The 115,343-nt window shown below is 54.4% G+C and carries 88 protein-coding genes (2 of these 88 only partly in view); 34 read left to right on the top strand and 54 right to left on the bottom strand.

Annotated features, from left to right (window positions below; all coding sequences use genetic code 11):
• Positions 1 to 829: the end of a 4Fe-4S binding protein gene (locus C5Y83_RS05540; RefSeq protein ID WP_105328658.1), read on the top strand. Its footprint begins 1,724 nt before the window's first position; the window shows 829 of its 2,553 coding nt (coding positions 1,725-2,553); its start codon lies off the left edge, out of view; it ends in the stop codon at positions 827 to 829.
• Between the two features lie 111 nt (positions 830 to 940).
• Positions 941 to 1,819, top strand: a complete 879-nt coding sequence (locus tag C5Y83_RS05535) for an alpha/beta hydrolase (RefSeq protein ID WP_105328657.1) — start codon at positions 941 to 943, stop codon at positions 1,817 to 1,819.
• Between the two features lie 8 nt (positions 1,820 to 1,827).
• Here the strand turns inward: C5Y83_RS05535 and C5Y83_RS05530 are convergent, their stop codons facing one another.
• From C5Y83_RS05530 to C5Y83_RS05490, 9 genes are all read right to left on the bottom strand, one after another.
• Positions 1,828 to 5,427 (bottom strand): carboxypeptidase regulatory-like domain-containing protein, encoded by a 3,600-nt coding sequence (locus C5Y83_RS05530; RefSeq protein WP_105328656.1) that lies wholly within the window; start codon positions 5,425 to 5,427, stop codon positions 1,828 to 1,830.
• Positions 5,424 to 5,822 (bottom strand): BlaI/MecI/CopY family transcriptional regulator, encoded by a 399-nt coding sequence (locus C5Y83_RS05525; RefSeq protein WP_105328655.1) that lies wholly within the window; start codon positions 5,820 to 5,822, stop codon positions 5,424 to 5,426. Before C5Y83_RS05525 ends, C5Y83_RS05530 begins: the two co-directional genes overlap by 4 nt.
• A gap of 415 nt (positions 5,823 to 6,237) precedes the next feature.
• Positions 6,238 to 6,633, bottom strand: coding sequence for an RNA recognition motif domain-containing protein (locus C5Y83_RS05520; RefSeq protein ID WP_105328654.1), 396 nt, complete (start codon positions 6,631 to 6,633; stop codon positions 6,238 to 6,240).
• A 292-nt stretch (positions 6,634 to 6,925) separates the two neighbouring features.
• Positions 6,926 to 7,411, bottom strand: a complete 486-nt coding sequence (locus C5Y83_RS05515; protein WP_233207142.1) for a lysophospholipid acyltransferase family protein — start codon at positions 7,409 to 7,411, stop codon at positions 6,926 to 6,928.
• A gap of 283 nt (positions 7,412 to 7,694) precedes the next feature.
• Entirely contained in the window at positions 7,695 to 8,567 is an 873-nt protein-coding gene (locus tag C5Y83_RS05510; RefSeq protein WP_105328652.1) for an HDOD domain-containing protein, read from the bottom strand.
• A gap of 49 nt (positions 8,568 to 8,616) precedes the next feature.
• Positions 8,617 to 10,992 carry an EAL domain-containing protein gene (locus C5Y83_RS05505; protein WP_105328651.1) on the bottom strand — a complete coding sequence of 792 codons (2,376 nt, stop codon included), beginning with the start codon at positions 10,990 to 10,992 and terminating at the stop codon, positions 8,617 to 8,619.
• 240 nt (positions 10,993 to 11,232) lie between these two features.
• Positions 11,233 to 13,017: an arsenical pump-driving ATPase gene (gene arsA, locus C5Y83_RS05500; RefSeq protein ID WP_105328650.1), complete on the bottom strand. Its 1,785-nt coding sequence runs from the start codon at positions 13,015 to 13,017 to the stop codon at positions 11,233 to 11,235.
• A 69-nt stretch (positions 13,018 to 13,086) separates the two neighbouring features.
• Complete coding sequence (gene arsD, locus C5Y83_RS05495) at positions 13,087 to 13,455, bottom strand: arsenite efflux transporter metallochaperone ArsD (protein WP_105328649.1); 369 nt, start codon at positions 13,453 to 13,455, stop codon at positions 13,087 to 13,089.
• A gap of 83 nt (positions 13,456 to 13,538) precedes the next feature.
• Positions 13,539 to 13,868 (bottom strand): ArsR/SmtB family transcription factor, encoded by a 330-nt coding sequence (locus C5Y83_RS05490; protein WP_105328648.1) that lies wholly within the window; start codon positions 13,866 to 13,868, stop codon positions 13,539 to 13,541.
• A gap of 74 nt (positions 13,869 to 13,942) precedes the next feature.
• On the opposite strand from C5Y83_RS05490, the gene C5Y83_RS29325 reads away from it, so the two are divergent.
• The 4 genes from C5Y83_RS29325 (at position 13,943) to C5Y83_RS05475 (ending at position 18,528) form a co-directional block, all read left to right on the top strand.
• Positions 13,943 to 14,116 carry a hypothetical protein gene (locus C5Y83_RS29325; protein WP_158262244.1) on the top strand — a complete coding sequence of 58 codons (174 nt, stop codon included), beginning with the start codon at positions 13,943 to 13,945 and terminating at the stop codon, positions 14,114 to 14,116.
• Between the two features lie 120 nt (positions 14,117 to 14,236).
• Positions 14,237 to 14,962 carry a DUF4956 domain-containing protein gene (locus C5Y83_RS05485; RefSeq protein WP_105328647.1) on the top strand — a complete coding sequence of 242 codons (726 nt, stop codon included), beginning with the start codon at positions 14,237 to 14,239 and terminating at the stop codon, positions 14,960 to 14,962.
• 92 nt (positions 14,963 to 15,054) lie between these two features.
• Positions 15,055 to 16,923 (top strand): CotH kinase family protein, encoded by a 1,869-nt coding sequence (locus C5Y83_RS05480; RefSeq protein WP_233207112.1) that lies wholly within the window; start codon positions 15,055 to 15,057, stop codon positions 16,921 to 16,923.
• 234 nt (positions 16,924 to 17,157) lie between these two features.
• Positions 17,158 to 18,528 carry a serine hydrolase gene (locus C5Y83_RS05475; RefSeq protein ID WP_105328645.1) on the top strand — a complete coding sequence of 457 codons (1,371 nt, stop codon included), beginning with the start codon at positions 17,158 to 17,160 and terminating at the stop codon, positions 18,526 to 18,528.
• Between the two features lie 5 nt (positions 18,529 to 18,533).
• On the opposite strand, the gene C5Y83_RS05470 is transcribed toward C5Y83_RS05475, so the two are convergent.
• The 3 genes from C5Y83_RS05470 to C5Y83_RS05460 are packed head-to-tail and all read right to left on the bottom strand — an operon-like array spanning position 18,534 to position 21,536.
• Positions 18,534 to 19,478, bottom strand: a complete 945-nt coding sequence (locus tag C5Y83_RS05470; protein ID WP_105328644.1) for an Lpg1974 family pore-forming outer membrane protein — start codon at positions 19,476 to 19,478, stop codon at positions 18,534 to 18,536.
• Positions 19,454 to 20,392 (bottom strand): Lpg1974 family pore-forming outer membrane protein, encoded by a 939-nt coding sequence (locus C5Y83_RS05465; protein ID WP_105328643.1) that lies wholly within the window; start codon positions 20,390 to 20,392, stop codon positions 19,454 to 19,456. Before C5Y83_RS05465 ends, C5Y83_RS05470 begins: the two co-directional genes overlap by 25 nt.
• Positions 20,393 to 20,411: 19 nt before the next feature.
• The gene (locus C5Y83_RS05460; RefSeq protein ID WP_105328642.1) at positions 20,412 to 21,536 is read right to left on the bottom strand and encodes an Lpg1974 family pore-forming outer membrane protein; all 1,125 of its coding nucleotides are present in this window, start codon (positions 21,534 to 21,536) and stop codon (positions 20,412 to 20,414) included.
• Between the two features lie 337 nt (positions 21,537 to 21,873).
• Between C5Y83_RS05460 and C5Y83_RS05455 the strand changes: the two genes are divergently transcribed.
• Positions 21,874 to 23,388: an MFS transporter gene (locus C5Y83_RS05455; protein WP_199194993.1), complete on the top strand. Its 1,515-nt coding sequence runs from the start codon at positions 21,874 to 21,876 to the stop codon at positions 23,386 to 23,388.
• Positions 23,389 to 23,421: 33 nt separating this feature from the next.
• Here the strand turns inward: C5Y83_RS05455 and C5Y83_RS05450 are convergent, their stop codons facing one another.
• The 4 genes from C5Y83_RS05450 to C5Y83_RS05435 form a co-directional block, all read right to left on the bottom strand.
• Positions 23,422 to 24,498 (bottom strand): sphingomyelin phosphodiesterase, encoded by a 1,077-nt coding sequence (locus C5Y83_RS05450; RefSeq protein ID WP_105328641.1) that lies wholly within the window; start codon positions 24,496 to 24,498, stop codon positions 23,422 to 23,424.
• A 141-nt stretch (positions 24,499 to 24,639) separates the two neighbouring features.
• A complete protein-coding gene (locus tag C5Y83_RS05445; protein WP_158262243.1) occupies positions 24,640 to 25,767 on the bottom strand; it encodes a PQQ-binding-like beta-propeller repeat protein in 1,128 nt (375 codons plus the stop codon).
• A 65-nt stretch (positions 25,768 to 25,832) separates the two neighbouring features.
• Positions 25,833 to 26,696 (bottom strand): PhnD/SsuA/transferrin family substrate-binding protein, encoded by an 864-nt coding sequence (locus C5Y83_RS05440; RefSeq protein WP_105328639.1) that lies wholly within the window; start codon positions 26,694 to 26,696, stop codon positions 25,833 to 25,835.
• A 63-nt stretch (positions 26,697 to 26,759) separates the two neighbouring features.
• On the bottom strand, positions 26,760 to 28,022 hold the full coding sequence (locus tag C5Y83_RS05435) for a hypothetical protein (RefSeq protein WP_105328638.1): 1,263 nt from the start codon (positions 28,020 to 28,022) through the stop codon (positions 26,760 to 26,762).
• 355 nt (positions 28,023 to 28,377) lie between these two features.
• Here C5Y83_RS05435 and C5Y83_RS05430 point away from each other — a divergent pair, with 355 nt between their 5' ends.
• From C5Y83_RS05430 to C5Y83_RS05420, 3 genes are read left to right on the top strand one after another with little or no spacing between them, the layout of a single operon-like run.
• The gene (locus C5Y83_RS05430) at positions 28,378 to 28,773 is read left to right on the top strand and encodes a GntR family transcriptional regulator (protein WP_105328637.1); all 396 of its coding nucleotides are present in this window, start codon (positions 28,378 to 28,380) and stop codon (positions 28,771 to 28,773) included.
• The gene (locus C5Y83_RS05425; RefSeq protein ID WP_105328636.1) at positions 28,770 to 29,681 is read left to right on the top strand and encodes an ABC transporter ATP-binding protein; all 912 of its coding nucleotides are present in this window, start codon (positions 28,770 to 28,772) and stop codon (positions 29,679 to 29,681) included. Before C5Y83_RS05430 ends, C5Y83_RS05425 begins: the two co-directional genes overlap by 4 nt.
• Positions 29,678 to 31,744 (top strand): hypothetical protein, encoded by a 2,067-nt coding sequence (locus C5Y83_RS05420; protein WP_105328635.1) that lies wholly within the window; start codon positions 29,678 to 29,680, stop codon positions 31,742 to 31,744. Before C5Y83_RS05425 ends, C5Y83_RS05420 begins: the two co-directional genes overlap by 4 nt.
• Here the strand turns inward: C5Y83_RS05420 and C5Y83_RS05415 are convergent.
• Both C5Y83_RS05415 and C5Y83_RS05410 read right to left on the bottom strand, forming a co-directional pair.
• On the bottom strand, positions 31,738 to 32,295 hold the full coding sequence (locus C5Y83_RS05415) for a helicase (RefSeq protein ID WP_146117645.1): 558 nt from the start codon (positions 32,293 to 32,295) through the stop codon (positions 31,738 to 31,740). The two genes, C5Y83_RS05420 and C5Y83_RS05415, sit on opposite strands and share 7 nt — an antisense overlap.
• Before the next feature lie 1,084 nt (positions 32,296 to 33,379).
• Complete coding sequence (locus C5Y83_RS05410) at positions 33,380 to 34,291, bottom strand: lactate/malate dehydrogenase family protein (protein ID WP_105328633.1); 912 nt, start codon at positions 34,289 to 34,291, stop codon at positions 33,380 to 33,382.
• 301 nt (positions 34,292 to 34,592) lie between these two features.
• On the opposite strand from C5Y83_RS05410, the gene C5Y83_RS05405 reads away from it, so the two are divergent.
• Positions 34,593 to 35,966 carry a Gfo/Idh/MocA family protein gene (locus C5Y83_RS05405; RefSeq protein WP_105328632.1) on the top strand — a complete coding sequence of 458 codons (1,374 nt, stop codon included), beginning with the start codon at positions 34,593 to 34,595 and terminating at the stop codon, positions 35,964 to 35,966.
• Between the two features lie 92 nt (positions 35,967 to 36,058).
• Here the strand turns inward: C5Y83_RS05405 and C5Y83_RS05400 are convergent, their stop codons facing one another.
• From C5Y83_RS05400 to C5Y83_RS05385, 3 genes are all read right to left on the bottom strand, one after another.
• On the bottom strand, positions 36,059 to 36,415 hold the full coding sequence (locus C5Y83_RS05400) for a hypothetical protein (protein WP_146117644.1): 357 nt from the start codon (positions 36,413 to 36,415) through the stop codon (positions 36,059 to 36,061).
• Positions 36,416 to 36,523: 108 nt separating this feature from the next.
• Positions 36,524 to 36,796, bottom strand: coding sequence for a hypothetical protein (locus C5Y83_RS05395; RefSeq protein ID WP_105328630.1), 273 nt, complete (start codon positions 36,794 to 36,796; stop codon positions 36,524 to 36,526).
• A gap of 653 nt (positions 36,797 to 37,449) precedes the next feature.
• Complete coding sequence (locus C5Y83_RS05385) at positions 37,450 to 38,181, bottom strand: helix-turn-helix domain-containing protein (RefSeq protein ID WP_158262242.1); 732 nt, start codon at positions 38,179 to 38,181, stop codon at positions 37,450 to 37,452.
• Between the two features lie 939 nt (positions 38,182 to 39,120).
• On the opposite strand from C5Y83_RS05385, the gene C5Y83_RS05380 reads away from it, so the two are divergent.
• Positions 39,121 to 40,248, top strand: a complete 1,128-nt coding sequence (locus C5Y83_RS05380) for a C45 family autoproteolytic acyltransferase/hydolase (RefSeq protein WP_158262241.1) — start codon at positions 39,121 to 39,123, stop codon at positions 40,246 to 40,248.
• A 15-nt stretch (positions 40,249 to 40,263) separates the two neighbouring features.
• Here C5Y83_RS05380 and C5Y83_RS05375 read toward each other — a convergent pair whose 3' ends face one another.
• Positions 40,264 to 40,854, bottom strand: a complete 591-nt coding sequence (locus C5Y83_RS05375) for a hypothetical protein (RefSeq protein ID WP_146117643.1) — start codon at positions 40,852 to 40,854, stop codon at positions 40,264 to 40,266.
• 176 nt (positions 40,855 to 41,030) lie between these two features.
• Between C5Y83_RS05375 and C5Y83_RS05370 the strand changes: the two genes are divergently transcribed.
• Positions 41,031 to 41,252 (top strand): DUF2905 domain-containing protein, encoded by a 222-nt coding sequence (locus C5Y83_RS05370; protein ID WP_105328625.1) that lies wholly within the window; start codon positions 41,031 to 41,033, stop codon positions 41,250 to 41,252.
• Positions 41,253 to 41,255: 3 nt separating this feature from the next.
• Positions 41,256 to 41,729: an NUDIX domain-containing protein gene (locus C5Y83_RS05365; RefSeq protein WP_105328624.1), complete on the top strand. Its 474-nt coding sequence runs from the start codon at positions 41,256 to 41,258 to the stop codon at positions 41,727 to 41,729.
• Positions 41,730 to 41,737: 8 nt separating this feature from the next.
• Here the strand turns inward: C5Y83_RS05365 and C5Y83_RS05360 are convergent, their stop codons facing one another.
• The 3 genes from C5Y83_RS05360 to C5Y83_RS05350 all read right to left on the bottom strand — a co-directional run bounded on the left by C5Y83_RS05360 (position 41,738) and on the right by C5Y83_RS05350 (position 47,562).
• A complete protein-coding gene (locus tag C5Y83_RS05360) occupies positions 41,738 to 42,859 on the bottom strand; it encodes a serine hydrolase domain-containing protein (protein WP_158262240.1) in 1,122 nt (373 codons plus the stop codon).
• Positions 42,860 to 42,983: 124 nt separating this feature from the next.
• Positions 42,984 to 47,159 (bottom strand): M56 family metallopeptidase, encoded by a 4,176-nt coding sequence (locus tag C5Y83_RS05355; RefSeq protein ID WP_105328622.1) that lies wholly within the window; start codon positions 47,157 to 47,159, stop codon positions 42,984 to 42,986.
• Between the two features lie 10 nt (positions 47,160 to 47,169).
• A complete protein-coding gene (locus C5Y83_RS05350) occupies positions 47,170 to 47,562 on the bottom strand; it encodes a BlaI/MecI/CopY family transcriptional regulator (RefSeq protein ID WP_105328621.1) in 393 nt (130 codons plus the stop codon).
• 386 nt (positions 47,563 to 47,948) lie between these two features.
• On the opposite strand from C5Y83_RS05350, the gene C5Y83_RS05345 reads away from it, so the two are divergent.
• From C5Y83_RS05345 to C5Y83_RS05335, 3 genes are all read left to right on the top strand, one after another.
• On the top strand, positions 47,949 to 49,154 hold the full coding sequence (locus C5Y83_RS05345; RefSeq protein WP_146117642.1) for a hypothetical protein: 1,206 nt from the start codon (positions 47,949 to 47,951) through the stop codon (positions 49,152 to 49,154).
• A gap of 12 nt (positions 49,155 to 49,166) precedes the next feature.
• A complete protein-coding gene (locus tag C5Y83_RS05340) occupies positions 49,167 to 49,553 on the top strand; it encodes a hypothetical protein (RefSeq protein WP_105328619.1) in 387 nt (128 codons plus the stop codon).
• A 62-nt stretch (positions 49,554 to 49,615) separates the two neighbouring features.
• Positions 49,616 to 49,918 carry a hypothetical protein gene (locus C5Y83_RS05335; RefSeq protein WP_105328618.1) on the top strand — a complete coding sequence of 101 codons (303 nt, stop codon included), beginning with the start codon at positions 49,616 to 49,618 and terminating at the stop codon, positions 49,916 to 49,918.
• A gap of 173 nt (positions 49,919 to 50,091) precedes the next feature.
• Here C5Y83_RS05335 and C5Y83_RS29755 read toward each other — a convergent pair whose 3' ends face one another.
• Positions 50,092 to 53,937 (bottom strand): hypothetical protein, encoded by a 3,846-nt coding sequence (locus C5Y83_RS29755; protein ID WP_233207110.1) that lies wholly within the window; start codon positions 53,935 to 53,937, stop codon positions 50,092 to 50,094.
• A gap of 260 nt (positions 53,938 to 54,197) precedes the next feature.
• On the opposite strand from C5Y83_RS29755, the gene C5Y83_RS05320 reads away from it, so the two are divergent.
• The 5 genes from C5Y83_RS05320 (at position 54,198) to C5Y83_RS05300 (ending at position 61,055) form a co-directional block, all read left to right on the top strand.
• Positions 54,198 to 54,773: a DUF4304 domain-containing protein gene (locus C5Y83_RS05320; RefSeq protein ID WP_158262239.1), complete on the top strand. Its 576-nt coding sequence runs from the start codon at positions 54,198 to 54,200 to the stop codon at positions 54,771 to 54,773.
• 109 nt (positions 54,774 to 54,882) lie between these two features.
• Entirely contained in the window at positions 54,883 to 55,560 is a 678-nt protein-coding gene (locus tag C5Y83_RS05315; RefSeq protein ID WP_105328616.1) for a hypothetical protein, read from the top strand.
• Between the two features lie 60 nt (positions 55,561 to 55,620).
• The gene (locus C5Y83_RS05310; RefSeq protein ID WP_105328615.1) at positions 55,621 to 56,094 is read left to right on the top strand and encodes an SRPBCC domain-containing protein; all 474 of its coding nucleotides are present in this window, start codon (positions 55,621 to 55,623) and stop codon (positions 56,092 to 56,094) included.
• Between the two features lie 168 nt (positions 56,095 to 56,262).
• Positions 56,263 to 58,641, top strand: a complete 2,379-nt coding sequence (locus C5Y83_RS05305; protein WP_146117641.1) for an SHD1 domain-containing protein — start codon at positions 56,263 to 56,265, stop codon at positions 58,639 to 58,641.
• Positions 58,638 to 61,055, top strand: coding sequence for a hypothetical protein (locus C5Y83_RS05300; protein ID WP_105328613.1), 2,418 nt, complete (start codon positions 58,638 to 58,640; stop codon positions 61,053 to 61,055). The genes C5Y83_RS05305 and C5Y83_RS05300 overlap by 4 nt, the downstream gene beginning before the upstream one ends.
• A gap of 119 nt (positions 61,056 to 61,174) precedes the next feature.
• Here C5Y83_RS05300 and C5Y83_RS05295 read toward each other — a convergent pair whose 3' ends face one another.
• The 16 genes from C5Y83_RS05295 to C5Y83_RS05220 all read right to left on the bottom strand — a co-directional run bounded on the left by C5Y83_RS05295 (position 61,175) and on the right by C5Y83_RS05220 (position 80,541).
• Positions 61,175 to 61,591 carry a carboxypeptidase-like regulatory domain-containing protein gene (locus tag C5Y83_RS05295; RefSeq protein ID WP_105328612.1) on the bottom strand — a complete coding sequence of 139 codons (417 nt, stop codon included), beginning with the start codon at positions 61,589 to 61,591 and terminating at the stop codon, positions 61,175 to 61,177.
• A gap of 96 nt (positions 61,592 to 61,687) precedes the next feature.
• Positions 61,688 to 62,752, bottom strand: a complete 1,065-nt coding sequence (locus C5Y83_RS05290; RefSeq protein WP_105328611.1) for a DUF1559 domain-containing protein — start codon at positions 62,750 to 62,752, stop codon at positions 61,688 to 61,690.
• 372 nt (positions 62,753 to 63,124) lie between these two features.
• A complete protein-coding gene (locus C5Y83_RS05280) occupies positions 63,125 to 66,193 on the bottom strand; it encodes a collagen binding domain-containing protein (protein WP_105328609.1) in 3,069 nt (1,022 codons plus the stop codon).
• Positions 66,194 to 66,320: 127 nt separating this feature from the next.
• Positions 66,321 to 66,482, bottom strand: a complete 162-nt coding sequence (gene ccoS / locus C5Y83_RS05275; protein WP_105328608.1) for a cbb3-type cytochrome oxidase assembly protein CcoS — start codon at positions 66,480 to 66,482, stop codon at positions 66,321 to 66,323.
• Positions 66,479 to 68,977, bottom strand: coding sequence for a heavy metal translocating P-type ATPase (locus C5Y83_RS05270; protein WP_105328607.1), 2,499 nt, complete (start codon positions 68,975 to 68,977; stop codon positions 66,479 to 66,481). Before C5Y83_RS05270 ends, ccoS begins: the two co-directional genes overlap by 4 nt.
• A 2-nt stretch (positions 68,978 to 68,979) precedes the next feature.
• Entirely contained in the window at positions 68,980 to 69,765 is a 786-nt protein-coding gene (locus tag C5Y83_RS05265) for a sulfite exporter TauE/SafE family protein (RefSeq protein WP_105328606.1), read from the bottom strand.
• A 9-nt stretch (positions 69,766 to 69,774) separates the two neighbouring features.
• Positions 69,775 to 70,023: a FixH family protein gene (locus tag C5Y83_RS05260; protein WP_105328605.1), complete on the bottom strand. Its 249-nt coding sequence runs from the start codon at positions 70,021 to 70,023 to the stop codon at positions 69,775 to 69,777.
• Complete coding sequence (gene ccoG, locus C5Y83_RS05255; protein WP_105328604.1) at positions 70,002 to 71,387, bottom strand: cytochrome c oxidase accessory protein CcoG; 1,386 nt, start codon at positions 71,385 to 71,387, stop codon at positions 70,002 to 70,004. Before ccoG ends, C5Y83_RS05260 begins: the two co-directional genes overlap by 22 nt.
• Before the next feature lie 13 nt (positions 71,388 to 71,400).
• Positions 71,401 to 72,132 carry a cbb3-type cytochrome c oxidase N-terminal domain-containing protein gene (locus C5Y83_RS05250; protein WP_105328603.1) on the bottom strand — a complete coding sequence of 244 codons (732 nt, stop codon included), beginning with the start codon at positions 72,130 to 72,132 and terminating at the stop codon, positions 71,401 to 71,403.
• Positions 72,129 to 72,302: a hypothetical protein gene (locus C5Y83_RS29320; protein WP_158262238.1), complete on the bottom strand. Its 174-nt coding sequence runs from the start codon at positions 72,300 to 72,302 to the stop codon at positions 72,129 to 72,131. The genes C5Y83_RS05250 and C5Y83_RS29320 overlap by 4 nt, the downstream gene beginning before the upstream one ends.
• Complete coding sequence (ccoN, locus tag C5Y83_RS05245; protein ID WP_105328602.1) at positions 72,299 to 74,623, bottom strand: cytochrome-c oxidase, cbb3-type subunit I; 2,325 nt, start codon at positions 74,621 to 74,623, stop codon at positions 72,299 to 72,301. Before ccoN ends, C5Y83_RS29320 begins: the two co-directional genes overlap by 4 nt.
• A 331-nt stretch (positions 74,624 to 74,954) precedes the next feature.
• Complete coding sequence (locus C5Y83_RS05240; protein ID WP_105328601.1) at positions 74,955 to 76,301, bottom strand: sigma-54-dependent transcriptional regulator; 1,347 nt, start codon at positions 76,299 to 76,301, stop codon at positions 74,955 to 74,957.
• A gap of 16 nt (positions 76,302 to 76,317) precedes the next feature.
• Positions 76,318 to 76,713 carry a response regulator gene (locus tag C5Y83_RS05235; RefSeq protein ID WP_105328600.1) on the bottom strand — a complete coding sequence of 132 codons (396 nt, stop codon included), beginning with the start codon at positions 76,711 to 76,713 and terminating at the stop codon, positions 76,318 to 76,320.
• A gap of 9 nt (positions 76,714 to 76,722) precedes the next feature.
• Positions 76,723 to 78,774: a protoglobin domain-containing protein gene (locus C5Y83_RS05230; protein WP_105328599.1), complete on the bottom strand. Its 2,052-nt coding sequence runs from the start codon at positions 78,772 to 78,774 to the stop codon at positions 76,723 to 76,725.
• Between the two features lie 87 nt (positions 78,775 to 78,861).
• Positions 78,862 to 80,157, bottom strand: coding sequence for a hypothetical protein (locus C5Y83_RS05225; protein ID WP_105328598.1), 1,296 nt, complete (start codon positions 80,155 to 80,157; stop codon positions 78,862 to 78,864).
• A gap of 57 nt (positions 80,158 to 80,214) precedes the next feature.
• A complete protein-coding gene (locus C5Y83_RS05220; RefSeq protein ID WP_146117640.1) occupies positions 80,215 to 80,541 on the bottom strand; it encodes a cupin domain-containing protein in 327 nt (108 codons plus the stop codon).
• A gap of 179 nt (positions 80,542 to 80,720) precedes the next feature.
• Between C5Y83_RS05220 and C5Y83_RS05215 the strand changes: the two genes are divergently transcribed.
• Positions 80,721 to 81,143: an Rrf2 family transcriptional regulator gene (locus C5Y83_RS05215; RefSeq protein ID WP_105328596.1), complete on the top strand. Its 423-nt coding sequence runs from the start codon at positions 80,721 to 80,723 to the stop codon at positions 81,141 to 81,143.
• Positions 81,144 to 81,148: 5 nt separating this feature from the next.
• Here C5Y83_RS05215 and C5Y83_RS05210 read toward each other — a convergent pair whose 3' ends face one another.
• On the bottom strand, positions 81,149 to 82,114 hold the full coding sequence (locus C5Y83_RS05210; RefSeq protein WP_158262237.1) for a helix-turn-helix domain-containing protein: 966 nt from the start codon (positions 82,112 to 82,114) through the stop codon (positions 81,149 to 81,151).
• A 457-nt stretch (positions 82,115 to 82,571) separates the two neighbouring features.
• On the opposite strand from C5Y83_RS05210, the gene C5Y83_RS05205 reads away from it, so the two are divergent.
• On the top strand, positions 82,572 to 84,224 hold the full coding sequence (locus C5Y83_RS05205) for an arylsulfatase (protein WP_105328594.1): 1,653 nt from the start codon (positions 82,572 to 82,574) through the stop codon (positions 84,222 to 84,224).
• Between the two features lie 107 nt (positions 84,225 to 84,331).
• Positions 84,332 to 85,351, top strand: a complete 1,020-nt coding sequence (locus tag C5Y83_RS05200; RefSeq protein ID WP_105328593.1) for an HAD family hydrolase — start codon at positions 84,332 to 84,334, stop codon at positions 85,349 to 85,351.
• Positions 85,352 to 85,417: 66 nt separating this feature from the next.
• Here the strand turns inward: C5Y83_RS05200 and C5Y83_RS05195 are convergent, their stop codons facing one another.
• Positions 85,418 to 86,854, bottom strand: a complete 1,437-nt coding sequence (locus tag C5Y83_RS05195; RefSeq protein WP_105328592.1) for a nicotinate-nucleotide adenylyltransferase — start codon at positions 86,852 to 86,854, stop codon at positions 85,418 to 85,420.
• 1,021 nt (positions 86,855 to 87,875) lie between these two features.
• On the opposite strand from C5Y83_RS05195, the gene katG reads away from it, so the two are divergent.
• Complete coding sequence (katG, locus tag C5Y83_RS05190; protein WP_105328591.1) at positions 87,876 to 90,272, top strand: catalase/peroxidase HPI; 2,397 nt, start codon at positions 87,876 to 87,878, stop codon at positions 90,270 to 90,272.
• Positions 90,273 to 90,426: 154 nt separating this feature from the next.
• Here the strand turns inward: katG and C5Y83_RS05185 are convergent, their stop codons facing one another.
• On the bottom strand, positions 90,427 to 92,385 hold the full coding sequence (locus C5Y83_RS05185) for an acyltransferase family protein (RefSeq protein ID WP_105328590.1): 1,959 nt from the start codon (positions 92,383 to 92,385) through the stop codon (positions 90,427 to 90,429).
• 279 nt (positions 92,386 to 92,664) lie between these two features.
• On the opposite strand from C5Y83_RS05185, the gene C5Y83_RS05180 reads away from it, so the two are divergent.
• A complete protein-coding gene (locus tag C5Y83_RS05180) occupies positions 92,665 to 95,025 on the top strand; it encodes a CehA/McbA family metallohydrolase (protein ID WP_199194992.1) in 2,361 nt (786 codons plus the stop codon).
• A 101-nt stretch (positions 95,026 to 95,126) separates the two neighbouring features.
• Here C5Y83_RS05180 and C5Y83_RS05175 read toward each other — a convergent pair whose 3' ends face one another.
• Together C5Y83_RS05175 and C5Y83_RS05170 are read right to left on the bottom strand one after the other, a co-directional pair.
• Positions 95,127 to 96,662: a DUF1501 domain-containing protein gene (locus C5Y83_RS05175; protein ID WP_199194991.1), complete on the bottom strand. Its 1,536-nt coding sequence runs from the start codon at positions 96,660 to 96,662 to the stop codon at positions 95,127 to 95,129.
• Between the two features lie 18 nt (positions 96,663 to 96,680).
• Positions 96,681 to 100,016 carry a DUF1553 domain-containing protein gene (locus C5Y83_RS05170; protein WP_158262236.1) on the bottom strand — a complete coding sequence of 1,112 codons (3,336 nt, stop codon included), beginning with the start codon at positions 100,014 to 100,016 and terminating at the stop codon, positions 96,681 to 96,683.
• Between the two features lie 243 nt (positions 100,017 to 100,259).
• On the opposite strand from C5Y83_RS05170, the gene C5Y83_RS05165 reads away from it, so the two are divergent.
• A complete protein-coding gene (locus C5Y83_RS05165; RefSeq protein ID WP_105328588.1) occupies positions 100,260 to 100,979 on the top strand; it encodes a DUF1003 domain-containing protein in 720 nt (239 codons plus the stop codon).
• Between the two features lie 14 nt (positions 100,980 to 100,993).
• Entirely contained in the window at positions 100,994 to 101,278 is a 285-nt protein-coding gene (locus C5Y83_RS05160) for a hypothetical protein (RefSeq protein WP_105328587.1), read from the top strand.
• 192 nt (positions 101,279 to 101,470) lie between these two features.
• On the opposite strand, the gene C5Y83_RS05155 is transcribed toward C5Y83_RS05160, so the two are convergent.
• Together C5Y83_RS05155 and C5Y83_RS05150 are read right to left on the bottom strand one after the other, a co-directional pair.
• Entirely contained in the window at positions 101,471 to 103,435 is a 1,965-nt protein-coding gene (locus C5Y83_RS05155; RefSeq protein ID WP_105328586.1) for a SpoIIE family protein phosphatase, read from the bottom strand.
• A 138-nt stretch (positions 103,436 to 103,573) separates the two neighbouring features.
• Complete coding sequence (locus C5Y83_RS05150) at positions 103,574 to 105,079, bottom strand: AAA family ATPase (RefSeq protein ID WP_233207109.1); 1,506 nt, start codon at positions 105,077 to 105,079, stop codon at positions 103,574 to 103,576.
• 279 nt (positions 105,080 to 105,358) lie between these two features.
• Between C5Y83_RS05150 and acnA the strand changes: the two genes are divergently transcribed.
• The 3 genes from acnA (at position 105,359) to C5Y83_RS05135 (ending at position 110,596) form a co-directional block, all read left to right on the top strand.
• The gene (acnA, locus tag C5Y83_RS05145) at positions 105,359 to 108,070 is read left to right on the top strand and encodes an aconitate hydratase AcnA (RefSeq protein WP_105328585.1); all 2,712 of its coding nucleotides are present in this window, start codon (positions 105,359 to 105,361) and stop codon (positions 108,068 to 108,070) included.
• A gap of 135 nt (positions 108,071 to 108,205) precedes the next feature.
• Positions 108,206 to 110,140, top strand: coding sequence for an FAD-dependent oxidoreductase (locus tag C5Y83_RS05140; protein WP_105328584.1), 1,935 nt, complete (start codon positions 108,206 to 108,208; stop codon positions 110,138 to 110,140).
• A 27-nt stretch (positions 110,141 to 110,167) separates the two neighbouring features.
• Positions 110,168 to 110,596 carry a GNAT family N-acetyltransferase gene (locus tag C5Y83_RS05135; protein ID WP_105328583.1) on the top strand — a complete coding sequence of 143 codons (429 nt, stop codon included), beginning with the start codon at positions 110,168 to 110,170 and terminating at the stop codon, positions 110,594 to 110,596.
• On the opposite strand, the gene C5Y83_RS05130 is transcribed toward C5Y83_RS05135, so the two are convergent.
• From C5Y83_RS05130 to C5Y83_RS05110, 5 genes are all read right to left on the bottom strand, one after another.
• Positions 110,597 to 111,352, bottom strand: coding sequence for an SDR family oxidoreductase (locus tag C5Y83_RS05130; protein ID WP_105328582.1), 756 nt, complete (start codon positions 111,350 to 111,352; stop codon positions 110,597 to 110,599).
• Positions 111,349 to 111,813 (bottom strand): DoxX family protein, encoded by a 465-nt coding sequence (locus C5Y83_RS05125; protein ID WP_199194990.1) that lies wholly within the window; start codon positions 111,811 to 111,813, stop codon positions 111,349 to 111,351. The genes C5Y83_RS05130 and C5Y83_RS05125 overlap by 4 nt, the downstream gene beginning before the upstream one ends.
• Before the next feature lie 14 nt (positions 111,814 to 111,827).
• Entirely contained in the window at positions 111,828 to 112,700 is an 873-nt protein-coding gene (gene sigJ, locus C5Y83_RS05120; RefSeq protein ID WP_105328581.1) for an RNA polymerase sigma factor SigJ, read from the bottom strand.
• Positions 112,701 to 112,768: 68 nt separating this feature from the next.
• Positions 112,769 to 113,188 carry a cupin domain-containing protein gene (locus tag C5Y83_RS05115; protein ID WP_105328580.1) on the bottom strand — a complete coding sequence of 140 codons (420 nt, stop codon included), beginning with the start codon at positions 113,186 to 113,188 and terminating at the stop codon, positions 112,769 to 112,771.
• Between the two features lie 166 nt (positions 113,189 to 113,354).
• Positions 113,355 to 113,834 (bottom strand): hypothetical protein, encoded by a 480-nt coding sequence (locus C5Y83_RS05110; RefSeq protein ID WP_146117639.1) that lies wholly within the window; start codon positions 113,832 to 113,834, stop codon positions 113,355 to 113,357.
• A 239-nt stretch (positions 113,835 to 114,073) separates the two neighbouring features.
• On the opposite strand from C5Y83_RS05110, the gene C5Y83_RS05105 reads away from it, so the two are divergent.
• Positions 114,074 to 114,607 carry a hypothetical protein gene (locus C5Y83_RS05105; protein WP_105328578.1) on the top strand — a complete coding sequence of 178 codons (534 nt, stop codon included), beginning with the start codon at positions 114,074 to 114,076 and terminating at the stop codon, positions 114,605 to 114,607.
• Positions 114,608 to 114,618: 11 nt separating this feature from the next.
• Positions 114,619 to 115,343 carry the 5' portion of a DUF4262 domain-containing protein gene (locus tag C5Y83_RS05100; RefSeq protein WP_146117638.1) on the top strand. The gene runs 16 nt beyond the window's last position, so the window shows 725 of its 741 coding nt (coding positions 1-725); the start codon lies at positions 114,619 to 114,621; its stop codon lies off the right edge, out of view.

Here is a 115,343-nt window from a genome sequence, read left to right as displayed (position 1 = left end):
GCTTCCCACCGACTTGCCGATCGTTCCGGGCAACGATCCTCCTTGGCTGCCGGTTCGTCCCCCGGGAAGTGTCCCGGAAAGAGAGTTTCTGCAGATGTGCATACGTTGCGGCGAATGCTTCAAAGCTTGTCCCAACAACGTGCTTCAGCCAGAAAGCTTTCAGCAAGGCTTCGAGGGACTGTGGACGCCACTAGTCAATGCGAACTGGGCCGGCTGTGAATCGAGCTGCAATGCGTGTGGGCAAGTATGTCCGACAGGTGCAATTCGTCCGATTCCCTTGGAAGAGAAACGCGTTGCCCGCATGGGACTGGCAATCGTCAACCAGCAGACCTGCCTCCCCTTTGCCGAAAAAGAAGCGTGCGACTTGTGCGTGCAAGAGTGCACGGCGGCTGGATACAACGCGATTGAATACACCCAAGTTGGCGTCGAACTCGACGATCAAGGCCAACCGGTCGAAGGAACGGGCTTCGCCGCGCCGCTCGTCCTGGCCGACAAATGTGTCGGGTGTGGGTTATGCCAGACACGCTGTCATGTCATCAACGTGAAAGAGCTTCACGTCCTTACAGAGTCGGCTATCATTATCGAGGCAGGGGAGGGGAAGGAAGATCGGATCATGACTGGTTCGTACCTTGAACTTCGCCGACAACGTGATGCGGAGGCATCTACCGTTCAATCCGCCCCTTTGAATATGCCTGCCGAGACGCCGCGTTCGGTGGAACTTCCCGCGGATGATCCGTTTGGACTGGATGAGGCCCCCTCCCAGTCGCCACCAACGGATGAGGCCGCACCTAGCGAGGATAATCCTTTTCTGGACGATAGCCCGTTCTAGCAAGCCATCACGCGTCGCGAACTTCTCCCATCTCGCGCCCCGTTCGGCAAAACTTGATAAAGTGATCAGATCGCTGCCGTAACGAACTTGTGCAACGTGTGGTCACTTTCGATGAATCGCCGAATCGCTATCACGACGTTTCGAATCGTATTACTCAACGCGACGACGCTTTGCGCGTATGTCACGCATTGCCAGGCTCAGCCGGCACCAACTGCGGACCCTCAAGTTAATTCGCCTATGATTGCCGTTGACGAACTTTTGCTTTTCTTTCCATCGAAGTATCCCGTCGGCGATTGGGATCCGGAGGGTCAGAACTTTCAGAATGTTTCCTTCCACGCAGAAGATGGCACGAAACTACATGGTTGGTATTGTCCCAGCGAGAATCCGCGTGGCGTGCTCTTGCTTGCTCACGGCAATGCAGGCAACATCGCAACCCGCGTCGAGTGGATTAGCTATTTGCAGCGACGGCTACGTCTCTCAGTATTCGCGTTCGATTACCGTGGGTACGGCAAAAGCGATGGGAAACCTTCCGTGAAAGGCGCACTGCAGGATGCCACCGCGGCTCGGGCCAAATTGTGCGAGCTGGCCCAAGTCAAAGACGACGCTGTGATCTTGATGGGCGAATCACTCGGCGGAGCCATGGTCACCCAACTAGCAGCTGATTCTGCCCCTCGCGGGCTCATTCTGCAAAGTACGTTTCCGTCGTTACGTGACGTGGCCACCGTGCATTATCCCAAGCTCGCCTGGCTGGTCTCCAGAAAGAAGCTCGATTCGCTCTCTGCCATTCAACGTTATCACGGCCCGCTGCTGCAAAGTCACGGCGAAGCCGATCATACGATTCCGATGGCACTCGGTCAAAGGCTGTTCCAAGCTGCCAATCAACCGAAGCAGTTCGTCACGATCGCTAATGCCTACCACAATGACTGGATCACGGCGGACTACCTAAAACAACTCGACCAGTTCCTCGATCGCCTGCCGGCTGCCAAATAGTAGGGGTTCTAGCGAGGCTCAAGCACGATTGACCCTAAATCGATCGCTTCTCCAGACCAACCACCTTCGACCGGTGGAACCTTGAACGAATGACCTCGGACCGAGCCGACGGCGTTTTCCACGAAGTAGACACGCATCAGGTAGTTGCCTGGCGGAACGTCATCGATGCGGAAGCTGCCGTCAGGTGCCACGGTCGCGTCGAGGTAAGGTGCCATCGAGCGTTCTCGCTGGTATATCTTGTAAGCCGCCGACCACGCTTGCCCTTCCGGCGTCTGCTTCCAACCGTTCCACCAGGCCTCTTGCTCTTGGGGATTGTTCTTAAGCGCCGCGGGAACATCAGGTCGAGAAGGAGGAACCAAATCAGTCTGCGCACTGATCATGGCAAAGTTCCATAACACCTTCCCTTGGTAACCGGAAGGGGGAATCAGTTTACCCACCACTGGACGTCCCGTTCCACCAACTTGCAATTGCACGCTTTCGCCTGGCACAAATTCCGTATGAACTCGCACCGAAGACTCAACGGCCGTCGCCCCTTCTTTAACATGCAGGTGTAATCGCCGGCCAATCGAAGCCATCCCGGGCAGAACTCGATCGAACTTGAATGTCCCATCACTTCCGGTCGTCGTTTCGTAATGTGTAAAGATATTTGGAACACCTTCTCCATACGAGTGAAGTGTCTCGATTCCCATATAAAGCTCAACGTTCGCCGTTGGATTGGGGCCAACGTAATAAACACCGTTCAGCTTCGCCCACGGAGTTAACGGCAGAGGATCAGGCAGTTCACCGTCCGACGACTTAAAATGGGCGTAACCCGCTTCATGAGTTATTATCAGTTGATAGGCATCTATTTGATTCGATAGTCGAAAGCGTCCTTCGGCGTCTGCATCAACTCGCGTAGCGTACGTTGATCCGTCATCGATATCTCCGTTCGAGACACTGATCTGATTGCCAGCAACTCCCAAAGCAATCTTCGCCCCAGCAGCCGGCTTGCCCGAAGCATCGACAATTTGAGCGGAGATATCTTCGGCTGGAATGAGTTCGAAGTCGTAATTGACCTTCCCCTCATCGCTTTTAAAGTCGCGTGAAATAGCAACCTGATATCCATCTGCCTCGATACGCACCAGGTGAGATGGGTACTCGCGATTGAATCGAACCTGATACTTTCCATCAACCGCGTCGTAACTATCTCGTTTACTCCAGTCCATTCCGATACCTGGATCTACGTTCCGCAGTCCAGGAATTACACGAAACTTGGAAATAGGCTTCTTTGTCTTTTCATCGACGACATCACCAGAGACGACCAATGCCGGTGGAGGTGAAAACACGAATTCTTCTTCTCGACTAAACAGCGGTCGATCGGTCAGTTGCATGCCACCTGCTCGGCAGATATCGGCATCGAATGGCTCGAGCGGTGCTTCCTTCCATTCCCATACGCCATCTTCGTTGGTGTATTCGTTGATATGATCGAACTCAAAGTACTCGATCTGCTGACCATCCCAGTTTTGAAAGAAGATCCGCGACTTCGCGATGCCCTTGCCATTCTCGTCGATCACTCGCACGCGAACTTTACCGCCCGGATGCATCGTGAAATCGACCGGCTTCATTTCAGGCAGCACGCGGACGTCTTGCTTCTGGAGAGCCTTTCCTTTCGCCGAAACCACAATGCGGGCTTTTCTTGGCGGACATCCCTTCAAGACATATTTCCCTTGTGCATCCGTCGTTGTCTTGCGGACGTCGTTCAGGAACTTTGTCCGAACCAACGCGTCTTCGATCGGTGCTCCAGACTCGTCAGCCACAACGCCTGACACTTCGATCCCTTTCTGAAGCGTGATGATCCCGCGAGGCGACATCGGTTTAAGCTCGTAGCCGTCACGAGGAATAGTGTGCCACATTGGTTGAAGGTCAGGGTGAGTCAACTCAATCGTCAAATCGTTCTTTGAGTCTGGCACACAACCAAATTGCCAAGAGCCATCCTCTTGCGTCTTGATCCGAGTACCGATCCCCAACTGACGAATCACGCCGGGTCGCATTTTGAATGCGACACTCGGACGCACGGTCGCCCCGGCCACGGGATTTCCGTCTTCATCTTGGAGTATCCCTCCCACAACCCACCCCTTATCAAGTTGCATGGTAAATTCTTCTGGCAGCGGTTCAGGATGATCTAAGCTGTTCCACTCTGCCCAGTAGGGGGCAAATCCAGGTTGTTTAACCGCGAACACAATCGACTTGCTTGACTCGTCCAATCGAATTGCGAACTCACCCTTTTCATCCGTCTCTGCAAAAGCACCGTAGGTCCCTGCCTTTGTAAACGATCCAGTGACAATCTGCTCGGCGGTAACCATCGGTCGAGTTCGAATCTCCACCTCGGCATTAGGAACCGGATTCCCATCTGGATCGACCACCTTCAGCAGAAACGAATTCTCAGCGACTTTCGGTTGAGGTTCTTCTGCCAGGGTGGTAAACACAGGCTGGGCGAGAAGAAGCGTAATAGCAAGTGCGAGCGGCAGTAGTGCCCCACGCGATAATTGGAGCGACTCACGAATCGGCTCCCCAAACAAGTGGGCCACACGACGCCGTAACTCCGATGGCGACCGACCGCTGGCCGCCAGAGTAGCCAATTCGGATTGCTTGCCGTCAGTGGTATGCGCTAGTTCGACGACCCGCAACAAGGCCTGTGCGTATATGAGCTGACTGGCCTCGTCGCTTTCATTCGATCGGCAACAGGCCATTTCGTCACAACAATACTCCCTCAGGGCGCTGATCCGCCGACTTAACACCCACAGCGCAGGATTGAAAAACAGCACGGCTTCTGCCAACCTTTGAACCAGATTGATCCACATATCATGCCGCCGAACATGAGCTAACTCGTGGGCGACAATCAATTCCAACTCTTGCGGCGATAATCCACTGATCAGCGCGACCGGCAGTAAGATTGTCGGCTTGAAGAGTCCGACTACTTTCGGAACCACAATCTGCTCGGCGGTGGCTAGGGCAGGGACGACACTTAACGACCAGGTCTTCGCTAAGTGCTGCAGTGTCTCGAACACGGGGCCTTCGGTCAGAGGACGACACTGACTTCGAACTCGCTCTGCCATTACGATCGCCGCGGCCAACCTACCAAGCATCAGTACGACGCCCGCCAAGTAACCACCAACCATCCACGGCGCCGCAGTTTTCCAAAGTTGGGCCCATGAGTAAGCGTTGCTTGGAGTTGGGACCTCTGGCACGGTTAACGAAGAGCCTTGCTGTTTGGCAATGACCTGCATTTGCGGCGTTTGTGCATTAGAGGCAATTGTCTGTTCCGCCATCGGCGTGGGTACTCGATCGGTGACCGATATCTCCGTTTGGTGCGCGATAGGCGAGGGCTGACCCATACCTGTCGTGCGAGGAGCTCCCGTAAAAAACAGAAACGTGGCGACCACGGACACGCCACTCAAAAGCAGGGCCGACACATGTACGGTATAGTCCCACGTGACCCGACGCCGCAGAATAAACCGGCTCACAAGCCAGGCGACCAGCGCGAACAGCGTGACTTGCCACAGTGAATGAATCAGCGTGAGGCAAACGCGTGAGCTCAGATCGGGCCCGAACAGATCGAATCGACTCATGGCTTCTGTTCCTTACTCTTGCGATTAATTAGCTTCCGCAGTTCGGTTAGCTCTTCCGAATCAATATCCGACGTTTCCAACAGATTCATCATCATTGCAGTGGGCGAACCACCGAAGACACGCAAGACGAGATCGCCCAACATCTGGCCGGTCACGTCTTCCTTCTTTACCTTTGGGGAAAACAGAAATGCATTCCCTTCCTTCTGCCGCGTCAGAAAGCCTTTGCGATACATGATGTTGAGCATCGTAATCACGCTACTATGGGCAAGCGGACGTTTGGCACCGCTCTTGAGACGGGCCCGCACATCGCGCACTGGTAACGGCGATTCCTCCCATAGAACCTTTAAGATTTCGAGCTCCAACTCGGTCGGATACTCTGACTCGGGACGGGCCATCACTTACCTCACGACTTTGCGGTGATATGGACGTCTGCGTTCGCCCTGGCAACCATTTCATCTAACTAATTAGATGACGATAGCGATTACCCAACCGCAGGTCAAATAAAATCAACTAAAGAATTAGAAGATCGCCAGAAAACCCACATCACGGCTCACGCATAGGCGATAGAAGCACGAAGGTACACGTGACGAGATAGATCAACTGCCGATCAGCACGATCGAGACAATCTGACAAGAGGCCTCGCGACGAAGAAACGACGACGGCCTCCCCAAAAGGTGAAAAACACCCGATGGAGAAAGAGACAAGCAGAAAAACAATGGTAGCGAGGCGCGTCCGAAAGGGAACGCGCGTCGCGACCAACGCGAAGGCAATCAAGATGCCCTCGCGTTCAAAATCGTAATCGAGCAGCGATTAATAACGTCCGCCGCGGCCACCGCCGCCGCCGCCACCACCATAGCCGCCTCGGCCACCGCCGCCGCCACCACCGTAGCCGCCTCGGCCACCACCGCCGCCTCCGCCATAACCACCACGTCCGCCACCGCCACCGCCACCGCGGTTTTCACGAGGCTTGGCTTCGTTGACGGTCAACGCACGGCCATTCTGCATCGATTCGTTAAGGCCATCGATGGCGGCTTGTGCTTCGGCGTCGGAACCCATTTCCACGAAACCAAAGCCCTTACTACGTCCGGTATCGCGGTCCATAATCACCTGGACGTCGCGAACTTCGCCATAAGCAGCGAACAACTGCTCGAGGTCAGCGGTTGTAATGTCGTACGAGAGATTTCCGCAATAAAGCTTCTTACCCAACGGTCAAAATCCTGGATTGAATGCACTCGGGATGGGCAAAATGCCGCACCCATAAGAAAAAAAGGTCGGTAAACACCAACCGACAAGGTGGGACGGGCGAAAGAGCGTCGGGGGTCAGCCCACAAACAAAGGGGCTGAAAGCGTAGTCACGATCGACTGACCAACCGCTAGTATCTTACACTTTCCGTTCTGACCAAGATAGTCCGTATCTCGTCCGATCGACAGTTCTTTGGCCACCTATCGGCAAGATTTGATCTTCCCTGGGCCAATCCGCGTGCTCTCGGATCTTTGATTAATGAATAAGCTCCGCTTTTGCCGCAGAATCCAGCTGATTCATGGCAGATTGGATCTGTTCAACGTAGTGATTCAATCCGGTTCGATCGACATCGGCCGGCACGTGAATGGGGGAGCCGGCGAGAAGCACGATCGTTGAGAACGGTTTCGGAATGATCAGCTCCGACCACGTTCCTTTCCAGCGCCAACAGTTGGAACAGGCAAATCCGCTCGGGACTATGCCTCGACCGGTACGGGATGCCAGGTAAGCAATGCCGGCGCTCATCGTTCGATTTGGACCACGCGGGCCATCGGGTGTGATGACAAGATGCCGCGATTCAACCGTTTGAAGCAGTTCCCGCATGGCAGCGGGACGTATCCGATTCGTCGACCCCCGCACGGTCGCAATCTTACGAAGCCCCAAGATGCTGGCGACAAATGTTCCGTCTCGATGCATGCTCGTTAACGCCGTTGTGCACCAATGTCGGCCACCAAAGACGGGCATCACGATCGAATCGTGCCAAACCGAATAGAGATACCGTTGCTGACAGGCACGATTGAAGGGGCTGGTATCGGGACTGCCCGAAATTACCCGAATACTTAAAGTGCGAAACAATAACCACAACAATGCCGCAAACGCGTAGGCCACCAGCAAAGTCAGACAGCGTTTGAAGGTTCTCAGAAGACAGCTCTATTTCTGACGTGGTTGCAAATCGCCCAGTAAGATTAGGCGTGACGTTACACGTAACCTACCAACTTCACAAGGGCACATCCCTCCTAAGGCGGTGTTATGCGGTATACACTTGCTTCACTTCCGCGATTCGATCGGGGAGTTCCTTGGCAATCAGCGAGAGGTCGTCGATCGTCACGCCGACCTTATCCAGAAGGTCACTGGTAATCACTTTCCCTTCCGCCCCCGGCGCCGCGTGCTTTCCCGCTTTGTTGGCTAACAGATCTGCCAGGTGGACAATCCGAGGCATGATCCGACTATGCTCCGGCAACGTTTCTGGGTTGTGATGTCGACTCGTGACGTCGACAAGCTGCCCCGGGAACCGCCACGCGCGACAAAGTTCGGCCCCGAATTCTTCGTGCGTAACTCCAAACACCTGACTTTCCGCTTCGCGTAGCGTCAGATCCTTATCCTTACTGCATCGCTTTAGCACTTCGGCAAACTCATTGCGGCAAGCTTGTAGTTCCACGATGATTCCGACATCGTGAATCAGCCCCGCGAGAAACGCGTCGTCGCTGGCCACGTTACCAGCCCGCAAGGCAATCTGCTGCGAAAGAACACCGACCGCAACCGAATGCATCCACAGGTCTTCCGCATGAAAATTTGGCATCGCGGGATGAGCCTTGAACATTTTGTTCAGACTGGCCGCAATCGTGATATTTTTGATCGCGTTAAGCCCCAAGAATATGACGGCTCGCTTCACCGAACTGAACTGCCCTGGCATTCCATAAAACGACGAATTCACGACCCGTAAGATTCTTGCACTCAGCGCGGGGTCGGTGCAGATCAACTGGTCGACTTTGTCGGCTGTGCATTCGGGATCGTCCAACAACTCCCGAATCCGAATCGCGATTTCCGGAAGCGTGTGGATATTTCGGATTCGTTCAATCGCAGTTCGGACGATTTTGGGTTGTGATTCTGTGTTTTCCATGGGGCACCTTTTGCGGTAAAGAAGAGGTTGAGGCGGCTAAAAAGCCTCGCTAATCTCCTACCGCTACGCAGGCAAAATTCGCTTCGGGGTGCTGCGAATAGGTACGTATCAACTCCTCGAACTGCTCGGGAAATAGGGGCTTAGCAAACAGGTAACCTTGACCATACCCACAATCCAAACCTTGTAGCAAAGCTAATTGCTCTTTCGTCTCGATCCCCTCGGCCACCACATTCAGGCCTAGGTTATCTGCCAACACCAACACAGCTTCCAACAAGGCAGCATAATCTTGAACATGGCGAGCGTTGGCCACAAACGCACGATCGACCTTCAGCACATCAATCGGAAATTCATGCAGGCACGAAAGCGAAGAATGTCCCGTTCCAAAATCATCCATATCAATCTGCACACCAGACTTTCGCAGTGCTTTCAAGCTGGTGATCCCGACCTCGATATCTTCCATGATCATGCTTTCGGTCACTTCCAAGTGAAGTGATTCTGGCGCCATCTGATGTTTCTGCAGCGTTCGCGACACCCGTTCCGGCAGCTCTGGAAGTATCAACTGCTTACGTGATAGATTGACATGGATACACCGTGGCGCCGCTTCGCCGAGGTGCTTCTGCCAACTCATAAGCTGCTGGCACGCATGATCGAGAACCCAGCTTTCGATCTGGATAATCAGATCGGACTCTTCCGCAATTGGAATAAACTTATCCGGCGCGATCAGCCCGTACTCTGGATGCTGCCAGCGCAGTAGTGCTTCGGCACCAGTAAGCTCACCGGTTGAAAGGCAAACGATAGGCTGATACGCGATCCTCAGTTCATTGTTGTCGATTGCGCGATGCAGATGTTCTTCCAGTTTCATCCGCAATTCGGCCCGCTCGCGCATGGTGTGATCAAAAACGCGATAGCATGCCTTACCCGCCGATTTCGCTTCATACATTGCCAAGTCGGCGTCACGAAGCATTCCGCTGGCCGTCGAATAGCGGTACTGGCTGGTCACAATTCCGATACTTGCCGTCGAAACCACCTCGTGTGGACCAATGTCATAAGAGGGAGTGAATGCCTCTTGTAACCGCTCAGCAACGATGGTGGCATCGTCGGGTGTTGCCAGATTCTCGAGTAGGATCACAAATTCGTCACCACCCAAACGCGCCGGCGTGATGTCCGTGTTTCGTAGCGAGGTACGAATGCGCACAGCGATTTGTTTCAACAAGTCGTCGCCGGCATCGTGTCCCAAGCTATCGTTGACGATCTTAAAACGGTCGAAATCGACAAACAACAAGGCAAAACACTCAGGCGAGTCTGCGTCGAGTTTGGCTTGAATTGTCTTGAGGATAGAGCTTCGATTCGCCAAACCCGTTAACGAATCGGTGTAGGCCAACAGTTCCAGTTCGGCGGTCAGCTTCCGTTTCTCGGTCAAGTCGCGAGCAGTCGTGACAAGAATGCGCCTCCCTTCGGAAACAAACGAGCGAATATTTGCCTCCACGGGGAATTTCGATCCATCTTTACGATGCCGAAATAGCTCGATGCCATCGACGCCCCCTTGTTCGGCGAGCATCTGGGTCACTTCCTGCGGCGCATAAATCCGATCACCGATCTTAAGCTCGGAAATCCTATCCAATACGGTTTGCGAGAACATCTCTTCTCGCTGGTAACCGAGCGCCTTACAGGCAGCGTCGTTGACGTACAGCACTTCTAACGTGTCTTGATCCATTAGCGAGATCGAATCCGCCGACGCATTGAGCGCTTCGTAGTAACGTCCCGATTTCGCGAGTGCCTCGACCCGTTCAGTGTTGTCACGGATCATCACGATGAATTGCGGTTCACAGTCAGCAAGTTCCATTTTCCAGAGACTGACCGTCGCGGGAAATTCACTCCCATCAAATCGCCTGACGGCACACTCCCGCGAGGCGCCCAACGTGTTATCTTCCTCGGTGTGGGCTAGTTGTTTCAGCGATTTGCTGAATTCGGACTGGTTAGAGTCAGCGAATAGGGTTATCGCGTCATGTCCGACTAGCTGTTGCGGATCCCAGCCAAGAACCAGCTCGACCGATGTGCTGGCCATTTGAATGATCCCAAGCTGGTTGACCGTAATCAGCGGATCAGGTGAGGCCGACATCAAGCCTTGTATCTGCACAGCACTTCTCCGCTGCTGCTCCACTAATTCCCTCTCGGCCGCCAAGGATAATTCCCTGCCGCGAAGTTGACCGTGCAACCGCCACACCCAACCGATCGTGACGCAGATTCCTGCCAGCAACAGCAGGATAACGGACGATCCTTGCCACCCAAAGAAAGCCTCAGGCATCCACTCGATGCGTTCGCGCGAAGCGGCCCCCAGGAGAAACACGTAAGCAACGCTGACGCTCCCTAGTATCGCCAGCCCAAAGCTGAGCGCGAGTTGTTTCAAGCTACTACGATTTCGCATTAATCTGGCATTCCACGAACATGCAACCCATCAGAAGGATAGAATGCGCATGCCCAGGCCACAAACGGCTACTACCGTAGAATCCCGTAAGAGGAATCGCTACGACCGATGCGATTAACACGATCGGCCGAGAAGCCCACTCTAGAAGCATGGGCGAGCACCTCTCTAGTATCCCTGCTTGAATCAGCAAGCTCGCCGGCGCGACAAGTAAGAGCGCGCCAGTGAGTATTGGTGCTTCCTCTAAACCGCATCAATTTCTTCACTGCGGGCGACTAACTTTCGTAGACCTTCAATCCCAGTTGGCGGTGCGACCTGCCAGGCGGTTAACAGCACGCGTTGAGCAAGCGAATTGACTTCCAGCAGATACTTTCGTTCGCTCGATCGACGCTGTCGCAAGATCGGATCGTGTACTGCGAGTGGCGTCAGGCTTTGATTCACCACCCAGGCAAACGGTTCGATCTCGGCGCGACGGAGGTCTTCCTGCAACCGAGCCGCCTCGTGCACCGGTGTCGCTTCTGGCAAGGTAACTACAAGCACGTGCGTAAAGTCGGGATCACGCAACCTCGGCAACAAGTGCTCGACCGCTTCCGGCATTTGGCTCGCCTGCCGTGTGACCTCACGGTGGTAAGCAAGTGCTGAGTCCAGCAGCAAGATGGTATGTCCTGTCGGTGCGGTGTCGAGCACCACAAAGTGGTCTTCTCCGGCAGCGACTGCTTTCGCGAAGGCACGAAACACGGCGATCTCTTCGGTACAAGGAGATCGCAAATCTTCGTCAAGCAGCGCCCGTCCTTGCTCATCCAAGTGTTGTCCGGCAGTCTCCATGACCTCGGCTCGGTAATCGGCCGTTTCTTGCTCGGGATCAATCCGCCCTACGGTAAGCTGCGGCAAGCTGTCCGCTGCCAAGGTCGCCGCCACATGCGCGGCCGGATCCGTTGTGGAAAGGTTCACAGCGAAACCACGCTGGGCAAGTCCGACCGCAACGGCCGAAGCGATAGTCGTCTTGCCAACGCCTCCTTTGCCCATCGTCAGAATGACCCCACGTCGCTTACTTGCCAGATCTTCAAGCAACGTTTCCCAATCGGTAGACACTTCGGGCGTTGTATCCGTGGAATCTTCTTCCAATATTTCATTGGCAACTACCGAAGTTTCTTCACCCAGGTGTCGCAAGGCGTCGATTCCCATCAAGCTACGCCCAGCCAGTGGAATTGTCGTACGAGGAAACGTTCCTATCGTTTCAGGCATTTGATCAAGCGCCGCCTGGCAACGCTGCTGCATTGCGATCGCCAATGCGTCGTCTCGGTCGACGGCGGTAAACAATCCGTTCACCACTAAGTGCTGATTCGCGACTCCCAAGGCCTGCAATTCTTCACTCGACCGAGCCGCTTCCTTCAGCGAAGAAAGTTCCGGTCGAGCAACCAACACCAGGCGGGTTGCTTCTTTGTCTTTTAACGAGGCCACCGTTTGCCGGTAGATCGCTTGTTGAGCCTGTAAACCTGCCAGTGGGCCGAGGCAGGAAGTCCCAGTCGTATTGTTCTCGATATAGCCAGACCAAGCCGAAGGGAGTGTCAATAGACGTAGCGTATGCCCAGTGGGGGCAGTGTCGAACAAGATATGATCGAACTGCTCGGTCGCTGGGCGATCTCCCAGCAGTCGGGCAAACTCGTCAAACGCCGCGATCTCGAGCGTGCACGAACCAGAAAACTGCTCTTCCATACTCGCCACGGCGGCATCGGGCAGCACGCCGCGATACGGCCCAACCATCCGTTCCCGGTACTCGGCCGCGGCCGCTTCGGGATCGATATTCATACCCCACAAGTTATCAACCATGGCGACCGGTGTCGGACGATTGGCAAGCTTCGTCCCCAGAACTTCATCCAGGTTCGAGGCAGGGTCGGTAGACACCAACAGAACACGTTGGCCCTGATCGCTTAATTGCACCGCAGCGGCACATGCCAGCGAGGTCTTTCCGACGCCACCTTTGCCGGTGAAGAAAAGATTACGCGGAGGATCTTGGAGAAATTTCATCGCGGTTCTCCTTATGCTAAGCGATTGCATGAAGTGAGCGAACGTGTTGCGTGCCTCGTATTGTGCGACTTACTCGCAGCAGCCACCGCCGCAACATCCCCCCGAAGAGGAAAGTGGCAGTGAGGCTGTCTTGGCCACGCTGCCGGTCCAGGCAGCGAACTTCTCGCGACTGGGATACTCGGCTTCGCTGACTGGTTTGCCATCGACCATGACCAGCGGCAAGCAGTCGACACCTTTCGCGGCCAGCAACTGCTGCACATCGGCGTTCTTGGCAAACGCGTCAGGCTGTTGGGCCAGGTTGAATCGTTCGACCTCATGTCCCTGGCTCTTCAACCAATCGAGGTCGGCGGCGAAGCGAGGCAGTACCGGATCGACTTGCGGTCCGCAAACACCGGTCGAACAACACATCGGTTTATCAAAAACTTGGACGTGACTCATCGTTTTCTCCTTTGTTTCAAAAGGTGAAGTGTTCTATATCGTTTATCGTCGAACGACGATTATTCAATCGAAAAAAGGGGCGGCTATAAGGCCGCAACCAAGGCCTTCAACTCCTGAAGAGCCTTGCGATTCACACAGTAACACATCTTAGGACCATCGACTTCGCCTTGCACGAGACCTGCTTTTTTCAAGATCTTCAAGTGCTGCGAAACGGTGCTCTGAGCCAGGGGCAACTGCCCGACGATCTCGCCACATACACAAGCCTCACGCTGGATCAAAATCCGTAGGATCTGAACCCGAGCCGGGTGGGCCAAAGCCCAAGCCAAATCGGCCAGCGATTGAGCGTTTGCCTCCGGCAAAATCTTAACCGGCGAGGCATCACAGGCCGCATCGTCTGGTGTGCATTTGCTCATGAGAAACCCTTTATCGTTGATCTACGATTAATCATATCGGTTCAGGGAACCCCAGGCAACGAGCAAACTTTGCCATGGCGGACGGAATTCGCCAATTCATCGAGAAAACAAGCGTCAAACGCCTATTTTGGGGCATTTCGATCGACGGGCCGGGCGATCAGCTTCCTTACCGACGGGGACTGTTCGTTACCGGTTCTTCATTTTTTCTTCATATTCCTGGCACATTGGTTGGCTCAATTTCGCATTGATCGATACAGCCCGACTCCGTCCCTCGATTTCGCGAGTCGTGCTTCTCCACGAATTGGATTCAGCAACACCAACATCATCCAGTCGGATCGACGCCTGGATGCTGGGAAACAGACACCACGATGGAATTCCTCGAAGTCCCCATCTTCGATACCGACATTTTCAAGCTGATGGTCCGGTTTGGGATCAACCTGTTTTTCCTGAGCCTGATTGTATTCTTTGGAATTTACCCAAGTCAGCGGCAGCGTGAATTTGCGTTCACGGCCGTGATGCTGAACGTCGTCGTTTTCTTCATTTGCTTCACCATGAAGAAATTAGAACTCGATCTAGGACTGGCCTTGGGACTTTTCGCCGTCTTCGGGGTTCTTAGATACCGTACCGACTCGATTCGTCCGAAAGAGATGACCTACTTATTCATCGTGATCGGCATCGCAGTCATCAACTCGTTAGCGAACCGCAAAACGAGCTATGCCGAGGTTCTCCTGGTCAACAGCGTGATCTTCGCGACCACGATGCTCAAGGAACGGGTCGTCGGCAATGGAAACGGAAGTGACAAAAAGAAAGAAAAGCTGGACGAACCGAATGGCGATTCCCCCACCGGAAATGGCAACGGCAAACCTAAGGAAAAGAACGGCAAGAAAGAAAAGTTCGACAAGTACGCGATTGAGTACGACCGTCTCGAATGGCTAGGGGACGCCCATCGCGAACAGCTTATCGCCGACCTCCGCGAACGTACCGGACTGAATGTCGTCGATTTTGAAATCAAAACAATCGACCTTCCGCAGAAGAAGGCGACACTAACCATCTGGATTAAACCAAGAGATTCCGAACCGAAATCAGATTCGTAAACCTTGAGATGCCTGTTGCGGTCATCTCACCTTTTCCCTCATCAACACGCGAGCAATAAACAATGATGCGACTTTCTAGTCGAATAGGATTGATGTTCTTCTTTGCTCTTCTGACGGCAGCCAATGCTCAGCCGCCAGAAGATTTCCGCGGCGGCCCCGGAGGCTTCGGTGGTCCCGGAGGGCCTGGTGGATTCGGTAGACCTGGTGGAGGTCCCGGCGGCCGCGGCGGATTTGGGCCAGGCAGTCGGGAAGATCGTAAGCTCGTTAAGAAGTTCGATCACGACGAGAACGGATGGCTCGATCAGAAAGAACGCGCTGAAGCACGTGCTGAAATTCAATCCGAAGGTGCTACACGTGGCGGTTTCGGTGGCCCTGGCGGACCGCGCGGACGTGGTGGAAATCGTCCTGCTCCGGAAAGTGGCCCAAAGCTTACACCAGATCAAGTTAAGCAATATCCTGATGCCGATATGTATGCCGGTGATGTCCTGCGTACTATCTTCATCGAATTCGAGAACGAAGACTGGGAGAAGGAACTCGAAGACTTCCATGGCACCGATGTCGAAGTTCCCGCCACGCTAACCGTCGATGGCAAGACGTACCCTAACGTCGGCATGCGGTTCCGCGGGATGTCGTCTTACGGTATGGTCCCCACCGGCTACAAACGTTCTTTCAATGTTTCGCTGGACCTGGCGGACGAGGATCAACGTCTGTACGGCTACAAGACGCTGAACCTATTAAACTGTGCTGGTGACGCGTCGTTCATGAGCACGGTGCTGTACTCGAAGATCGCCAGCGAATTCATTCCCGTGCCCAAAGCAAATCATGTCCGCGTGGTCATCAACGGCGAAAGTTGGGGCGTCTATGCCAACGTGCAACAGTTCGACAAACAGTTCCTGAAGGAAAACTACCCTTCAAGCAAAGGGACGCGCTGGAAAGTACCCGGCAGCCCAGGCGGCGATGGTGGCCTGCGGTACGTGGGGGACGATATCGCCGCGTACGAAGGTCGATACGACATGAAATCGAGCGACGGTGCCAAGGCTTGGGCGGCCCTCATTCGCCTCTGCCGCACACTGAATGAAACGCCACTCGACAAGCTAGAGGAAGAACTCGAATCGCAACTCGACATCGACGAAGCACTTAAGTTCTTGGCCCTCGATGTCGCTTTGGTGAACTCCGATGGCTATTGGACCCGATCGAGTGACTATTACATCTTCCTCGACAAAGACAAGAAGTTTCACGTCATTCCCCACGACATGAACGAAGCGTTCCAAGGAGGACGTGGACCGGGTCGTGGTCCTGGCGGCCCCGGTGGACCAGGAGGATTCGGCCTTCCTGGTGGTGGACCAGGAGGCTTTGGCCGTCCTGGCGGTTTTGATCGCGAACGTGGCCCCATGCCAGAAGGTGGTCCCGAACCGCGCAACGAAAACGGTCGGCCTGAACAAGGTCCACCCAACGACGATCGCGCAGATCGCGGGCGTGGCGGATTTGATCGAGGGGGCTTCGGTCCCGAAGACGGAGAACGTCAACGAGGGCGTCGTGGATTCGGCGGTCCTGGCGGTTTCGCCGGGCCAGGTGGCCCAGGCGGATTTGGCGGACCTGGAGGTCGTGGTGGCCCGGGCGGTCATGGCGGTGTTGAACTCGATCCGCTGGTGAATATCGACAACCCTCGCATGCCACTTCGCAGCCAACTGCTACAGATTCCGCACCTTCGCGAAAAGTACTTACAGTATGTTCGCGAGATCGCCGAGAAGACGTTCGCACCTGAGTTTGTCGAGCCGATCATCGAGCAGCATGCCAAGCTGATCGCCGCCGACGTGGCCAGCGACACCCGCAAGCTCGAATCGGAAGAGGCGTTCAAGAAGGCTACCGACACCGAAAAGCCAGGCGATGCCTCGTTAATGAACTTTTTCGAGAAACGCCGAGAGTTCCTGCTGGACTATCAGGCTCCGGCGATGAACTAGCCAAGCACAAGTTCGTGACGGTAACGTCATGAATTAACCCTCCCCCTGTGAGCCGGCCCGCGCGAGGATGAGCGTGGGCTGGCTTTTTCATTTCGAAGGACGGCTACTTTTCCTAAGATTTTAGTTGACCGGTTTTCGCGAATAAGTCGCGTAGTAGGACGAACTACCTTAGAATCGACGCCCTGCCAATCGTGGCATTCCCGACTTACTGCTTTTCTGGCGGAGAAACAGCCGATGAAGGATTTCATATTTCTAACGCTCTCTCTGCTCTGTCTGAGTGGCGTAGCACAAGCCGACGACCTCGCTGACAAGGTCGACCGCTTAGCCGCGCCCTACGTCGAAAGCAAAACGGTCGTGGGAATGACGATCGGCGTCATTCAAGGTGAAAACAAAGTCGTCCGAGGTTACGGACGGCTTTCCGCCAAAGACTCCAAAGTGCCGGACGGTAAAACGATTTACGAAATCGGCTCGATTTCTAAAGTCTTCACCGGCATCCTCTTGGCTGACGCGATGGTCGAGGGCCGCGTCTCTTTGGTAACGCCCGCTGATGAACTGTTACCCGATAGTGTCAAGATGCCACGTCGCGAGGAAAGCTCACCAATCCGTCTGTGGCACCTGTCGACCCATACTTCCGGCCTTCCTCGATTGCCTGACAACCTTGCGCCGGCCGATCCAGAGAACCCCTACGCAGACTACAACGGCCAGCAGTTGGCCCAGTTTCTCCAGAAGTTTCAGCCCCGAAAACGCCCCGGCGAAGAGATGAGTTATTCGAATCTTGGTGCGGGGCTTCTTGGTGAGTTGCTCGCTTCACAGCAGAAAACAGACTACGGCTCGCTCCTTGAACAGGAAATTGCTCAGCCACTGAAGATGGCCGACACGCGCGTCGCATTGGATCAATCACAAAAGCAACGTCTCGCAACGCCCCATGTTGCCGGTGGAACGGTCAGCCGCAACTGGGACTTTCTGAAACTGGCAGGCGCCGGGGGCATTCGTAGTGATGCGGATGACATGCTGAAATTTGCCGAGGCGCAGCTTCACCCACCGAAAAATGACCTCGGAACGGCAATCAATATTGCCTGGCAAGTTCATCAACAGCCGATCGGCGAAAACGACTTCGCAATGGGTCTGGGCTGGCATGTCGCGCGCGACGGCGCGACTCGCTGGCACAACGGGCAAACGGGCGGCTACCATGCCGCAATTTTCGTCAATCGCAAGGTCGACGCGGCGGTGGTGATTCTGGCGAACACAGCGACGCATGACATCGATACGTTGGCGGAACAAATCATGCGGATGCTGGCTGGCTCGAGCGAGCAGCCACGCAAGTTCGCCGAAGTACTGGAAGTTTCGCCGGAGAAGATGAAACGCTATGTCGGCAAATATCAGATCGTTCCTGGGGCCGTCTTCACGGTGACAGTAAAAGACGATCAACTGCTAGTGGGACTAACAGGACAACCAACGTTTCGCGTTTTCCCACGCAGCGAAACCGAATGGTATTACAAAGTGGTCGAAGCAACCCTTACGTTTCAAGTCGACAAGTCCGGCAAGTGCAACTCGGTTGTACTGCACCAAAACGGGATCAAACAAACCGCCAAGCGAATCGAATAGTTCGCCTAGAACGTCAACATAAAGTTCACCGTCAACCCTTGCAGCAACAGGTCGTTGTTTTGCGGTCCAGTGGCGTCGGTGAAAATCTGGCACTGATTCAACCAATCGTTGATCTCGTAGCCAACGGCTGCCGTCCAGTAGCCTCGTCGAATGTTCAGCCCAACCATGGTTTGAAAGCCGAGCGAAGCGAAGTCTCGCGAGTCGACCTGAACCGTTCTCGAAGTAACCGTCGTAATGCCGTTATCGATCTGGATCATTTGCGTGCGATCAGGAATGCTCCAGTCTCCTAGCAGATATGAAGCAAAGAAGCCTGCGGTCAGCTTCATTTCGAATTGCGGCGAGCAGAGCAGGGTGTACTCACCGTCGATGCCGACCTTCGGGCCGATGCCCCAAAAGTTGCTTTCCGCTTTCTCGACTACATATCGCTGCGAGTTCGTCAGTCCGCTAGTGTAGCTGGCCTCGAACGATGTGGTAAATGCCTGGCGAATAATGCCTCCCCGAAGCCCAAGCACTGGACGAACCAGCAAACCGTTACCCAGATCCATCGAACTACTAAAGTCGACATCCATCATGTCGTAGTTAATCGAGGCATCGAGTTGCCCCTGATCGAAGTACAGCTTTGGGGATGGCGGCTGTGATTCTTTTCCACCCAAAAACGCAGCCGTGAGGTCACCAGTTGCCGAGTCGGTGGTTTCGTTACGAAAGTGGGTCCAGGCAAGGTTCGTATTCCATGCGTCATCGAACGATGCCCCCACGCGAAAGCCCGGGGCGAAGTCGTAGATGGTTTGTTCGTAGTTGACGTACTGATTCATTGGCGCTCGATTGGTATTCAGCACCCAGTCGACCGGTTCGGTCGCTTTCCAATACAAGAACTCACCGAACAAGTCGGCAGCTTGCACCGGGGTTGCCCAAGCGAGGCAACAAATCAGTAGGTAACCGCAATACCGCATACACCACCTTGGAACGTCAAATCCCCATGCATTGGCAACTGTTGGAAAGTCAGGAACCGCTGCTGATTGGCCCACCACTGCATCTCATAGCCCACACGCCCCACAACGTTGGCATGCAATGGTAGTCGCCACTCGGCACCAAAGAACGAACGAATCATCACCGTGCCCAGCTTCGAGTCGTTCATGCTGGTCGAGAACGCATCGTACGTAGACGAGGATGGCAATCCACCGACTCGTTGGTAATCGTCTTCCACGTTCCACACGCCATAAAGCATTGCACCGGTCAGGTCGCCAACCAGACAGAAGTTGCCTGGGCTAGGGCTCCAGCGAGCTCCGATACCGGCGCTCGGACCGATTCCAAAGAACTCGTGACTCACGTTTTCAACGGCGATTAGCCCGAACAAATCTCCCCATTTGGAATGCACGTTCTGATCGATGATCGCTCCCTTTAAGCCAAACGTCGGACGAATCAGGCAATTTTCCGACATGTAAATATCATGTCCCACTTCCCAGTCGAACGTTGTGTATTGAATCGACCAGTCGACCGACGCAGTCGTAAAATCGAACGCGTCGCCACTGAGAAACCCGCTGAAGAACTCCGGAATAACCAGGTTAAAGCCATCCTCAATCGCGGCATCTTGCGAAGTTTGAAAGTGGGTGACCGTGAATCGCACGTCCCACAACCACTCAGGCGGTTTGATCTCGAGCCCAGCTCGGACACCGGCATTCCAGCCAAAGTCGAGGTTGGTCGCTTCAAACTCTTGTACCAGCAGCGGCACTTCGCTAGCCCAGACCGAAGAGGTTTCGGCGGACGCATGCCATACGATCGCCTCGGCGAACGGAGTCATCCCCTCGGCCTGCGCAATCGTCGCGCCAGCGAGTAAGAGAATCAGGCATGTAACCGAGCGAATCATCAACGACTTCTATACAAAACTAAAAGCTGAAACCAATTTCGAGCACGCCACCCTGCAGCGACATCAAGTTGTTCAAGCGTCCCATGTTGTAGGAATAAAACTGAATCTGATTGAGCCACACCTGCGCTTCGTAACCCAAGCGAACGCGCGTCGTCACTCGGCTGCCTGGCTGCTCCCACGAAAGCCCCAAGGCAAATCGCAGCATCGTTGCCGCGCCATGAATGGGGTCAGAATTGATTGCGATATTCGAGGGAGTCAGAATCGTGGTCGAGGTCAAACCGTCGGTCTGGTAAACCTCGCTGAAATTCCAATTTCCATACATCAACGCTGCCGTCGGCGTAAAGTAAGCCTGCAGCGAATGGGTTGGCGAGACGGAAAGAGGTATTAACGCGTCGACGCCAATGGACGGACCTATGCCCCAGAAATCTTGTTTCAAGTTCTCCGTCGCCGCACCAAACAAATAAACGTGCGAGCCAGAGTCGATCGGGCTATACCATCGCGAGTCGATATCTTGCCGAATGATCGCAGACTTCACCCCGACAAAGGGACGAAGCGTGAGCGCGGGGCTAATCATGAAAGTGCGCTGGAACTCGAGATCGATCGTGTGGAACTGTACATCCCACTCGACATCGGCACTGCGGTACTTTGGACCGAAACCGGATCCGTCCGGGTTATCAGCGAAGAAGTTCCCCAGGAACGCCGAATAGACCTCGCCGGCGGCATGATTGGTCGCTTGCGTTCCGAAGTACGTGTAGTACAACCTCACGCTGGTTTGGTCGTCGCACCCAGCTCGTTCAACCCCAGCTCGTACGCCCGCGTTCCAACCGAACGGAGCGTCCACCAATCTGGCTGTCCCAGCCGAGCTTCCCATGCCGATCGGTGTGATCTCTTGCGCCCAGTTCTCGGCGCTGCCTTCGGTTAACTTCAGCGTAAGCAGCTCAGCAAACGGCGTGAGTGTCGTCGTCGGCTCGGCCGGACAATCCAACCATGCATCTTCCGCAATGATCGCCTCGTTCACCTCCGCAAGACTGAGGGATGCAAGCGGTGCTAAGACAACGCCAATCGCCCACAAGAGCCTGCCGAATGCACGCAGCTTCCCACCATCAAACACGCAGGCAGGCAAATTTTGCTTCAGGTTAGGCATGGTCAGCAAACGCTAGCAAGCAAGAATCTCTCGGCGGATGGGCGGTCTTAGGGATGGCGATCACGATCGCGACCGCCAGAGAAGCCATGCCCGCTACACTCTCTACAATCGTTAAAGTCGGCCGCTGCGATAGCATTCCTGCAGTAAGAGTTGCCGATTGGGTAAGAAATACGGCCTCGCTGTCCGATGCGTTCCTTCACATGAAGAATCAGCAATAAGTGCTATCACTTTGCGAGCCCTTCAACGAAGCGACGTAAGCTTCCATCGAACGCACGTCTTACGCCAACTTGAACCCGCCCTCACCACTCGTTCCCGGCAAGAGGAAAGGCAACGCTGCATGCTCGATATAATGCCAGCGCCACCCGAGACAACATCGCCTACCGATGTCGCTGCCGAACCGACTTTCAAGACGGTGCAGCAGTACATCGACGAAGTCCCGATGTGGGCCGACGGAACCGACACGACCTCCTCGCCGATGACCCACATGCAGTGGCGAATCTGGTGGTTGGCCGCCGCTGGCAAGTTCTTCGAAGGACTTGTTGTCTTCATGACCGGTGTGGCGTTGCCGCTGATTGCCAAAGAGTTTTCGCTCGGCCCCTCCGCCCACGGCCTAGTAGGTGCTGCTTCGCTCTTAGGTATTCTGGTCGGCGCGACGGCACTAGGTGGGCTTTCCGACTACTTTGGACGCAAGCCGATTTTCGTCGTCGAGATGGCGATCTTCACCGCGTTTCTGATTGCGATCACCTTCAGTACCAGCTTCCTATTCCTGGTCATCTGCTTATTCGGACTCGGCTTGGCGCTGGGTGCCGACTATCCGACGGCGCACTTGATCATCTCCGAGAGCATGCCCAGCAACACACGAGGCAAGTTCATCCTGGGTGCTTTCGGGTTTCAAGCCGTCGGTGCCCTCGTGGGGGCAGGCATCGGTTACCTGATCCTCGACCAATTTCCCAGCATCGGCGATTGGCGGTGGATGTATGCGACGGCAATCATTCCGGCAGTATTCATTACGATTGCCCGCCTGACGATCACCGAGAGTGGCCATTGGCTTTGCGCGCAAGGGAAGTACCAAACTGCGGAACGTGAAACGCTGCGTCTACTGACTCGGAAGCCACGTTACCCCAAGCAAGTTATTCTCGATCAGTCCGCCGTTTCGACCACAGATGGCGATGAGAATAGCGGCGGCTATGCCGAACTGTTTAGTGGAAAGAACTTGCGGGCCACGATCTTGACGAGTGTTCCCTGGTTTCTGCAAGACCTAGGAACGTACGGCCTAGGAATCTTTACTCCGACAATCATCGCATCGGCAATCGGCCATAAGAAAGAACACGCGACGTCAGTGGCCGATCTGATTCAAAACGACATGATCGCCGCTAAGGGAATGGCGCTGATCGATCTGCTGTTGATCGTCGGCATCGTGTTTGCCGCGCTGCTTGCCGATCGCGTTGGCCGAATCAAACTGCAAGTCGCCGGTTTTGTCGGCTGTGCATTAGGGCTGCTTCTTGCCTCGTTTTCGGTCGACTACATCGGCAACGAAAAACTGTATTTTATCTTCGCCGGCTTCATGGTCTTTAGCTTTATGACCAATCTCGGCCCGAACGCACAAACCTACCTCATCGCAGGCGAAGTCTTTCCCACCAACATCCGCGGTAAAGGAGCCGGCTTTGCGGCCTCGTTCGCCAAGATCGGCGCCGTGATCACGGCATTCCTGTTTCCGATCTTACTCGCAGATATTGGCATCCGCTATCTGCTGTACATCTTGATCGCCACATCCTTATGCGGCGCGGTGGTTACCTGGATGAACCGCATCGAAACCGCTGGCTTGAGTTTGGAAGAGCTTGAAACCACCTAACTTCCATTCCAATCGCTTGGTCATGATTGACCGCTATCGTGGAAGCTGCCACTTCGATGTCGGGACAACGGCCGCATGCTTACTGACCAAGCGGAACTCGCACGCCACGGCCAAGTGATCGGAAAGCGAACCTTCCGGAACTTGTTCGTCCAACAACGGAAGATGCCGCGCTTGAACGCGCGTAAGTTGCGTGGCAAAGGGACGATCGGAGTTGGAATAAAACAGGTAATCGATCCTGCGGCCACCATCGTCGGCCAGTGCATTGCTGCTTCCCGCTGGCCCGTACGCGACGCGCTGCGCGGCATCGACGAACGGGACACTCCGCAGCTGGTCGATGCTGGTCATTAGGTTGGCGTACTCAGTCTCCGCGCCTCCTAACGGTTCGGCCGTAATATTAAAGTCTCCCAGCAGCACCGCCGGATTATCACTATGTTGATGGTGTGATACGAACTGACAGAACTCTTTCAGCTGCAACTCACGGACGCTGGCCGATTGACTGTCGAGATGCGTGACAAAACAATCAACCGCTAACTGCGAAGGCAAGTCGACCAGCACACGAACATGCAATGCCCCTTTCGCCGCAAAACCGTCCGATTTGAATCCGTGCGTCAGGAAGCGGGTCGAGTTTTGATACGTGTGCGTGTGTGTTTCCAAGATCGGATATTTGGAAAGCACTAGCAGGCCGCCCCCAATCAAATGACTGCCTGATCGGCCTGGACCGTCCGCCACGTGATAGCCATTTCCCGTCTCAGCTTGCAATTGATCGATCACCTTTTGACGGTGGGTCGCGTCAAAGGCTTCGTTGAGGGCAATCAGATCATAACCGGCGAGCTGCTCTGCGATCTTCTCAGCACGATATGCAGCCGCGCTACGTTCGCCTGCAAACGGAAGCGCGACGCTGGGCAACAAATGGACATTGTAAGAAACGACCGACAACGTTTGTGGACGAGCTGGCTTTGGCGTTGATTGTGACAAGTCGATTTGCACGCGGCTAGGAACCTGAACGGTGTCTGGCGTAGGGGAACCAATCGTAGCTTGGCGGTTGGGACTGGCGCAGCCCAAGAGGCACAACCCTCCGTAAACTGCCAACCATGACCCAACGCGATGCATCTTGCCGCTCCTCGACCTGAAAGCCTTCCTTTCTGGTTGTCGGCTCGGCCAGCTGGTGCCGTTGAACGATTGCGGCGAATTGCCTGGCTTCTTGACGCGTTGATCGCTAGCAGTTAGCTGCTTCGGCAGAGTAGGGGAGGGCTACTGGTTTGCCTTCGCATTGTCCGTCGACGCCAGAGACCAGCAGTAGACAATCTCGCCGCTACGCAGAAACAATTTGTCGCCAACCAAAGCTGGGTGCGAGAATACATCGACCTTGGTATCCGAAAACTTCTGCCGGGCGACAATCGGACAATCGTCCTGGGTGGCATCGACTAACAGAATTTCGCCGTCACCAAAGACCAGCAAGTGTGCGTCATCGGCAATCATCGCGGCGTAGTCTCCGAGTACCTTGTCTCGCTTTCGCGATAGCTCTTTCAGTCCTCGATTCAGATCAAGGCAGTACAGAAAACGATTCACGCAGAACAGCCGATTGCCGACCACCACGGGAGTACTCATGTCAGGCGTCAGCCTGTTGTTCTCCATCACCGGCGTCGGATCGATGGTCCCATCCGTTTGAAATTGATAAAGCCGCGTGCCGTTGTTTTCGGTCGCGACTAGCAGCTTGCCGTCAAGAATCAGCGGAGTCGGCACGTTGAAGTCACCTTCAATTGGTGGCGTTAGCGTCCACAAACGTTTGCCCGTGTCGACGTCCCAGCCGCCAAGCGTGGTTGCGTCGTGGCCGACGATTTGCGTTCGACCGCCGAGCTGGCCAATGTTCAGTGAACCGTACGAGGGCGCCTTGCCGGGCGTCTGCCAAACGATTTTGCCACTCTTCAAATCAAAAGCCACTAATGAAGCTTCCGCCCCACCAGCTTCGACAATCACCTTCTCATCGACAATTAAAGGGGAACCACAATAACCCCACGGCAGATCGCCGGTCACAGCAAACTTGGTTTTTAGATTGTGGTGCCACAAGATCTTGCCGGTCGCCAATTCGACGCAGTGCAAATCCCCCATCGCTCCGAGCAGAACGACTTGGTCGCCAACGATGCTAGGGGTTGTGCGTGGCGACTGACCGTAGTCGAGATTATCAACGGCCAGGTATTCGATCTGCCAGAGCGACTTGCCGGTTGTCGCATCGAGACAGTGAAAGACATCCTGAAAGTCACTGAAATCGCGATGCCCAAGAATGACAAACTTGTCGTTGGCCGCGATGCCTCCTAAGCCGCCGCTGGGAAGCAACGTTTTCCAGACCAGCTGTGGTTCAGCAGCGAGCTTGCTGGGCAAACGTGGGTAATGGCCGTCGCGGTGTGGGCCGCGCCAGCCCTTCCAAGCAGGAGACGCCTGGTCACCTACTTTTTTTTTGCGACCGGTTCTTCCATCGGCAGGAAACCGACCAGTGTTTCCAACTGGGTGCAAAGTTCGGGATCGGTCGCCACCATCAACAAGGCATCCTTGACCCGCTTTTGCTCGTCGCTGGAAACATGATTGGTCGCGAACGCGGTGATGAAAGGCACCTGTTTCGTTTTTCCGATGACGCGCAGATCTCCTTTTTTGATCGTTCCGCAGCCTTCCAACAGGGGCGCAGCGTAGCTTGAGATCACCGCGGCTCCCTTGGTCGGACCTTCCAATTCCAAGATTTTGCAGGCTCCATCGCTACAAGCCTGAGAAATTTCAAGCTTCTCGGGGATTTCGATCCCTGCCTTGGTGAGCAGTTCGATCGCGGCTTCGTGCTTCTCTTGCGCATCGATCGCCCCGAAATAGATCTGGTACCCTTTCAGGTCGGCAGGGCTCTGGGCAGCGTCATCCTTTGGGACCACGATCATTCCATACTGCGACGTGCCACCCTTCTTGTCGGTCAGCCGGCCGAGCGGCGTGACCGTCATTTTTTTCAGCTTCGCATCGTACCGCGCAACCGAGTCCTTCCCGATGATCAAATCGATGGTGCCGCCAGCAAGGTCTTCCTCTTTCAGCGTTTCCAACGATTCGGTGAACAGCAAATGGACCGATCGACCGAGCTGTTTCTCGAGAAATCCCTCCAGATGCTCGTACTTCCGCTGGGCGTAACCTTCCACGCAAGGACAGGAAAGGGGAGCGGCCAGCGGGTCCATGACGACCAGTGTCAGCGGTTTCTCTTCAGCGGCGACGATCCCCGCCAAACAGTTGATCAACAGTAAAGCCGCCAGCACAGTGATGCGGCTTGAGAACTTATGCATCGAGCGTTCTCCTCTTCCGAGCGGTGAAGTATGAAGCGAAGTCTACAGTAAAACCGGAGGCGACTAGGTTTCTTCCGTCGCGGCCGGGGCTTCCTGTTCGGCCGAAGGCGCTTTACGCTTCATCAGCACGATGTGGTTGCGAGTAATGTCCAACATGTAGACCGAATCGTTGTCAGGCGAAATCGCAATCGACACGTTCTTGCAACCAGGAACCAGCTTCACATCACCGATGTATTCCTTGAACGTTCCATCCGCCGCGAAACGCTTGATGCGGCCGGTGTTCGATTCGGCGGTATAAACGTCGCCTGTCTTATCGAAGCAAACGTTCATGGGGTTACAACAGCTGGTGAACCCATCAGCACCGGTCCGATCTCGCTTGCCCCAGGTGGTCACCATTTCGCCGTCGGGTTGGAAGCAAGCGACGCGATGGCGGGCATTCTCGGCAACGTAAATACCGGAAGTGCAAGCTTGGACGTCCATCTGACCGCAGCAGCCACGCAGCTCGCTGACTACCTTCTTACCGTCGGTGAAGTCGGTGGAAGTTTGCCACACGTCAAACGTGTAACCAACCGGCGATGGCGTGGCGACGTAAACGTTCTTACCGTCCGAGCTAATCGACGCGACGCGCGACTTCGAGGCTTTAATCGCCTTCAACGCTTCTTCGATTTTGGCAGAGTTGTCAGGCTCTTCACCTTCCTTCGCGTCCTTCTTCGCAGCATCTTGTTCGGCCTTTTGCTTTTTGAACCGCTCGATGTTTTCTGGCAAGATTTGCAGTAAGCGAATCTCCTGGTCGTTCAGCTCTTGGATTGCCTGCTTTTCTTCTAACTGATCGATCATGTTCTCGTAGGCCGAGATGATCGAACCGAGCGACATCGCAGGGCGATTGACTTGCGCTTCGGCTTCTTTGCGAAGCTCTTCATTATGGGATTCCAAATCGGCCGCATGGGGTGCTTCAGCTTGAGCGAGCAGCTTGCCTTCGGGCGAGAACCGCATCAGCTTGCCGTGACCTGCCACTAAGATCGAACCATCCGGTGCGGTGTTGATCGCTTCCGGCTTGATATCGACGCTCCAAGCGGCCAATTGTTCGCCGTTGGCATCCAGTACTTTCACTTCGCCAGGGCCGGCGCCACAAGCGGCCAGGATCTGTCCTTTGGCGTCGAGGCAGAACGCATTGACCGGCGATTCTTTCGGAATCTCGATCAGCTTGGCCTGCTCGTGCGTGGCCTTCTCATCAATATTGATCGGCTCTTCTAGCTCTTGAGCCCAAAGATTGGTGACCATCAACGTCGCCAATACAACCCAGCCAGCACCTACGAAACGCGGCATCTCAATTCTCCTTGAAGGATAAGCACAGCCTCTTGGCCAATCCGTGAAAACAACTCTGAACCGTGGGAAAAGTACGCAAGCGATGTGGGGTGGTGGTCCAAAGCGAACAGTTAGACGCCGATTATACCCAAACCCGCCCATTTGGGGACAACATTTGCGCGAATTTATAACTTCGCTATTTTCACACCATCGACAGCAGCACCCCAGCTTGCCGTACTTTGACCGAATTCTAACGCGAGAAACCTTTGCCAACTGGTTACGCCTGACGCGAGTTTTCGTTCAGCAGAAAAAAAACGCTTGACAGTTCCTGCTCTCCATGTGTATCACTGTAGTAATACACCATAGAGCACTACGCATGACCATCGAGCCAACTCAATTTGAAGTTCAGCCATCCTCCGGGGTGCCGATCTATCGCCAGATCATCAGTCAGGTCGAAGCGATGATTGTCGGCGCGCGGCTGAAAGAAGGGGAAATGCTGCCTAGCGTTCGCGAAATGGCGACTTCGCTGGGTGTGAATCCCATGACCATCTCGAAAGCATATGCCCGGCTTGAGGCCGACAACATCGTCGAACGAGTCCGGGGCAAAGGCATGATGGTTCGTCCGTTGTCACTCAACGGCAGCAAGTCACAGCGTCTCGAAGAAGTCCGTCCCAGCGTGCGTGCGGCCGTCGTCCATGGCCGGCAATTGGGTCTTACCAACGAGCAGATTATGGAACTGGTTCGCCAAATCCTTCAGGAGATTCCCGAGTGAGCATCCCAGCCCTGCAGACCGAGAAGTTGACCAAGCGTTTCGACACCGAGGATGTCCTCCGTGGGATCGATCTAACCATCGAGCCAGGCCAAGTGGTCGGGCTGATCGGCACCAACGCGGCCGGTAAGACCACATTAATCAAGTGCCTACTCGGCCTGCTTCGGGCCACAACCGGCTCGTGCAGCTTGTTGGGAGAGGACTCATGGAACCTCAGCGGGGCTACCAAAGCCCGCATCGGTTACGTTTCGCAAGACTTCGAGCTCCTTCCCTGGATGACCGTCCAAGGAATGTGCGATTACACCGGGGCGTTCTACCAAATGTGGCATCCACAGCATGTCGAGCGTCTGCTAGGCGAGTGGCAACTGCCACGCGACAAACGAGTTGGAGCCCTCTCGGTCGGGCAGCGGCAGAAGCTGGCCGTCATCCTGGCGATGGGGCATCAGCCGGAACTGTTGATGCTCGACGAGCCGGTCGCCAGCCTCGATCCGTTCGCCCGACGGCAGTTCCTGCAATCGCTCGTGCAGTTCACCGAGGCGGAACAAAACACGGTCCTCTTTTCTACGCATATCACCTCCGACCTGGAACGAATCGCATCGCATGTGGCCATCCTGCGCGATGGGCAACTGGCCTGGTATGGGCCACTCGATACGCTCAAGGAAGGTTGCAAGCGACTGCGAATCTACCGCGATAAACCACTGCCGCCGAATTTTCTGGTGCCAGGGGCGATTCGCTATGAAATGAACGGCCAACGAGCGCTCGTTTCCGTGGCCCACATGAACGACGATCTCCGTGAAACAATCGCCCAGCAGTGGCAAGCCGATGTCCAAGTCGAAGATTTGAACCTGGAAGAGATCTTCCTGGAATGGACCGGCAGCATGGACAGCCCAGCCGACGAGGTATTGTCATGAACGCGCAGCTTTACCAAGTATTTCGCACCTATTGGCAGCGACGAATCCTCGTCCTGCTTGCACTGTTGGCCTTTTTGCTCGGCGTGGGACTCTTCCTCGTCGGCCGCTTCACGGGAAAAACCGCAAATCAAATTGCCCCGACGATTAGTTACACCGGCGAGTTTGTCTTTCTGTATTCGAAGGATTGGAAAGCGGAACTAAAAGGGCGTCATCCAAGTTCGTTCCATGGAATCTACGTCAGCGATCCACGCGACGCGCCGGAGATCGATCTGTCGCAGTTCTCCAATATTTCCAGACTCCAATTGCGGACGTCAACGTTAACTCCTGAACGACTCGCTCAGATTAAGTCTCTCGATCACCTGCGCGAGCTTGAGCTCCATGCCGACGCAATCCCCAATGGAACGTGGACCGCGCTCGGGTCGCGTCTAACCTTGTTGGATGTCCCTGCGCGGTTATTGAAGGAACATGCAGGCGAGATGTCGCAGATGACGAATCTTGAGGTGCTGCGAATCGATCGCGATTCGTTGGATGTCGCTACCATGGAGGTCGTCGCCCAGATTCCCAATCTGCGGACACTTGTGCTTAGTAGTAGCGTCATCGACTTCAACTCGACGGCAGAATCCAAACCAGCTCCGCCCATGACATGGGATCCTGCCCCACTTGCTCCCCTGAAAGAGAGCGTACATTTGCGATCGATCTTCATCGATACGCCCGAGCCAACGGCCCGCACAACGCCGGAACTACCTGGGGTGGTGCTTTATCCGGCGAAAACATCGCTCGGTCAGCAAAGCGTATTGATGTTTTGTATCTACTTCTCTGCGATTGTTTCGATCATTGTCGCTCTGCAAATCTGGGCTCATTTCGCTACGCAGCACAGTGTCATCATTCCTGGCTATCATCGGCCGCACCAACTGGCGGCGGTGTTGGTGACACTCGCAGGAATCTTCGCCACGATGTTGCTGCTGATGAATGCGGGCATCGCGATCCTTCCCGCACTGGCGATTGCCGTGGCAGTGCCGACAATGATCCTCGTGCTGCTGGTCGGTTCGCTCGCGAAATCAGCCCTGATCCGGGGTATCTGCACGCCGCTCGGCATTATCTCAGGCGTTTTGATCTGGTTTCCGGCGATCGGGATGAACTCCTCTCCGACAATTGGCGGAGAGATGGCTTGGTTTCTGCAAGGTACCACCTGGCTCCTGGCGTTATCGCTGGGCGTAGGGCAAGTATTGCTACTGGCTGTTAGTTTCGACTACATGCCCAAGATGACACGACAGATCTACGAAACCAGCGCAATGCATCCTGGCTTCTCGCCGTGGGATCCGCAGCAGCAAAAACGAGCGGCATTTGGTAACAAGAGGTGGTGGCAATCGTTGTGGGATCGCAGCGCCGCCTATCCCCGCTTGGCGGGCAGTTCGCTCTGGCAGCAAGCCAGATTATGGCAGCTGGGCAACGTCTATCGCCCGCTTGTCATGCTGATTCTGTTCGGCGGGGCGTTTCTCGGAATGTCTTACCTTATGGGCAATGGCGGCATTAAGGATTCCATTCAAATGGGACTCGTGTTCCAAATGGGGGCAATCGCGCTCTTCATGCCGCTGAGTGTCTGGTACCGCAGGTGCCGCAATCTTCAGATAGAATCGATGCGTCCGGTCGGACGTCGCGAGTTCGCGAAGCAATTATTCGTGGCGCTTGCCCGCGATCAGATGTGGGCGATCATTCCTGTCCTGCTGGGGATCGCTTATCTGCTGTTCATCTCGCCAGATCAATTTGATCGTGCCCCCGTCGTCGCCCCCTTACCATTAATCGCGATGGTGTGGGGCTACGCCCTCAGCACATCGATCTTCGTCATCCGACAAACGTGGATTTTGGTTCTCTACTTTATCGCAATGATCTTTGGGCCCGTCATCATCATGGGAGGTCTGGCCTTCTATCTGGATTCGTACGGCCTCTCAAACTCGGTGCAGCTAATCATTGTTTACGCCGAGTTTGCTGTGGCAATCGTCTTGGCAGTGGCGATCATACGAATTACCTACGCCAAGGCCGTGCAGCGCGAGTGGGGTTACTGAGCTTTGGCGAACAACAATCGATCGTCCGCACTCCAGCGATGGTCGAGGCCGGCCGTGTAGCCGCGAAGCCACAAGACACCATCAATCCGCCGCAGATAGAAGCCCTTGGGCGTTTCGTCGCTGAAATCGAGCGGCGGCGAGACAATCGTGATCGAACCCGGCGGGGCGCAATGTTGTGTTTTCGGCTGATCAATCGCCCCTTCCGCCTGGTCGAGATACTGTAGCCGCATGTAAGGCCCCACCTCTAAGGAACAGGGCATAAGTCCTCGGGTGATTGCCTTGCTGGTGATCGCTTCGATCAGCCCGCCGTTGATGAAACCTAACTCCGCCACCGAACATTCGACGGTTTCCAGCGAGTTCGTTTCCGCCGATGCTGTGAACCGAACGTCAGCAAAAAGCGTGCGGGCCGCTTCGTTCAGTTCGACTTGGTTCGCATGTAGTTCATCGAGTAGCTCTGACTTATTCTTGCCACCAACCGTAACCGACCGCGTGATCAACGCTCCATCCTCCGCCAAGGCCCACCCAACCGAGCGAAAAAAATTCCTTCTCAAGCCTGGGCAACACCTTGCGCTGGCATCGTCCCAAAAATGAGTTGCTAAGTTTACACGATCTTTGGATAACCGAAGTCGTCACAAAAATACACCCAGGGAGTCTTCTGTCAGCGGGTTTCCACACCCCATGCCAGCAGCTGGATTCTCGTCCCGCTTTCTCGCTTTCCTTATGTCCGATACCTACTTGAAACTGGCCGCCGAACTCGACGCGTACACCGCGGACGTTCTTCCGCCACTGGCTCGGACCCAGCCGCCTACCGGAGACGATATCAAACGCTCCGTACGTGAGCTGATTACGCATGTCGATCGCACGCTGGTCTCGGTTTCCGGAAGATTGCGAGCTTTGGATGAAGCGCTCAAAGAACAACAGCTTCAAAAAACGAGCAGCGACCAACCTCTTCCGCCGCGAACCCCCAAAGAAATTCTCGACGATTTAAAGCTGAGCGTGAACAGCCCGGCACCTCGCCGCAAGTTCTCTTGGTCGGCGATTGGCAAACGGCTGAAGCGGGTCATCAAACGCGTCGACGACGAACAAGATCAAGCAAGGAAAGAGGTAGACCGACGGCAACGCTACCTGGAAGAACGAGAACAGGAAGACGCCGATCTTTGGTCGTGGCGTCCGCCTGGGCCCACGCCGCGCCCCAAACGCCGCCGCACGCATGCCCCACCAAACGTCGACCTAGAAACGCCCACCAACCTCGCGCAAGGGATCAGTCCCCTCGTTAATCTAGCCGAGAAACTCCCGGGAGACTCCTTAGAAACGAATCCACCGGAAGAGCATGCCCACAGAGACGTGGACATGGCACTCGAGAGCACACGAACCACCGCGTCGCCATCAGAACCGGATATAACGCCGGTCCTCGAATCCCACACGCTGAATGCCCCGAGCAACCTGCCCGGGTCTGCGAAGATGGCGATCACCAACTTGATTGATGCGGTCGAACCTAACGGCCAGCCACTTCCAACGTCGAGCAACGCAGGCCAGAGGCCCTTGGTACCCATTGCCGGGGTCAACTCGACGTCCTGTCAAAATCAAGGGACGAGCCGAAAGGCTTTAAGCAGGCGATCTCTCAAGACTCGTCGTTCAAAACGTCCCCATCGACGCGATGCACGACTTTACAGCGTCTGCCGAGTGCCGAAACGAGGCTTGTTCCTCTTCCGACAGCGGCGGTTGCAGTACACGGGTCACCCCTTGCCGTCCGATCACTGTCGGCAACGACAAACAGACGTCGCTCACGCCAAAGTATCCGTCAATCAACACACTGACCGGCATAGTGTGCCGCAAGTCATAGACGATGCTATCGACGATCATCATCGTTGCGAGGGCAATCCCGTAGTTGGTGTACCCTTTCATTCCAGAGACCTCGTAACCCATATTCACGGTTTTCTGGAACAGGCGGGCCGACATGTCACTGGGATAGAACCGCTGACCACCGGTCATCGCGACCGAATACGCGGCGAATTGCGTATCGCCATGTTCCCCCAAAATGTAAGCCCGAATATCGTCGGGATGAATCTCCAGTTCGGCCGACAGCAGCGCGCGGTAACGAACGCTATCGAGCAATGTCCCGGTGCCGATCACTCGTTCTGGCGGAAAGCCCGACAGTTGAATCGCCGCGTAGGTCAACGCATCAACCGGATTGCTGACCATCAGCAAAATGGCACCGGGGCTGACCTCAGCCAAAGGTGGAATCCACTCTTCGACGATTGCCCGGTTATCGGCGGCCAGTTCCGACCGTTTACGATTAGGATCACCATACGGAACCGACGCCGTGAAGATAATAATATCGGAGCCTGCCGAGTCCGCGATGTCGCCGGCGCGAATCCGCATGTTGCTGTTTCGCATCGCACTGGCATTGGCCAGATCGATCGCGTCGCCTTCTGCCTTGTGACGACTGCGATTGAGCAACAACAGTTCACTGGCCGGCGGATTGACCGTCGCGGCAAACGCGATGGCCGACCCAACTTTTCCGGTGCCGACGATGGTGATCTTCATGAAGTTCCTTTTTCGGTTTTTCCGTGCGAGCAAGCGGGTAACAATCGAGCAAAAATGCCGGACCGAACCGCTTTTAATATCGGCATCCCCCCTCCGGAAGGTGAGTTTGCCAGGGAAGTTCTCGGCGGGGTTCGGTTTATGTTATCATGTAAGGTGAAATAACCACTCCCAAAGTCCGGTTTGTTGGGAGATGTGCACTTTAGCGCTCGATTCTTCTACGGATCGCGCGCAAGGCACGTTCAACGAATCGGTATCCAACCCACCTTCTATTTCAAATTCACCCCAAACAGGATCTGACCGAATGTCGCATTCTCATCAAACGACTCGTCGTCGCTTTCTGCAAGGCATGGCCGCGGCTGGTGCTGCCGCGGTTGTTGTCCCGTCGGCTAATCGAGCCTTCGGTTATCAGAACGCGAACGACCGACCCGCCTTCGCCACGATTGGCCTTCGCAACCAAGGCTGGACCATCACCTCGAAGACGCTGCCGTACGCCGACTTCGTGGCGTTGGCCGACGTCGACGAAAACGTGCTGGCCGACAACGTCGAGAAGGTTAAGAAACGTCAAGATGGCAAGGCTCCTGATTCGTACGGCGACTACCGCAAGGTGCTCGATCGGAATGATATCGACGCCGTGATGATCGCCACGCCGGATCACTGGCACACCAAAGTCGCCGTCGAAGCGATGTACGCTGGCAAAGACGTCTACTGCGAAAAGCCGCTGACGCTGACCATCGACGAAGGTAAGCTGATCGAAAAGGTGGTCAAGGAAACTGGCCGCGTTTTCCAGGTCGGTACGATGCAGCGTAGCGAATGCGACAATCGCTTCCTGCAAGCGATCGCGCTGATTCGCGATGGTCGCATCGGCGACGTGCAGAAGGTGACCTGTGGTATTAACGGCATGAGCCCCTCGCCTGAGATTCCGGTTGCTGAAGTGCCGAAGGGACTCGACTGGGACTTCTGGCTCGGCCCAGCTCAAAAGTGCGATTATCGGGCTTTGCCAGAAATGCGCGAAGGTTACGGCGGCGGCGTTCCGCTGTACAGCAACTGCCACTACTCGTTCCGTGATTGGCACGAATACTCTGGTGGTAAGCTAACCGACTGGGGTGCTCACCACGTCGACATCGCCTGCTGGGCGCTTGGTGCCACGGAAACGGGCCCCAGCAAAATCACCCCGCTCGACTACAAGCTGGGCTGCGAATACGAGAAGGGCTATCCCGTGGTCCACGATCGTTACAACGTCGCGACGCAGTTCAACATTCAGGTCGACATGCCAAAGAATGTGGAAATGATCATCACCAGTGAAGGGGACAACGGTATCTTGTTCGAAGGTACCAAGGGTCGCTTCTTCGTGAATCGTGGCAAGATCGTCGGCAAACCTGTCGAAGACCTGGCCTCGAACCCGCTGCCTGACGACGCCGTCGAAGCAGTCTACGGTGGTCCGATTCCGGCTAACCACAGCGTAAACTTCATCGAATGTATGACTTCGCGCAAGACGCCGATCTCGGACGTCTGGTCGCACAATCGCATGCTCGAGATCTGCCATCTCTCGAACATCGCCATGCGTTTGGGTCGCCCGATGAAGTGGGATCCAGAAAAGCGCGAGATCATCGGCGACGCCGAAGCCAACACGTTCCTCTCGCGCGAAAACCGCAAGGGCTACGAGATCAAGACTTAGTTTTGAGCTCGCTACTAACCGTTCTCACGGAAGCCGTCCGACCACTCGGACGGCTTCTGTCTTTTCAAGCCAGAGGCGGGCGACCGCCACTGCTAAATCACGCTGTCCCACGTGTCGGCGATCGCCCGCTTGGCCTCTTCGGTGACGCTGGGATGGAATTGAAGCTTACTTTCAATTCGATCGAGAAATAGAACCTCGCGGAGAGGCGAGTGTTCTACGACTTCGCTCATTGGCTTGGCAAGTTTCGCCTTAACTTTGCGAGGAGAAAGCGGGTAGGCCGCCAGGCGAAAGTAGAGCTTCAAGGCAATACATTTGGCCATCAGCGGCGATAGTGTGTCGGTAGTTAACGAACCAAACAGATCATCGAGTTCATCCGGCGCATCGACGATCATGCGAGCCATTTCCAAAAGGAACAATCGCAGTTCGGGGGAGATGGGCGAGGCGTTCATTGGACAACTCTTGAGCTTCAAGGTGTGCATTTGCATGGAGCATTATTTCTCGCTGGCCAGACGGAATGGAAACCAGACCACCCGAGTATCCCGTCTGACCAGCTTTGGCTACGGATTAGGAAACCAATGTTTAGGAAAGTAGACGCACGATTCACCCAAGACCGGCTGCTTTTCTAAGGTGACTTCCGGGATCTGCTCGAGCAGTCCAAGCAAGGATTCAGGCGTCTCTTGCATGCCGAAATCTCGATTGGCAATTCGGACAATATCTTTGAGTTTGATGAAGATGGCATATCCTCGAAACTTTCCGATCACCTTTTTCAGGTTCTCCAAATCGGCTTCAGGGATGGGGATTGGATCGCGTGGTGGTTGTTCGTCTGCCATGGGGTCAATCGTGGTAGTAATCAAGATTCAGCGGCAAGCGGCGCGCAGCGCATTACGGTCTCGCATCGACATACAAAACTAGCTGCGGGCTACCTGCTGACAGGATAAGAAATCGCTCAGCCGTTACGGTCTAAGCGGACGCTACGGAGCGATGGAACGCTCTCTCGCGATATCAGGGTTCCAATAGAAACTTGCCTGGTGCATACGAAATAGCGGCCGTCGGAAACAACGGCCTCACGCGTCTGGCACGATACCGATTCGAAGGTTCGCGGCGTCGCAAATCCGAAGCACGTCTTGGCGTCTGCTTTTGGAAATACTGGCTCATCTCGAAGAAGTTTCCTCAGCTGGAACGGCACAAAAAAATGAAAGCCCCAACCGTGCACGGACGGTTGAGGCTACTTCGATTGAACGAACAACGGGGCAGTGTCACCGTCCAACCGAAAGTTATTCATAGGATCGCAAATTTTCCTACTATGCAAATACGAGAACTACCTTTGATCGCCAACTTTATTGCGATTTCTAACGGCCAATTTGCATTGTGACGGAATCTGGATAACCCGATTGGTATGACCTTGTTTCAAACATTCAAACGATGGTCGTTTCAACATCGTTTGTAGGAACTGGCCATGTCATATTACGGCCCGTTCGCGGACTCAATATCGCTTTAACGTTTCGGTTGGATGCTCGCCGAAATGCTTGCGATACTCCACGGAAAATCGCCCTTGATGCACCACACCAAAGCGTTCGATCAGGCTGCGGATGCACGCGTTTTCGCGGTCGGCGGACTGCAACTCGCGGCGAATCTGGTTAAGCCGCGCCACGCCAAATAACTGTACCGGCGTTAGCCCGTAGATCTGCCGGCAATGACGTTGCAACGTGCGTTCGTCGATCTTGGTCGACTTGACCATGTTTTGCACATAGAACGGTTCGGCCAAGTGCAAGCTTAAATAGCTCTCGATCGACCGCATGAACTTGGCCTGCCGCTCAGCAGCTTGACGTAGTTTGGTTTCCACCGGCGTCGCGTCGCTTAGAACGGTCAGCACCGCATCGATGAGCAAAGTTTGAGCATATAGTGGCTGATTTGTGATCTGGGGCCAAGGTGAAAAGAAGATGGCATTCAATTGGCGGACCAACTGCATGACATTGAACTCGGAGGCGATCAGGTTAGCCGCACCATGACATGGAAAGTCGACCTCCTTCTTCAGAATCTGCAGCGATTGCAGTTGCAGCCATTCGCGGCGTAGCTGAATCACATACCACCAGGCGTTGGCGACGGCTCGGTAATCGAGCGACGCTCCCTCGGCAAAGAGTTGGACATGATTCGATTCCGTGTGGTAACCGTTGGCCCACGCAGGCTGGCTGTTATAGCGTGTGACCGCAATCATCACCCAACCATCCGGCACTGCGCTGCGGCCGAGACAGGGAAGGGAATAGCGGCCACAATCTACGTTGCAATCAGGGAGATGAACTCGATGCATCTCGCCATTAAATCGACCACGTGAAAGTAAACGCTGTTCAAATCCTGCATTGGCTACGGAATCGGATAAAAGGTCAGGGTCAAAGAAATGCAATACACGTCGGAGAAGAGGCAATCTCATACGTTGTTGTCGGTATTCAGTTTTTAAGAGAGAAGAGGTTGTTGGCGAATCCGACGACCGAGCAAGGATGAGTTAGCGAAAAAAGAAAAGCGATAAGTGGTCGTGGGGTTCGAGCGAATCATTTCTTCACACTTCTTGTTTTCAAGATTTCATCGTGAATGTCCTTCGGCGGAATTGCCTCAAACCGATGGCATAAACTGTAGAAGTAACCACTCTCATCGGATTCTTCCGCGCAGGTCTTGAAGAACATGTGATTCACTCCGCGCCCAATATTTCAGGCGACGGAATAGCCCACCCTATTTAACAAGTTGAAACGAGCGTTCGTGTGTATGTTTGCCAGCTCACAAAACGTCGCTGGGAGTCAACCACCAGTGGTGCCTTTACCACGAATGATCACGCGAAATCTCCACGTACTGGACAGTTAGTTTATGGATAATTCTTTCGATTAAATTTGAACGACAAACGGTGCAACAATAGCCGTGTAAACATTAATTGCTGCGACGGTAAATCAACGCGTCCAGATAATCTCTGCAGAGGTAAATGGCCCCTCTCCGACAGGTTTCCGTGCGATACGGATCACAAGAATTTGCGAGCCGCTATTTCCAACCACTAAGTTTGAGGTTCTCCCATATCGAACGTCGTCACACATTCTTCTGGGGTCCATCATTACATTTCGTTAGAATCTCCGGGGTAGTCTCCCGGCCCCCCAAACGCGAAGACAAAACAATGACCCATCAACCAAGCGAACCAAGCACGCGACGGTTCCCCCGACTGAAACGCATTGCCAAGTGGGGCAGCATCGTTGCGGTGATCGTGACGGCGTTGGTGGCCTGGGCCACTTACGACGAAGTTCGCACGTTGTGGTCGCTTCGGCGGATCGAAGGGACCAACGCCTATGTCATGGACTACTACGGCGACTACCACCTCGATCACATTCGAGCTAACGGCATCGATGTGAATGACATCGAGGGGAGCTTCATCAAAGCCTACTTCCCGACGCCGGTTGCTTTTGCGATCCAAAGCGTGCAATCTTGGTACCTGCCGGATAAAGTCGAACTGCAAGATGTCGCCGCGCATCACTGCTCGACGGTCGTTTACCAGAACGCCGACGGCGAGACCTTCTTCGGCCGCAATTTCGACTGGTACCATAATGCCTCCCTGGTTTTGCGGATCCACAAGGGAGGCAAGGTCGTCTCGACCGCGGTGCTTGATCTGGCCTACCTGAACATGGATCGTACCGATCTGGATGAAACCTCGCTGATTACCCGCGTGCCGCTGCTGCTCGCGCCGTACTACTTGATGGACGGAGCGAACGAAGCTGGCGTGGCGGTCTCGGACATGTCGGTCGAAGGAGTCCAACCGCCGCACGAGCCAGGCAAGCCCGCGCTGCTCCACTCGACCGCGATGCGGATGATCTTAGATAACTGCCAGACGACACAGGAAGCCATCGACCTGTTGGACGAATTCAATCTCCGTTTCGCTGGCACAACGTGTCACTTCATGATCGCCGACGCGAGTGGAGATTCGGCGGTTGTCGAGTTCATCGGCGGCGAAAAGAAGGTAACCCGCACCGAGCCCACCTGGCAGGTTTGCACCAACTCGCAAATCTGGGGCGAAAGCGAAGAGGCGTGCGACGAGAACTGCTATCGCTATAAGTCCGCCTCCGACCAACTGGCCCAGTTCGCAGACACCAAAATCGAATCGACTGACATCATGAACGTCATGCAGTCGGTCTCGGTCAACGACTGGACCATGTGGTCGAGTGTTTACAACCTTTCAACCGACGAGTTGCTATTCGTCCACCGTAAGGGAGAAACCGAACTGGTACCTACGCGATTCTCGTTGGCGGAATAAGTCGTACCGGCTTGATCAAGAACCAAAGCAAACAATACCAACCTCCGTGCTGCTGCGGCTTTCCAATGGCTCTATAAGGGCGGCCTCGGCGTGGGTGGTCATTTCGTCGCTGTCTGTACGGCTTTCAACCAGCTTTCGGGCATCTTGCAACACACCGTCGGCTTCAATCGGGTCCCAGATAATATATTCGCACCAAGACGAATCCTTCTGGCCAACCCGTCGGCCGCCATCGAGCATTGCGTGATAAACCTTTCCGGCTTCGGTGGAATCGCTGATGGGTGCGATTGCTTGAATCAGTTCAGGACTAAGTGGTACTCGGGTCAAAGGGCGAACGTGCAGCCGGGTGGCTAACTGATCCGACTTAAACAGCGCCGTGATCAGACAATCAAGCACATCGAGTTCGTCTTCGTCCTGGTCGTCGAAATCGAATCCATTCTGGCAGACGTTTTCGACCATTTCGTCCGCTAGTTCCAGATCGGGCAGATCGAACTCGTCAGGATCAGCAAGGGCGGCCTTGATCAGTGTGACAGCTTGGGGATCCTCGCCCATGAAGATCGCGTCGAATACCGAGCGATCAAATTCATACAGATGCCAACCCATAGACATAGATCAAACCCTTTTGAATTCAGCGTTTTCCAAATCGACGGTTCGTGCTGTTCGGATTGTAACTCGTTGGCCAGAGGGAAACACCGGTGGGCTTGCCCTCGATCTGCTTTCGTTCAAAGATACGAACAGCGGCGTTACGCATTCGATTCCCTGAAGACTTGCGATCCCTGTAAACCATGTCCCATCCTGCCTGGCTTTTAATTATCGCTGGTCTGCTAATCACCGGAGTTGGCGTGGTGTGGCTGCTGGGTCCATCGATTCCGTGGCTCGGGAAGTTACCGGGGGATATCAGCGCTAAGGGGGACAACTTTCGTTTTTACTTCCCGTTGGCGACCTGCATTGTCCTGAGCGTTTTGCTAAGTGGCGTCATGTGGTTGGTTCGGTTCTTTTCGAGGTAGCCGATGGCCCAATCTAAGGTAAGTGCCGGACTGCTGATGTACCGGTATGAAGCAGGCACATTGCAAGTGCTGCTGGCGCATCCCGGTGGACCTTACTTCCGGAAGAAAGACGAAGGTGCCTGGACGATCCCTAAGGGAGAAATCAACGAGGGCGAAGACGCGCAGCATGCCGCCGTGCGTGAGTTCGCCGAAGAAACGGGCCTTTCCCCTGATGGTAAGCTGCTTGCGTTGACGCCAATCAAGCAGAAGGGAGGCAAGGTGGTACATGCTTGGGCCGTGGAAGGAACTTGCGATCCGTGTACCCTAGTAAGCAATACCTTCACGATCGAGTGGCCACCCAAATCAGGCCGCCAGCAGACGTTCCCCGAAATCGACCGCGCGGAGTTCTTTGACCTGCCGACGGCTCAGCGGAAGATCAACGCGGCCCAAGTCGCGCTGCTCGTGGAACTGCAAAGCATCCTGGAAAAGGAAGCTTAGACAGGCGACTACTTCACCACGTCGGGAATCAGCGTGTCAGGCGTTAGCTCTTTCACCAGTTCTTTGAAAACCGTGGTGGCGTACGCAACGTCGGGCGAGCATTTCGGTCCCATCGTGGTAGAGATGACGACCGATAGCTGCTTCGCGGGCAAGTAAGCGAAGATCAGGTTGTAACCGCCAAATCGCGGATTTTGCACTAGCCAACCGTTCATCATGCCGATGCCCAGGGCGTAGTAAAGATTCGGTTGATTGATTCCCAGCCCGACGGTCGTCGGCGCGGTGAGTTCTTTGCGGGACGCCTCCGACAACAGCGTCCCCTTTCCAATCGCATTGGCCAGCACGCCAAGATCTCCGAGCGTCGAAATCATCAGTCCGGTGTGTGAAGTCCACGAGGGATTCCAGAAGGTCGACTCCTCGTAGGTGCCCCGTTCGGCCGTGAATGCATGCAGCACGGGGGAAGGAATTTGCGGCGTCGTGATGTACTTGGTCTGTTGCAGGCCGAGCGGCCTGATCAGATTCTCGTTCAACAGGGCAGCCATCGACTTGCCGCCCACCTTCTTCAGGACCTCGCCCAGGATCACGAAATTCGTATGCGCATAGTTCCAACCTTGGCCAGGGGCATACAGCATGGGAGATTCCATGCCGATCGCAATCAGCTCTTGCGCGGTCCACTGACGAAACGGATCGGCCTCGGACGCCTTTTGAAAGGACTCAGCCGGAACATAATCAGCATAGCCTGAGGTGCTGTTGCCAAGCATCTGGAGTGTGACCTGGTCCGCCTTCGGCAAGTTGGGAAACCACTTCGACAGCGGGTCGTCAAGCTTCACCAGCCCGCGATCGACGAACTGAAGCAGCAAAACGCAGACACTGGTGAGCGTCACTCCGCCGACACGAAAATGCATATCCGCCGTCGCCGGCACCCCGGTCATCGAGTTGCCGAGCACGGTGGTCGAGACATTCTCTTCGCCTCGCCACACACCGCAAAGCAGCGCCTGAAGTCCGTGCTTCTTGAACTCTGTCTCCAGTAACAAGCGCGTCGAGTCGGTCGCTGCGTCCGCGAAGACGGCTGGTGTCAAAGCCAATGAGCCGGCAGCGGCCAACCATTGGCGGCGCGTCCAACGTGCCATCATGATGTTTCCCCCGAGTGATGTTGCTTCAGAGGAAATATGGCTTGCCAAAGGGTGGAGAGCAAATTCGCCGTCGAACGCACCAGGCCAATCCGTCATAACCGTTCAAACCTGACGATTGGGCGGATTACTTCGCTTCCACGTCCCCGGCCAGGCTGTCGATTTCGGCATCGGTCATCCGTGTGCTGGTTGCTTTCAGCATGTTCTTGAAATGCTGGCGACCTTCATCGCTGGAAGGGAAGCCAATGTTGTCGCCGCTCTCTGGCATATTCGACGTGGCGAGCTTGTTTCCCTCGGCGTCGAGAATCGCGAACCAAGGCACGCCGCCGCTGGCTTCACCTCGCATCTCTTTCATGATGTCGATCGCCCCGGTCCAGCGGTGGTCCATCTTGACCCAGACATAGTCTTTCTTCCACTGGGGGTTTTCGAGCAACAGGCGGCTTAGCCGGAGGCAGGGCCCACACCAGGTGGCGGTCTCTTGCACGAGAACCTTCTTGTTTTCACGGGCTGCCTGGGCCAACGCTTCGTCCAACAATTGTCGGGCATCGACGGTTTTCGTGCGATAAGGATCGAGCGCCGCGAGCAGACGCGATTTAGAAAGTTGGTCTCCCTCGCAAACTTGCTCGGCCGTGATCGTCCCGGCAACTTCCCCTTGCCGATTCAAAATGACCAGACGAAATTCGTTACTGGCATTCACAGAGCCTAGCTCCAATTTATCGGCCAACTTCTGGGCGGCCTCGATCCGTGGCTCATCGGTCGGGATCGCCATGAAACGGAAGTCATCGCGATACGAGTTGAAATCTTCGTCTTCGTAACGGATCTTCATCAGCGTTTCGACGCGCGGATCGGTCGGCTGGGCCAGGACGATCAGCAGGTTCTGATTCTGAATGGCAATGTTCTTCGTACCGCTGGCCAATCGCTCGAGCGGAGTTCCTTGGACCTCGAAGGCACTCTGAGTTCGTTCGGCCAAGGTCGGGGGAACGTACGGCTTGGGCGTCTCTGGCGTTTTGACTTGGCCGAGATCCAGTTGTTGTCCTGGCTCGACGTTCGCCTTTGCCACGGTTAGTACGTAACCGCCAGGGTTGTCGAACAACGTGCAGACGTAGTCACGCCCTGGGACTAGCATCGACATGTCGAAGCGGCCCTCTTTGTCAGTCGTGATGACTTCGCCGAATCGATTCGATGACATCTGATCGTTGACGTCGTAGACCGTGAATCCAAAGTGAAGCTTGACACCGGCGGCGGGCTGCGAGCCATCTTCGGTCATCAGTTGTCCGGTGGCGCTGCCTAGCTGTTTGAGGCGTACTTGGACATCGGTATCATCGCCTTGAATCTCTTCGATCGCGCCCTTCATTCGGAGGCCATCGGTGACGTACAAGTAGGTCGGTTCGGGCAGGCGTTCGACCTCGAATTTTCCATCTCGATTGGTCTTCGCTTGCCAATCGTTATGCTGACGGAAGTTGCGTGAGGCGGCGTTGACCTGAGCGCCGCCAATCGTTTCGCCCGACTGATCGTCGATGACCTCGCCGATCAGTTTCGTTTTCATTTGAACTTCGATCTTCAGATCGACGTGCTTCTCTTTTTCCCCTTTCAGCGTGAACTTCTCGGCATCGTGGCCTGACAGGAATAAGTTGTAGTCTCCTTCGCCTACGTAGAATTCAAATTCACCTTCTTCGCCACTGTTCATGTTGTATTGCCGCATCGGACTGACCCAGCGAGTTGAGTTCTCTGGGTTGGGCAACAGGTCCTCCTCAAGGTCGTTCAGACTGATCCCATGGCTTGTCATGTAAATCAGTTTTCCAGGAACAGGTTCGCCGGTGGCCTTGTTCAGCACTTGACCGTGAACGCGGGTGGAAGGTGCCAAGACGAAATCGTGTTCAGGTACTTCTTTCCCTGGCAAAACGACAAAGCCAGATTGCGGGGCTGCCGACCACTCTTTACCGCTGATGTACAACAAGTAAATCTGGTTAGGCGCGGCCATGATTTCGTATCGTCCCTTGGCATCGGTCTTGCCTGAGCCGCGAAAATTATCGTAATCGTAACCAGCCCCGTTGGCACTGACATAGATCCCTTCAGCTGGCTTTCCATCGGGGAAGGTGACCTTGCCACGGAGTGCGATCAAGCGATCGAGTTGGATATCGAGCGTTCCATCTTGAGTCGCCGGATCGTACATGCCGCGGGTGCGGACGAATCCCTCGGCGTTGGGCCACACGGTGGTAATTCCCTTCTGCCACTTGGGGAACCAATGGAACGTGACATCGCCAGATTCATCGGTGTCTCGCGTAAACATATCGATGTAGTACGCGAAATTGAGTTGCTCGCTTTCCTGTTCCTTTTTCAGCAGCCACACATGAGTTGAAACGTCCGACAGGGGCGTATCCTTGTCGTCCGTGATGTGAACTGTTAGCGGTTTGACACCGGTGAGTTGAAGCTGCTCGATGCCGTCGAGTGGGAACTCAGGCTTCTTGGTTAGCTGATCGCCGGACTGGTCGTACGGAAGCGAGTACAACTTGTAGTCGAAGCCAACATGATCTTTCCAGGCAATCGCGGATTGAATCGGTTCCGATTCCGGAAACGCTACCGTCGCGATTCCCTCGGAGTTGGTTGTCGCCGGGCCGACCATGCTGGGATAACCAAGTTGGAGTGCGATTTGGGCCTGTTCAATCGGTTGGCCTTCGCTATCGACGACCTTGACTTGAGCTGTCTTAATCGGCTCGAGGCGAATTTTCGCCGTCTCCGGTTCTCCTTCTTTCACCACGCCAGGCGGCTTATAGAGTCCCATTTGCTTGCCATCGGGCGACGTGGCGTAGATTCTGCGATAGCCAAGCGAGATCTCCATTTCCGCTTCGTAACGTCCTTTCGCGTCGGTCGTCACTTGCTCGTCCTGGCCGAACCGTGCGCTGACCATGTGCACGATCGCCCCAGATACTGGCTGGTCATCTTGATCGATCACTATGCCTTCGATCTTGCTCGTTTTCTTCGGCTTCGCTTCTTTCTCCTTTGATTCCCCTTCGTCTTGTTCTTCTTTCTTGTCTGCTGCCCCGTCGGCGACTGCCTTTGGTTCGTCGGCCGGTGGCTTTTCTGCCGGAACTTGGGCGAAGGCCAGGCCGACTGCCAACAGCAGCGAAAGGGCAGTGAGGCCGGCCAGGAAGCGTTTGTTGATTCGTAGTTCCACGGGGCGAGTCCTTTCGGTCAGAATGCGACGGATACGGCGTTCCATTTCACTGTAAGACGAGAGACTGATTCCGAGGGACCCGGCCAATTGTTGGTATTGCACGGCCCGCTCGGCCATCATCAGCAGCGACGCAGCGTAATCGCTTGGCTTGACCTGCTGCTGATCGCGAAGGGTAAGCGACGTGGCGATGTCGTCGCAGATCATCTCGCGCAGCGCGTTCATGCGGGCGGCCGTCCAATGGACCAGGGGATTCCACCAATACAGCATCGCCGAGGCCGATTGAGCGACAATCGTCCAGTGATCGCGGCGTTTGATGTGGGCCAGTTCGTGCGCGACGACACTACGCAGTTGGCTGGAGGTCAACTCGATGTTGATGTCGGTTGGCAAGACGATCGTGGGTCGCGGCCAGGCGACGACCAACGGCGCCGGCAGGCTATCGGATTCAAGCAATCGGACATCCTTGCTGATATTCAACTGTAAACACTGATCGGCCAGCAGAGTTTGCACCGCTTCGTCCTCCACCTCCCGGCAGCTGCGTAGGAACGCGCAACAACGCCACGTGCTGAGAAGGTACCGACAGAGCATGACCACGCTACCGAGTAGCCAGCACGAGATTAGCCCCGCACTTGCCAACGGAATCCAACTTAATGGCGAACTCGCCGTAGTTGTACTTCCTGTATCTTCAGGCGTGATTGGCTGTGTTGGATTCGCTTCGATGACGGGTTGCGGTAGCTTGGCAGGAGGCAACTCGGCCGACATCGGCGTCGCGAGGGGAGGGGAGGACACCACATGCTGAGTGTCATTGATTGGCGACGTCGACTCGGCGACTTTCAACGGCTTAACTTGCGTGTCTTCTGCAACCCCAAGCTCGTTGGAAGTTCGTACGGTATCAGTGGAGGGCGAACTGCTGGCCACGTTCATCGTTGGGAGCTGGCCCAGCGATAGCCAAGTGCCGACCGCAACGGCCAGAGGCGCTATTAGGCTTCCGATCAGACCGGCCGAGAGCGTTCCGTATCGCTTGGGTAGCGACGTGAAACGGCCGGCGAGCAGTAGCCCGGCTCCCAGGCAAAGGATGGCGGCAATGGCCAGGTTCAACGCGAAGATCGCTGCGGAAAGGGTGAACAACATGCTCGATTCCTTACTTTTTGCGCGACTTGGATTCGTCCAGAATGGCCTTTAAACGCTTCAGCTCGGCACTCGAAATCTGGTTCGATCCTAACAAGCTGAGCACGATGTTCGCCGCCGATCCGTTGAAGAAATCACCGACGAATTCCGCCGCCAACTTTCCCTCAGTTGCCTCGCGATCGACGCTTGGCACGTAACGAAACACGCCCTCTTCCTTGGAACGGACGAGCCAGTTTCGTTTCTCAAGTCGGTCGACCAGATTCGAGATCGTCGTCCGGCTGACATCACGACTCTCGCGAATCGCTTCCCAGATTTCCGCCGCGCTCAATCCAGCTTCTGCATCCCACAGAAGCTGTAAAATCTCGAACTGAGCCGGGGTCAATGTCCCCTCCGGAGATTGCATCATGGATCATTCCTTGCTTTATGCCTGCCGTGCTAACACGCGGCACATGAGATTTACGACAGGTGTCGACAGGAAGATCTTAGCCAATGTCGACAACTGTCGTCAACGTTTTTTTTGCAGATATATTTTTGGGTACACGTTAGGTGACTGAAGTGCCAACCACGGATCTCACGGGCGGACACGGATGAGAGTTGGTGAGTACGTTGGATTCAACGATTGATCCTTCTCTCGTTGCACTTTTTGGCGAAAGGTACTTCGTAAACGTATTTCCTATTAGGAAGCCGTTGGTCAAACCGCTTTCTAATTTGCTGGCCCTGATCGTTCATGTCCAATACAATCCACGGCAGCCATGGAGTGGTGTTTCGCGATTTTTCGGTAAGGACTTGTCTATGCGATTTCCTATTCTTGCGTTGCTTCTTGTGGCTGTGCCAACCGTTACGTTCGCCGAGGACGAAGGTTCGACGAAGCAGAAGTTAGAAGAAACGGTGGAGCTGAATGCTACCCTCGACCAAGCATTGCCGACGTATGTGCCGCTGGCCAAGAAACCTTCGGGGACGTTTGAAGTTCACTGTTCTCCGCTCACCATCGCACTTTTCAAACAATGGGGGCAGCGGTTTGAGAAGATTTATCCCAATGTGGATGTCAACATTACCCAAGCGGTAACCAATTCGGATTCCGCAACCAACATAGGTCGATTTCGCGAAGATGTGTTTGGCACGGCATTCGAGTCGTCCGGTTTCTTACAGGGCGTTCGAGATACGTCAAGCCGTTATCACAGCTGGCCGGTCATTGTGGCTTTCGATCAACTCGAAGTCATTGTCCATCCCGAAAACCCGATGCAAAAGTTTAGGCCAAACCAGCTCGCATGGATTTACTCGACGCAAGGTGAAGGACCCACCTGGCATGAAGAAAGAATTCAAGAAGCATTTTCGGGCGATGCCGCAGAACGAAAGAAGAAAGCGCATGCTGCACACCTGCGTTTGGAGCACCCTGTCATCTATAACTGGGAAGAGCTTCTTGAGACACCACGACAGGTTGTCGCCTCGCCGATCCATATTTACTCTCGGGAACCCTACAATGACGATGCGCGGTTTTTGGAGCTGCGAACCGTCGGATACCCAGAATACAGCATCGGTTCACTCACTTATGCACCTCGCCTTCCGCGTGATGACTTGCACGTTGTGCGCAATGCCGCGGCGATGGTGCGCGCCGTTGCCAACGATCGACTCGCGATTGGTTATGTCTCGCATAGCGTCGATCTCTCCGGCGTACGTGCCGTACCAGTCGAAGGACATCCGGTTGAACTTACCGGACGTCAGAGACCGAAGGACGAACCGTACCATGTCGAATTACCGGTCTTGGCTCGGCCTGTCTTTCTCTGGGTTACGCTTAATGATGATCCAGCTCGTACACCGGCTCAGCAAGAGTTCCTGAAGTTTATCCTAAGCCAGAACGGGCAGAAGTTGGTTGTAGACAATCGCTTCTTCCCGCTACCGACCGATTTAGCAGGCAAGCAGCTAAAGACAGCGCTCAAAACGCCGGAGCCGCCTATGAAAGAAGTCGATCCACTCGATCCGTTTGATTCTCGGCAGTGAAGTTGAGCGCCTATGTTTCGAGAACTGGAAACTTTAGTTGACAATTTTGTGCGTGATATTGCCTCCGCACACTCAATCGAGTCGCCGAACCCTGAAGATGATCTGGCGATCAAGTCGGCGATCGTCGGCTTCTCGTACCATGGGGACGTAAGCCAGTGGGGCCGGAACGAATTTACGTTTGTTCGGCGTTACTTGGATAACGAGTTTGAGGGTGAAGATTTGACCTTTTACGGTGAGCATGGCCGCAACGTACTGCTTTTTCATGCCGTCGCAATCGGTTTCTTGCTTGGACTATATCAGCAGAACCAACTCGACGACCAAGCATTCGTCATCGCCCAGGCAAGTATCGCGGGAGTGGTGATGTTTCACCTGGGCCAAATCACTGCGTCAGCGGCCTAGCTCATGTCGACGTGAAGTCGCAGATCATACCTCATTCACCCTCAGGCGAGGCGGGCAGCATTTTGAGTATCGAATTTATCGCCCAGATATCACCGCCAGTCGATCAAGACACGCTCGAACGGTTGGTCCAGAAGATCAAGGCTAACCATTACTGGCGAGTCATTCGACAGACGGCGGATGAATTGGCTATCTGCCACGGCGAGCACATCGACGAGCAACGGGAAAGCATTTCGATCTACCTGGCACCGCACGAGATTCTGATTGCATTTCACGTGGCCCAGGGACAGGAACGCGCCGAGCTTGTGGACGTACTGCAGGGGATGCTACGCGAAGTGGGCGTCGCTTCCAGGTTCGAAGAAGAATAGATGTGCCAAGTCGACCAGTCATTGCCGAAAGCTCTCCTCGCGTTTTATTACGTACTTCTCACTAGTTCGAATTAGCCGCTTGATTTGCGTCCTGCAGCACGGCAAAGCAATCTTCACACCACGCTCGGTAAGCGGCCGAACTCGAGACGACATCCAGGACGATGCTCCATATCCTATTCGTTGGTGGTGAGTCTGTTCGTATTTCTTGGTTCGACATGAACCGGGATAGGACCAAGGTTACCGATGCGATCTTCGTCGTACATGTTTCGCAGGCAAACGAGGAAATGCTGTGGTTTACTCGCTTGCCACGGTGTTGCTGATAAGGAAGTCGCAGCCAGGCGGATTGATACAGACGGTTGGCCTTCGAGGTCGAGGGTGAACTGTTTGACCTGACCACCTCCTTCCAGACGGGACAGGCAGGGGGGCAGTGCGATCCAAAGGAGATCTCCGACGCGATAACCGTCAGGGAGCATGATGTTCAGCGCAATCGATTCCCCTTCGTGAAAGCGATGCCGGTGGCGTCTCAAGTGCTGCAGAGTCACCTTCATCGGAACGGTAGCGTTGGACGAAGTCCAATTGGTGTATCGCCACCTGATTAGCTCGACCGAGACGGGATCCGCGCCAGCCACGAGCGATTGAATCGGTTGGTCGCTGGCCAACACGTCCACGACGGTTTGTGTCTGGCCGTTGACGATCAGACTCGAGTCTGATTGGTAGAGCCCGCGATGTGACAACTCTTGCATGAGAATCAGCAGTCCGGTGGAATCGACCGTGGAGTAAAGCATGCCGCTGGCTTCGACTTGCTCGAACAGCTGATTCGCAACCGGCAGTGCCGTAGCAACATCTTCCGCGTTGCCAACACGCAAAAGGCAAGCGGCGGCATAAGCTAACTCGGCACGGTGATAAACCGACAAACGTAACCTACGGACATTTATCTTTCGGCGAGCGAACTCCACGATTCTATCAATGTTTGTGCAGTGGGGACTTCGCAGCATCACGTAAGCATCCCAACAATTTCGCAGCGGGCCGTCCTCCACTTTGATTCGATAGAATTGCATGGCACCTGCCAGCAGCTCATCGATCTCGGCCAGAATGGGTGTCACCTCCGGCACTTCGTTCAAGCAACCGTTGATAAATTGCTTCTTCATGAGATGCTCGGCCGCCATGACGCCGAGCTCAGGAAAAATCATTCCATTAGGATAAGCATAAAACCCTTTCACACGCGACCACATCGAGCGCAATCGGCGAACGCCAGCCTGGGCCGATTGAACCGCCGCAGTACAGGCGGGGGACCCCGGTTCCGCCAGGGATAGACAAACCAAGGCGGCGAATAATTTGGCTGCCGTCTGCTCGCAGCACAGATGCTCGTAGTTCGCGGTGGCCTGAGCGACGCGAAAGCGGGTTCGTTTCGGATTGAGGGCCAGACGGATTCGTCCGATCACGTCGTTGACTTCGACCGCCTCCCCCGGCATGAGCAGCTGCGATACGCGACACCGTTCGGTGAACTCGCCGAGCAGGCTAACCTGCTTAGTAACGCTCGCAACGCGTCCAGTCACACGATCGATCACCTCGGCCTGGTAGGTCCCCGGCATGACCTCGAAGGCCAGCTCGACGTCGTTTGCTTCCAGATACTCATTTTCCAACGGCTGATAGTGGTTGCGGATATCTCGCAGCAGCACTGGTTTCCCCTCATGCCGCAGGCGAACTGACATGAAGGGGGACGAGGTCCGGGCGACGAATCTTCCCATGGCCGAATCGTCGCGGAAGATAACCTCAGGCAGTTGTAGTTTTACGTACGGGTCGGCAGTGGATTCAAAATGAAGCGTTTGTTGCTGCCAATCCAATTGGCTCACAGCGAAGGTCTCGACCGTATAGTGTCCAGGCTCGTCGGGCAAAAGGACTTCGATCTCGGCGACACCCTCTTTCAGCGGAATGATGTCACATAGCAGGGTGTAGCTTGGTTCATGGATGTTTGCCGAAGGCGATGGCTCCTCGCGATCGATCGGCATCGAATCGGCCAACAAATCGGCGGTGTCGGTGAAATCGATGGCCGTATCCGTAAACTCCTGCAACATCGTTTCGGCATATTCGTAGGCAACTTGCCCATAGTTTTCGTTGATGGCTTCTGCAATCTGCTCAACCGTACTGATCGCGCAGCGAATGCGTCGATTGAGAATGAAACGTAGTTTGTCAATCGTTTCCAGATCGAACGGATCGGCCATCACAAAGGTCAGTTCGCCATCCGTTTCTGCGATGGGAAAGACCAAGTTCTCGCGGGCGACCGACTCGGGGCATTGGAGAGCAATTTCGCTGGGAAGATTGAATTCGTCAAAATCGACGTATTCCCAATGGTGGACTTCAGCGACCGCACGAGCCAAGGTCGTGGCGTCGGCATACCCACGTAATGTGATCGCCAGCCAAAGGTCGTCCGGCTTGAGCTGCATGTCTTGAAGATCAGCGATCTGCTGAGAAGAGAGCGTCCCCTGATTGCGAAGTTGCTGGAGTACCTCGTCAGAAAGTGGTGGGTAGTGCATCGGCCTGACGTACGAGATACTACTCTCGAAAAAGCGGGTGCTGATGTCGTCGATCCAGACGGGACCAGGATGGCTATCTTCGGAGGCCGTCTTCAGTTGCTTGGCTAACTCTTGCTCAGGTCGCTGGCTCGATGCCAGGCGCGCATCTTTCACGAGTACGGCCACACTGCCGTCGATCGCCGCATCCGCTTGGACACGTAATGTCAGCGATTTGCCTGCTTGAATTGCCGATGTGCTGTCGATTAGCGAGTCGGACTGCTGCAGTTTGATCTGCGTGGATAGCTCACCAGGAGAAATCGCCACGGCAGTCGCCTCCCACGATAAGCCGTCGACAAAGCCTCCCAGCGAAATCACGCCGGCCGGAGAAGGAGCTTCGATCTCGACGACATCTCCAGCCGCCAAATCCCCCAAGCGATGCACTTGATGTGTGAGCTCGGTCCTTTCTTCGTCATGGTTCTGAGGAGGTTTAAACCGACGGACTACCGCACAGCAATCTTCGACTTGCTTTTGTACTTCCAGCTTTACCTTCCGCTGCCCAATCCCGGTAAGCCAAATCGGAGCACTTTGCTTGCCCATTTGCACGATATGCAAACCACGGACACACTGCGAACCTGTGTATGGCATCATCGACGCCACGTAGGTCGGTCCACAGCGGGATAACGTGGTCGCAACGCGTTCTTCGCGACGGCTTCCCTGCAGGGGAATAATAGCTGTGGCGTCGGCTTCATTGCGGACATGAATCTCCAGCGAATGGGGACCTTCGCCAACCAGTTCGACCGCGGCGAAGGCGATACCATCCCTGGCTTCCGCCAAGCGGCAATCGACTCGCTCTCCCTCATCCAGCAAATCGATACGTACGGTGCCAGTGAACGGCTTATCAAATCGTTGCAGATTCAGCTTCACGCTGAGTTTGCGACCTGATAACTGCTGGTGCGTTAATGTTGCCACCAACGGAGCAAGCTCGAATCCGGCCACTCGAAAGGAACAAACAGGCCCTTGATAACCACCATCAGTAAAGGTGATTTCATACTGCCCGATTGGAAGATCACCGACGCGTGCCAGACCGAGACCATTTTCGTCAAGCTGCACCATCTGGGCTTCGAGTGCCGAATTGGTAGAGCGAATTGCGATAGGAACAAGCTGGCCGGGACGATCCAAATCAACGACTAGTACATGGACGATGTCGGTCCGGTGTCGATAAAGATCGCGATCGACCGTGACGCAGCGCAGCGAGACACAAGGATCTACCGCCGCTTGGAAGCGTTGGCTACCTATCGCGATCGTCGCTTCGCTGGGAAGCGGAATAGTGCACCGTTGGCGGGGCGAAGCTGCCAACTCAGGATGGGCTTCGATCACTTGCTTCATCCAGGCCGGCTCGGCCCTCTCGCGATCGAGAAACAGAAAACGGGGACCAACACGGATACCACTTCGAGAATGACTACGACGACTTTCGCCCGCAGGCGACGTTCCGATTGCCTCGCGCATTGGGTTCCTCCCACCGCCAAATTGTGTTCTCTGTTCCTAGAGCCGCGGCGGGTCTGACAAGCACGCATCACCCAGCGGCCGAATTTATCATAGCGACGATGCCCCAGCGTGGCGCGAAACGGGTCAAGATTCTCGGCGGCGTAATTGTTTCGCGCGGGTGCAGAAAGGATAATCGAAGCTTTCACCCAATCTTCACCTTACCCATCACCCGTGAAATGGCCGCAAACAACTCAGCATCACGCACCGCTTTTAACGAACTGATGCGGCGATCGGTGACGCCGGTTTTAAAGCCGCTTGGCTTCAAAAAGTCTTCCGCCAATTATCACCGTCGGCTGGGTGATGTCGTGCAAGTTGTTAACTTACAAGTCAGTCATGGTTCGACGGCGCTTTCGCTCTCGTTCTACATAAACGTGGGATTGGCTTTCGATGCGGTTTGCAAGTTGACAGACAACACCGTTTCGGAAAAACCAAAAGAGTACGAATGCGATGCGCGCGGGATGCGTGCTCGACTAGAGACGTTAGTTGCTGATGTCCCTGACGTCTGGACGTGCGAACCAGGCAATGTCGATGAAGTAGCGCCCCAGCTGAGCGTCGCCATCGAAGCACTGAGCCGCGACTTAAATGCCATTGATAGCGTCGCCGCCTATCGTGAGCATCGCTGGTTCGATCAAATGCGGTCGCTTAATGCTCAGATTTTTTATCTGCTGGGCGACTTCGATAGTGCCTGGCAGACGCTAGTCACCTTTTCGCAGCAATTTGAAACCGATCGTCCCCTTAGTAAACCAGGCTGGTGGGTCGAACAACTCGGACTCACGAAACTGGCGGATCGATCGTAAGCCGAGTTACTCCTACGGTAGGATCTTGTCGCTTGCCGGTAACAAGATGAGTATGCTGAACATACAACGCACCTCCCTTTTCCCATCCCTTCCTATCAAGGTCCCCACCATGAAGCGTTTGCTGGCAATTCTGGCAGTTTGCATTCTTGTACCATCTGTCGAAGCGGACGAGATCACTCCACCTGAGACCACGCTTTGCACACCGACCAAGTTAATCAGCTTCGAGAAATTTGATCAGCCGGAAGCGTTCGGGCGAAAGGGGAAGCCGGGATCGCACGGTTGGCGGGCCGGCATTGGCGAGTGGAGTATTGCTGATGGCGTAGCATACGCAAAGCAGGAAGGGCCGAGCGAGAAACGTCCGAACGGACACGAAGCCGTTTGCGAACATGTAGTTGAGTTGAGCGATCTGGTTTTGACCGCCGAGTTCAAAATGGGAGACTCACCGCAAGTTGGCTTCGTTTGTCGCGATATCAACAAACCGAATCTTCACTTGGGGCGTGTGTTGATCACGCCGAAGGCGATTTGGATTCAAAAAATGAGTGGCATCGCCAAGGAAACTCGACGCGAAGAACTAACACGGATCAAAGTCGATCTCGATCGGAACGCCTGGCACCAAGTGGTTGTCGAAGTCTGCAGCGATCGCTGGGTCGCACGGATCGATGATCATACATTGGAGGCCGAACATGCCCGCTTCGCTGATCAGAAGGGACGAGTCGGCTTCGTTGCTCGGGGTGAAGGAGGGGAGTTCCGCAACATCGCGTTGTGGGCTGCCGAACCAAAGAAGTAACGATATCGCTTGGGCCAGGTGCCCGAAGAAGCGTTTAACCGCTCGCAGGAGACCAGTCCGATGAATTCATCTGAAGTCTCACCGGCCCGATGTATCCAGTTCGACGTGGCGATTCCGATCGAAGCGCCACCTGAACGAGTTTGGCAGGCGCTGACTTTAGAGACGAACGCCTGGTGGTTGGCCGAGTTTCGGATGGTCTCGGCCGATTCGACCGTGACCTTCGATTTAAGCCCAGGCGGGCAAGGCTTGATCGAAACTTCCTTGGACGGCAGCTTTTTGCAATGGTACGCCGTTCAGGCCTATTTCCCGCAATCCAAAAAGATCTATCTCGCTGGCTATCTGGCCGCAGATTACGGCGGGCCATCGACGAATTTGTTGATCTTGAGCGTCGTTGTCACAGATCATGGCAGCGAGTTACAACTGGTCGACTCGCACCATGGTTCGGTCGACGAGAAGACGATTGCCTCGATTCAGGAAGGTTGGCAGCAACTGTTTGGCGACGGACTAAAGCGATACGTCGAAGGGTTATGCTAATCACTCAATGAAAAAATAGCGTAACTACTTGAATCTGCGGTCCGACCGCATTAGCCTGAGACAACCCGATAGCAGGGTGCGTCCATTTGACCGGGCAAGCGAATAAGGTCGAACAGATGCTCCCTTACCAAGCATCTCTTCTTCACTCTCTCAAAACGTCGGTCAGCTGTGAAACGTCTCGGTGTCATAATCCTCGTTGCCGTCTTGGCATCTGCAACGACTACCGTCGTGTTGTGGATGCTTCTGACCAGCGCGGCGCCTGCGGTGCCTGAAGGTGGCAATCAAGCCCCTTCTGGCGAAGTGACCTCCCCAGTGGATCCTTCACCCGTGGCGGACGAGAACGTGGGCACCACGACGCCGCCCCAAACCAACCAACCGCCCAGCGAAACAATTCATACTCTGCTCCCTTCCGACTGGGTACCACTTTCTGGAGTCGAACTTACGCAAGTGCCGGTCGGTTTCGAGATCACGGAAGATGAGAAGCGGGGACTGCATTTTGTGAAAGAGCAGCTTCCCGAAGCTGACCAGAAGTTCACCCAGTTCATGCAGAACAAGTTCTGGATCACGAACAAAAACGCGCTGTACGGCAACTTTCAAGTCTCCCTGCGAATGATCGTACCTTCGAGCACGACGGGGGGACGCATCGACTCGATTGGCGTTCGTGCCGTTGATGGGTCTTGGGAAGTGTCGTTCCAGGGGCCCGGCCGAGCGGGGTTCGACACGGAGCATACCTTCGACCTCGTCAGGCAAGGCGATGTGGTTCATCTTACGCATGACGATCGGATGATCTCAGGGCGAATCTTCAATCGCAAGTCACGCCCACAAAAGCCATCACAGTTGGAAGATGCGTGTCACTTCTTTATCAAGATCAACGGCCACGACGAGTTTTGGATTACGAAGCTCGATCTCACGAGACCGGCCGGACTGAAGAAGGGAGTGAAGCGTTTTAACGACTTCATCCCGGAAGGAGCCGTGCTGCCTTCGGATATTGCCGAGCGACCGAAACGGACCGGCGAGCAGGTCGTTCAGTTGCCAGGCGAGATCGAAGAAATCTGCTGGGGAGAGAACGGACGAAGCTTGATTGCATATGTACCCACCACGCGAAAACTTTTCGTCATCGATGTCGATCAGCGGAAGCAGCGGGGCGAGATCCTGGTCGAAAGCGAAGTCGTCCGCTTCGCCGCAGGGAAAGACAAGCTAATCATCTCGCCAAATCCGTATACGCTCGAGCGTTGGGATCTCGCTTCACTCACGAAAGAAGCGGAAGTCAGCCTGGCCGCCGATGAACAGGTTTTAGAAGTATCGATGGGTTCCGCAGCTGACGGCCCGTTGTTAGTCGTCAAGCAATCGGGCGAGCAAGAAGCGGAACCATCATTGTGGAACGCCCAGACACTGCAGCCGCTCGATATGCCAATTACCTATGAAAGCAAGCGATCGCGTGGCTCTCCTTTACCTTGGGGGCGAAAGCCGCAGATACGAGCGGCGGCCAATGGTCAAGTGTTTGGCGTGACCGGTCCACAGGAATCGTTTCAACTGCTATGCGAGCCGAGCCGAGCTACCTTGACACTAGAGCGGAGTTCGAGTGATCGAATTCAGCTGATTATTCCCGATCCGTTCGGCCGCCGACAGTTCGGGATGCGCTCGTCAACGTATACGCCGAACTTTCATAGCGGAACTCCTGGTATTCCGATTCCAGCGATGCAAGGCAACTTCTGTCTGAAGGCCGCGCTTTTGCGTTCCGACGATGCGGCTCCACTCGATCTTTGTCCCGCGTATGTGAAGTTCTTTGTCGACGGCGACGAGGATCCGTTCACATCTTTGAAAGATCTTGATCTGACGTTGCCGAAAGAATCGTTCATGAACAAGTGGCGGGAAACACGACTCGCCGATGATCAACGCATTCAATGGATCCCTGATCTCGACACGATCGTGACGTTGCCTCACAGTGGAGGGCGAATCGTGTTTCGGGCTTTCGATATGGAGCAGATCTGGGAAAAGACCGATTACAACTATTTGTACGTTGTCGACCCTACTCCCATTGTGGCGGTCCGCGGAACGACGCTTGAGTACCAGCTCGAGTTTCGCTCGAAGGTCGAGCCGATCACGATTCGCCGGGTTAATCCTAGTGCTTTCCGTGGCTTGAAAGTCAGCGATTCGGGTTTGATTCAGTGGGAAGTACCGACTGAGTTCAAGGCATCGACTGATCGGCTCACCATCCTACTGAAAGCAGGCGAGCGGGAAGTTGAGTTTCCCATGACGATTCGTGTGGTCGATCCTGCTCCTAAAACACCCTCGGCGGCGAATGCTGATCCAACACCTTGGTCTAGCAAATCTGAGGAACCGAAGCCGCCAGCCATGCGAACGTGGACCGATCGTGAAACGGGACGAACCATTCAGGCCTCGCTCGTAAGTGTCTCGGAAGGGACGATACGCATTGTACGCGCCGACGGACAGCCGTTCGATCTCGCACTGGATCGCCTAAGTGATGAAGACAAAGCGTACGTGAGCTCGCGGCGTGACCAGCTAAAACAAGATACCGATCGATGAAAACTTCGACTTCTGTGACGCTGTTAATTGTTGTCGCCATGCTTGTGGGATGCGATCAAGACGCATCTCCTGCCACGCCGGCAGCCACCAATTCCCCTTCTTTGACGAACCAAACTGCGGCAACGTCCCCTTCCGATAATGATCCCGCGGCGACGACGGATCAGCAAGAATCCAAGGTCTTAGGGAACACATCCGGCAATTTGCCCCAACCAGCAGCAACGCCGACCGTCACGGCCAACGTCCCCGATCCCATTCCCGCAAATCTCGTTGCGATGGACGGGTTAAATATCGATGACTGGATTGCTTCGGCCCAACCTGACTCCCTGGTCAAAGAAATCCCCCTAACGACACGCACAACGCAAACGAAAGATGAAGGCATCCGTTTTTCTGTACTGCACGGCGAATCGCTGTTTCGTTTTCGACCGGTACTCCGTCGCCAGTTTGTTGTTCGCTTCACAGTGGCACTCGACGAAGTTCCCTCCGACATTAAGAAAGTAACCTGGGCAGCGGGGACCTTGGATACTAGTAAGGGGAAGCTGGAAATCGTCATTCCGGCAACGGCGAATATCGCCGATGGGAAGCCACACGACTTCGAGTTCGCCTTCGGTCCGACGAATGCCTCTTTGAAATTCGACGGGCATCTTTGCAAGACCCTAGCCCACACGCCGGAAGAGAAGCCCTGGCCGCGACAGTTTTATTTGTTCGGACGAGGAGAGGTTGCATTTACGATTAGCAACTTTCAAGTCTTTGTCGATCCGATTTCTCTCGACGAGAATGCAGAGCCCCGCGCACTAACAACTTCGCCTGGAATTCGTCCGAGCGTCTTCCAGCCGCGGCCTCCCATCGAAGGAGAAACACAGGTCGACGTCGGTGGAAACATCGAACGAGCCGTCCTAGGCGGCGATGGAAAGTTCCTCGTTCTGCATAATCGTGGAGAGCAACTCGTACAGGTCTTGGATGTTCCTCAACGAGCGATTGTGAGCGAGATACCTGTCGCTGATGAACGCCTGTTGCTTACGGCGGGTCGCGACCACTTTGTCATCTACTACCCTGAGCAGCGGAAGCTTCATAGCCGCAGCTTCGAGACGTTTAAAATCGTTACCGCCAAAGACATTCCGGAAGACGCGATCCTGGAGCATCTTACCATGGGTGGATCGGCGACTGACAAACTACTGACGATTCGCCAAGATCCAGAGTTCGCTTCGATCATCGAATTCCTCGATCCTCAAACGCTTGAAAAGATCGATATCGAGGTCGTTCAGCCAGAGAAAAACCCTTTGCCGGTACATAAGGTGAACGGCATTCGTGCCGACGCGACCGGCGTGATGTATGGCATGATCACGCAAATGACGCCGACCTCCACGACTTCCAGCTATTCAATTCAGGTGTTTGGTAAGCAAGCAATCATTTATGTCCCGCATGATCGAGGTGACAACGGCGGCTCATTTCAATTTGGTCCGGAAGGAATCTGGCCCCAGACGGTTTGTCCGTCGTACTGTGGCAACTACCAGTTGATTGTGAAAGAGACCACGCCACACAACGGTTTCACCGCGATCGATGCTGCAGTTTCGCTTTTACCTCAACGCGAGAACGTCGCTCTTGATCCGTCGAAAAGTGCCTTGGCCACGTTGACTGACCTCGACTTCACCGATGATCACTCGTTTCCATTTTCAGCAAGGTGGGGTGACGGAGACTTGATGCCGACCGAGCGGATTAACTTCATCGAATCGCTCAATACCATCATCACCATCCCGCGCACGAATCACCACGTCGTGTTCCGCGACTTCAATCTGAAGCAATACCTTCAACAACAGGGTGTGGACTATTGCTACATGTTACATCAGCCCACACTGCGAGCTCTTCGCGGAAAGACCTTCCAAGCCGAGTTCGAGATCCGCGCTAGCAGCAAGATTTATCCGAAGTTTACGGCACTCGATGGAAGTCTTCGTGATATGCAATTCGACGAAAAAAGAGTTCGAGTTCGTTGGAAGGTACCCGAGTCCGTTTCTGAGTTTTTGCACTTCAATATTCGTGTCTCGGACAATCCCCAGGGTACTGGGTTTCCCCTTCTAACTGGCCTCATTCCTATTCATATTGTCGATCCCCCAACGCGTAACGCAGCACGCAGCGAATCACCGGAAACGTCAGAACCGGTCGCCCAAGTTCCCGAATCGAACGAAGCGATGCCCGAACCAAAGGTGACCGAACAAGAGGTTCTGGTGTCGATGCCGGGTGAAAACGGCATGCGAACGTGGACCGATTCCGACGGACGGACGATGACGGCTCGGCTGTTGAAGAGGGTTGGCGAGCTTATCCGTGTCGAGACAGAAGATGGACGCGGCTTCACGCTACCGATGTCACGCTTAAGCGAGGCAGATCAAAAGTTTGTCGAGCAAACGTTCCCCGGTAAGTAGCTGACCAGTCAAAATGGGAAGGCGCGAGACAGACAATGCCAGCAGCCTGCCTCGCGCCATCACCCAGCACTTGTATTGTCGCTTGCGAGCCACATTAGACGGCTCAAGCGAACGGATGTTTACAGGTCGAAGGTAAACTGGTTTCCCGACTTCTCGACGGTGACAGGTTCCGGCCATTTGAATTCTTCAATTCCGGATCCCTTAGGTCGTTGTGGACGCGTTCCAGAAGCAACCGGGCCTGTTGGTGCGCTGTTGCCTGGCAGACTGATGGTGACGTTATGTGTCCCTAAAACGGCTCCATCGTAGTCCTCGGTAAACTGCAGATGGAACGTTCCTTTTTCGTCCGTGGTGCCGCTCGAAGGCCGTCCTTCACTCGGATTAAACACAACAGTGGCAGCAGCGACAGGCTTTCCATCTTTGGTAACAACGCCTTCCACGTCAGCCAACGGAACGCCGCTTCCACCAAAGCACCCCTGGCATGCAAACAGAACGACCAGGCAAAAACCAGCGGCCGACCAGGAATAAAATCTGCTCATTATTACTATCCATTCGGTTAAGTGGCTGTGAATTTTGGACCCGATGCGACCAGACCAAATATCGGGTCGCAAGGATATCCATTTCTGCGAGGCGATTTAGAATTCGCCGACCGGCACACCATCGGCTCGATCCATCAGCGCCGTGTATGTAGCGAAGTTAATCGTTTCCGAGATGAATCGGGATGATCCATCGGCCATGGTGAACTGAGCACCACCAGGATGCGCCGAACGAAACGCCGTGTTATTGAAAACATACGTATCGAGTCCCCAGTCAGGAGCCATGGCCATCCAGGCAACATTCACCGCGTTAATTGGATAAAGAGTGGCCGTGTAATTGTTCAGAATGTTGCTGTCGGTTCCGGAGCCACACGACCAAAAGCCACCATTAACCAGTCCAGCGCGTGCGTCGTGAGTCTTGTTCAGAAAATTCGACTGTTCGCCAACCATGATGGTATTACTCGATCCGTCGGTGAGAACGGCAAACGAGGTTTGCTGTCCCGGAAACGGAGGATTGACGTCTTTTCGATAGATAATTCCCAGGGCACCGTTGTCAGCAATGTAACCACCCCAACCCCAGGCCTGTTTGTCGCTGAACGTCGAGGTAGTTCCTCCCTTGTACACCGAACCACCGTTGGCCGCGTAGTCTGGGATTTGGATATCGATGGTCGCCGGCGCACCAAGACCTTGGGTTGCTCCCGTAGTCGGATAGCTGGCAGTTTGCTTCAAAGGACTCGAAGGGCACCAGTACCCTTCGACACGAGTTTGAGCTAGTGCTTTCCATCCGCGCGCCGGCGCCGCCCAACCTGCATCCACGTTGTCGTATGTGCTATCGGGGAGGTTCGCTAAATCGTAGGCGGCCTTCTGTTCGATGAACGGCAAGATTCTCGCCATCCACGAAGCTTGCCTCGACCAACCGCTGGGGTTGTACACTTCTCCAATACCGATCGGCGGGAACGCGCGATAAGTATCGTGATAGTTATGAATCGCCAGACCCATCTGCTTCATGTTGTTGCTGCACGACATTCTGCGTGCGGCTTCACGAGCTTGTTGAACGGCGGGCAAGAGCAGGGCAATCAACACACCAATAATGGCGATCACCACCAAGAGTTCCACCAAGGTGAATGCGTGCCGCCGCGAGGCGACCGGGGAACGAAACGACATCGTGCAATACTCCCAAGAGAATCATGCGAGAATGGATAAATACAAATTCGAGCATCCGTGTTGGGGCACGATGCAACGGCATGATGGGGCAGATAACGTCGCTGAAAAACGAAATCATGTTTTATTGGGTAGTTCGATTTTTCTTAAAAGATCACCTTTTGTCTTTGTGATAATCCACAAAGCTGACGCCGAATTTTGACAATTTGTCAAAATGCACATCTCGCTGTTAATTCTCTCGGACTGTTTATTACCACTCGAATAAGTCGGTAACCAGCGAGTTTCTGCGCGTAATGCTACAGCGGAGCAAATAGAATTCACCGATTAACCCGTGGCAACCGGCGCTCGCCCAATGACAAAAACTAAAGCAGTGGTTCAGTTTCGGTTCAGTCGCCAAACAAGGGTCACCCCTTCGTCTTGGGTGGCATAGCGTAGTAGATCGAGCTGCTTTTCTGCCGCTCGCAGCACGGCGGTTTGAGAAACCGAGTTGGGCACGTCCAACAAAATTTGCGGAACGGTGAACTTCTGATCGACCGCTCCCTCGACGGCAAAGGGACGTAGTTCGATTTTGGCGTCGTCTTGACCGTTAGTCACATTGAGTTGGACAAAGTGCAGGCCACTAGCAAGCGGCCACGAAGAGAGTTCTTTGACGACTTGTTCCTTCCCGTCATCATCCTTATTGACTAGCAATAGTTTCAGTTGCGCGGGTTCACCCGATGGAATCGCGACATCCCAGGCGTGCCAATTCTCGTAGCTGCGACGTCCACCACCTGCCACGATATCGTCAGGAGAGACTTTCAGGGGTTCAAACGCCGAGGACCGCTCGATATCAACCTTGTATAGAGGCTCGGATTCGACCCACAATTCCGGCAAACCGATGAACTTGTTTTGTCGCCCATCCCAGAAGATCTTGCGCGGAACCTTTGCTCCGCTTTCAAGCCAACCGGGCTCGTCGCGGCCACGCTTACTCTTGGTACCCGAATACTCCAGATAACCAAACTCGGCTGACAGCTTATCCGTCTGGTACGAGTCTGCGCTCCATGCGGGATCGCGGCGGTGCGAGAAAACAGTCAGGGCAGGGGAATCGAGTTGGCCGACGAGGGTCCATTGCTGCAGCTGCGAGTAAGGACCGTTCTCGTCCGACGCGGTAACCTGAAAGAAATAGTCACCCCTGGGCCCCAAGTCGGTCAAACTGAGATCACACGGATGGCCCTTTCCAGAGCTCCAGCCACCGACCATGCCTTTCAGCGATGCATCCTTGGCATCGAACACGAACGCTGCTTCCGGCAACTGGCTGGTTCGCTCAGCCGGAGGTGCTCCGGCAGGTTGAACGCGACAAAGTACAACCACGCGTGGACCTTGTTCCGTCTCAACCAGTTCAACGGTTGTCCGATCGCTTAGTTTCAGCGAATTGCAGCGAGGCTCCAATTCGATCGGCGTGGCGCTGGTAAAGTTGGCGGTTGCCAAGAGCTGCTTCAGCACGATCAAGGTCGGCAATTGTACCAATCGTTCGAGGAGTTGTTTGGGAGATTGATCGATGACCTCTTCGGGACGTACGTAGCGAGCACCAACCTTGCGGTACGAATGTTCGTCCCGTGGAGGGTCTTCCGAAACGGTTAAGACAATCACGCGTCCATCATCGCGGACTGGAATCTCAAGGCGTTCGCCGAATACCGACGCACGACGGCCCACGTTGCCTTTCAGGAAGAGCTTGAGCCGGGAAATCCTTTTTCCATCCAATTCCAGCGGAGTGGTAAATTGGATTCTTCCACCTTCAGTCGATGCTGCCGAAACCACTTCGCCCATGCGAGCCACCGACCAGAGATACCATTCGTCTTCGGCATCTTCCAGGGCCACGTCGGTGATGATCACTTCAATTCCGTCAAGCGGTTGACCTTGGCTGTCGAGTACCGTAAGTTCGCGCGGACCGGTCGCCCGCACCTTTTCCAGCGTAACGGTACGAGGAGTGGTTTCTCCAGGGGCGACATCAAGCGTTGCGTAGCGAGAAGGATAATCTTTGCTCGAACTTGGGTAGACTGGCAACTGATAGCCATCTGCTTCGACATCGAAGGTTTGTCGTGTATCGCTTGCCAATGAGCTTACCGTTGCGATTCCTTGATCGTTCGTCGTTACGTTCAGATAGGCGGCAGTTGCCCATTTACGAATATTGCTTAGCTTCTCGCGACTTTCTCCCAACCGCGCGGCCTCTGCAAAGCCTTCCGTACCCGGGATAAAGAGTTCGCCACCGAGGAAGTAACCGTTCGGGTTGAAGCGAATCGATGCCTTTGAAATGGGCTGACCGATCGCATCGACTACGCGAATCCGAGCATCCGCTGTCGGGACACATGCCAACTCAACGTCAATTCTTTCCTGGTCGAGTGGCAGCGGAAAGAGCTGCGGCCAGAACGCGTCGTTCCGTTCCGTCATCGAACCGATTAGCTTGGTCTCGCCCGCATCGTGCTCGAATAGATAATTGGCCAGACTTTCAGCAGTGGGACGCTTTGACTGATAACCATCGACCAAGGCGACCAATTGCACGTGGCCGCCGGTGGGCAGCGATTCAAACGTGAAGGTTCCATCCGACGCGACTTCGGCCGTGTCTTGCCACGTCCAGCTATTGCGTTCGATACGATGTCCTTCGCCTTCCCGAATGTAGAGTTCAACACAACCGCCGCTAACAGGGCGAGGGACCGAATCGTCAAGACGCCCCTTTAAAGAAACCCCAGGCCGCAACACGGCCACGATGTTCCCTTGTTCGTCGAAGTTGGGGGGATTGCGGATATCGATCAACTCGCTGTAGCGTGTCGGCCCGTCTCCGTTGGCATCAACAACCCGCATCCAGCGTCGATCGAGATCGACCACCGGTGAAACAAACACGCCCGGTGAACCTTCCTCTGGCTTGAATTCGCGCGGCCAGACGCGGGAACGCTCCAACAAGGGAATCGCATCTTCAATAGGCTTATCTTCCGCATCGACGGCCAATACACGCACGATTTGTCCTTTGCTGAGAACAATCTTCGGCTCGCCAGAGAGAGAATACTGCGTGCCTGCGGATGCGTAGCCAGGTGCGACGGCTGAGATTTGTGCGCGGACCGCTCCTTGAGGTACCGAGATCAGGACCTTGCCCTCCGCATTGGTCTTCGGTGGATCAAGAATGGCCCGGAGGAGTAAGTCCCCATCGGCATCTTCCCACCACCCGATGCGGACCTCGGCATCGGCGAGAGGTTTGTTTTCATCACTGACGACCCGCACGACTTTCGGCTCGGTGATTTTGGTGTTGATATCCGGCTTCCCTGGGCGGCGGAGCATGGGCTTTGGACGCTGCGCATGAAGCGGACAAGCAGCAAGCAGCACCAAAGTCAGCACAGCTACCATCCCGCGCTGCTTGGCGCTGGAGAGGGAAAGCTGAGGGACATTCGTCAGCAAGAAAGGAGCGATCGACATCGGGGGCGCCTCGATCGGGAATACGGCATGCGGGGACTGGCCACGTCGGCGCGGCTCATTCTAGCATGCAACATGTACGAATTCCCAATGAAGTTCGCCTAGCAGCCTGTTGAATTTCTCAGATCGGCTAAGAGTGTTTCTTTCTCACGACACGATCTTCTTGCAGAATTCGCACGGCTGGCGTTTCCAGATCGTCGAATTGTCCTTGTCGCGTACACCACACGAACGCGGCCACGGCAAGGCCTGCTAGAAAAAGAGCGATCGGAAGGGCGATGTAGATGACGCTCATGTCAGTGCCGGTTGGGTTAGAGATTCGTTCTTGATTGGCGATTTCGTTCGCGAAAACGCTCCGTTGGAAGCCGAGATTGCCAGGACAGTCAAAGAGCTAAGCGGCATCAGCACGGCCGCGACAATCGGGTTGATAAGTCCGAGCATGCATAGTAGCACCGCAGCAGCGTTGTAACTTAACGAGACGGCGAAGTTACGATGAATGGTTCGTAAGGTTTGCTTTGATCCCGCGATCACTTCCAGAATTGGACTGATGCCATGTTGGGTCAGGTAGACGTTAGCCGCTTTCAAACTGACCTCCGCACCCCCATCCACAGCAATTCCGACCGAAGCGGTGGCCAGAGCGATGCTATCATTCACCCCGTCCCCGACCATCACGACGGTTTGCTGAGCAGAAGACTGCTGAATGATGGCCAATTTGTCCTCTGGCGAGAGATCGCCCATCGTCAGCTTGGAAGAAATTCCAATCGCTCGACCGACGCTGTCGGCAACTTGTTGGTGATCGCCTGAAAGCATGCCGACCTGCCAGCCTAACGTTTTCAACTGATCGATGGTCGATTTAGCATCGGGACGAATTTGATCTCCCAGGGCACAAACGGTCACCACCTCCCTTTCTCGCACAACCACGACAATCGAGTAGCCGTCGGCCTGGTACTTGGTCAGCTGCGTCCAAAGCATGTCGGAGATGTCGATCGATCGCTCGACCAAGATTCGTTCGGAACCAACCTGATAAAGCTTTCCATCGAGGCGGGCTGTGAGGCCGACGCCCGGGATCGACTCGAACTCAGTCACGTTCACGTCGGTCGCGGCGGCATATTTCCGAGTGATCGCCTCGGCGATCGGATGAATGACACTGCGTTCCATCAGAGCGACCATCGGCATTACGCTTTCCTCCCCCGATAGCGTAACGACTTGCATTCGCCCTTGCGTTAACGTGCCGGTTTTATCGAGCCATATGATCCCGGGGCGGGCCAAACGTTCAAAGACATCTCCCGACTTAATCAAAATACCACGCGAGGCGGCTCGACCTTGCGCGATCGCGACCGTGAACGGCGTGGCGAGCCCTAATGCACAGGGACAAGCCACGATTAACAATGCCATCGCGTGGTTGATGGCCAGCTCCCAATCGGTGGATGCCCAGATGGCCACCGTGATCAAAGCCAGCCACAGCACGGCAATCACAAAGTAGCCACCAATCCAGTTAGCGAACTGCACAATTGGCGTTTTACTCCGGAGACCATCTTCGACCAATTCGAAGATCTTGCTCAGCCGCGTTTCATTGCCGGTCGACTCGGTTTCGATGACCAAGGGACCGGTCATGTTGGTGGCACCGCTCAGGACACGGTCCCCCACCGCCACCGGCACGCCACGCGACTCGCCGGTTAGCATAGATTGATCGACCAGGGACGTACCGTCGACGATCGTCCCATCTGTGGGAACCACGTCCCCAGCCCGAAGACGGATCCAATCACCTGGTCGAACTGCTTCTAGAGGAATCGATTCGTCTTCCGCATCCAGGTTTTGGGCAACCAGGCGAAAGACAGATCGGGGTAAGAGGGTTTTTAGTAACGAAATCTTATGAATGGCACGTCGCTGCTGCGCGTATTGCAGATAGCGTCCCACCAGAAGCAGAAAGATCAAAACAGTCAACGAGTCGAAGTAAATCTCGCCTCGTCCTAAGAAGGTATTCACCAAGCCCATGATTGCTCCAGCAGCCAAGCCAAGGGCAACCGGCAAATCCATATGGGGCGTCCCGGACCGAAACGCTTGCCACGCTCCACGAAAGAAGACTGAACCTGGCCACACCAGGCAAACCATCGCGATGCCGGCACTAGTCCAGCGAAATAGGTGGAGGAACTCGCTGCTCATCCCACTAAAGAAGCCGAGGTAAAGCGTCACAGCAATCAGCATCGTGTTACCGGCACAAGCCCCGGCAACCGCCAGGCGAATCAATTGACGATGCGATTCCTCTCGTTCAAGTCGCTCTTGGCCATCTTCCGTTACGGGATGCGGTGGGTAGCCGAGCCGGTCGAGGGTGCGGGCAATATCGGAAAGTGCCACGGCATCGGGGCGCCATTCGATGGTGGCTTGCGACGTCGTCAGGTTCATCTGGGCGTTGATCACGCCGGGCAGAAAACGAGGCAGCTTTTCAACCGCAAACACACAGCTGGCACACAAGATTCCTTCCAACAGGAAACGGGTCTGCACGACACCGCTATCCCGTTCACGGCAATGAGTCTCGAAGAAGGAAGGATGATCGAGGTAAGTGTAGTTCTGCAATTCTCGTCGCGCCGTTGCGCTGGCCTCACGCCGGGCCTGCAGCGACTCGAGCAGTTCTTGATCCTCTTGCAGAATCAAGTAAGCCGTCTCGCACCCATGGCAGCAGAACTGCTCTTCACGCGCAGCGGATCGCAGTTCGGCAGGCACCGGTAGCCCACAGTGCGTGCACTCGGCGTGAGCAGGAGCAACTTTCGTAGGTGCAGGCGCGATTGCCATGGTTAGTTACACGGTTCCTCAAGATGACAACAAGGAAGCGTTGCTTCTCTGGCCGCGTTGACCGCTTCGATGGTCGAATACTTGCCCGCAAGATCGGCTTCTAATTGATCGAACATCGCGGAGGCCCGCACAGTGATCGTAAAGCAGCCACTGAGTATCAACAGCACCGCAGTCGCGGTTGGAATCCAACGTTTCCAGTGTTCCGATAAACGTGTAATACCCAGCACAAACACTGACAACAGCGGGAGCGTGCCGATCCAGAACACCAGCATCACTCCCGGACCGAGTAATGGATTCGAGGTACCTAGGGCGATCAAGACAAACGCGTAGAGCCAACCACACGGCAACCAAGCGGTGATTCCACCAATCATTAATGCGCGTGGCGCACCGCTTAGCTTGCTGCTCCAGCGGTAACCACTTTGAATGATGTTTCCGAGTCGCTGCGAAAGTGGAAAATGGACCGACCCAACCTTAGACAAGCGGAGAAGGGCAAACAGCCCGTAAGCGATCATCGCCGAGCCTGTCAGCCATGCGGCTAGACGCTGCCAGCCGAGTATGCTACCGCCGAGATCAACCAACGATCCGGCCCACCCGGCGACCAATCCCAACGTCAGGTAGGTCATCAGCCGTCCAACATGATAGCTGCCCAGTTGCCAGGCGTTTGCCAGCCATGAGGACGATTCGGTTCGCCCGGCAATCAGCGCGAAGGGGCCACACATGCCAACGCAATGGCCGCTTCCGACCAGGCTCGCTGTGAGCACCACCAGGGCTATCGAAACGACTTCCATGACGGGGACCTACTCCTTGGTAACAGGGACCGTCTGAGCGGCCTTGAGTTCATCGAAGTGAATTGCTTTTTGGTAGTAATCAGGGACGACGTCGTTGGATCCCGAACCGACCGCGAAGATCGCTGCACCGACGCTCATCACGATCTGCAGTACTAAGAGCCCGATGATCATGCCTCCCCAAACGATACCGGACAGGACTTCCTTATCACTCTTGTCAGGCAACGTCTGGGACGGATCTAGGGACCGAACAGTTGACATTTGATTTTCCGTGTCTGCTGATTGTCTTGACTGGTGATCGTGAGGGTGGCATGAATCTTGCCAACTTGAAAGTCCGACTTATCGGCGGTCACGGTCACGGGAATCGATAAGGTTTGCTTGGGTTTTAGCGTCGTATCTTCAGTTACCCGAATCTTGAGGAACTCAGGTTCGATGGCAAACTGGAACGTGTCTTCCTCTTCCAAGCGGTTCACGATTTTGACTTGGAATGTGTTGTCGATCAGGCCTTGTTGATTGACCGAAAAAGGAAGTCCGTTACCGCGAATCAATGTGGCATCAAACGACTTCTTGTTGGCCAGGTTGAAGACCAACGTCGAGACCACGATCAATAGCAGCACTGGGTAGATAATCACGCGGGCTCGAAGGAACTTTTGCTTTCCCCCTTCGATCGCGTCTTGACTGGAGTAACGAATCAAGCCAGTCGGCTTGTTGATTCGTGTCATGATCTCGTCGCAAGCGTCGATGCACTGGGTGCAGTGGACGCATTCCATCTGTAGCCCGTCGCGGATATCGATACCGGTGGGACAAGTTCGCACGCAGAGGTGACAGTCGATGCAATCTCCTTGCTGCTTATTGTCCACAATCGGCAGTTCGTGCTTCAGCTTGCCACGTGGTTCGCCTCGCTCGTGATCGTAGGCCACGATCAACGAGTTACGGTCAAGCAGCACCGATTGAAATCGTCCGTAAGGGCACGCAATCAAACAAAGCTGTTCGCGGAAGAACACAAAATCGAACATCATCAAGCCGGTCGTCAACGCCATGACGAAGAACGGCGCGGGATGCTCGAAAGGAGACTGCCGCACCCATTGGCTTAATCGTTCGACCCCCACGAAGTATGCGAGGAACGTGTGAGCCAAGGACATCGAAAGGAGCAGGTACACGATGTACATGGCAACCTTGCGATAGCTGGGCAACTTTTTACTGGGGACGCCCCCGCGACCGCTCGTTCCCATGAAGAAACGTTCGATCGGCCGGTAAACGAACTCCAGGTAAACCGTTTGCGGACAAGCCCAACCACACCACACGCGGCCGAACATCGCCGTCAGCAGGAAGATGGTCAGAAAAATACTAAGCATCAACAATGCCAACAACAACGTATCGGTCGGTAAGAAGGTGTAACCTAAAATGGTGAACTCACGTTGCGTGATATCAAGCAGAATGCTGGGCTTCCCATTGATCCGCAGATGAGGCAAGGCGACAAACAACGCGATTAACGCGTAGCCGACGATTCGCCGTACTTTCCAGAAGTATCCGGCAGAAAGACGCGGAAACAACCAGCGGCGGGAACCATCCGATTCCAACGTCGAAAGCACATGCTCATCTGGGGTTAATAATGGGTCGCTCATCGCTTGGTTCCAATTACTTGGAAGCGTCGCCTTCTTTTGGTTCGGCTTCTGCTTTTGCCGCTTCCGCTTTGGCCGGGTTATCGCTCGGCTGAGCTTCTTCCGTCGCGGGCTCATCCGCGGAAGCATCTAAATCGGAGATGACGTTCGTTTCGCCTTTGATCGGAGCCACTCCGGTACCTGGAGGAACCGATCCATGCACCGAAAGCAGGTAAGAAGCCAACAGCACGATTTCGTTCTGATTCAGTTTGTCCTTCCAAGCGGGCATCGCGTTTCCGCCGGCACCATTGGAGATCACTTTGGGGATGTCCTCAACCTTTTTGACATTCTTCCATTTGTCGTCGGTCAGGTTTGGGCCGATCTTACCTTCGGCGTTGTTTCCGTGACACGAGACGCAATTGGTTTGGAACACCGATTTCCCGAAGGCAAGCCACTTGGGATCTTCAGCGAACTTGAGGATCGTCGCGCGATCGGGTTGCAGTTCGCCAATTTCAGCGAACTGTTTTTCCATGTTGGCGGCCAAGGCCCGATCGTAAGCGGCAACGACCGAGCGATCTGGGGTCACGCCGTTTTCGTAGTACAGCCAATAAGCGGCCGACCAAACAATCGATCCCCAGAACAGCGCCTTCCACCAACCTGGCATGGGGTTATCAAACTCACGGATGCCGTCATACGAGTGATCGGTTAACGGATCGTTAGGAATGTTGCCATCATCCACGTGAGGTTCTTGCTGGGTATTGCTGCTCATTGGTGGCTCCGTTTGCCATCAGAAAGGGGAATGTCGGCTTGCGAATCAGTTGTTGATTTGCTGGTCAACAAGGTCTTGACGGTGACTGCCATGAAGGTGCCAAAGAACAAGACCAATGCCGCCGTGGCAATCCAACCGTAAGTAGCGTGGTTAAGAAGGTCACGGATCACTTCGCTTCTCCTTCTGCTGCGGTATGGGCCACCTCGTCCGGATTGGCCGCAGTGGGTGCTTCTTCCTCAGCGGACGTTGGTGGTGTCTTAAAGAGGTCGACACCCAATCGCTGGATGTAGGCAATCAAGGCCACGACCTTCTTGTTTTCCAGCCCCTCTGGGCCGTTTTGATCGGCGATGTCTTTCGCGATCTGCTTGGCCTGCTCTTGGGCGATTTCAATCGAGTTCTCTAGCACTTCGTCCGAGTACGGAGCCCCCAGGTAATAGGCGGCTTTCACCCGATCGGGCAGCGTTTTGAGGTTAATATCTTGCGTCTCGAAGTGCGGATAAGCCGGCATGATCGAGCCAGGAATGAACTCGCTGGGATTTCGGAAGTGGAACACGTGCCAGGCACTCGACTGACGTCCCCCTTCACGAGCCAAGTCAGGCCCAATGCGGCGTGAACCCCATTGGAAAGGATGATCGTAGACGAACTCACCTGCTTTGGAGTATTCGCCGTAGCGAATCGTTTCAGCGACAATCGGACGGATCATTTGCGAGTGGCAGTTGTAACACCCTTCGGCAACGTAGATATCTCGACCAGCGATTTCCAGTGGCGTGTACGGCTGAACGGAGTCGATCGTTGGGACGTTCGAGCGGATCAGGAATGTCGGAATAATCTCGAACAGCGAAGCGGCAATCACCGCAATGGCAACCCACACGCTGAAGTACAACGGGCGACCTTCCCAGCCACGATGCCACCCTAAGCGAGTGAACACGTCTAGCTTCTTGGCAACGTCCAGTACCTGACCAAGCTTGGAATCTTCGATTTGTGGTTCGACGTAACCTTTGTTGAGCGGAGCAGCCTGGTATTCAGGAACTTCGTAAACCGCCGGGCGAGCCGCCCAGGTCCTCCAGACGTTGATCGACAGCATGGCTCCACCAGCGATGTAACACAGACCGCCCAGCACACGAATGAGATAAAACGGAGCGAGATTCTCAGTGGTTTGAATGAAGTTCGGATACATGAGCTGACCTTGGTCGTTCATAGCGAACCAGAGCAGCCCTTGATACACACCAACACCATAGATCGGGATGATGTACAGCAAGATACCGATCAGGCCGAGCCAGAAGTGCCATTCAGCGAGCTTCTTGCTGTAGAGTTCGGTTTGGAACACACGTGGCAGCAACCAATAGATCATGCCGAACGTCATGAAGCCGTTCCAACCTAGCGCACCGCTATGGACGTGAGCGATCGTCCAGTCGGTGTAGTGCGAAAGCGAGTTGACCGCTTTAACTGAAAGCATCGGGCCTTCAAAGGTCGACATGCCGTAAAAGGTGATCCCAACAACGAAGAACTTCAGCACGGGGTCTTCGGTCACCTTTCGCCATGCACCACGCAGCGTCAACAGGCCGTTAATCATGCCGCCCCAAGAAGGCATCCAAAGCATCACCGAGAAGATCATCCCCAGCGACGACGCCCACTCTGGCAAAGCGGTGTAATGCAAATGGTGAGGACCGGCCCAGATGTAGATAAACACCAGCGACCAGAAGTGGAGGATACTGAGTTTGTACGAGAAGATCGGGCGATTGGCCGCTTTCGGAAGGAAGTAATACATCAAGCCCAAAAACGGTGTCGTCAGGAAGAACGCCACCGCGTTGTGCCCGTACCACCACTGCATGAACGCGTCTTGCACGCCGGCATAAACGGAATAGCTTTTGAACAATCCCGTCGGCACGACCAGGTTATTGAAGATGTGCAGCAAGGCAACCGTAATGATCGTGGCAATGTAAAACCATATCGCGACGTAAATGTGCCGTTCGCGGCGGACGACCAAGGTCATGAAGAAGTTCACCCCGAAGAACCCAGCCCAAACCAGGGCGATCAACAGGTCAATCGGCCATTCCAGTTCCGCGTATTCGCGGCTTTGCGTGATTCCTAGTGGCAAGGTCACCGCGGCCAGCACGATGATCAACTGCCATCCCCAGAAGTGAAGTTGACTGAGGGTGTCGGACCACATCCGAGTTCTCAGAAGTCGCTGGGTCGAATAATAGATAGCCGCAAAGATCGAGTTGCCTGCGAAAGCAAAGATGGCTGCGTTCGTGTGCAGTGGCCGAAGTCGGCCGAACGAGAGGAACTCGATTCCCATTGAAAGGGAAGGGAACACCAACTCGGTGGCGACGATTAGACCGACCAAGAATGCCACCATCCCCCACACGACCGTCGCCGTAAGGAACTGACGGGTGATCTTGTCGTCGTAGGAGAAGGTTTCCAAATGGCCGGAAGATTTGGACGCCGAATTGTCCGCAGGCAAATCCTGCGTATTACCTATCACACTCATCGTGAGCTCTCGTCGGTACGTTCCCTGGAAAGTTGATCGCTTTGACTACGAGCCCCCTATTGGCAACCTGTGTGCCAGAGTCGAGGCCGCGCGATATCAAAAATGTCACACCTTCACATTCCGCGACGTGAGATACCGTCGAAACGTTGGATACACCGGCAAAACGTAGGTTTTTCCAAAGATCGTCCGCGAGTGTATCTCTGAGACCTTCGACAGATACGGCAAACCGAAGCAGGTTCCGAGAAGAATTTTTCGGATAAGAAGTTTTGAGAAACGAAGCCGTGTGCGGAAGTGTGTCAGAACCGCACGCTACCGTGCGAAAGAGCGCGCATCACAAATGGGCGATTTCGTATTTTTCCAGGAGGCGATAGAGCGTTCGGCGGCTTACGCCGAGGGCCTGAGCGGCTTTCGTTTTGTTGCCGGCATGGGCCTGATAGACCTGTTCGATATGTTGCCGTGTGAGCTGCCCCAAATCGGCTGGTTGCTCATCGGAAGTGTTCGAATCGTCCTCAGCATTGGCGACTTCTTCCGGGAAGTTATGTAGCTCTAATAGATTGCCGTCGGCTAAGATCTTGGCGCGTTCCACCGCGTTCCGAAGTTGTCGCACGTTGCCGGGCCAATCGTAGCGCGACAGGGCTTCGATCAACCCTGGTTCAAGCTTCCAATCAGGACCTGCGAAGCGTTCCACCAACAAAACCAGGTCGCCGCTTCGTTGACGTAGAGGAGGCAGCGTGATTGTGATCACGTTCAAGCGGTAGTAAAGATCTTCTCGAAACTTACCCGATTGCGAGGCGGCTGCTAAATCGAGATTCGTCGCCGCAATCAAACGAACATCCGCGCGACGTTCCTGAATGGAACCAACCCGGCGAAAGGAACCATCTTCCAGTACGCGTAGCAACTTCGCTTGCAGCGGTAACGCGAGTTCGCCGATCTCGTCGATGAACAGCGTGCCGCCATCAGCGACCTCGAATAGGCCAGGTTTAGCCGCCGTTGCGCCAGTGAAAGCGCCTTTCTCGTGACCAAACATTTCGCTCTCGAGCAGTTGTTCCGGCAGGGCGGCGCAGTTGACGGTCACCAGCGGAAAATCGGCCAACGGGCTACTGCGATGAATGGCTGCGGCAACCAGCTCTTTGCCTGTGCCACTTTCCCCTTGAATGAGCACCGCTTTGTCGGTCGGGCCGACGCGTTGGATCAAACGAAACACGTTTTGCATCGGTTCCGATTGGCCGACAATCTCATGATTTCCGGGCGATTGTTGTTGAATTAAACCCTTGAGTTGCTGATTCTGTTTCCGTAACGAATACGTTTCTGCGGCCCGCAAAATGACCGCTTCCAACTCCTTCAAACGGACGGGCTTCGTCAGGTAGTCGATCGTACCGAGCTTCATCGCTTCAACGGCAGTCTCGATCGAGCCTTCCCCGGTCAGGATCACCACCTGGCAATCGGCGTCCGCCTCTTGTAACTTCTTGACCAGTTCCAAGCCGGAAAGATCAGGGAGTTGCATGTCGAATACTGCCACTTGAAACGCGTGTTTCTCGACCAATGAAAGCGCATCGGTGGCGTTGGTGGCGGTTTGAACGCGGAACTTTTGCCGTACGAAATAGCTTCGCAGGTCTTCCAACAAATACTCGTCGTCATCGACCAGCAGCAGGTCAATGCGTTCAGGTTGCGCCTTCATAGATCCCGATATCTAACTAGTTTTCCGGCTTCTTGATCGGATCAGTTTTACCTAATTCGCAGTCAGAAAACGACTCCAGCGTCGACTGCAACTTAGCTCGATTGATCGGCTTGTTCAGATACCGTACCGGGGGTAGCGATTTGCCCTGGGTAATCCAATCAGGGCATTGATAGGCCGAAATCAAGATCGCCGGAATCGCGTTCGCTTCCCAGATCTCACGAAGCGCGTCATCACCGTTCATTTCCGGCATTTTCAGATCGGTAATGACCAGGTCTGGCGTCACTTTCTGGCAGGTCTCCAGCAGTTCCTTGCCGTTCGCGCAGACGCCTACGACCTGGTGCCCCAGGTGGGAAAGGATCTTCCCAAAGTAGTCCTGCATATCGGGTTCATCGTCGGCGACAACGACTCTCATCGGAAACCTCTACCGGGCTTCGGCTTCGATCGGGAACGTCAGGAGGAACTTCCCACCGTCTCCCGGCTGGCTGATCGGTACAATCTGTCCTCCATGGGACTCGACGATTCGTGATGCAATTGCCATGCCCAACCCGGATCCCTTGGTCTTGGTTGTGAAAAATGGCTCTAACATCCGCTTGGCGATCGCCTCTTCAAACCCTGGACCACTATCAGAGACCGTGATTTTGACTTGGGCGTCATCGTAGGGGATGATTTCGGTCCGAATGATCGCAGGGTCAGGACAAGCGGCCAGCGCATTTTCGAATAAGTTGCGGAAAACCTGTACGAGGCGGAATTGATCGGCTTGTATCAGTATTTCCTGTTCCCCAATCAACTCTAGCTCGGTTTTGCGTCCGCGACGCAGGGGTGCCGTTTGTTCCCATGCTTGACGGCAGACGTGGATCAACTCGGTCGGGCGTTTCTCCAAGATAATCGGAGCCGCGTAGTTTCGTACCTCATCAAAGAGCAGCTGAAGGTCGTCCTGAGCCTGCTGAAGCCGACCAATCAATTTCATTTCTTCCGATTCTGTCTCGAACTCGAGTTCAAGCATTTCGGTGCACGCCTGAATCCGCTGCAGCGCATTACGGCTTTCATGGGCCAAGCCGGTGATCATCTGCCCGATTGCGGCCAGCCGCTCAGCTTGCAGCTGCTGACGGCGACGTTCCTCTTGATCGGTAATGTCGTGCAGCAGCCAGATTTCGTCGATCGCCGACTTGAACTTTAATTGGGCGATGATTCGTTGCTCGCCGTCGGGACGAAGAATGCGAACTTCCGATTGGTGAATGGTCCCCTCGGCAGCGGCGGCGTCGGGTCGGGGGATCGAATCTTCGCTGACTTCCACCAACAGTTCGTTCCAATCAGACATGGTCGCCAGTTGCGTACGCGAGCGGCCGGTCATCTGCTCGACGGCCTGATTGACCTGCAAATGCCCTCCCGCTACGTAAACAGCCCCGGCTGGCAACCGTTCGATCAAGCGGCGAACCTGGTATTCGCTCTGCTGGCGTTGGCTTTCGATCCCTTTGCGATGGACCGCGTTGGCGATCAAGTTGGCCATCGAAACCAAGTAGTCATGATCCGAGGCATGAAACTGACGCCGTTTTTGGAAATGAACTCCGAGAATTCCGTAAACATCCTCTTCAATACGAACTGCGACCTGCAAACTACTGACGATCCGCTGCTCGCGATAGCGGGCCGGCGGGTTCAGATCGGTACTCAAATCATGATCTTCGATCGCCACGCAATCACGACTGGCCGTGATCCACCGGAAGTAATCATCGTGTGAGCAACGTTCAATAGGCGTACCGTCTTCAGGGATGGGCCAACCGGCGGCGGAACGCAAACAAAAGATCTGATCTGCCGCGCGGTACTCGAGGTACTCGGCAAAATCTCCCTGGAAAGTCTCCATGAGATAAGCCACCGCTTGATCGAATAACGCATCAAGCGGCGCTCCGGCGAGTGCGTCGCGACTGAGCACGGCGAGCCGCTTCTGTTGTTTCAACCGCGCATGATCGACCGGTAGTTGGTGAACCTGGTACTCTATATGGTAAGCATCGGCCATGATCGCCAAGTCGAGATCGAGCCGCTTATCGAGCGACTTCTTCAGAAAGACGAGCCGCTCAGTGGAAAGATCTTCCTGCCCACCGAGAAGCTCGTGTAAGCGCCCGCGAATCCGAGCGAATGCGGCATTGACGTAAATCTGATCGAGACCGATTTCGACGTGACGGCGCCCGATCCGACGCCGTTTCTCGAGAAAGGTGGCGTCATATTCAGCCAGAAGGGCATCGTTCAACCACAACCCCAAGCTGTGCTTCAGTCGATCGATCTGGCGTTGGCCCCCGGTGATCACACGAAATGCGGCGGCATGACGACTGATTTCGTCATAGAAATCGGTAATGATGGCATCGAAGTGAGGAGCCAACCGCATTAACAATTCGGCTGAGCAGGCTACATCTTCGCTTTGCCAATCGATATATCGCTTCAGATCCTCGAAGCGACGAACAAAGGGACGGTCAGGGGTCATGCGAGACGATCTTCAAGCAACTTAGGTTGTGGGAAGAATATTCTCCCAGCCTAACACAGCATGACCGAATCGGGCATGTCCCCAAACTTACTTTGCCTGGCCCAACGCCCAGAACTGCGGCTTGGTTTCCGCTAATATCTCGCGGATCGCCTGGCGATCTTCGGCGCTCAAATGCTGGTAGTCTTCTTCTGGATTGCTACCACTTAAGATTTCGTGCAACCGCTTGGCGATGGTGGCCTGCATTTTCTGTGGAAGCTGCTCGAACGACTCGGAGTAGACCATGTAACTGCAGGGATACTTGAACAACCGCGTCTTCAAGTCCAATTCTCGCAAAGACCTTCCTTGAGTATCGGTCGGCGCGATCGCTTGAAATTCCTCGGCGAACCGGGACGAACCTTTAACTTCGTCGGTTAGCTTTGCTTCGTCGACGAACAACATGTAACGCACCAGCTTCTCGGCAGCATTGTTGATGCGCCGCGTGGTCGAATCGCTGACGTAGTCTGCGGCACGTTCCAGGGCTTTGTTCATGATCTGATCGTGATGAGTCGCACGACGCGATTCGTGACTAGCCAGCGTGATTAAGTTTTGCATCTGCAATTGATGTTCGAGCACCATGAGGGCAACGATGTCGCTGTGCTGCGTGAGATACGTCTCGACCTTGAATCGCTTAGAGAGGTCAGTCACGTTGGCGCCATCTTCCCGGTCGATGTTTTCAGGATCGTGGCGATCGCGTGAAACGACGTTTCCCATGTGCCGCATCGCACCATGGCTCCCGGTGACGTACCAGCCACCCCAACGTTCGGAGAACGGGCTGGTTTGGTCGGTATTGAATGTGCCAGCGCCATAATGTGGCATTCCGCCTGCATTGACAAACGCCGATCGCACCAAGCCGCCTGGAACCCGCTGAGTACGTGACGAGGCATGACAAACCGTGCATTGCCCTTGATCGCGGATAAATTGAGGTTTCTCTTCCGGGTCTTGTTGTAGCGTGTAGAAGATCTCGCCACGGATGGGATCGGTGGTCATGACTTCGACTACGTCCCCGCCTTGCACCCAGCCGACGTAGGTGTGGTCGTTGTAGTAAAGGGCACGCGGCGTACGAGGGGAAATGGCTTGTAGTTGGAAGCTGGTCTTCGAATAAACCAACACCTGCGATTCCTGCGAGATCTCTAAGGCTTGGAGGACTGACTTGAGAAAGCCGTGATCTTCGTCGAAGGCGAGGTCTTCGGTTCCTTCATCCAACTTCGCCTGCAATCGAGCGATTGGATTGTCCTCGGACTTCTCGCTGTAGTTGATGGGCTCTTCGTCGTAAGGTTCTTGCCCACCCAGGTGCGAAGTTCCTGACAACATGACCAGCAAAAACGGCAACGCCCACAATCTCATGGTGACAATCTTTCGAGCAGGTGGCGGGTAGCTAGGCGGGAGTTACAAGGTGGGAAACTAGGAATCTACCACGATCGTCAATAACAGTTGGGAATCTTCGATTGCCTCCACCGCATGTGGCAAGCGATCTGGCACGTGAATCAATTGACCTGGCACGAGCACCTGCTTTCGATGCGGCAGGGTCATCGCGACTTTCCCCTGCATGCATTGAACCAGTAGTTCGCCTGGGGCGGTGTGCTCTTTTAACGACGCGCCGGCCGCCAAAGCAACGCGAATCACTCGCAGACGACTCGATTTCAATAGCACATCAAGTTGCGACGAAGCACAACGCTGGTCGAAATCGCCAACGGTGATTACTTCGCAAGCAGAGGGACTTAACTTCATTCCAGTTGACCCCACGAAGGAGGTTTCTCGAAGGCCAGCGTCACCTCGCCCCGGCAGCAACTTGCTGCGCACGAAGGGATGAGGTAAAGTTGATTCGTACACCTAAAGGTACACATTTAAACGTGCAGGTCAATGTATACATTTCTGGTTTGCGGTAACTGCGGTCGGAAGGACTCGAAATGATCTCAAAAACGGCCGAATATGCGCTCCGCGCGGTTGCCGCCATGGCTGCCCAGAAAGGGCTGCCGGCATCGGCCAATTTTCTTTCCGAGAAGACGAAAGTACCTCGGCGTTACCTCAATCGCGTGTTGCAAGACTTGGCAGCCGCCTCACTCGTGCGATCACGTCCCGGACCTGGCGGAGGCTACGAACTGGCTGGCTCGCTTGATGCGATCACGATTCTAGATGTCATCAACGCGGTCTCGCCTCTGCAACGAATTCGCGAATGTCCGCTAGGGCTGCTGACCCACACCGAACTTTGCCCACTGCATGCCGAGCTCGATAAATCGTATGCGGCCGCGGAAGCCGCGTTTCGCGGGGTAACGATGCGCCAATTGTTGGACTCGACTAGTCCGATTGTTCCTCTGTGCGACGTTTCGTAAGCAGGTCACATCTTAACGAATCGCGGCGTCGTCTCGCTTGGTTTCTCGCCGAACAGTTCCTCGTAACGTGCGGCGAAGCGCCCTTGATGTCGGATGCCCCATTTCTGAGCGATCGTCCGGACTTTGGCATACTTGTTCTCAGGCCGAAGAAGTTCGCCCCGGATCAGGTTGAGCCGGACGATCCCGAGTAACTGTTTTGGCGTCAATCCATAGATCTCGCCACAGTGACGTTGCAGGCTACGTTCTTCCGTTCCCGTAAACCGGACCAAGTCCTCGAGCCGAACGTCTTCCGTAATGTGGTGGATCAGGTAATGCTCGACCGCTTCCATTAATTGTTTTTTTCGCCGGGTTTGCATATCGAGCGAAGGCCGGTCGGGTGTTGCATGGGAAAGGGCTGCGACCAATGTCGTAACAAGACGTCGTTCCCATCGGTCAGCGGTCAAGTTCATCTGCTCGAGCGGTAGATCACGTTGGCTAACAATTAGCGCCTCGATTTCTGCTCGTAGTTGCATGGCGGCCCAGCGTGGCACCACAACATTTTGAAAGCCATGCTGCGGATATGGGATTTCGCGTCCGGTGAGCTCTATTGCCTGAACTTGCAACCAATCGCGTGCTACTTGCAATGCAACCCAGGGCGAGTCTGGCACGGTTCGATAATCGACGGCCGCATTTTCAGCATAGAGCTGGAAGTCGTCAAAATAGGTATCCCGTCCGTTCACCCAAGCGGATTGCTCGGCCGTAAACGTCATGCCAACCATGACCCATTGGGAAGACGCCGATCCGCGCGCGAAGCAAGGTAGTGTGTAACATCCCTTATCGATGCGCAAGTTTGGCAGAGCGATTCGTGAGAGACTACCAGAAAACTGACCACCCCGCAGCAAACGTTGATCGAAGCCGGTATTGGCAACCACATCAATCAAAACTTCCGGATCGAAAGAATGTATCGAACGCTCCTGACACAAAATCTTCATGCGCAATTCTTGTCGGAAAATGGACATCCAGTTGCCATCGGTTAGCAACAGTATACAACTTACGGTGCCTGGACCGCTAACCCTTAGTGGCTACCTTGCGATCCGTTCGCGCCTGACGATTCACGGAACGTTGTTGCTCATTAGCATTCTTATCTCGACCCAAGAATCCCTATGCAATCGGAACATTGTATAGGGTGAATGGCTATTGGCGAGATGATCATACTATGATCACTCATGCACGAGTCGATTGCCGAAAAACACGCTCGTTCTTCAACAGGATTCGGCGGCCAGCACCTAGGATTGTGCTGAGGGAAGATCAAGGTAGAGGCCCTTAAAGAGCACCTTTCGTCTTACACGCTATGTATGGTGATTTTTGCGTGTTTCCAAGGACAGAAGCGATGGCTCTTGAGGAAATCGGACCAGAGTTTTTCGCAACATCCATGTTAGGGAGCCAACCATGAGAATCTCCGCGTGGCGTTATCTTTGCATGCTGCTTATCGCAGCGACGGCAATCGCCAGTACAGCCACAACCACGTACGGCCAAGCCAAGAAGCCGAACATCTTATTCATTGTATCGGACGATACTGGTTACGGTGACTTGGGACCTTACGGGGGTGGCGTGGGCCGCGGCATGCCCACACCGAACATCGATCGTATGGCGGCGGAAGGGATGACCTTCTTTTCGTTTTACGCGCAACCAAGCTGCACGCCTGGCCGCGCTGCGATGCAAACCGGACGCATTCCCAATCGCAGTGGGATGACGACGGTTGCCTTCCAAGGGCAGGGGGGCGGACTACCGGCCGCTGAATGGACGCTTGCTTCCGTATTGAAACAAGCAGGCTACAAAACGTACTTCACCGGCAAGTGGCACTTGGGTGAAGCGGACTACGCACTGCCCAACGCGCAAGGTTACGACGTGATGGAGCACTGCTTCCTGTATCACTGCAACGCGTACACGTACGGTGATCCGACTTGGTTCCCCGATATGGATCCGAAGCTGCGTGAGATGTTCGACAAAGTGACCAAAGGCTCGCTATCTGGTAAGGCCGGCGAACCTGCCAAGCAAGATTGGAAAGTCAACGGCCAGTATGTCGACACGCCCGAGAAAGGGGTCGTGGGGATTCCTTTCATGGATAAGTATGTCGAAAAGTCGGGCATCGAGTTCCTGGAAGACGCCGCGAAGACGCCCAATCAGCCGTTCTTCATCAACATCAACTTTATGAAGGTTCACCAGCCGAACCTGCCAGCTCCGGAATACGAGCACAAGTCGCTCTCGAAGTCGAAGTATGCGGACTCGGTATTCGAGCTCGACTCCCGTATCGGCAACATCATGAACAAGCTACGTGAACTGAAGCTTGATCAGAATACGCTTGTGTTTTACACGACCGATAATGGTGCCTGGCAAGATGTTTACCCCGATGCTGGCTACACGCCATTCCGCGGCACCAAGGGTACCGTGCGTGAAGGTGGTAACCGTGTTCCGGCGATCGCAATATGGCCTGGCAAGATCAAAGAAGGGGTCAAAAACCACGACATCGTCGGTGGTTTGGACTTGATGGCCACCTTCGCCGCTGCGGCTGGTTTGAAGCTGCCAGAGAAGGATCGCGAAGGGGAACCGATCGTATTCGATAGTTACGATATGACCCCAGTCCTGACCGGCGAAGGCAAATCGGAACGCACTTCGTGGTTCTACTTCACCGAAAACGAACTGACGCCTGGTGCAGCTCGTGTCGGCAATTACAAGGCGGTCTTCAACCTTCGTGGTGACGATGGCGCACCAACCGGCGGTTTGGCAGTCGACACGAATCTGGGCTGGAAAGGGGCGGACAAGTACGTCGCAACCGTTCCTCAAGTTTTCGATTTGTGGGCAGACCCGCAAGAACGTTACGATATCTTCATGAACAACTTCACGGAACGTACCTGGACGATGGTAACGATTAACGAATCGATCCAGAAGTTGATGAAGACGTATGTTAAATACCCGCCACGTAAGCTACAGAGTGAAACGTACACTGGGCCTATTACCCTTTCCGATTACCAACGGTTCAAGTATGTCCGAGAAGCGTTGGAAAAGAACGGCGTTACGATTCCATTACCAACGGGTAACTAACACTTGAACTGCTAAACGACGAAAAATGCGAGTCATCATCAGGTGGCTCGCATTTTTCTATTCGAATACTTAATTGATCAAACGATACGAGTCACGAGGTACCGACCATGCAGCGTCCCAATCGATTGTCACTTTGGCTATTCAGTCTTACTCTGGTTGCTCTTATTTCGGTGCCAATACGTGCGGCCGAGCCACTCGCTTCGTGGAACGATTCCGCTGCGAAAGAAGCCATTATCGAATTCGTAAAGACGGTGACCGACAAAGATTCGAGCGGTTACGTCGCTCCGGAAGATCGGATTGCCACGTTCGACAATGATGGGACCTTGTGGACCGAACACCCGATGTACACCCAGATGGCGTTCGCCTTCGATCGCGTGCGTACATTGGCCCCACAGCACCCGGAGTGGAAAACGCAGCAACCGTTCAAAGCAGTTCTTGAAAACGACCTTAAGGCCGTCGCCGCATCGGGAAAGAAAGGCCTGGTCGAGTTGATCGTGGCGACACACACGGGGATCACCACCGAAGAGTTTGAGGCAATCGTGACCGATTGGTTTAAGACGGCTCGTCACCCCCGCTTCAAACGCCCATATACCGAATGCAATTATCTTCCAATGTTGGAACTTCTGCAGTACCTGCGGGCGAATGAATTCAAAACATTCATCGTCTCGGGCGGGGGCATCGAGTTCATGCGTCCGATGACGATGGAGGTTTACGGTATTCCCGCTGAACAGGTCGTCGGTACCACCATCGCAACAAAATTCGAAATGAAAGATGGCAAGCCAATCCTAATGCGTTTGCCGGAAATTAACTTTGTCGACGACAAAGCTGGCAAGCCAGTCGGAATCAACCAATTTATTGGCAAACGTCCGATTGCATCGTTCGGTAACTCAGCCGGCGACCGCGAGATGCTACAGTGGTGCTCTGCTGGTACCGGCCCTAGTTTGAAGATGTTGGTCTTCCACGACGATGCCAAGCGAGAATACGCGTATGGCCCAGCAAACGGTCTGCCAGACTCCCCCTTCGGCACCTTTCCTCAAGACTTAATGGACGAAGCCAAAGAAAGCGGGTGGGTAGTGATCAGCATGAAGAACGATTGGAAGACGATCTTTGCGCCGGAGAAAGAATAACGAATCACTCTGTTTTCGTATTCCCTCTCCACGGTCTACTGGGGAGAGGGAAGTAGCCTGGGTCACCTACCGGGAGCGGCACTGGTCTTCTTCGCATTGGTAGTCGAAGAACTTTCGTTTTTTGATCACGGCGGCGACCGTATCGGGAACCATGTTTTCCCACGATGGATCACATTCGCCAATCTTTCGCAAGACGTCGCGCGAGAAAATCGACAAGCATTCGGGATCATAGTTGTCCAGGTCGCTGATCCCGCCACGTTCCATCAAGTAGCCGTAGAGTTGTTTAAGCTCAGGCTTGATTTCCAGGTTCTCGCAAGTCGTTAGTTCGCCCGTCTCGCGATTCTTCAGCGGGTAGCAGTAGATCTTCAAGTCGTTCTTAAACAATCGTCCAAACGATTCTAGAATGCCGCCGTCAAGTTGAGTGTAATACTTCTCGTCGAACAACTGGACCAAGCTTGCGGCCCCCATCGTGATAGCGATCTTCTCTTTGGTGTAACGCGCTAGATAGGCTGCTAAGCGGTAATACTCGAAATAGTCGGAAATCAACACATTCATACCGCAAGCCGCCATTACGTCAGCGCGGGCCAGGAAGTCGCGGCGATCGATTTCGCCCTCGGCCTTCAGATTCCGCATGGTGATTTCCATGATCTGAGCGACGTTCTTCCCCTTAACCTCGGGAAGTTCCGAAAACTTCTCGTTGGCACTCCGTAACATATCGACATTGACGTTACAGACTGGACGGAAACTACCACGTTCGACCAAGATCGGTTTGCGGTAGAGGAATTCCGATGGCTGCAATACTTCGCCATTGGCTGCGAACATAGCCGCGCCGCTGAGTCCGAGTTCGACCAGCTTCAAACTCATCAGGCGGTTATCGACACGGCGGAACGCAATGCCTGAGAATTCGATCATGTCGATTTCGATGCGCGAGGTCGACAGACCGTCGAGCAGCGAATCGACCAGCATTTCTGGTTCGTGATGATAAGCAAACGCACCATAAACTAGATTCACACCGACAATTCCAAGTGCTTCCTGCTGCAGGGCCATCTCGTTATCAAGCATGCGAACGTGCAGAATGATCTGGCTATCTTCGTCGCGCGGGTGAGCTTGAAACTTGATACCCATCCAACCATGGCAATCGCTGCCGCCGCGGTATCCACGGGCAGCCACGGTATCGGCGAAGGCGAAGAAAGTGCTCGTTTCGCCGCGAGCTTCGGTCAAACGTTCGATGTTCAGCGCGTGCTCTTGATCGAGCATCGCTTGCAAGCGTTCGCGGCAAACGTAACGAGCGGCTCGCCCATAAATGGCATCGCTCACTTGCATATCGTAAGCCGACATACTCTTGGCGATGGTGCCAGCAGCTCCGCCAACGCGGAAAAACCACCGGACGACTTCCTGACCAGCACCAATTTCCGCGAAGGTTCCGTAGCGTCGGTTATCTAAGTTAACGCTGAGAGCCTTCTGATGGGTATCGAGAGTCTTACCAGTTGTGTTTTCGAGCATGGGACCTTGCTAGCGGTAGAGTATTCAATGGAAATGGAAAGGATAACGCCAACAACCGCGGCCAGATTTGCTGTACTGGGCAATCGATCCGTCGGCAAGCTTTCCATTTGTCTCAATCGACAACTCTTCCAGCCTGCTTTAGGTCGTATCGCCAACGAAACTTCCGCAACCTGACTGCAATCAGCGTTAACATAGCACTTCGGCGAGGTCGTGTCACAACCGCCATAATGGAAGCTAGGTCAGAGATAACGACCTGAAACGCAAGTTCGCGGCTTCTGTTTTCACGTCTATCTTGCCAAACTTGGCCTGATCATAGTGTTGAACTTGGTGGTTGTTCTCATGCATCTTGGTTACCTGCGGAGAATTCCCCACCGCAACCCGCATGGTAAGTGCACGATTCCAACCAGTTGCCTCATGGCAACCATGCAGTCAGCTATCACGATCTTTGCGGGTTCTCCGGAAACGGTACAGTAGGAGTGTCCGATCTTAGTTTTCCCGCTATCTTGCTCGAGCCGGAAGTTTCTGAGATTTAACATTGAAACGTGCTCAATCATCCTTGTTCCCCATAGTTCTCCTGCGAATTTGCTCAGCCATCTCAACTTACCCTGAGCTTGGCAGGCTCGACTCGGATTCAATTTATTCTTGGCAAACGCAAAAGCTTAGACTGCTTAACACGAGGAGGGTGGATAATCGCGAAGACGAGATGCTTACCTTCCTTTAGGTGAGGCAACTTACGCAGTCTGCGTCAAATCATCAGATCGCGGCAATAGATTTCTTCGACAACCTAGACACTTCTGCCCACTTCAAGCTTGGCAAATCCTCCGCCGATAACTCCCGATTCAGCCCGACAACGATCAATTCTCCGCCCATGTTCTCTCGTCGTGGAACCATGCGTTTTATGCATAGTAAGCATAAGCAGAATGCATTGGATGTATCACGTAGCAAGGTCCATAATTTCAAGTGTTGAGCCGTCGGTCAGGAACACCGATGTCGTAAGTCCACCTCACTGCTTGGAGAGATCATGCCTAAAATTACTCATTTCAAACGCGCCGTAGCGAGTTGTGCGATGCTCTGCTTCGCCTCAACCGCCTTCGGTGACGACGCGCGTCTCGCTCCTTCCCACGGTGCCGATGCACCAGCGGGAAGTAAGTGTCCAGTTACTGGTGCCATCAACTTCTTTACAGCCGCCGCTGCCGCAGCAAACACCTCTGGCGATAAGAGCCCAGAAGCAGCGATGGATCACAGCATGCGAGGCACAACCAACCGCGATTGGTGGCCGAACCAGCTGGATCTTGGGATTCTTCGCCAGAATGCTCCGATGAGCAACCCAATGGGCGAAAAGTTCGACTACGCCGAAGAATTTAACAAGCTCGATTTGGAAGCCGTCAAAAAGGACATCAAGGCTTTAATGACGGATTCGCAAGAATGGTGGCCAGCCGATTATGGGCACTATGGTCCGCTGTTCATTCGCATGGCTTGGCACAGCGCTGGGACCTACCGCGTGACCGATGGCCGCGGTGGTGCGTCCGACGGCACGCAAAGATTCGCTCCGCTCAACAGCTGGCCTGACAACGCGAACCTTGATAAAGCACGTCGTTTGCTGTGGCCTATCAAGCAGAAGTATGGCAAGAAGATCTCGTGGGCCGACTTGATGGTGTTGACCGGCAACTGCGCTTTGGAGTCGATGGGCTTCGAGACCTTTGGCTTTGCGGGTGGTCGGGAAGACGTCTGGGAACCTCAACAAGACATCTATTGGGGTCCAGAAAACGAGTGGCTCGGCGGCAAGCGTTATGAAGTCGAGAACGGTGATCTTGAAAACCCACTCGGTGCCACGCAAATGGGTTTGATCTACGTCAACCCAGAAGGACCTAAGGGGGAACCCAATCCGATGGAAGCCGCCAAGGCCATCCGAGAAACATTCGGCCGTATGGCAATGAACGATGAAGAGACCGTCGCGCTGATCGCTGGGGGACATACGTTTGGCAAGGCTCACGGTGCCGCACCTCCAGCCAACCACGTTGGACCAGAACCAGAAGCAGCCAGCATCGAGATGATGGGGCTGGGTTGGAAAAACAACCTCGGCAGTGGTAATGGTGACGATACGATCACCAGTGGATTGGAAGGTGCCTGGACGACCACGCCTGCTCAATGGTCGCACGAGTACTTTGACAACCTGTATGGATTCGACTGGGAAGTAACCAAAGGTCCAGGTGGTGCTAATCAGTGGAAGCCGAAAAACAAGGCAGGCGAAGGTACTGTGCCGGATGCACACGATCCGAACAAGTCGCACGCTCCGATGATGTTCACGACCGACATCGCGTTGAAGACCGACCCAGCATATGCCAAGATCTCGAAGCGATTCCACGAGCATCCAGAAGAATTCGAGAAGGCTTTCGCCAAGGCTTGGTACAAGCTAACGCACCGTGATATGGGTCCTCATTCCCGCTGCCTCGGCCCGGAAGTGCCAGAACCACAAATCTGGCAAGATCCTGTCCCAGTGGCCGACTACGATATGATCGATGACAAGGATATCGACGCACTTAAGAGCAAGATCTTGGCAGCTGACATCTCGGTCTCGGACTTGGTCTCCACCGCTTGGGCTTCGGCTGCCAGTTTCCGTGCCTCTGATAATCGGGGTGGTGCCAACGGTGCCCGTATTCGCCTGGCTCCCCAGAAGGATTGGGAAGCGAATGATCCTGAAATCGCCGCTGCCGTCGTCTCGAAGCTGGAGAACATCCAGAAGGAATTCAACGAGGCTCAAACTGGCAACAAGCAGGTTTCCGTGGCGGACTTGATTGTCCTGGGTGGCTGTGCCGCCGTCGAAAAAGCGGCCAAGGACGCCGGCCACGACGTCTCTGTTCCGTTCAGCCCTGGCCGGACCGATGCGACCGACGAAATGACCGATGTCGAATCGTTCGCTCCGCTGGAACCAACCGCAGATGGTTTCCGGAACTACCTGGCATCAGGCCATCGCCAACCAGCGGAAAAACTGTTGGTCGACAAGGCGAACCTCCTGAACTTGACCGCTCCAGAAATGACCGTCTTGGTGGGTGGACTCCGCGTTCTCAACGCCAACACTGGCGATTCGCCACACGGGGTTTTAACCGATTCGCCAGAAACCCTGACCAATGATTTCTTTGTGAACATTTTGGATATGGGTACCACTTGGTCGAAGTCGGCGGACGACGAAAACATCTACGTCGCCAAAGATCGTAAGACAGGCGAATCGAAGTGGACCGGTACGCGGGTCGATTTGATCTTTGGCTCGAACTCCGAACTGCGTGCTTTGTCAGAAGTTTACGGTAGCGAAGATGCGAAAGAGAAGTTCGTTCACGATTTTGTGGCGGCCTGGAATAAGGTGATGAACCTCGACCGGTTCGACCTCGATCCGGCGGACAAACCCGGTGATTTGCTGTAAGTGACAACCATTTTGGTTCCCTCGCCCGCGGTGCGAGGGAACTTTTGATTTCCAAGCAACACGCGTCGCACCCGATCTCTCCCCCTCGATCTGGTTCGGCGCGTGTTTATTCGATCAAACCTTATTATCGATTGTCATATGCCAAGATGGTTCACTAATTTCGTGAAACATTGTGGGCCTTGTCATCAAAGTGTGAAGAGAAAAACAGTTCGAGTGTAGGTCTTAAGAACACCTCAGCGCCATCTCGTGAAGGATGCCCAGAATCGGAATAGTATGGGCTGATATTTTTACCAATGATACTCAGACCTGTTTCTTGATCGAAACATGAAGCTTCGGCATTCAACAATACTATTCGATTTCCGAAGCTTTCAAAAAACTGCCGAGACCGTTCCTGAAACACACGGTGCTCGGTTATGGATACGCCATGAAACATTCCGTCATGACCGCCCATCTGCATTCGAGCGATCTGCTTGGGAACGTGTTCTGCTTGATATGGGGGCTGCATCAATACCGCGATTTTGATTCCCGATTTCTCTGCTTCTGCGACCGTCTTTTCAAAGCCTCTTTTGAACGCATCAAACGAACTGCCTCCATATTGATCACGCAATTTTGACATACCATCGACATGTATGTCCCAAGCCGCGAACATGATAAGCCAGTGAACGCCTTCTTTCCGGCTTTGCTCTACAACATATCGATTAAACGAGTTCGCCTTTTCAAAGTTTTCTGTTCCCGTCCATGTGTCAAGTAACGGAGGTACACCACCCAGGCCCGCATCGAGCCCCTTTATGTGATACTTTAATGCGAGCTCATGAATCGTACCCGATACACATTTTGCATAGCTGTCGCCCCATAACGTGAAACGAGGTTTTCCAACTGCCCTACGATCACCAATCACAGGCAAAGTCCATCCTTCACTGATGTTGCCCTTTGCTCCATACTCATGTCCCGCGTAAGGAGTCTCAACGATAGCAAGAAACTCCTCACTGAAACGAGAGCGGATGCCTGACATTTGAATAACAATTCCCAAGGCAACGTTGATGACGAGCATTGTGATAGTCGCTGCGACCACCTTTCGAGGCAATAGAAAGTACTCCTTATTCCTAATCGGAGTCTCAATAAATCGCCATGAGAGAATTGACAAGGCGAATGTTGTAAGCAGCGCCAATATCGAAGAGATGATAGAAAGGTCCTGTCCGTGGTAATAACGCAAATAGCTCAGAATCGGCCAGTGCCATAGGTAAAGCGAATAGCTTATGAGACCAACAAACACCACAGACTTTCTGGCGAGCAATGTCGAAACGCTGGAAAATTCGAGACTATTCAGATAAATCAGCAGCGAGGTAGCCAGGCAAGGAGCTAATGCATTCATTCCAGGGAACGGTGTAGTGGGTGTGTAGAACCATCCTGCCCCCAGCATCACACACAAAGCAACCCAACTAACTGCTTCTCTCATCAATGACGGGACTCGTGTCGGCTTGGGCAAAAGACAGACAATTCCACCAATCATCAACTCCCACGCCCGAGTTGGCAGTAAAAAATACGAAGCTGAGGGGTGATACCGAACACCGTATTCACTCATGGCCAAAGAAGCCAATATTGCCAGCAGTAATCCATAGAATACAACTTGCGGTCGAAACCGCGTCAATAGCAAGAGCAAGAATGGATATATGACGTAGAACTGTTCCTCCACCGCTAGCGACCATGTGTGCAATAGCGGCTTCAAGTCGGCAGCACCGTCGAAATAACCCGTGTTCTGCCAGAAGTAAAAATTAGAAAGCATTAGTTGCTGTGCAACAACGGACTTGCCGAAATCTGCGTAGTCGCCAGGCAATAAAAGAAAATAGCCTGCGACAAAAGTGCCAATTACGACTACAGTCGCAGCTGGAATAATCCTGCGAATCCGACGCAACCAAAAACTGGTGAGTGTAAACTTCCCCGCTTCAAGCTCCTTTAGAATTAATCCTGTGATCAAGAATCCCGAGATAACAAAGAACACATCTACTCCTATGTAACCTCCCGTGAAGCCAAGATCGGCGTGAAATAGCAACACGAGGATAACTGCAACGGCACGCAAACCATCGATGTCGGCTCGGTATTTAAAATCAATCATAAGTGGATATTTGGCTGATCGAGGTGAAACATGGCATCCGAAACTAACTATCTTAATTACGCTATCACGCCTTATCTGATGAATATCGACCCTAACGCCAGATTCTAGCAGAAGGGCGAGATTTCCGTTTGAGTCAATTCGTGATGAACGCGTTGTAGCACGCTTGGCAAGTCTCACGTCTTAACCGAGCCGAAAATACTGGCTTCCCTCGATTGCGTGCGATACGATGACGGTTCCGCTCGAATCCTCACCTCTTCTCGCCTTTCAGGAGATCGCCGAATGTCTTCTCAGGCTCCTTTCGTATCGCTGGTGATTGTTTTCTTCTCGATGGGCTCGCTATCCGCAGCCGAGCCGTTTCACCCGATCAATAACGTTGCTCAGCAACCGCTTTCCGCCGCGACTGGCAGACTGGTCGAAGCATTGCAGTTTGCTGGGGCGCCGCTCTCGGCAGAAGAGAAGGAAAAGCTAAGTGCCGCTTCAGTTTCGGAGAACGAGCGTGAAGCGGCCATCGCCATTCAGGAGGTGTTGGATCCTTACTGCGTGGCGTTTGTCCACATCAATGCAGAAAGTCGGGTCGAGGCAGAACCTGGCCCAGCCAAGCCAGAACTGATGCAAAACGGCTGGCGTACCTTCCTAATTAAAGTCCACAACGAAGCCGGCATTAACCCGCAACTTGTCGTTCAAAGCCCGCAAGCGGCGCCGCTTTATATGCGTGGTAAAGGAGCTCGCGAACGACCAAGCACGGACCAGAAACTTGTCACGCCCGCAGAGGCAAAGCAACGATTTCTCGATATTCAGATGTTTCGCCGCCAGCCGTTGCGACCAACTCTTTCGGGGCTGGAGCTCGAATATCGCATCATTCAGCTATACAGCCGCGATGCAGGCAAGCGTGAGGCGACGCTCGGCTTTCATGTGGGACAGGGGACGCAAGACCTCGGCTTTCGGAGCGAAGTCCCCCTGCTGTTTGATTGCCAGAAATCGATCGAGGTGGTTCTCGATGTGAAGGATGAAGATGGCAGCGGCACGATGGCCGCTTTTACCTTCAAAGACAAACTCGGCCGCGTCTATCCCAACCCGGCCAGGCGACTTGCCCCCGACTTTTTCTTTCATGATCAAGTTTACCGATCCGATGGCGAAACAATCTTATTACCAGCCGGACATTACCACGTGCAAATCAGCCGTGGTCCAGAATACCGCTTACTGGAAAAGCAACTGGTTGTCGAACCAGAACCGACCGAGCAACATTTCGATGTGCAACTAGAACGCTGGATTCATCCTGCTAAACGAAACTGGTTCTCAGGAGATCATCACGTTCATGCGGCTGGCTGTGCGCATTACGACTCCCCAACTGAAGGCGTTGGTCCCGAGGATATGATGCGGCACATTCTGGGCGAAGATTTGAACGTCGGCTGCGTGCTGAGCTGGGGGCCTTGCTGGTACGCTCAGAAAAAGTTTTTTGAAGGGGACGTCTCGAAGCTTTCGAAAGATGATTACCTGATGCGATACGACGTCGAGGTAAGTGGCTTTCCTTCTTCCCATGCCGGCCACTTGTGCCTGTTGCGATTGACCGAAGATGACTACCCTGATACCACCCTGATTCAAGAGTGGCCAAGTTGGACGCTTCCTGTCCTCAAGTGGGGCCAATCGCAGGGAGGGATCGTTGGCTACAGTCACAGTGGCTGGGGGCTGGCTTTGCCCGACTACGCCGACAATGGGCAACGCGTTCCGACCGGGCGAGGTCGCTCGGCGGATAAGCTGCCCGACTACGCGATGCCACCGTTTAACGGGATTGGGGCGAACGAGTTTATCGTGACCGTGGCTCACGAGGCTTCCGACTTTATCTCCGCGGTCGATACGCCATCGATCTGGGAACTGAACATCTGGTATCATACCCTTAATTGCGGCTATCGGGCTCGCATCTCCGGCGAGACCGATTTCCCCTGTATTTACGGTGAACGCGTGGGCCTTGGTCGTATCTATGTAAAGCTTGATGAAGACCAACCGCTCGACTTCGATGCCTGGGTTCAAGGAGTGAAAACGGGGCGAAGTTACTGTGGTGACGGAAAAAGTCATTTGATCGATTTCCGCGTGGGCGATGTTGCGGTGGGGGAACCTGGCTCTGAAGGAAAGATCAGCCAGCTTAACCTGGCCGCGCCAACCACCGTGAAGGTAACTTGTGATGTGGCTGCTCTCCTGGAAGAATCGCCGCGTGAAGATATCCGCCGTAAGCGCCTCGACGAGAAACCGTACTGGCATGTCGAACGAAGCCGTATCGGCAACACGAGGAAGGTTCCTGTCGAGCTGGTTGTTAACGGCCAGGTCGCCGCCACCAAGGAAGTGATTGCCGACGGTCACCAGGAAACGGTCACCTTTGATGTGCCTATCGAAAGATCAAGCTGGGTTGCCCTCCGAATTTTACCTTCCTGCCACACGAATCCGGTATTTGTCGAAGTGGCCGGTCAACCGATCCGTGCCAGTCGGAAGAGTGCCCAATGGTGCCGCGACGCCGTCGACGTTTGCTGGAATGCGAAGAAGGGCGGAATCCGTAAAGAAGAAAAGGAAGCCGCGAAAGCCGCTTACGACGAGGCCCGCCAGGCCTATGAGACGATCCTTACCGAATCGTTTGACGACACGAAATAATATGCGTATCGTCGGCCGGAACTCGGTGGTTGAGAGATTAGCAGTTATGCGAATGACTGATCTGAGAACAGACCCCGCACTTGGTTCAATCTAGCTATCGGTTAAGTCGCCAGGATGTCACGGATCACGTGCCCATGCACGTCGGTGAGTCGGCGTTCTAGCCCATTGTAGTAATAGGTCAAGCGTTCGTGATCGAGCCCTAACAGGTGCAAGATTGTGGCGTGGAAGTCATACACTTCGATCGCGTTTTCGGCCGCTTTGTATCCGAAGTCATCGGTGGCGCCATAGGTGAAAGGCGCTTTCACACCTGCACCGGCCAACCAACAGGTAAACCCTTCTGGATTGTGATCGCGACCGCTGGCACCTTTTTGGAAAGTTGGCATGCGACCGAACTCGGTACACCAGACCACCAGGGTATCTTCCAAGAGTCCACGTTGTTTTAGGTCCTTAATTAGGGCAGCGGTCGGCTGGTCGAGGACCGGACCGTGCTTGCTGTACTGAGCTTTAAGCGATTTGTGCCCGTCCCAATTGCTGACCCCTTCGCCACCAGTTTGGTAAGCGCCGTTAAATAGTTGGACGAAACGCACGCCTTGTTCAATCAATCGCCGAGCCAAAATGCAGTTGCGAGCGTAAGCGGCCTTTAAAGAGTTTTCCGTATCGTCCGCCCCGTACATTTTCAGTATGGCAGGCGTTTCGGTTGAGATGTCGCTTACCTCGGGAACCGTCATCTGCATCCTGGCCGCCAACTCATAACTAGAGATCCGCGCGGCCAGTTCGGTGTCGCCCGGGAACTGTTCAAGATGCCGAGCATTCAATTGATTCAAGAACTCACGCGTTGCTGCATCACTCTTGGGATTGATGGATGCTGGTCGCTGTAAGTTGCGAATTGGCTGATTGGCGTTGAAATCGGTTCCTTGAAACGCTGCCGGAAGAAAGCCCGGTCCCCAGTTGTTGACCGAGGCTTGAGGAGTCCCGCGTGGATCGGGAATCGCTACGTAAGCTGGTAGATTCTGGTTCTCGCTTCCCAGGGCGTAAGTGGCCCAGGCTCCCATGCTGGGAAATCCGTCGAGCGTGAATCCGGTCGACATGAAGTTTTCGCCAGGACCGTGGGTGTTCGTCTTACCGGTGATCGAATGCAAAAAGCAGATATCATCCGCCAAGTCGCCCAAATGGGGCACCAGATCCGAGATCATTTTGCCAGACTGCCCACGCGGGCGAAACTTCCAGGGGCTTTTCGTGAGATTACCTTGCTCGCCCTGGAACGTAACCAGTTTGTCGGCACCCGGCATCGGTTGACCATGTCGCCTGATCAGTTCTGGCTTGTAATCAAACGTATCGACATGACTGCATGCTCCCGAGCAGAAGATCACCAGCACGTTCTTCGCGGCGGCAGGGAAGTGCGAACCCCGTGGGGAAAACGGCTTTCCGGCATCGATATTCGGACGAATCGGCGACTTCCCGCTGATCGCACGACTAGCTTCGCTATTATCCCCGAGCAGCTTCTCTTGAGCCAAGATCGCCGACAACGCAATACTTCCCAGGCCTGTCGCACTCTGGCCTAGGAACTTGCGACGATCGAGCATGTGGAGTCCTTGAGGCACACTCGACCGAGCTTCATGTTTGGTAGGATTTGACATCTTAAGTCTCGGTCAGCGTTACTGAATGAAGAGGAACTCGTTGCTGTTGAGCAGTGCCCGGCAGAACGAATTGAGGCCTTGCTGCTGGACAAATTCGCGACTGGCGGCTAGTTCTTCGGCTGAGGGCTGACGGGCATAGCAGAACTCGAACGCCCGGACGATCCGTTGATCGAGTGACGTTCCTTCCCCCTCTAACCGCTCGGCAAAAAGTTCCGCTTGTTGTAGCAGGAACGAACTGTTGAACAAATTGAGTGCTTGCAGTGGTGTCGTCGAACGGCTTCTTTTCGCGACCGACGTTGCCGAATCAGGGCAATCGAAAAGACCGAATACGGCGTCCTTTTCCATACGGACTTTTGTCATGTAGACCATCCGCCGCCAATCGTCCGGTCCAAAGCTCTTCTTGGGGTGGTAATGCCGCACGTTCTCCGGTTCGACTTCGAAGCCGCTGAATCCAGGGCCTCCCATTCGCAAGTCGAGTACGCCACTGACTGCCAAAATTGAATCTCGAATCGGCTCAGCTTCCAGTCGCCGTGGTGGGTAACGCCACAAGAGACGCGTACCACCGTCGACCTTTAGGGCTTCCGCGTTGGGATGGCTCGATTGTTGGTAAGTGGCGGACGAGAGAATCAGGCGATGGATATGCTTCATCGACCAACCACTCTTCACCAGTTCCTCCGCCAACCAGTCCAGCAGTTGCGGGTGCGTCGGGGGAACGCCAGCTTCCCCGAAATCACTCGGTGTATCTACCAAGCCGCGTCCGAAATGAAACTGCCAGATACGGTTCACCAGCACTCGGGCGGTCAATGGATTCTCGGGGGAAGCGATCCACTCGGCCAGCTGCTTTCGTCGTTCTGCTTCCGGACTATCTTTAGCAAGCTCAAGATCGGTAAAGATCTCAGGGGCATTTGGCGCGACTTCTTCCCGCTTGGCCAGCGCTTCGCCACGATACAAGCGATGTGTCGGACCTGGCTGGATGTAATTTCCGGCGTAAACCGTTCGCGGCGTCGTAGCATTCTCCAATTGCGTCCGAGCAATTTTGAGATCAGCCAGAAGGGCTCTTCCGACAATCGCTTCGTCGGCAGCCAACTCGTCGAATCGATAAAGCCATTCGGCTGCGGGCTGTGGTGAAGCCAAGGGCAGGCGGTCCGAAGAACTAGCGATCGTCTTCCATTGAACTCCGTCAAGCGAGGCTTCAATTCGATAGCTGGTAGCAAGACGATCGGCGTAGTGTCCCTCACGATCGCGAGCCCATTCGATACGCTCAATTGGGAAAGCCTCCTTCAATTCAATCTGAACCCAGCCGGTGCCGTTGGTATCGGAAATCCAGCTATGGCGATTCGAGGACTTGCCGTCGTTGATATGTTCAAGCTTGTGAATCGGATAGCCGCTCAGGGAACCAGAAGCGGTCGGCTTGCCTCCTTCACTCGCAAGGGCCACATTCTTGCCAGCGGAGAAGATCGCTAACTCGTCCAAGCATGGCTGGCCACCGTTGGTTGCTTCGATCGTAAAGCGAACCAACTTGGCAGTTGTCGGCGATAACTTTTCGATATTGCCGGTAGCCTGAACGGCCTCACGAAAGATTGGTTTCGCAGGTGCTGTGGCGTTGGAGTCGTTTACTTTTTCCAACAGCATTACGTCAGCCGTAAGTGCCGTCCCAGTTTTGCCGCCAACCAATAAGATCTGATCGTTCGCGTCCAAGTCGGCGATGGAAGCGTTATAGAAACCACTCCACATCGGCTGACTCTTCAGTTGAACCTCGCCGTCGGCAAATTGCTGTTGATTGACAATTGCGATGATTTCCCAATCCTCGCGCGTCTGCGGGTCACCGTTGCGATCGATCACGTAGCGGGCATCTTGGCAATGCGTATCGTATCCACATCCCCACGACAACCAGACACGATACTTCCCCTCGACGTGCGGCTGCCAGGCAAGTACCGCTTCTTCCGGCTTGTGCTTCCACCACGAGTACTTGCCGCCACTGACATTGGCGTTGCGATTTGCGTCGCCAGGATCGTCGGCTTGGCCGCGCTGCGTGCCGGGGTGATTCACTCCTTTGCCAGCCAGTTGACTCAACGGCTTGACACGATCGCCAGCTGTCTCAACGGCGTCGTCGATCATGACAAACTGGCCACTCTCTTGAGGACGAAGGTACTCAGAGAGTTGCTGTTCGATGGAAGCAATCTTCTGGCGCAGTGATTCCGCTTCTTCCTGCTGCTCCTCCGATAACGGTAGCTTCATGTCGGCATGTTGAACGCCAGCGAAGATGGCTTGCATGGAATAGTAATCGGTTTGCAAAATCGGATCGAACTTATGATTGTGGCAGCGCGCACATCCGACGGTTAGACCGAGAAACGTCGTGCTGGTTGTGTTGATCATGTCGTCCAATTCGTTCTGCCGCTGCATCAGCGTCAGATTGATATCCGGACTTTTCACAATGTCGTTCGGCCCCGCGACCAAGTATCCCAACCCGATTCGATTGCCGAAACTATCACCGGCGATTTGTTCACATATAAATTGATCGTACGGTTTGTCGGCGTTCAGCGAATCAATGACGTAATCGCGGTAAGGCCACGCACCGGGCCGTTCGCGGTTGGTTTCGAAGCCATAGGTTTCCGCAAAGCGAACCAAATCGAGCCAATGGGTTGCCCAGCGTTCGCCGTAGTGACGACTGGTGAGTAAGGATTCGATGAGCTGATCGACGGCAGCTGGATCTTGGTTCCCCATGAATGCGTCAACCGACTCCGGTTCAACGGGCAGACCGAGTACGTCGAGCGACATGCGGCGGATCAAAGTTCGGCGATCCGCGGGCGGGCTGGGCACTAGTCCGTTCTCGTTTAGCTTCGCACAAATGAACTGGTCGATAGGATTTTTTGCCCAGTCACCAGCGACTTTCGGCGTCTCGATTTCTTGAACCGGCTGGAAGGCCCAGTGATCCGTAGTTCGTCGCTGTTGTTCGACCACACCGTTAGGACCTGGCCATGTCGCACCTTGATCGACCCATGCACGCAGGAGAGAGATTTGATCCGCCGATAAGGCATCGCCCTCATCTGGCGGCATTCGAAGGTCGGCTTCTAGTCCCGCGACCAATCGAATCAGATGGCTCTCGGCACTCTTTCCAACCACAACCCCAGGTTCGCCAGAATCGCCCCCGCGCAGGAGTGATGCCTTACGATCGAGACGCAAGTTGCCTTCCTGAACGTCCGCTCCGTGACAATCGTGGCACTTAGCCGTCAGAATCGGGGCGATATCTTGTTCAAAGTCGACTTGCTTTTCGGAAGGTTCGGGAAGTTCGCCCGCCATTAGCAGGACGCCCCCAAATAGGGAGAAGCAAATTGTAAGGGTCAAGCGAATCATAGGCGCATTTTTGCGGATCGAAAGTCGCAAGATGACGACGATCTTCAGGTGGGACATCGAAAGGAGGGATACCCGCACAATACACTAAGTGCCCCGTTTATGGCAATCTTTTTTTGCTTCGGGCACAACATGATCGAGCCGTAGCAGGCTCAACTTCGGCTCTACAGCTCATGCGGCCGGATCGATAGAATTCAAGGCAAATCAACGACCATCCCGTTTTTCTTAGGCAATCAGGATCGGCAAATGAGTAAGCGGCGTGCGGCAACCTGCCAGTGTTCGATTTGTCATCAAACAAGACCGTGTTCTGACGTCGCTCCTGGCGAATCAATCCGAGAAGCGATCGCGACCGAGATTCAGAAGCAAACGCCCGCCTGGAACAGCGATCAGCCGGTCTGTACCTCATGCCTGAATCAGTTTCGCGCGGAGCACTTTCGCCATTTATTGGAGGAAGAGAAAGGAGAGCTTTCTGATTTAGAAATGCGGGTACTAGACAGCCTTCGCGAGCAGGATTCGATCGCGGCGAACGTCAACGAGAAGTTTGATCAGCAACTGAGTCTTGGCGATCGAATCTCAGACCAACTGGCCAACTTCGGAGGAAGCTGGGCATTTTTAATCCTGTTTGCGGCGGTGGTGCTGATCTGGATGTTATTCAATGGGATCCTGATCGCCCAGGAAGCATTCGATCCCTATCCGTTCATTTTGCTGAACCTAGTGCTATCGTGCCTGGCAGCGATTCAAGCTCCGGTGATCTTGATGAGTCAAAATCGCCAGGAAGCGAAAGACCGGTTACGATCGGAGTACGACTTTCAAGTCAACTTTCGGGCAGAGCTCGAGATTCGATTGCTGCACACCAAGCTCGATCAATTGCTCTCGCATCAGTGGCAGCGACTTTTAGAAATTCAACAGTTGCAGTTGGAGCTGATGGAAGAATTGGCCGAACGTCGCGACAAACCAAGTTCATAGAGAGAATCTTCATCTTGTACTTTCTAGTCCTCGCGATTTGCTCGCTTTCGTTTGGTGTGGGAGGCGTAGTCGGTGGCTTATGGTTACGACACGGCATTCTGAATTGGGACCAAGTCGTTCTCTCGCTCTGTTTGTTATTCATTCCCTCTCTAGCGATCCTGTCGGCTCATTTCATGTTGATACTCACCACAGCATGGCTGAAAGTCCGATATGTTCCCATCGACTTCGCCCTAGCTTTCTTCGCCTGTGCCGCGCAACTTACAACCGGACTCTACATTGGCAAGGAAATCTACTTCTAATCCGCGTGCAGGTGTCTAGGCCCCTCGCGCATGCCTACGTATCGCAGCCGCGATAAAGTTCGTATCCCTAAGCCGGATCATTCTGCCGTCAAACGGCGAAACCGTCACAGGCAGGGAAGAGGGCACGCGTCCAGGCCAAACCAGCAAGTTTCAGCACTTGGTCGAATTAGACGGGGCCATGGCAAATCAGGTTTACAGAACCTTCGCCACAACAAACGTGAGATCGTCGTCTTGCGAGTTGGCTCCACGGAACATGGCGAGGGATTGGCGAATTGCTTGGCTGATTTCTTCGGCCGATTTGCTGGCGTTTTCGCGGAGCACTTGCTGAAGCCGTTCTTTGCCATATTGGTCCCCCTGTTCGTTCATTGTCTCTTCCAAGCCGTCCGTGGTGGCCAGCAAGATGGTGCCCGATTTGATACCAGGTTGCCAGTACTCGGAATAGGTTTCTCCTTCGACCAAGCCCAACGGAAGACCACCGCCGTCGAATTCCGGAAAGCTGTCGTCACCTGGCGTGTAGATGATCGGTGGTCCGTGACCGGCGGATGCCCAGCGCAAGGTATCTTTCTTCGCCGAAAGATTGACCAGAAGCATGGTCATGAAACGCTCGCCCTGAGTATCAACGACCAGCATTTCATTTAAGTGCTTCAGGAAGTCGGCCAGTGAACCAGGCACCGCACACCGACTTCGCAAAATGCCGCGCGCGGTCGCCATGAGCAAAGCGGCCGCCACACCGTGTCCCATCACGTCGCCGATTACAATCACGGCGGTATCTTGATCGCAGCCAGAGACGTCCAGAAAGTCGAAGTAGTCGCCGCCTGTCTCGTCGCAATAGGTGCTATGCCCGGCGATGTCGAGTCCGTTGAAGCTCGGAGATTCGGTTGGCAATAGATTGCGTTGGACTTCCATCGCCAGCGAAAGGGATTTCTGCATCCGCATTCGGTCTTGTAGCCCCTCGGCCATCGTGTTGATGGCGGTGGCTAATTGCATGTACTCTGGCGCGTGTTGCATTTCGATGCGCGTATCAAGATCGCCTTGACCAATACGACGCACCGACGAGACAATCCGCGTCAACGGTTCGACCAACCACCGGGCAGCGATGAAGCCTAGACCGATCGCCAGTACGACAGCCACAAGGCTCGTCGACCAACTGCGGGCGAATTCGCTTTGAATATCGCCAATAAAATCTTCTTCTGGAACGATCGTGACTAACGTCCAGTTCAGTCCTACTTCCTGGCCCACTTCCGACGCATGCAAGTAATAATTCCTGCCGTCCACGGTCAGGTGCGAATTGGAATCGTTGGCGAATGTACTTCCTTCGAGATACTTCCCCACGGTCGCGACCAAAGGGCTTTTCGATTCCGATGCCAACACTCGTTTTCCGTTGGCCTGAACAATTTTCGTCTCGTTCGACACCGCGAGCAACCGTTTGTCGGGCGAGACCAAGAGCGCCATCCCCGTCTTACCAAACTTCAATTTCTCTAAGTAACTCGATAAATCGTTCAGCGAGAAATCGGCATCGATCACACCGATTAGCTGATTGCCACCGAAGATCGGGATGCCATACGAAATGCCGAGCGTCTTATCGTCGGCATTCTCGCCGCCAACCCACACGTACGGTTCGCTCCACGTTGCTCGTCGCAGTTCGCTCGGGGCTTGGTACCATGGCCGGCTCTTCAGATTAAAGTCGAACGAACTGCGTGAACCAGGCACCACATCGCCATCAGCATCCAGCTTCCACTGGCTCATCTCTGGTTGATCCGGATCTTGCTTGACAGCCCAATAGATATCGCCATTGGCATAGCGGCTGACCCAAGCAGTACGCCCATCGGCACTTCCCCACGAGATGGCACTCAGCACATCAAACGACTGCGACTCGCGCACGAAGGTCGGTCGCCAAGTTGAAAGATCGTCGGGGGACAGACTGCGTGAGGAGATTAGATGTTGATTCAAACGGCAAACACGCACCGGAATCGACAGAACATCCGCGATTTTATCGGCAGTTGCCGTGTGAATTTGTTCGAGGTCTTGCTTGGCTAGTTGGGTGATCGCGTGTTGCGATTGGTGATTCCAAGCCAACGACAGCCACAGACCGATCGCCAGGACAGGAACGCCAAACAATAGTGGCGCAAGAACTTTAATCGGGATACGAGTAAACATCGAAATCCATCTGGCCGGGCAGAGCAAAAGGCGAAGCAAGCAGCCTGACGATAAGCCTATTGAAGTTGCAAAGCAAGCTGTCTTCTTGGCAATGTTTGCTTATCGTGTGGCGATTTGCAGCCAAATCGCTCGGTTCACTTACATCACGGCGAAATAATTATCGACGGCATTGTCGAAATGTTGCTTCGACAGGGCGAGCGGGGCGTTTTCGTACAGACACATGTTGCGGACCTGCATCAGTAGGTCGCGTGGCTGACAACAACGGAACGGTCGATTCACCTTGCGATAGTGGGTCTCGATTAGATGGTCGATCGCCTCTTCGTTGTAGGTGAAGCCCAGCATCGGGCACATGATGTCGAACAGCTGACGGAATTCCGACTCGGTGGGATCGATCACTTCGATCTTGTATGGAATACGTCGCAGGAACGCGTCGTCGCACAAGTCGCGTGGTTCGAGGTTCGTCGAGAAGACGATCAATTGGTCGAATGGAACCTGAATTTTCTTACCACCACGCATGTTAAGAAAGTCATACCGTTTTTCGAGCGGCACAATCCAGCGATTGAGCAGTTCGTCCGTACTCATACGTTGACGCCCAAAGTCGTCGATCACCAGCGTGCCGCAGTTACTCTTCAGCTGTAGCGGGGCTTCGCTCACGCCGGTTGCCTGGATGGTGCTGATTTCCAGGTTGTCCATGGTTAATTCACCACCGACCACGATTGTTGGCCGCTTGATGCGTACCCAGCGGCGGTCGATACGATGCTGTTGCAAGATGCCTGGGCCATCTTCCAAGGGAACTTCGTCGTGGACGGCCGGGTCGAACACACGAAGGATTTCCCCTTCGATGCCGATTGCTCGGGGAACCCAAATATAACGGCCGAACGCGCGGGTAACACGTTCCGCAATGCTCGTCTTACCGTTACCGGGGGCTCCGTAAAGGAACAAACCGCGACCGCTATTAATCGCGGGCCCCAGTCGGCGGAACATGGCCTTGTTGATCAACAGATCCTCAAAGGCGTTCTCCAGAGCATCGATGCTAGGCGATTGACCCTCCAGCGATTGAGCCCGCACGCTGTCGATATAGTCTTTGAGCGAAACCGGAGCAGATCCGTAATAGGTGCAGTGTTCGTTGTAGCGACGAGCCCGTTCGCGGCCCAAATCGGTCAGGAAGTAGACATAGTCTCCGGCCTGGGCAGTGTCTTTGTAGACCACCAATTGGTCGTACTTCATCTTCCGCAAACACTCGTCCAAAACGAGGAACGGCAGGCAAAGCTGGGCAGCGATCTCGCGTCCGGAAGCCTCGCCCGCGGTCAGCAGGAATTTAAGGCAGAGTGCTTCGACGTCGGTCCCGGTCAACTGCGCTTCGCGCAGCGATTGGGGCTCGCAAGGGTAGAAGGGAGTGTCATGATCTTCCAGCAAGACCTCCGCTTCCTCGACCTTTTCCTCCGGAGTTTGGGCGTAAATGCCTTCGTCGTCCGAGCCCTTACTGGTCATGCTGTTGATCCGAGAGATCATCGCCTCGAGCGACTTATCCTCCTCATCTTCGGGGGAAATCGCTTCGACAAGATCCCAGGAATCGTCCTTTTCGGAGTTTCCAGGTACTTCACCAGCCAGTTGAGACAGCAGATTTTTAAGCGGGTCGGACATCGATAAGGTCTTTGTCTGGTTCGCGTTTGGACAAATCGAGAGTAGAAGGTTCGTGGAAAGCCTAGGTCATTCTGGGCGAGAATCAACTTTCCCACACTCTCTATTCGACCTAAGCGTCACAAACGGACCATTGGTCGCGAAATTGCTGCTCAGGACCCGTCAAATAGCCCCGGAAGGAGGTGAAAAGATCCCTGGAAGACAACTCGTTTTTGTTTCGCTAAAATCTGGGCAGCTACCGATTTGCCTCTAGAAGATACGAAAAAAGAAAGAACGAGTACGATGACCGCAAAGTTCGACCCGTTTGGCGCTCGAGACGTGTTTTCCACCGCGGAAGGGGACTTAGGAATCTACCGAATTCGCAAGTTGCAGGACGCTGGTTTGGGGGACATCGACAAGCTTCCGTTCTCTATCCGCGTTTTGCTGGAATCTGTGCTCCGCAACTGCGATGACTACATCGTCTCGGAAGATGACGTGAAATCTCTGGCCGCTTGGGATGCCACCAATCCCGAACCGTCCGAAATCCCATTCATGCCTGCCCGCGTTGTTCTGCAGGACTTTACCGGCGTTCCATGCGTGGTCGACCTGGCGGCTATGCGAAGTGCCATGCAGCGGCTGGGGGGTGACCCGGCGAAGATTAACCCGCTGATTCCGGTCGACTTGGTGATCGACCACTCGGTTCAAGTCGACAAATTTGGCACTGACCACGCGCTGGAAGAGAACGTCGCCCTTGAGTTCCATCGCAACAAGGAACGCTACGAATTTCTCCGCTGGGGGCAGAAGTCCCTTAAGAACTTTTCGGCGATTCCGCCTAATGTTGGAATCGTTCACCAAGTGAACCTGGAATACTTGGCCAAGGGCGTCTTCGTTCGCGAAGATGAAAAGGGCAAGGTTGCGCTGCCAGACTCGCTGGTCGGTACCGATAGCCACACCACCATGATCAACGGCCTGGGCGTTGTTGGCTGGGGTGTAGGTGGTATTGAAGCGGAAGCGGTCATGTTGGGACAGCCGATCTACATGCTCACGCCCCAAGTCGTCGGCTTCGAACTGACCGGCAAGCTGGGTCCAGGTGTCACGGCAACCGACATGGTGCTGACGATCACTCAGATCCTTCGTAAAGAAGGTGTCGTTGGCAAGTTCGTCGAGTTTTACGGACCTGGTGTTTCCCACATGAGCCTGGCCGACCGAGCCACCATCGCCAACATGGCGCCAGAATATGGTGCCACAATGGGCTTCTTCCCGGTCGACGGCGAAACGCTTAACTACTTGCGTCGCACTGGCCGCACCGCCGGGGAAGTCGATCGCGTGGAACGCTATACCAAGGAACAAGGCCTGTTCCGTACCGACGACATGGCCCCAACTTACACGGCGACCGTTTCGCTCGACCTTTCGACCGTCGAGCCATCCTTGGCTGGTCCAAAGCGTCCACAAGACCGCGTTGCTCTGAAAAGCATGAAGAGCGAATTCCAGAAGTCGCTAGTAACGCCTCCTAACGAACGCGGTTTTGGTCTCGAGCAAGCAGAACTGTCGCGTACCGCTACCGTCGAAGACAACGGCAAGTCGAGCGACATCGGTCATGGTAGCGTGGTGATCGCTGCAATCACCAGTTGCACCAACACCAGCAACCCCAGCGTGATGCTGGCCGCTGGTTTGCTGGCCAAGAAGGCTGCCGAAAAGGGCTTGTCGGTCAAACCGTACGTGAAGACCAGCCTCGCCCCTGGCTCGCGTGTCGTGACTGACTACCTCGTTAAAGCTGAACTAATGGACGACCTGGAGAAGCTGGGCTTCAACCTCGTCGGCTACGGCTGCACCACTTGTATTGGTAACAGTGGTCCGCTGCCTGATCCGGTTGCCAACGCGGTGACCAAGGGTTCGCTGGTTGCCTCCGCCGTACTCAGCGGTAATCGCAACTTTGAAGGACGTGTCAATCCACATGTGAAAGCCAACTACTTGGCCAGCCCGCCTTTGGTGGTCGCTTACGCGTTGGCCGGTACGGTCGATATCGATCTCGACAAAGAACCGCTCGGTACCTCGGCTGACGGCAAGGACGTTTACCTGAAGGATATCTGGCCAACTAACGAAGAGATCTTGGAAACCATCGAGAAGGCGATCACGCCTGAAATGTTCCAAGAGCGATACAACAGCGCGTACGAATCGAACCCGAACTGGAATGCGATTTCGGTTCCTGATTCCGAGCTTTATACGTGGGACTCTGACAGCACTTACATCCAGGAGCCACCGTTCCTGGACGACGTGAAGGAAACGATCGATCCGATCGAGCCAATTTCCGGTGCTCGCGTGTTGGCTTTGCTGGGTGATTCGGTCACAACCGACCACATCTCACCTGCCGGTGCAATCGCCAAAGATAGCCCGGCCGGTCGTTACCTAATGGAACATGGCGTCGAACCGGTCGACTTCAACAGCTACGGCTCCCGCCGCGGTAACGACCGCGTGATGCACCGTGGCACGTTCGCCAACATCCGCATCCGTAACCGCTTGACCCCTGAAAAAGAAGGGGGTTATACCAAGTGCTTTGTCAACGGCGAAACGATGTCGATCTTCGATGCCGCCGAGATCTACAAGACCGAGGGAACTCCGCTTGTCGTGATCGCCGGTAAAGAATACGGCACCGGTAGCTCGCGTGACTGGGCCGCCAAGGGAACGTTCATGCTGGGCGTGAAGGCTGTGATCGCTTCTAGCTTCGAGCGAATCCACCGTAGCAACTTGATCGGTATGGGCGTGCTGCCGCTCGAATTTCCAGGGGACGAGTCGTGGGAATCGCTCGGCTTGACCGGTGAAGAGACTTACGACATCTACGTTTCTGATGATCTGAAGCCCCTGCAAAAGGTGACCGTCTCAGCTAAGAACGCGGCTGGCGAAGTGACCACTTTCGATGCGTTGGTTCGCATCGATACACCGGTCGAACTCGACTACTACCGCAACGGTGGTATCTTGCAGACGGTGCTGCTGAAGTTGCTCAAAGCAGCTAAGTAACGCCTGTACGTAAAATCGAATAGAAAAACGGCAGTGGGAAGACTAAGTTGGGGAGATCCTCAACCAATCTCCACTGCCTTTTTTCGTTTCTTGCTCACGGTGAACGGCAGACGAGCTCAGCCCCAGGTTCTCTCCATGCGAATCGGAATTGTTTGTCTTATGGTCGTCTTGGCGATTGCTCCATCCGTTCTCGCCCAGTCTAAGCAAATCGAAACAGAGGTCTGCGTCTACGGCGCAACTCCGGCTGGGATTCTCGCGGCAATCGCTGTGAAGCGGGCAGGGCACCAAGTTGTCATCGTCGAACCCAGCCGCTGGGTCGGCGGAATGCTAGGCGCTGGTCTCAAGCCAATGCAGGACTGCCCCAACCACAACGCGACCGGCGGTATGACGAAGCACTTGCTGCTCAGCCTCGGCCAACCTGAGGAAGACGCTCCGCGGCTTTCAACACGCGAGCTAAGCCCGTTGGAGATCAGGCAGGACTTTCTGGATTTGCTATCGCGTTATGAGGTGCCTGTTTACTTTGACCATCGCTACCACGGATCCCAAAACCACGTAAGCCACACCTATCTGAACGATGGATCGGAAGTGATCCGCAGTTCCATTCTGGATGTTAAATTCGATTTGGCCAAGTTCGACGACCTAGGCCGACCGGTCGTCAAACGACAAAAGAAGCTGAATCTAATTGTAAAAGCCAAGATCTTTGTCGATGCCAGCTACGAAGGCACATTGATGGCGTGGCAAGCAAGCACTCGCAAGGGACGCGAGTCAATTGAAGAGTTCGGGGAAGAATTGGCCGGTGTCCGGCCCCCGGTACTGATGACACCGATCGATCCTTACATCACGCCGGGCGATCCTGAAAGTGGACTCTTGGATTTCATTCAAGAGGATCACGGCAAACCGATCGGTGCCGCGGACGAGAATACACAGGCCTACAACTATCGCTACTTCACCACGAGCGTCCCAGAGAACCGTCTGTCGATCAAGCCACCAAAAGACTACGATCCGCAGCACTATGAACTAGTCGGCCGTTATGTCGAATACCTGAAGCAACAACATACGAAAAAGAGCGATCTACATAAGGCCCTAGTCGGTATTTGCCCAGGTTGGATGAACGCAGGTGAGTGGAATTACCAGCGTAATTCGCTGATTTCCATGGCCCCACTCGCGGTTGCGCCACAGTATGACTACGGATTCGATCCACTGCTGTGGCAAGAGCACCAGGATTATCTGAGCGGGCTGTTCCATTTCATGCGAACCGATCCACGTGTTCCTGATTGGTATCGCGTAGAAATCTCCGAACTTGGTCTCGACAAACGTTATCATCCTGAAACGGCTGGCTGGCCGCATCAACTTTACATTCGTGTCGCACGGCGATTACAGGGACGTTATACGATAACTGCTCACGATGTATTCAATCGCACGACCATCGACGATCCCATTGGATTGGCACAGTATGGAATCGATACTTATCCTTCACGCCGAATCGTTGTCAAGAAGGACGGAAAGACCTACGTCGCCAACGAAGGAAATATGTTCATCGGTGGCAACAAGGGGCCGACTAACGTTCCCTATCCTATTCCGTATAGAGCGATCACACCAAAGCCGGAAGACTGCACCAACTTGCTGGTACCAGTGTGCTTTTCGGCCAGCCACCTAGGGTATGCCTCGGCGCGAATGGAACCTGTTTTCATGATCTGTGGTGAATCGGCCGGTATCGCAGCGGTTCAGGCCATTGAGGAAGACGTACCGGTGCAAGAGATCGACATGACCCGCTACCAGAAATCGCTTCTTGCTGCCGGGCAGAAATTGACGTGGGATCCAGCCGCCGATCAACCAAGTGGTTCGACGGCTTCGTCGAAACTCGATTTCGAGCGATTGCTGAAAGAGTGCGACACCAATGAGGACAAACTCGTCAGCGCCGCAGAATGGAACACTGGCAAATCAGGCTGGGAATTTCTGTTTTCGTTCATCGATCAAGATGAGAACCATCAAATCGCTGAGGACGAATACGATCGGTTCCAACGGTACAAAGCGGAACATCCCGACTGGCAGAAGCAGCTTAAGAAGTAGTCGGTGGAACGGAGTCCAAAGTAGATCATGCAAATTGAAATCGCCCGCCCCAAGCAAGAAGGCGTGGAAGACGCCATTTCGGCGTTGCTCGCACAAAATTCTCGCGAGACAGGCTTCGTCTATGCACCGCAGCCGGTCGTCTTGAAGATAAACGACGAGGGACAAACGGTAGCGGGGCTGGTCGGTCACACGAACTGGGAGTGGCTTTACATCGAAACCTTGGCGGTTGATCCAAAGCTACGCGGAAAAGGATGGGGACGCAAGCTCGTCGCGGAGGCCGAGCGAATTGCGATTGAACGTCAGTGTCGCGGTGCTTGGGTCGACACGTTCTCGTTCCAGTCTCCCGACTTTTACAAGCGACTGGGCTATCTGCCGTTTGGCGAATTAGCAGACTATCCGACTGGGCAGAAACGAGTTTTTCTCCGTAAAGTCTTCACCGTGCCGGTTACGCCGTGATCACACTCTCATGGCATTGTTTTCCAACCAAGCTGCCAACGTTTGCTCGCCGCGAACGTAGTCGCCCATGGGAACGATCGAATCCTCGCTCAGCGGCGTTCCAAAATAAATGGCATCTGGATCGGTAGTTACCTGACGCGGATCCGAGCTTGCGATTAGTGCTTGTTGCACCGCTTGATCGATTCGAAGTCGCTCAGGACCGGCCAGATCGATGATGGCATTTGCTGGGGATCGAAGTGCAACATTTGCCAAAAACTGGGTGACCTCTAGCGCGGCAATCGGCTGGATCGGGGCAGGGGGAAGCGTGACAATTCCATTTACCACTGAGGCATCCGCAATGCCGGTGAGAAACTCATGGAATTGAGTCGCTCGTACGATCGTATACGGAACATTTCCAGCAACGATTCGCTTCTCCTGAGCGACTTTTGCCCGCATATAGCCGCTTGCTGGAATTCGATCACAACCGACGATCGACAAGGCGACGTGATGTCCTACGCCAGTCGTCGCTTCGGCCGCCAGAAGGTTCTTCGTGGACGTATCGAAGAAAGCCATCACATCGTCATCGGCAAACGAAGGCGAATTGGTTACATCGACCACAGCATCAGCGCCGGCTAGAACCGCTTCGACTCCTTCGCCAGTTACAGCATTCACGCCAGTGCTGGGCGAAGCTGCGATTGCGGTGTGCCCTTGTTCTCTCAGGAGCTGAACCAAGCGAGTACCGATGAGCCCGCGACCTCCCATGACAACAATTTTCATCGGACTTGCTCCTTTACTTCAGGATTAGATTCAAAAGTTTTTGTGCTGGCATACTGGTTAACGGCGAACAGCAAATAGGCAGCACTCGCTGCTGAAGCGACCGAGTAGTCGAGTGGTGGTTTCGGTCCGAATGCCAACAGCATCGTCGTCGTGAATAAGGTCAGCAGTACGCCTGCCGCTAGAGCGAACCACCTTAATTGCCACCCAATGAGCAGCCCCGCGGCAATCATGATTTCACAGATCGTCGCGATCCATCCGATTGGCGAAACCAAACTGGCAGGGAGATACCAGTTGAGCAAAGCGACATACGCTTCGTAGTTTTCAATGTTTCCCCAGACGACGCCTTCGTTGCCGTACGAACCCCACAATCCAAAGCGGTCGGCGACAGCAGAAAGGAATGCAGCGGCAAGGGTCAAACGTACCAACCAACTGGCCGCTCGAATCAAACGATCTTCTGACATTCATTTTCTCTGAGTTAAATGATTTCAACCGACTGCCAACGAGTTAGCTTGTCGGGGTTGCGAGTAATGTAGATGGCCTTCACGCCTTGTTCGATGTGGATCGACATGACCTGAATTAGTTCGCCGTTCAAACTGACTTCCCAGCCGGGCATTCCATTGACAGTGGTCGGCTTGAGATCAAAGGGACGAATCTTTCGGAAGATGCCGATCAAATACTTCGCAGCCCGCGTCTTTCCATCGATGACGACACGAGCAGCAAATACCTTTCCACCGCCATCGGAATGAACTTGAATGTCGTCAGAAAGCAGCTTCTCAACTTGTGCCAAGTCTCCGCTATTGCAGGCCGCGAGAAACGTTTCGGTGAACTGATCAGCCGACTTCAACTCTGCGGAAAAACGGGGATTTTCAAGGCCAACGTGTCGTCTGGCTCGGCTGACTAACTGACGGACGGCGGCCTCAGATTTCTGAACTATCTCCGCGATCGCAGCGTATTCGTAATCGAACACGACACGTAATAGAAATGCGGCTCGCTCTTCTGGCGACAGGCGTTCGAGCATCAGCAGAAACGCCTGACTCAATGATTCGGAGACGTCACTTAATTGACCCCGTGTATCGATCGGCTCAGGCACCCACGGTCCGACATAAGTGTTTCGACTTCGCTGACGCAAGATATCGATACAACGTCGTGTGGTCGCCCGAATCAGAAAACCTTCGGGCGAATGCACATCCGCAGTAGCCTGCAATCGAAGAAATGCATCTTGAACGGCGTCTTCGGCATCGACCACACTGCCCAGCATTCGATAAGCGATCGACATCATTCGTATCCGCATCCGGGCGAATTCATCCGGATCGGTGGTGTCTTGCTTATTAGGAAGCTGAGCGTTCATAGGTTTCTACCAAACCAACCGAAGAGGGACCCGACATTTGACCTCGGAGCGGCGATCGAAGATTTGCGTTACTTAGAATCGGGAATGGCTAACTCTTTGGCGTCTCGCGGGTGCACGACTACGGCGATTAAGCGGGTTGGTTTTTCGTCGGATGGATTTTTGGAAACGCGGTGTAGACAACCGGTTGGCTCGTAAAACGTTTCACCGGTATGAAAGATTTTTGTTGGCTTGTCGTCGACCCCCAGTTCGTAGTCTCCTTCGAGTACATATCCAAACACTGGCCCCGGATGACGATGCGGCATCCCGGCGTCGCCGGGTGCGATGGTCACTTCAACCACGGAGACACGCGATTCGTGCGCATCGAGCTTTTCTTGGATGTCTTGAGCCCCGATGAGCTTAACACGCTCGCCTTTGTGCGTGGAATCACCGGCGGCGTAGCCGATTGCAGTGGAAGCTCCAACCAAAAGAATTAACAGAAAGATTCGCATGATGTTCCCTGGTTTCGTCGAAAAAGAATACTATCGTGTGGGACAGTTGTCCTGACACTGATAGAAGGACGAATGGGACCGGTCCGTTGTGACGGATTAGCGAATTTTTATGAGAAAAGATGAGACATCCGACCGGTAGGAGAGATCCCGGGGGCTGCCGAAGTGCTTAGTCAATCGAAAGCGATCGATGATGGAAGTGCTGAATCGCCTGATTCGGCGACAAATTAAAGATCACTCGGGGGCAAGCGATCCATCGGACGCCGTTGTATTCAAAGAAACCCGTGGCGGCACGCAAAACGCCGACAGCTTCGACATCTTCCATATCGCCACCTTGGATTGCCTCGAACTGCACGGTTATGGAAATGAAGGCCCGCAAAAGCCCAATTTCCTCATCAAATGCGAAATGGACGTCATCGTCGAATTCGCAATCTACCCACCGCAGCCCACGTGGCTTGCCACTCGAAGCAGCCGCTTTCATGAACTCGGTCTCCAGCCATTCGCGTCGTAGACGGAAAAGCTGCTTTGCGTGCTCTTGATTGATTCCTTGAAGATGATGTTGCCGGCTGGATTGAAAGCCTTCAAAGCCAACCACTACGCCAGCAAATACGACAAAGACCGCAAGAGAAATCCCAATCCCTAATAACATGGTCGTCATCCTAAGCCACAGGTCGTTCGGGCGCGGTCCAAAGTTCCAACGAAGGGCAGCGCTACGAATCTTAACGAAGAATACCAACTTTCTTACCGCTAGACGCATTTTATGGGGGTGATGCCTTCAAAATCAATCCGTATTCCCGCTAGCAGGCTGACGCTGGCGAAGGTTGCGGAAAGTCGCTACCATGACCTCGCGTTCGCTGTTTTATCAGAATCCCTTGTATTGCGTTATTTATGCAACCGGACCACGACGCATTGCAACCATCACTGTCCAACGACGAGCCCTTATTTCATGTGAGGATTCCTGAAGGGCAGATTTTCGGCCCCGCCCGTCGTTCTGAAATTGATCAATGGGTCATTCAGGGGAGAATCGACGGCGAATGCGAGATGCGCGAATCAGGCACGGGAATTTGGAAAAAATCTTCCAACTTCTATCCGATTCTGGGCCTTCCCGATGAGATTGGATCAGGCACGCCGTTTCATAAAGCGCGGAAATCAGAAACGCAAGCGACCTATCGCTTCCCCCATCGTGGTCGCGCGAGTTTGATTTTCGCCCTTTTTGGTCTAATGGGAGCTTGCCCCATCTTCAGTGTTGCGGCCTGGAGCATGGCTTACGCCGACCTGGAAGGAATTGAACAAGAGCGTGTTGATGCGAGTGGTCGCACCATGCTTGTCTGGGCGCACAATTTAGGAATGATTGGTTCCATTGGTTATGCCGTATTATTTCTGGCATTCCTGATGGTGGCGATGCTTCTGTCCTTGATTTAAAGGTTTGCTCCTTGGTTCAACAGACCCCAGAAGACGAATATGACGAGAAGATGCTGGCCGACATCGAGACTTACGGCTGGCACATCGTGTTGATCGAAGATGCCGAAGTACTTCCCTCGTATGCCTTTTCGGTGGGCATCTACCACACGCTCGGCTTGCCAGAAATCTGCGTGTTCGGTATCGAAAGTAGCGACGACGTTGCTCAAGTCATCAATCAAATCGGTGAACTGATGCGGGAAGGTAACAAGTTCCAGGATGGCGATCGTAGCGATGACATCCTGGTTGATTTGCCTTGCCGGTTTCGTGAAGTCGATAAACGCTACTATCCCACGCTGTTTGGATATGCGCAGTGGTATCATGAAGGGGATGACTTCCCTGTGCTGCAGTGTGTTTGGCCCGACCAGGACGGCCACTTCCCGGGAGATGCCAATTTCGATCCAGAACTGATTCATGCCCAGCCAGATCTTTCGATCGACCCGACTTGGCCGTTCACATTTCCTAAGTCGCAGTTAGTATTCACCACGCGCCAGGTTTTAAAAGAAAACCTCCCAATCACGTTCGTCTGTCACGACGAGGAGGATGACTGGCAATTTACCTGTGGCACGACCGATGAGACAGACGACGCTCGCTTGGTAACACTGGAGCAGATCGTCGAACTCGATCCTACGGTACGACAACTAGCTGACTTACCGCGATCTTGGGAAGCATCTCGTGAGACAGCGGACGATGCGTGGGA

Source organism: Blastopirellula marina (assembly GCF_002967765.1).
Lineage (GTDB): Bacteria > Planctomycetota > Planctomycetia > Pirellulales > Pirellulaceae > Bremerella > Bremerella marina_A.
Note: the sequence above shows the minus strand (reverse complement) of the source record. Positions and strands in the feature narration are given on the sequence as shown.

Coding starts and splice junctions, on each gene's coding strand:
- ccoG (WP_105328604.1), bottom strand. CDS start 71,387: ATGAGCGACCCATTATTAACCCCAGATGAGCATGTGCTTTCGACGTTG.
- C5Y83_RS05475 (WP_105328645.1), top strand. CDS start 17,158: ATGAAGGATTTCATATTTCTAACGCTCTCTCTGCTCTGTCTGAGTGGC.
- C5Y83_RS05490 (WP_105328648.1), bottom strand. CDS start 13,868: ATGAGCAAATGCACACCAGACGATGCGGCCTGTGATGCCTCGCCGGTT.
- C5Y83_RS05410 (WP_105328633.1), bottom strand. CDS start 34,291: ATGAAGATCACCATCGTCGGCACCGGAAAAGTTGGGTCGGCCATCGCG.
- C5Y83_RS05185 (WP_105328590.1), bottom strand. CDS start 92,385: ATGATTGATTTTAAATACCGAGCCGACATCGATGGTTTGCGTGCCGTT.
- C5Y83_RS05235 (WP_105328600.1), bottom strand. CDS start 76,713: ATGAGAGTCGTTGTCGCCGACGATGAACCCGATATGCAGGACTACTTT.
- C5Y83_RS05150 (WP_233207109.1), bottom strand. CDS start 105,079: ATGTCCGACCCGCTTAAAAATCTGCTGTCTCAACTGGCTGGTGAAGTA.
- arsD (WP_105328649.1), bottom strand. CDS start 13,455: ATGAGTCACGTCCAAGTTTTTGATAAACCGATGTGTTGTTCGACCGGT.
- C5Y83_RS05110 (WP_146117639.1), bottom strand. CDS start 113,834: ATGTTATTAGGGATTGGGATTTCTCTTGCGGTCTTTGTCGTATTTGCT.
- C5Y83_RS05315 (WP_105328616.1), top strand. CDS start 54,883: ATGAAGCGTTTGCTGGCAATTCTGGCAGTTTGCATTCTTGTACCATCT.
- C5Y83_RS05290 (WP_105328611.1), bottom strand. CDS start 62,752: ATGTCGTTTCGTTCCCCGGTCGCCTCGCGGCGGCACGCATTCACCTTG.
- C5Y83_RS05400 (WP_146117644.1), bottom strand. CDS start 36,415: ATGAACGCCTCGCCCATCTCCCCCGAACTGCGATTGTTCCTTTTGGAA.
- C5Y83_RS05155 (WP_105328586.1), bottom strand. CDS start 103,435: ATGTTTACTCGTATCCCGATTAAAGTTCTTGCGCCACTATTGTTTGGC.
- C5Y83_RS05455 (WP_199194993.1), top strand. CDS start 21,874: ATGCTCGATATAATGCCAGCGCCACCCGAGACAACATCGCCTACCGAT.
- C5Y83_RS05175 (WP_199194991.1), bottom strand. CDS start 96,662: ATGTCAAATCCTACCAAACATGAAGCTCGGTCGAGTGTGCCTCAAGGA.
- C5Y83_RS05440 (WP_105328639.1), bottom strand. CDS start 26,696: ATGCATAAGTTCTCAAGCCGCATCACTGTGCTGGCGGCTTTACTGTTG.
- C5Y83_RS05225 (WP_105328598.1), bottom strand. CDS start 80,157: ATGAGATTGTGGGCGTTGCCGTTTTTGCTGGTCATGTTGTCAGGAACT.
- C5Y83_RS05380 (WP_158262241.1), top strand. CDS start 39,121: ATGACCCATCAACCAAGCGAACCAAGCACGCGACGGTTCCCCCGACTG.
- C5Y83_RS05165 (WP_105328588.1), top strand. CDS start 100,260: ATGAGTAAGCGGCGTGCGGCAACCTGCCAGTGTTCGATTTGTCATCAA.
- C5Y83_RS05350 (WP_105328621.1), bottom strand. CDS start 47,562: ATGATGCAATCTCCGGAGGGGACATTGACCCCGGCTCAGTTCGAGATT.
- C5Y83_RS05355 (WP_105328622.1), bottom strand. CDS start 47,159: ATGTTGTTCACCCTTTCCGCAGCGATCTTCGCGTTGAACCTGGCCATT.
- C5Y83_RS05375 (WP_146117643.1), bottom strand. CDS start 40,854: ATGTCTATGGGTTGGCATCTGTATGAATTTGATCGCTCGGTATTCGAC.
- C5Y83_RS05250 (WP_105328603.1), bottom strand. CDS start 72,132: ATGAGCAGCAATACCCAGCAAGAACCTCACGTGGATGATGGCAACATT.
- C5Y83_RS05200 (WP_105328593.1), top strand. CDS start 84,332: ATGCAGCGTCCCAATCGATTGTCACTTTGGCTATTCAGTCTTACTCTG.
- C5Y83_RS05210 (WP_158262237.1), bottom strand. CDS start 82,114: ATGAAGATTTTGTGTCAGGAGCGTTCGATACATTCTTTCGATCCGGAA.
- C5Y83_RS05515 (WP_233207142.1), bottom strand. CDS start 7,411: ATGCCCGTCTTTGGTGGCCGACATTGGTGCACAACGGCGTTAACGAGC.
- C5Y83_RS05230 (WP_105328599.1), bottom strand. CDS start 78,774: ATGACCCCTGACCGTCCCTTTGTTCGTCGCTTCGAGGATCTGAAGCGA.
- C5Y83_RS05280 (WP_105328609.1), bottom strand. CDS start 66,193: ATGTCGATCGCTCCTTTCTTGCTGACGAATGTCCCTCAGCTTTCCCTC.
- sigJ (WP_105328581.1), bottom strand. CDS start 112,700: ATGAACGCTCAGCTTCCTAATAAGCAAGACACCACCGATCCGGATGAA.
- C5Y83_RS05465 (WP_105328643.1), bottom strand. CDS start 20,392: ATGATTCGCTCGGTTACATGCCTGATTCTCTTACTCGCTGGCGCGACG.
- C5Y83_RS29755 (WP_233207110.1), bottom strand. CDS start 53,937: ATGCGCGAGGCAATCGGAACGTCGCCTGCGGGCGAAAGTCGTCGTAGT.
- C5Y83_RS29325 (WP_158262244.1), top strand. CDS start 13,943: ATGGCGGACGGAATTCGCCAATTCATCGAGAAAACAAGCGTCAAACGC.
- C5Y83_RS05525 (WP_105328655.1), bottom strand. CDS start 5,822: ATGGCCCGTCCCGAGTCAGAGTATCCGACCGAGTTGGAGCTCGAAATC.
- C5Y83_RS05480 (WP_233207112.1), top strand. CDS start 15,055: ATGTTCTTCTTTGCTCTTCTGACGGCAGCCAATGCTCAGCCGCCAGAA.
- C5Y83_RS05260 (WP_105328605.1), bottom strand. CDS start 70,023: ATGTCAACTGTTCGGTCCCTAGATCCGTCCCAGACGTTGCCTGACAAG.
- C5Y83_RS05505 (WP_105328651.1), bottom strand. CDS start 10,992: ATGCGAAATCGTAGTAGCTTGAAACAACTCGCGCTCAGCTTTGGGCTG.
- acnA (WP_105328585.1), top strand. CDS start 105,359: ATGACCGCAAAGTTCGACCCGTTTGGCGCTCGAGACGTGTTTTCCACC.
- C5Y83_RS05360 (WP_158262240.1), bottom strand. CDS start 42,859: ATGATGGCACGTTGGACGCGCCGCCAATGGTTGGCCGCTGCCGGCTCA.
- C5Y83_RS05270 (WP_105328607.1), bottom strand. CDS start 68,977: ATGGCAATCGCGCCTGCACCTACGAAAGTTGCTCCTGCTCACGCCGAG.
- C5Y83_RS05345 (WP_146117642.1), top strand. CDS start 47,949: ATGCGATTTCCTATTCTTGCGTTGCTTCTTGTGGCTGTGCCAACCGTT.
- C5Y83_RS05310 (WP_105328615.1), top strand. CDS start 55,621: ATGAATTCATCTGAAGTCTCACCGGCCCGATGTATCCAGTTCGACGTG.
- C5Y83_RS05140 (WP_105328584.1), top strand. CDS start 108,206: ATGCGAATCGGAATTGTTTGTCTTATGGTCGTCTTGGCGATTGCTCCA.
- C5Y83_RS05430 (WP_105328637.1), top strand. CDS start 28,378: ATGACCATCGAGCCAACTCAATTTGAAGTTCAGCCATCCTCCGGGGTG.
- C5Y83_RS05450 (WP_105328641.1), bottom strand. CDS start 24,498: ATGCATCGCGTTGGGTCATGGTTGGCAGTTTACGGAGGGTTGTGCCTC.
- C5Y83_RS05215 (WP_105328596.1), top strand. CDS start 80,721: ATGATCTCAAAAACGGCCGAATATGCGCTCCGCGCGGTTGCCGCCATG.
- C5Y83_RS05115 (WP_105328580.1), bottom strand. CDS start 113,188: ATGCGAATCTTTCTGTTAATTCTTTTGGTTGGAGCTTCCACTGCAATC.
- C5Y83_RS05125 (WP_199194990.1), bottom strand. CDS start 111,813: ATGTCAGAAGATCGTTTGATTCGAGCGGCCAGTTGGTTGGTACGTTTG.
- C5Y83_RS05470 (WP_105328644.1), bottom strand. CDS start 19,478: ATGCGGTATTGCGGTTACCTACTGATTTGTTGCCTCGCTTGGGCAACC.
- C5Y83_RS05180 (WP_199194992.1), top strand. CDS start 92,665: ATGTCTTCTCAGGCTCCTTTCGTATCGCTGGTGATTGTTTTCTTCTCG.
- C5Y83_RS05170 (WP_158262236.1), bottom strand. CDS start 100,016: ATGATTCGCTTGACCCTTACAATTTGCTTCTCCCTATTTGGGGGCGTC.
- C5Y83_RS05395 (WP_105328630.1), bottom strand. CDS start 36,796: ATGGCAGACGAACAACCACCACGCGATCCAATCCCCATCCCTGAAGCC.
- C5Y83_RS05320 (WP_158262239.1), top strand. CDS start 54,198: ATGCGGCGATCGGTGACGCCGGTTTTAAAGCCGCTTGGCTTCAAAAAG.
- C5Y83_RS05130 (WP_105328582.1), bottom strand. CDS start 111,352: ATGAAAATTGTTGTCATGGGAGGTCGCGGGCTCATCGGTACTCGCTTG.
- C5Y83_RS05385 (WP_158262242.1), bottom strand. CDS start 38,181: ATGATTGCGGTCACACGCTATAACAGCCAGCCTGCGTGGGCCAACGGT.
- C5Y83_RS05340 (WP_105328619.1), top strand. CDS start 49,167: ATGTTTCGAGAACTGGAAACTTTAGTTGACAATTTTGTGCGTGATATT.
- C5Y83_RS05530 (WP_105328656.1), bottom strand. CDS start 5,427: ATGAGTCGATTCGATCTGTTCGGGCCCGATCTGAGCTCACGCGTTTGC.
- C5Y83_RS05135 (WP_105328583.1), top strand. CDS start 110,168: ATGCAAATTGAAATCGCCCGCCCCAAGCAAGAAGGCGTGGAAGACGCC.
- C5Y83_RS05195 (WP_105328592.1), bottom strand. CDS start 86,854: ATGCTCGAAAACACAACTGGTAAGACTCTCGATACCCATCAGAAGGCT.
- katG (WP_105328591.1), top strand. CDS start 87,876: ATGCCTAAAATTACTCATTTCAAACGCGCCGTAGCGAGTTGTGCGATG.
- C5Y83_RS05220 (WP_146117640.1), bottom strand. CDS start 80,541: ATGAAGTTAAGTCCCTCTGCTTGCGAAGTAATCACCGTTGGCGATTTC.
- arsA (WP_105328650.1), bottom strand. CDS start 13,017: ATGAAATTTCTCCAAGATCCTCCGCGTAATCTTTTCTTCACCGGCAAA.
- C5Y83_RS05510 (WP_105328652.1), bottom strand. CDS start 8,567: ATGGAAAACACAGAATCACAACCCAAAATCGTCCGAACTGCGATTGAA.
- C5Y83_RS05365 (WP_105328624.1), top strand. CDS start 41,256: ATGGCCCAATCTAAGGTAAGTGCCGGACTGCTGATGTACCGGTATGAA.
- C5Y83_RS05295 (WP_105328612.1), bottom strand. CDS start 61,591: ATGAGCAGATTTTATTCCTGGTCGGCCGCTGGTTTTTGCCTGGTCGTT.
- C5Y83_RS05405 (WP_105328632.1), top strand. CDS start 34,593: ATGTCGCATTCTCATCAAACGACTCGTCGTCGCTTTCTGCAAGGCATG.
- C5Y83_RS05105 (WP_105328578.1), top strand. CDS start 114,074: ATGCAACCGGACCACGACGCATTGCAACCATCACTGTCCAACGACGAG.
- C5Y83_RS05460 (WP_105328642.1), bottom strand. CDS start 21,536: ATGCCTAACCTGAAGCAAAATTTGCCTGCCTGCGTGTTTGATGGTGGG.
- C5Y83_RS05535 (WP_105328657.1), top strand. CDS start 941: ATGAATCGCCGAATCGCTATCACGACGTTTCGAATCGTATTACTCAAC.
- C5Y83_RS05435 (WP_105328638.1), bottom strand. CDS start 28,022: ATGCCGCGTTTCGTAGGTGCTGGCTGGGTTGTATTGGCGACGTTGATG.
- ccoN (WP_105328602.1), bottom strand. CDS start 74,623: ATGAGTGTGATAGGTAATACGCAGGATTTGCCTGCGGACAATTCGGCG.
- C5Y83_RS05265 (WP_105328606.1), bottom strand. CDS start 69,765: ATGGAAGTCGTTTCGATAGCCCTGGTGGTGCTCACAGCGAGCCTGGTC.
- C5Y83_RS05370 (WP_105328625.1), top strand. CDS start 41,031: ATGTCCCATCCTGCCTGGCTTTTAATTATCGCTGGTCTGCTAATCACC.
- C5Y83_RS05240 (WP_105328601.1), bottom strand. CDS start 76,301: ATGAAGGCGCAACCTGAACGCATTGACCTGCTGCTGGTCGATGACGAC.
- C5Y83_RS05300 (WP_105328613.1), top strand. CDS start 58,638: ATGAAAACTTCGACTTCTGTGACGCTGTTAATTGTTGTCGCCATGCTT.
- C5Y83_RS05485 (WP_105328647.1), top strand. CDS start 14,237: ATGGAATTCCTCGAAGTCCCCATCTTCGATACCGACATTTTCAAGCTG.
- C5Y83_RS05205 (WP_105328594.1), top strand. CDS start 82,572: ATGAGAATCTCCGCGTGGCGTTATCTTTGCATGCTGCTTATCGCAGCG.
- C5Y83_RS05420 (WP_105328635.1), top strand. CDS start 29,678: ATGAACGCGCAGCTTTACCAAGTATTTCGCACCTATTGGCAGCGACGA.
- ccoS (WP_105328608.1), bottom strand. CDS start 66,482: ATGAGCGTCATCTACATCGCCCTTCCGATCGCTCTTTTTCTAGCAGGC.